Origin of the sequence: Paracoccus marinaquae (assembly GCF_018860165.1) — a bacterium.
Classification (GTDB): domain Bacteria; phylum Pseudomonadota; class Alphaproteobacteria; order Rhodobacterales; family Rhodobacteraceae; genus Paracoccus; species Paracoccus marinaquae.
Genome location: NZ_JAHKNG010000006.1, coordinates 1 through 114501 on the forward strand (window position 1 = coordinate 1; position 114501 = coordinate 114501).

Genomic DNA, 114501 nt, shown 5'->3' on the forward strand with positions numbered 1-114501 from the left:
TTCAAAAATCCCATGTCGATCACTCCGTATGCCTCCAGCTGCTTCAAGCCGAGGCAGGGTTGCACATGGGTCAATTCTCAATGACAATTTTGGCGGTTGCCGGGTCAATTCTCAGTGGCAATCAACAGTCAATATGGGGCAGAGCAACGAGGTGATCCACAATGTCCGCCGCCGCACCGGCGTCTCCTATCCGCTGCTGGCGGATCGGCTGAAGATCGCGGCGATGCATTTCGGGGTACTGGCCACCCCGACCTCGTTCCTGATCGGCCGTGACGGCACGCTCGTCGAACGCATCAACGGCCCGCTCAGCCGTGCGCAACTCGAGGCCCGCGTGGCACGGCTGTTGTGATGGGGCGATCATCGAACAGCGCGGTTAGGATATCACTGCCGCCCCACGCGACCGACCCTTTTCCGGCAATAATCTACCCGTTTCTCAACACTTTGCACTACCTTCAGGCCGGGTGCGGGCGCGCAGGGGTTGGGGTCGTCCTCGCGCGGTGCGGTGCTACAATTTGCCCCGTGCGCTTGCCGGCGCATGGGGATAGGTAGGCGCCATCCGGTCATGAGATTCATTGGAAGACCGTCTTGGCAACACTGATAATGCACCCAGGCGCTCCCAAGACCGCCACGACAGCACTGCAGCATGTGCTGAGGGTCAACCGCTGGCGGCTCGCCTGGCGTGGCGTCGGTTTGATCCTGCCCGAGGACATTCGGGACCACAGTTTCCTTGGCGACTATCTTGCGGCCTATCGTGGCAGCGGGCCATCGGACATTTCGCAGTGCACGGCGGAGTTTTTTGCCCCCTATCTCGCCAAATACCGGACGGTCATCTGCAGCGAGGAGACCCTCTGCCACGATTTCATGCCGTCCCGAAAGATCGGCCTCGGTGGCATTGACCGGGCGGACACCGCGGCCCGGCTACTATCGCATTGCGGCGCGGAGCAGACGAAAGTCGTGCTGTCGATACGACCACAAGTGGATTTCCTGACCTCGACCTACACTCATTTCGTCCATCGCAGACGCGAATCCCGCCCGTTTTCCGAGTGGCTGTCTCATGAGGTCGACCTGGGCTCGGTCTTGTGGTCACCGGCCGTGGCGGCCTTCCGACAGCAGTTCGGAGTCGAGGCAGTCAACGTGGTTTTGCTGGCGGACAAGGGGGGAGTGGCGGGCTATATCAAGACCATGCTCGATCATTTCGGCCTGAGCCGGTTCAAGCTGAAGTATGACGTGTCCGAAATCCATAATCCGTCACCATCGGCGCGGGCGGTCCAGCTTTGCCGGATCATGAATTCCCAGATCCGGAACCCGGAAAAATCCGAGCGCGTCAACAGCGCCCTGATCGAGAACTTCCCGGTCGAGGAATTCGGGAAGTTCGTTCCTGCCGCCGGGAAAATTCCGAAGGACCTGCTGCTGGTCTATGCTGCGGACCATGCTGCGGCCCTGAGTGGTGCAGTTCCGGCATGAATTCCGGTTCCCGTCGCCGATCCGCGGCGGGCAGATTATCCCGCAAGCCGGGCCTGCATCGGACCAGCATTCGCGGGCGTCAGGTCACGGTTTCGCGGGTGGCGTATTTCGGGTCCATCCAGACCTCGCGCCGCAGGCAATCCGCCATCACCTCGACCGCATCGAACAGGTCGGTGAAGCGCAGGTAATAGGGCGCGAGGCCAAAGCGCATGATCCCCGGCTCGCGGAAATCGCCGATGACCCCCTGTTCGATCATCGCCCGCACCACGGCATAGCCACCCGCGAAGTCGAAGGCCACCTGGCTGCCCCGCTCTTCCGCCTCGCGGGGCGAGGCCAGTCGCAGCGCACGGCAATCGGGATGCTGTTCGACCAGCTGGATGAAGCTGTCACACAGGTTCCGACTTTTCCGGCGGATGGCCTGCATGTCGACCCCCTCGAACAGATCCATGGCGGCCTCGACCCCCTTCAGGCCAAGGATCGACTGCGTCCCGACCAGAAAGCGGCGAATGCCGGCGGTCGGCCGGAAGCTGCTTTCGAAGGCGAAGGGCGCCGCGTGGCCCCACCAGCCGGAAAGCGGCTGCCGGGCGCTGTCGTGATGGCGCTCTGCGACATAGATATAGGCCGGCGCGCCGGGGCCGCCATTCAGGTATTTATAGCTGCAGCCGACCGCAAAATCCGCGCCGATGGCGTCCAGTTCCAGCGGGATCACACCGGCCGAATGGCACAGATCCCAGATGACCAGCGCGCCGGCCTCATGCGCCTGCCGGGTGATCCGCTCCATGTCCAGCAGCCGGCCGCTGCGGTAATCGACATTCGACAGCAGCACCGCCGCGACCTGATCGTCCAGCAGATTGGCGATATCATCATCGTCCCGGCCCAGAAGCCGCGTGGAATAACCATCCGCGCCAATCAGCGCGCCTTCCAGCATGTAGAGATCGGTCGGAAAGCTGCCCAGTTCGGACACCAGAACCTTGCGGTCCGGACGCATTTCCATCGCCGCGCGCAGCGCCTTGTAGATATTGATCGAGGTGCCGTCGCAGACCACCACCTGCCCCGGAGCGGCCCCGATCAGCCGCCCCAGCCGGTCGCCCAGCCTCTCGGGCAGGCTGAACCACTCGGCCTCGCCCCAACTGCGGATCAGACCCTGACCCCATTCCTGCTCGACGGCCTTCGACAATGTCGCAACCGCGCCTTTGGGCAATGCGCCCAGCGAATTGCCATCCAGATAGATCACCCCGTCCGGCAGGGCGAATTCGTCGCGCAGGGCGGACAGTTCGTCTTGCGCATCCAGTCTGGCGCAATCATCGCGTGTCAGCATGGTTCGGGTGATCCTGTCTCGTGGTCAATCGGGTCGGCTTGGGCATAGTGTGCAAGAATCGGCTGATATCAAGACCAAGCCATCGCGTTTGACCGCGTAATCGGGGCACGGACCCCGATCTTTGGGCGAAGCCAGCGCCCCTTGAGGCGCCGGGCGCGGCTTTTTCTGCCGCGGCTTTCACAGGGACCGGCTGCTCGGACGATACGCCTTGATCGCCCGGCAATACTCTCAGTGCACCTGCCGTGCCCCGACCGGCGCGCGGCGGGCCGCAGGCAAATCCGCGATTATAAATTTTGAACTTAAAATACATTCATGGCTATGCTAGCGTCCATGCGCATCGGGAACGGCGATTCTCTGGGAGGCGGTTTTGAAGATCACGGTGATAGGGGGCGGGCCGGGAGGGCTCTATACGGCTCTTCTGACCAAGAAGGCACGCCCTGACTGGGATGTCGAAGTCTTCGAACGCAATCAGCCCGACGACACCTTCGGCTTCGGCGTCGTCTTCTCGGACGAGACGCTGGACGAGTTCCTGAACCGCGACAAGCCGGTGTTCGAGCGGATCCGCGACAAGTTCGCCTATTGGGATGACGTGGCGGTGCATTTCAAGGGGCAGGAGATGCGCTGCGCCGGCAATGGCTTCTGCGGCACCTCGCGGCAGACATTGCTGACCATCCTGCAGGACCGCTGTGCCGAACTGGGCGTCAGGATGGAGTTCGGGGCCGAGATCAGACCCGAAGACCTGAAGACCCGCTTTGCCGATTCCGATGTGATCGTGGCCAGCGACGGCATCAATTCCGCCATCCGCGAATATTACAGGGACGGGTTCCGGCCCAGCACCGTCTGGAAGACCAACCGCTTCTGCTGGATGGGTTCCAGCCGGCCGATGGACGAGTTCAACTATTTCTTCCGCCAGACCGAACACGGCCAGATGGTCGCGCATTGCTATCAGTATCAGAAGGACCGCTCGACCTGGGTGTTTGAGATGGACGAGGCGACATGGCAGGGGCACGGCTTCGAGGAACAAGACGAAGAAGGCTCGAAGGCCAAGCTGGAGGAAATCTTCGCCGGGGAACTGCAGGGTCATTCGCTGCTGCTGAACCGGTCGAACTGGCGGAACTTTCCGCGGGTGTTCTGCGAGAACTGGTTCGTCGACAACATCGTCATCCTGGGGGATGCGAAGGCCAGCGCCCATTTCTCGATCGGCTCGGGCACCAAGCTGGCCATGGAATGCGCCATCGCGCTGTCAGATTCGCTGCTGGCGCATGCCGAGACCGATGTGCAGGCCGCGTTCCGCGCCTATGACGAGGCCCGCCGCACGCCCTGCCAGATCATCCAGCACAATGCCGATGTCTCGCTGGCCTGGTTCGAGCATATGAACCGCTCCTGGGACATGGAGCCCTATCAGTTCGCCATGGTGGTGATGTGTCGGGCGAAGTCGATCACCTATGACAACCTGATCGTCCGCGATCCTGAATTCGTGCGCCGGGCGGATGACGAATGGTACGCCCGTCATCTGCGCGAGACCGGCGAGGATTTGTGCAAGACGCGGCCGACGCCGATGTTCTCGCGCCTCAAGCTGCGCGGGATGGAGTTGATGAACCGCGTGGTGATGTCGCCCATGGCGCAATACAGTTGCGACGAGGACGGCAACCCGACCGACTGGCTGAAGGTGCATTACTGCGGACATGCGACCGGCGGTATGGGGCTGATCTATACCGAAATGACCTGCCCTTCGGCCGATGCCCGGATCACGCTGGGCTGCCCCGGCATGTGGACGGATGAGCATGAACGCCGCTGGGCCGGGATCGTCGCCTTCATCCACGCCAATACCGGCGCGAAGGTGGCGATGCAGCTTGGCCATGCCGGCCGCAAGGGTTCGACCCAACTGGGCTGGGAACAGATGGATCACCCGATCGCGGATGAGGGGGCGAACTGGCCACTGGTCTCGGCCTCACCGATTCCGTGGCTCGAAGGTGAAAGCCAGATCCCGGCCGAGCTTGACCGGACCGGGATGGACCGGATCAGGGCCGATTTCGTGCAGGCGACCGAACGCGCCGCGCGGGCCGGTTTCGACATGCTGGAACTGCATTGCGCCCATGGCTATCTGCTGGCCTCGTTCCTGTCGCCGCTGACCAATCGCCGCAGCGATGAATATGGCGGCAGCATCGAAAACCGTTTGCGCTTTCCCCTGGAGGTGTTTGCGGCAATGCGCGCGGTCTGGCCCGAAGACCGGCCGATGTCGGTCCGCCTCTCGGGCTCGGACTGGAAAGAGGGCGGCCTGACCGAGGCGGATCTGTTCGCCATTGCCGAGGCCTTCCGCGACGCGGGATGCGACCTGATCGACGTCTCGGCCGGCCAGACCGTGCCGGATCAGCAGCCGGTCTATGGCCGCATGTTCCAGACGCATCTGGCCGAGGCCGTGCGCAATGTGCCGAAGATCGCCACGATGGCGGTCGGGGCGATTACCGAGGCCGCGCAGGTCAACACGATCCTGCACACAAGGCGCGCCGATCTGGTCGCCATCGGCCGTTCGCATCTGTGGAACCCGTTCTTCGCCCATCAGGCCGCCGCGTGGTACGGCGCGCTGAACAAAAGGGCATGGCCGAAACAATATGCAAGCGGCGGCGCGCAGGCGTTCCGCGAAACCGAGCGCGCGCGCGAAAAGCTGCTGGAGTTGCAACGCAAGGCGGCGCCGGGCCGGCATATGCGGGGATGACGTCCTGGAACCGGCGCGCATACCGGTTGGCGCCAATTAATTTGCGATTCAAATATTTCATGTTGAAAATAATTGCCTGGCCGTGACAATGTAAGGCAACGCGATGCAGGGAAAGCAGGCCGAAAAGATGAAACTGCCCCGAACACAGACAGTCAAGCCATGTCGCTAGACGGCAAGCGCGTTCTTGTGACCGGCGGCGGAACCGGGGTCGGGGCCGATCTGGCGCGCGCCTTTGCCGGGGCGGGCGCGCATGTCGTCGTGTCGGGACGCAGGCTTGAACCGTTGCAGCGTATGGCCGGGGCACTGCCGCGCGCGCGCGCCATTCAGGCCGATGTGACCGACGAGGAAAGCGTCAGGGCCATGTTCGCCGAGGCCGGCCCCTGCGATATCGTCATCGCCAATGCCGGCACCTCGGACAGCGCGCCGTTTCACCGGGTCGATCTGGCGCATTGGAACGCCATGCTGGCCGCAAACCTGACCGGCACCTTCCTGACCCTGCGCGAGGGGCTGATCCAGATGAAGGGCTGGGGGCGGCTGATCGCGGTCGCCTCGACCGCCGGGCTGAAGGGCTATCGCTATGTCGCGCCCTACGCCGCGGCCAAGCATGGCGTGGTCGGCCTGATCCGCAGCCTCGCGCTGGAGGTCGCCAGGCGCCCGGTCACCGCGAATGCCCTCTGCCCCGGCTTCCTCGATACCGGGATGACCGAACGCTCGATCGCCAATATCATGCAGAAGACCGGCGGCGATCGTGCCCAGGCACTGGCGGCATTGACCGGCGGGAACCCGCAGGCGCGGCTGATCCAGCCCGCCGAGGTCAGTGCGGTGGCCCTGTGGTTGTGCGGGGCGGGATCGGATTCGATCAACGGTCAGGCCATCGCCATCGCCGGGGGCGAGATATGACCGGCGGGGCGGAAACATCCAGTGAACGGGAACGATGACATGACCGAGATGGCCGGGTTCGAGCCGAAGCATTTCCTGTGGGAGGTCCGCGACCGGGTTGCGGTCATCCGGCTTGACCGGCCGGACCGGAAGAACCCGCTGACCTTCGAAAGCTATGCCGAACTGCGCGACACCTTCCGGGCGCTGGTCCATGCCAGCGATGTCGATGTGGTGGTATTTGCCTCGAACGGGGGCAATTTCTGCTCGGGCGGCGACGTGCATGACATCATCGGGCCGCTGGTCGGCATGGACATGAAGGGGCTGCTGTCCTTCACCCGGATGACCGGCGATCTGGTCAAGGCGATGATCGGCTGCGGCAAGCCGATCATCGCGGCGGTGGACGGCATCTGCGTGGGTGCCGGCGCGATCATCGCCATGGCCTCGGACCTGCGGCTGGCCACGGCGGATGCCAAATGCGCCTTCCTGTTCACCCGCGTCGGGCTGGCGGGCTGCGACATGGGCGCCTGCGCGATGCTGCCGCGGATCATCGGCCAGGGCCGGGCGGCGGAACTGCTGTATACCGGCCGGGTAATGGGCGCCGATGAGGGGGCGGCCTGGGGCTTCTGGAACGCGCTGCACGGGGCCGAGACGCTGGAGGCCGAGGCCCTGAAGCTGGCCTCGCGGATCGCCGCCGGGCCGACATTCGCCCATGGCATCACCAAGACCCAGTTGAACCAGGAATGGAACATGGGGCTGGAACAGGCCATCGAGGCCGAGGCGCAGGCGCAGGCGATCTGCATGCAGACCCGGGATTTCGAACGCGCCTATCGGGCCTTCGTCGCCAAGGAGAAACCGGTGTTTCAGGGTGACTGACATTGGACCGGGGTTCCACCCCGGACCCCGGGATATTTAGGTGAAGAAGAATGGATCAGAGCTTTCTGGATTGGCCGTTTTTCGAGGATCGGCATCGCGAACTGGCCGCCGGGCTGGAGGAATGGGCGGCGGCCCATCTGCCGGTCGATCATGCGGATGTGGATGCGGCCTGCCGCGGGCTGGTCGCTGCCCTGGGCAAGGCCGGGATTCTGCGCCATTCCGGGGCGGACGCAGGCGAGGTGCTGGACGTGCGCAGCCTGTGCCTGATCCGCGAGACGCTGGCCCGTCATGATGCGCTGGCCGATTTCGCCTTCGCCATGCAGGGGCTGGGCATGGGCGCCATCAGCCTGTTCGGCACGGCCCGGCAGCGCGAATGGCTGGAAAGAACCCGCGCGGGCGAGGCGATTTCGGCCTTCGCGCTGACCGAGCCGGGGTCAGGCTCGGACGTGGCCGGCAGCGCAACAACCGCCGAGAAGGTCGCGGGCGGTTATCGGCTGACCGGCGAAAAGACCTATATCTCGAATGGCGGTATCGCCGATCTTTATGTGGTCTTTGCCCGCACCGGCGAAGCGCCCGGCGCGCGCGGCCTTTCGGCCTTTCTGATGCCGGCCGATACCGCGGGCTTGGGCATCGCCGAGCGGATCGAGGTGATCGCGCCGCATCCTCTGGCGCGGCTGCGGATGGAGGATGCCTTCCTGCCCGATTCCGCCCTGATCGGACGGCCGGGCGAGGGTTTCAAGCTGGCCATGGCGGTGCTGGACGTGTTCCGCTCGACCGTCGGCGCGGCGGCGCTCGGGATGGCGCGCCGGGCCCTGGACGAGGCGCTGCATCGCGTCGGCATCCGCCGGATCCAGGGCGAGCCCCTGGCCGCGCTGCAGATGGTGCAGGGGCATCTGGCCGACATGGCGCTGAAGATTGATGCCGCCGCGCTGCTGGTCTATCGCGCCGCCTGGACCAAGGATCAGGGTGCTGCGCGGGTCAGCCGCGAGGCGGCGATGGCCAAGCTTTACGCCACCGAGGCCGCACAGGAGGTGATCGACATGGCGGTGCAGTTGCATGGCGGCGACGGCGTGCGCCATGGCGTCAAGGTCGAGGAACTGTATCGCGATATCCGCGCGCTGCGCATCTATGAGGGCGCCAGCGACGTGCAGCGGCTGGTGATCGCGAGGAACCTGCTGGGATGAGCCATCCCCTCCGGGCCGGGCCCGGCCAGTCCCTGCCGGCGCCATCCCCGCACCGGCATCACGTCAAGCTTTTGGCATTCAAGGAGAACGCGCATGACGCATGAGGTCCTTCATCCGGCGAACTGGAAGGCGACATCGGGATATTCGAATGGCATCGCGGCCACGGGCCGCATGGTGTTCACGGGCGGCATGATCGGCTGGAACGGTCAGCAGGAATTCGAGACCGACGATTTCGCCGGTCAGGTCGAGGCGGCGCTGAAAGGCATCGTCGCGGTTCTGGCCGAGGCCGGGGCATCGCCCGAACATCTGGTCCGGCTGAGCTGGTATGTCACCGACAAGCGGGAATACCTGGCCTCGCTGAAGGATATCGGCCGCGCCTATCGCGCGGTCATCGGCACGACCTACCCGGCCATGGCGCTGGTCCAGGTGGTGGCGCTGGTCGAGGATCGCGCCAAGGTCGAGATCGAGGCGACCGCCGTGATCCCGGGCTGATGCACGGCGCGCCCGGGAACAGGGGCGCCAGACAGGCCGGTTCAGAGGCAGGGCTCGGCGCCCGCGGTGCCATCGAGAAAGCCGCGGGCGAATTCGGCCCCGGGCAGCAGGTCACGCAGCTTCGCCACCGCATCGCCCGGCGCCTGGCCGCCGAGAAGCCCCGCGTAGAAGCCGGCAATGGCGCCGAAATCGCCGATCTGCGGCGAGAGGCGCAGGGCGCTCACCCCGGCCCGGTCCAAATCCCCGATCTGTCCCGCCGCCGTCATATGGGCATGGCCCAGCGTCTGTACCCCGTTCACGGTCAGGAAGGCCCGGCCGTCCAGCGTCTCGACCGGGCGGCCATCGGGATCCTCGCCGCAGACGAACTGGCAACTGTCCTTGGCCCGGTCATGCAGCCGCGCGTGATAGCAGCGCCCGGATATGGCCAGCGGCGCGCGGCCATGGCCCCAGACCTCGACCGCCACCCCCGCCGCCTCGCCCGCCCGGGCGAGGGTTTCGACCGAGGCCAGCGGCAGTTCCGGCGGCAGGCAGATGCGCGTCGCCCCCCTTCGCGCCAGCCATTCCAGCGTTCCCTCGTTATAGACATTCACCGTCGGGCCGACCCAGAAGGGCTGGCCCTGGGGCAGGTATCGCAGCGCGGTCAGATCGGCGATCTCGACCGGCAGGCCAGAGGCGAACAGATCCTCGGTTTGCCGGCGCTCGCGCTTCAGCGTGACCAGCGTCAGGGTCGACAGCGCCACCTCTTTCCCGGCCGCAATCAGGCATTCGGCCGCGCCGGGGATTTCGTGCTGCCAGAAGGGCAGCCGTTTCGAGCAGACCCATTCGCCGATCACCACCCGCGCGACCGGGGCGGCCGCGATCATGCGGTAGAAATCGCGCACCTGCTCGGCGCTCCAGAAGAACGCGACGGGGCCGATGGTCAGATCCATGTCCTTGATCCCTTTCCTCAGCGCCAGGTCTTGGCATAGGCGCCGGTGGTGGCCGCCTGACCCTCGGTCAGTTTCGACAGCAACCCGGCAGGCATTGGTTCCCCCACCTCGGCCGCCTCGACGGCGGCACGGAAGGCGCGCACCACCTGCGCGACATAGGCACGGCTGCGTTGCCGGCCCTCGATCTTCAGGGCGCGCACGCCGGCGGCCTGCAGTTTCGGGATCAGCTCGGTCGCATCGAGGCTGACCGGGTCCTCGAAGATATGTCCGGTCTGCGCCTGCCCGCCACCCGAGGGCGAGGTGAAGCAGCCCTTGCAGAGCGTGGGATAGGGCAGTGGCGCCCCCTTCGGCGTGCGGTGGATCAGGAAGCCGCCCAGACGCGCCTCGTTGTTTCCGGCGACCTCGGAATAGGCGACATGGCTTGCGGGCGAACAGACCCCGTTCATGTTCGGCGACAGGCCGGTGGCATAGGACGACAGCGAACAGCGCCCCTCGGCCATGACGCAGAGGCCGCCGAAGACGAATACCTCGGTTTCGATGTCGATCTGGCGGTTGATCGCGGTGATCTCCTCGACCGACAGGACCCGGGGCAGCACGACCCTGCGGATGCCGAATGTCTCGGCATAGAAGTTGATCGCGTCCGGGTTGGCGGCGGCGGCCTGCACCGACAGATGCAGGCGCAGGTCTGGATGGGTCTCGGCGGCATGCGCGATCAGGCCCAGATCGGCCAGGATGACCGCATGGGCCCCGGCCTGCCGGGCATCCGCCACGGCGCGATGCCACAGGGCCTGATCGCCGGCGCGTGGAAAGGTGTTGATCGCCACCAGCACCTTCGCGCCGCGCGCCCCGGCATAGGCCACACCCTCGGCCAGTTCCTCGCGGCTGAAATTCAGGCCGGGAAAGTTGCGGGCATTGGTCTCATCGGCAAAGCCGCAATAGACCGTATGCGCCCCGGCATCGACCGCGGCGCGCAGGGCGGCGGGCGTGCCGGCCGGGCAGACCAGTTCCATCATGGCAACATCTCCTGTCGGGAAAGGGCATAGCCGCTGCGCCGCTCGGCCAGCCCGGATGCCCGGCGCAGCCAGCGCGACAGGGGCTGGCCGGGGATCGCGGCCAGCTCCTCGGTCAGGTCAAGCTCGGCGCAGTCCAGGGCATTGCGCAGCGCCAGCACCGCCGCGGTGTCGCCCGAGATCTGCAGATCCCCCTGAAAGAACAGCGCGTCCCCGTCCTCGATCCCGTGCAGCATCGACAGGAAGGGGGCGAGCCGGCCCCGGATGGCGGCGTCATGCGCGGGCGTTGCGGCGCGCGGATGGGCGGTGATGCGGCGCCGTCCCGGCTCCATCACCAGCAGCAGCGGGCCGTCGGTCACATCGATCAGGAAACGCGCGCGCTCATGCGGCCCCAGCCGCGCGAGGATCGCGGGGTTGCGCCGGGCGATCCGGCGCAGGAACGCGGTCAGCGCAAGGCTTGCAGCCTGTGGCGCAAGGGGAGGTATGGGCAGGCGCCGCAGAAGCGGTGGCAGGGGGTGCGGCTCGGTCATGAACCGGCCTCTAACGGCATAAATCCGGACGGTAATTGACCAACGTCAAGAACAGCGCGAAGACCGCGCATTAGTCCTGCCCCACGAGATCCTGACGGAGCCGAGGATGCGCAGCCTGCCCCCCTTCCCCGATCTGCGCGCCTTCCTTGGCTGGGCAGAGTCGCATGGCGATCTGGCGCGGATCACGCGCCCGGTCTCGCTGCGCCACGAGATGACGGCGGTGCAACTCGAGGCGCTGCGCCGGGGCGGTCCGGTGCTGCGCTTCGCAGCCCATGACGGGCCGGACATGCCGTTGATCGCCAATCTGTTCGGCACCCGCGACCGGGTCGCGGCCGGGCTGGGCCTGACCCTGGAGCAGATCCCCGATTTCGGCCGGTTTCTGGCCTCGCTGCGCAGCCCCGCCCCGGTCGAGGGCATGCGCGATGCATGGTCGCGCTGGCCGATGCTGCGCGCCGCGCTGGCCACCCGGCCCAGGGTGCTGCGCCGCGCCCCGGTGCAGGATCAGGACCTGCCGGGCCTCGACCATCTGCCGGTGCAGACGCCCTGGCCCGGCGATGGCGGGCCGTTGATCACCTGGCCGGTGGTGATGACCCGGCCCCATGGCACCGACGCCGCCGATCTGACCCGCTACAATCTGGGCGTCTATCGTTGCCAGGTACTGGGACCGGATCGGCTGATCCTGCGCTGGCTGGCCCATCGCGGCGGCGCCGCGCATCACCGCAGCTGGCAGCGCGCGGGCGAACCGATGCCCGTGGCCATCGCCCTTGGCGCCGATCCGGCCCTGCTGCTGGCCGCCGCCCTGCCGCTGCCCGAGACGGTGTCCGAACTTGGCTTCTCGGGCGTGCTGCGCGGGGCGCGGACCGAACTGATTGCCTGCCGTTCCGTGCCGCTGATGGTGCCCGCCAGCGCCGAGATCGTGCTGGAAGGCTGGGTCCATCCCGGCGAGACGGCACCCGAAGGCCCGTTCGGCGATCATACCGGCTACTACAACGCGGTCGAACCCTTCCCGGTCATGCGTGTCTCGGCGATCACCAGCCGCAGCGATCCGCTGTATCTCTCGACAATCACCGGACGCCCGCCCGATGAGCCCTCGGTCATCGGCGAGGTGTTCAACGACCTCGCCCTGCCGGTGATCCGGGCCCAGATCCCCGAGGTCCAGGATCTGTGGTTGCCGCCGGCCGCCTGTTCCTACCGGATGGCGGTGGTGCGGATCGACAAGCGCTATCCCGGTCAGGCGCGGCGGGTGATGATGGCGCTGTGGGGGATGCTGCCGCAGTTTTCCTATACCAAGCTGATCGTGGTCGTGGACGGCGATCTGGATATCCGCAACTGGGATGATATCGCCTGGGCCATCGCCACCCGCATGGATCCCGGCCGCGACGTGATGCGGATCGACGGCACGCCGATGGACTATCTTGACTTCGCCTCGCCGCTGGAAGGGCTGGCCGGCAAGCTGGGGATCGACGCAACGACCAAGATCGGGGCCGAGACCGAGCGCGAATGGGGCGTCGAGATGCGCCTCGACCCCGCCCATCAGGCGCGGGCCGAGGAACTGTTGGCCGAGGTGATGCCATGACAAGGGTGGTTCTGGGCGTGTCGGGGGCTTCGGGGGCGGCGCTGGCGCTGGATTGCGCCGCCGCCCTGGTGCGTGCGCAGGTCGAGGTGGATCTGGTCCTGTCGGTCATGGCCGAACGCACCCTGGCCGAAGAGATCGGCCCCGAGGCGCAGGACCGGCTTTGCACCCTGGCCACCCGGGTTCATCCGCGCGGCGATCTGGGCGCCGAAATCGCCTCGGGCTCCTGCCCGGTCTCGGGCATGATCGTCGCGCCCTGCTCGATGCGGAGCCTTGCGGCCATCGCGCACGGGTTCGACGACAACCTGCTGACCCGCGCCGCGGGCGTGCAACTGAAGGAGCGGCGCCCGCTGGTGCTGCTGACCCGTGAGGCGCCGCTGACATTGGCGCATCTGAAGAACATGCAGGCCGCGGCCGAGATGGGCGCGGTGATCCTGCCGCCGGTGCCGGCCTTCTATCTGCGCCCGGCGAGCCTGGCCGAAGTCACCGCCCAGATCGCGGCCCGCGCGGTCGATCTTCTGCGCCTGGCGCCGCCGCTGGCACAGGCATGGTCACCCGCGGACGACCCGCGCGACTGAGATGTGATGCGGTGCCGGATCAGGCCCCGGCTGCGGTGCAGGCGCGCTCCAGCAGCCGGCGCAATTCCGGCCGGCAGGAGCCGCAATTCGTCCCCGCGCCGGAACATTCGCCGATTTCGTCGATCGTGCGCAGGTTCTGCGCGGCGATCTCGCGCGCGATCCGGTTCGCGCCGATTCCGAAACAGGCGCAGACCAGCGCCCCCTCATCCTCGCGCCCTGCCCCCGGTCGGCCAGCAAGGATATCGGCGGTCTCAGTGGTGCCGAGCGCGTCAGCAAGATGGCTGCGCGAGACCGCCACCGGCTCGGGCGAGACGAACAGCGCCGCCTCAAGGAGCCCATCCCGCACGAAGGCCAGCCGCACCAGCCCGCGGCTGCGGTCGCGCATCGCCAGCGGCTCATAGTCCAGACCGAACAGGGCCTGCGCCTGCGCCACCCAGTCCTGCGGCGCATCGCGCCAGGCAAGTTCCGCCTGCTGACCGGCGGCCAATGTCGCCTGCGCCCAGTAATCGCCCGCCCGACCGATCTCGCGCGTCGAGACGGCAAAGCCATACCAGCCCGCCGGGAATGGCCGGATCGCGACAGCAGCGGATTTCGACGCCGGCTGCCCCGAGACCGGATCGGTCAACCCCGGCACCAGCGCCGAAACCCGGCCGGTCGGCCCGGTCTCGCCCGTCCAGTGGATCGGCGCGAAAGGATGGCCGGGCGCCACGCGATCGGTCACCAGCACGCGCAGCACGGCGCGGCCCTGCGGGCTTTCGACCTCGGCCAGGCTGGCGGGCGCAAGCTGCAACCGGGCGGCATCCTGCGGGTGCAGTTCCAGAAACGGCTCGGCCATATGGCGCGACAGGCGCGGCGCGCGGCCGGTGCGCGTCATCGTGTGCCAGTGGTCGCGCACCCGCCCGGTATTCAGCACAAAGGGCAGCGCCGCATCCGCCGCCCTGCGGACCGGCGGGCGGATCGCGATCATCCGCCCCCGACCCGAGGGCGTATGAAAGCGCCCGTCATGGAAAAAGCGCCCGCCCCGGCGGCCGGCGGATTGCGGCCACAGGAATGGCTCCATGGCATCGTAATCCGGCTCGGGGATGTCCGCGTGGTCGGAAATGTCGAAATCGCCGCCAAGCGCGCCCGCCACGCCCGACAGGGCGGCATATTCGGCGAATACCTGCGCCGGACTGTCCCAGCCGAACGCCTCGGCCCAGCCCATCCGGCGCGCGACATCGGCGATGATGCGCCAGTCGTCCCGCGCCTCACCGGGCGCCGCGAGGCTGCGGCGCTGGCGGCTGATCCGGCGCTCGGAATTGGTAACGGTGCCGTCCTTTTCCCCCCAGCCGGTGGCGGGCAGCAGCACATCGGCCAGCCGCGTCGTGTCGGTCTGCGCCATGATGTCCGAAACCACGGTGAACTCGCAGCCCGCAATGGCGCGGGCAACGCGGTCGGCCTCGGGCATGGAGACGGCCGGATTGGTGCAGATGATCCACAAGGCCTTGATCCGGCCCTCCTCGAGCGCGCGGAACATGTCCACCGCTTTCAGCCCCGGCCTGTCGGCCATGCGCGGCGCGGCCCAGAAGCCCTGGACGACCGCGCGATGGGCCGGGTTCTCGATCTCCAGATGGCAGGCCAGCATATTGGCCAGTCCGCCGACCTCGCGCCCGCCCATCGCATTGGGTTGGCCGGTGACGGAAAACGGCCCCATGCCGGGGCGGCCGATGCGCCCTGTTGCCAGATGGCAGTTCAGGATCGCATTCACCTTGTCGGTGCCGCTGTCGGACTGGTTGATCCCCTGCGAATAGACCGTCACCACCTTTTCGCTGCCGGTCCACAGGTCCAGAAACCGGCGCAGATCGGCATGCGGCAGGCCGGTCGAGAAAGGCGGCGTCTCGCGGGCGGCGGCCAGCGCGGCCTCGATCCCCTCGACATGGGCGGTGAAATCCGGGGCGATCAGGCCGCGCCGCTCGATCTCGGCCAGCAGCAGGTTGAACAGCGCCGCATCCGCGCCGGGGCTCAGCGCCAGATGCAGGTCGGCGATGTCGCAGGTGGCGGTCCGGCGCGGATCGACCACGACCACCCTGGTGCCACGCGCGTCGCGCGCCGCCGCCAGCCGCTGATACAGCACCGGATGGCACCATGCGAGGTTCGAGCCGACCAGAACCACCAGATCCGCCGTCTCGAAATCCTCGTAAAGCCCGGGCACCGTGTCGCTGCCGAAGGCGCGCTTGTGCCCGGCGACCGAGGAGGCCATGCACAGCCGCGAATTGGTGTCGATATTGGCGCTGCCGATGAAGCCCTTCATCAGCTTGTTGGCGACATAGTAATCCTCGGTCAGCAACTGGCCCGAGACGTAGAAAGCCACTGAATCCGGGCCATGTTGCGCGATGGTGTCCTGAAACCGCCGCGCCACCAGATCCAGCGCATCATCCCATTCGGCCGCCTGCCCGCCGATCTGCGGCCGCAAGAGCCGCCCGCCAAGGCCCAGCGTCTCACCCAGGGCCGAGCCCTTGACGCAGAGCCGGCCCCGGTTCGCGGGGTGGTCGGGATCGCCCGCGATCGCCAGCCCGCCATCCGCCAGCGGCGTGGCCAGAACGCCGCAGCCGACGCCGCAATAGGGGCAGGTCGTGCGGATCGGACGGGTGACGGGCTCGGCGTTCATGACATGATCTTTCTTCAGGCGGCGCGGCGGGCGATCAGCTCGGCGCTGATCAGCACGCGGCCGTTCTCGACACGGATGGGATAGGTCCGCACATGACCCTTGTCGGCGCCCTGCGCCTGACCCGAATTCATGTCAAAGGCCCAGTTATGCAGCGGGCAGGTCACGCGATCACCGTGCACGATGCCCTCGGACAGCGGCCCGCCCTTGTGCGGGCAGCGATCCTCCAGCGCAAAGACCCGGTCGTCCATGGTGCGGAACACCGCAATGCAGCCGGCGGATGTCCTGACCACCCGCGCGCCCTGACGCGGGATGTCATCGAGCGATGCGATATCGACGAAACTGGTCATTCGGCAGCCTCCAGTGTCAGATCGGCGAGGGGCGCCCATCTGGGCGTCTCGGCGGGGGTGGAATGTTCGGCCCAGGGGTCGCGGCGATAGACCGACTGGCTGATCTCGAACCGCTCGACCAGCGCGCGGCGATTGTCCAGATCGTCGACCACGCGCTCCTTCACCCAGTCGAGGCCCACCTTGGCGACCCATTTATAGGGCCGGTCCAGATATTTCGCGTGTTCGCGGTATAGCTGGACGAAGGCGGTGATGATCTCGACTGCCTCATCCTCGGACGGGGTCGAGGCCAGATGCTCGGTTTCCTTCAGTTCCATCCCGGCGGCGCCGGCGACGCTGATATTGTAGCCCGAGTCGACGCAGATCACGCCGACATCCTTGCAGGTCGCCTCGGCGCAGTTCCTGGGGCAGCCGCTGACGCCCAGCTTGACCTTGTGCGGCGTCCAGGACCCCCAGAGCAGTTTCTCCAGCCGGATGCCGAGGCCGGTCGAATCCTGAGTGCCAAAGCGGCAGAATTCGTTGCCGACACAGGTTTTTACCGTGCGCAGCCCCTTGGAATAGGCGTGGCCCGAGACCAGCCCGGCCGCGTTCAGATCGGCCCACATATGCGGCAGATCCTCCTTGCGGACGCCCAGCAGGTCGATGCGCTGGCCGCCGGTGACCTTGACCATCGGCACGTCGTATTTCTCGGCCGCGTCGGCGATGGCGCGCAGCTCGGCCGGGGTGGTGACGCCGCCCCACATGCGCGGCACGACCGAATAGGTGCCATCCTTCTGGATATTGGCGTGGTTGCGTTCGTTGACGAAACGCGACTGGCGGTCGTCGCTGTATTCCAGCGGGTATTCGGCCAGCAGGTAGTAGTTCAGCGCCGGGCGGCAGGAATGACAGCCGCCCACCGATTTCCAGCCCAGTTCCTGCATCACCGCGGGGATGGATTTCAGCCCCATCGACCTGATCAGACGGCGCACGTCCTCATGCGTGTGATCGGTGCATTTGCACATGCCCGAGGGTGCCTCGACCAACGCCCCGCCCAGGGTGAAGGCCATGACCTGCTGCACCAGCCCGGTGCAGGTCCCGCAGGAGCCGCTGGCCTTGGTGGTGGCGCGCACGGCCTCCAGCGTGGTCGCGCCGTTCTGCACCGCCTGCACGATGGTGCCCTTGCAAACGCCGTTGCAGCCGCAGATTTCCGCCTCAGGCGGCAAGGCTGCAACGGCCGCCATAGGGTCCGGTTGGGCACCCCCTTGGAAAGCCGGGCCAAAGATCAGCGTGTCGCGCATCTCGCTGATGTCGGTCTGGTCCTTCATCAGCCCGTAGAACCAGCTGCCGTCATTGGTGTCGCCATACATGACCACGCCGATGATGCGGTCGTTTTCCAGCACCAGCCGCTTGTAGATGCCGCGGCCGGGATCGCGGAACACGATATCCTCGCGCCCCTCGCCTTCGGCGAAATCGCCGGCGCTGAACAGGTCGCAGCCGGTCACCTTCAGCTTGGTCGCGGTCTGGACGGGCTGGAACCCGGCCTCCTGACCCAGAAGCGTGCGGGCCAAGACCTTGGCCTGATCATAAAGCGGCGCCACCAGACCGAACAATTGCTGGCGATGCTCGACGCATTCGCCAAGCGCGAAGATATGGGGATCGCTGGTGCGCAGCGCGTCATCGACGGTAATACCGCGCTCGACCTCGAGATGCGCGTCCACGGCGATGCGGGTCTCGGGGCGGATGCCCACCGCCATGCAGACCAGATCGGCGGGATAGACGGTGCCGTCCTCCAAGAGCACCGCCTCGGCGTGGCCGTGGCCGATGATCGCCTTGGTCGCGCCCTTGCAATGGACGGTGATGCCGCGCTTTTCCAGATCGCGTTGCAGCAGGTAGCCGGCGGCGGGGTCAAGCTGGCGCTCCATCAGGTGGCCCATCAGATGGATCACGGTGACGCTGGCGCCACGCGCGGCCATGCCGGCGGCGGCTTCAAGCCCCAGCAGGCCGCCGCCGATCACCACCGCATCCTTGCCGGCGACGCCGGCCTCGATCATCGCATTGGTGTCTTCCAGATCGCGATAGGTGACGACGCCGGGCAGTTCCTTGCCCACCACCGGGATGATGAAGGGCGCCGAGCCGGTGGCGATCACCAGCGCGTCATATTCGGCGCTGGAGCGGTTGGAGTGGACGACGCGCTTCTCCCGGTCGATGCGGACGACCGGCTCGCCGAAGCGGCAATCGACGCCATGCGCGGCATACCAGTCATCGCCATGGGTGACGATGTCCTCATAGGTCTTTTCCCCCGACAGGACCGGCGACAGCATCAGCCGGTTATAGTTCCCGCGCGGCTCGCCATTGAACAGCGTGACCTCATAGGCGTCGGGGTCCAGCTCGAAAAGCTGCTCCAGCATCCGGCCCGAGGCCATGCCCGCCCCGATGACGACAAGTTTCCTTTTCATCGCTTGCTCTCCTTTTTTCTCAGGCGGCTTGCAGGGGGGTGGCGCGGTCCATGCGGCGGATCGAGGCGTGCATCCAGATCAGGCAGCCGACGACCAGCGCAAGGATCACCATGAAGCAGGTCGACCAGAGGCCGGTTTCCTGCTTGAGCCAGCCGAAGAGCAGCGGCAGGACGAAACCGCCCAGGCCCCCGATCATGCCCACCAGCCCGCCGACCGCGCCGACGTTGCCGGGGTAATAGGTCGGGATGTGCTTGTAGACGGCGGCCTTGCCGAGGCTCATGAAGAAACCCAGCACGAAGATCACCGGCAGGAAGGCCGTGACCGGCACGCCTGCGGGGATGGCGAGGATCGCCGCCGCGACGGCCGAGACGACCAGCGTCCAGTACATCACCACCCGAGCGCCAAGGCGATCCGACAGCACGCCGCCATAGGCGCGAAAGATCGAGGCGGGGATCGAATAGGCCGCGCCGACCATGCCCGCCGTCTTGACGTCGAAGCCATAGACGCCGATCAGGTAATGCGGCAGCCAGAGCGCCAGCGCGACAAACCCGCCGAAGCTGAAGAAATAATAAGCCGAGAAGCGCCAGACCTGCAGGTTCTTCAGGGGCGCGAGTTCCGCCTTGAGGCTGCGCAGCGGCGCCTTTTCGCTGTGGCGCGCGGCGGTGACCGGGTCGTCCTTGCTGAGGAACCAGAACAGCGCGGCTGTGACAGCCAGCGCGGCGGCCCAGATCTGCGCGGTCGCCTGCCATCCGACGGCGACCATCACGAAGGGTGCCACGAATTTCGTCAGCGCCGCGCCGACATTGCCGACGCCGAAGATGCCAAGCGCCGTGCCCTGCCGCGTGCCGTCGAAAAAGCGCGAGACATAGGCGACACCCACCGCGAACGAGCCGCCGGCAAGACCGACGCCAAGCGCCGCAAGCAGCATCTGCGGATAGGTCGTGGCCCATCCCAGCAGAAAGGTCGCCAGCGCGGCGGCCAGCATGGTCATCGCATAGACGACCCGGCCGCCCAGACGGTCGGTCAGCACGCCCAGTACGATCCGGACCAGCGAGCCGGTCAGGATCGGCATGCCGACCAGCAGGCCGAATTGCGTCTCGGTCAGGTCGAGCTGCTGCTTGATCTGGATGCCGATGATCGAGAAGATCGTCCAGACGGCGAAACAGATGGTAAAGGCGAATGTGGACAGGCTCAGCGCGTGGCGCGATTCACGGGGGGATGTCGTGGTCATTGGGTTCGATGCTCCGATGGCAGGACTGGGTTGCAGTGGCTGTCGGAAAGCGCGGGCCAGCAGGATCGGGCGCCCGGAAACGGGCAACAGGGCAAGCCGCCGTCACGCTTTCAGCAAGAATGCCGCATCGTTGCGAGCGGGCCGGGAACGCGCCATTGCGTCGGGCCGTAAGCAGACAATCGCCCCGCTTCGCCCCTGCCGCAAGCACCGATGCTGCAGAGCAGCGAAATCCCCGGCCGCGCCATCGGCAGCGCGAATAAAACATGCGGCGGCAGGGCGGTTTGCCTGTTTTTTGATCAGTTCGGGGATGAGGCGGCGGCCGGCGGCTCGAAGGTGAAGCCATCGAAAAAGCCGTCCGCGCGCAGAATCATCTGACCCTTTTCGGCCGCAACCATGCGATCCTCGGTCAGGGTGCCCTCCAACCGCGAGGAGGCGCCGGGCAGAGCCGCGCCGGCGGGGCGCAGATGCTGCCGGTAAAGATCGGTGCGGAAATGCGCCATGGCGCGGGCCATGGCCGGAACCGGGTCCAGCCGGTGCCGGATTGCGATCCGCTGCGCGATCAACGCGGCAATGCTGCGCCAGGGAAAGCTGGCGGCACCGGCGTTGAAGGCGACAAAGCCCGGCGAATCGCGCAACTCGCCATCCGGGCAGACCATCAGCCGCCCGTTCAACCCGCGCTCGGCCAGTTCCGGCGGCAGGTCCAGATATTCGGCGCGCGAGATGATCTCGGCGGCCAGGCCGCGATGCTCGGGCTCGTCCAGCCAGCGCCCTGCCCGCCACACCGCCCGCATCAGGGCGCCGGTCTCATCCGGGCGTTCTTCGGTGAAGTCACGTCGCAGCACCAGCCCCTTTTCCGGGGGCGCGGTCCAGATCGCGGTTCCGGGCAGCAGCAGGGCGGCGATGCCACGCTCGACCGCGAACGAAGCCCAGGGCTCGCCCACGCAGAACATGTCGACCTCGCCCGCCGCCAGCGCATCGGCCATCTGCGGCGGCGGCACGGTGATCAGCGCCACCTCATCCGCCGCGAACCCGCTGACCGCCAGCCAATGGCTGGTCAGTTCAAGCTGGGTCGAGAAGGCAAAGGGCACACCGACCCGCAATCCCCCGCCGATCACGCGCCGCAGCGCCCGGCCGGCGGCGCGGGCATCGGCGAAATCGAAGCCGTGACCGACGCCCCGCAGCCGCGCCTCGATCTCGCGGCTGACGGCAATCGCCTGTCCGCCATGCGACAGGAACATCACCAGATCGGCGGCCGGCAGGCGCGGCCCCAGCCCAAGCGCCTGCCCGATGGGCATGGGCACCAGCATATGTGCGGCATCGATCAGCCCGGCGCCCAGCATATCCCGGCTTTGCGCCCAGGCCCCCAGACGCCGCAGATCGAGTTGCAGCCCCTCTTCCGCAGCAAATCCCAGTTCCTGCGCGATGATCAGCGGCGCCGCGTCGATCAGCGGAACATAGCCAAGGCGCAATCCGGTCATCGGTTCAACAGCCCCGCCGCCATGACCAGTTGCTGGGCAATGTCTGCGACGCGCTTGCCCTGGTCCATGGCCGTCTTGCGCAACAGCCCGTAGGCGGCCTCTTCGTCGATGCCGCGCGCCTTCATCAGCACCGCCTTGGCGCGGTCGATGATCTTGCGCTCTTCCAGCGCGGCGCGGGTCGCCTCAAGTTCCGCCCGTATCCGCTGCAGCATGTGGAAACGCACGGTGGCGGCGTCAAGGATCGGCTTGATCCGCTCGGGGCGCAGCCCGTCCACGACATAGGCCGAGACACCGGCCTCGATCGCCGAACGGGTCAGCTGTTCGTCCGAGCGGTCCACGAACATCGCGACCGGCCGCTCTGCGGAGCCGGAGGCGAGCGCCAGTTCCTCAAGCACGTCGCGCGACGGATTGGCGATGTCGATCAGCACCACATCCGGCCGCAGCGCGGTGACCTGCCGGCCAAGGCCGGTCTGTTCGGCGATGACGCGAATCTCGTGCTCGCCAGCCTGATGCAGCCCATCGACGATGGATTTCGCCCGCTCGGGATCGGGTTCCACGACAACAATCAGAAGTTTCTTTTGCATCGGTGTTTCGAGGTTGCTTCGCGGCCTTGCCTGACAGGATATCCGGATGGTCCGAACTGAAAAAGCGCGCAGCGACGGGTCGGGCATCATGATCGGCACTCGCGGCATGACAGATGCCTGTTTCATGGGCACAGACCGGCCGGGATTGCCGGGATCGGGCAGGATCCGGTTCGCACCACCGGCCATGGACGCGCAAACCTGCCCCGGCCGGGCCAGCGGAGCCCCGGATCGGTTGGCTTGCCCGCTGTCCTGCGGGTTTTTTCTGTAACGGGCCGGGTCGAGCGGCGTCTTGGATACATGAACCCGAGAACACCACCCTCTGACGCATGGCACGATCTCGTGACATTCCCCGAATCTCGGGGCGGCGGCCCGGTGCCGCGCCGGGTTTTCATCCCCGGCCGCATTGTCCGGGTCATACCCCTGCGCTACGATCAAGGCTACCGACGCAGGCAGCAGAGACCCGGGTTCGTTTTCCTCCGCTCACGGCGGCAATCCGGTGTCGCGCGCAACCTTTTGCCGCAGCCACAGCTTCACAACATACAGGTCACGACATGAACGAGCGACCCAGCCACCATCCGCAGCACAGCCTGTCCGAGGCCAGCGTCTGGACCTGCCCGATGCATCCCGAGATCCGGCAGCCGGAACCGGGCGACTGTCCCAAATGCGGCATGCATCTGGTGCCCGAAGGCGAAGTCTCGGACCATGCCGGGCATGGCCATCATGGCCACGCACATGGTCACGGTCATGCCCATTCCGCCAAGGGCGGTCCCAAGGGCGGCAAATACGACACCGTGCCCGCCGGCTGGGCGGGCGCGGTCTATACCTGCCCGATGCATGCAGAGGTGCGCCAGACCGAGCCCGGATCCTGCCCGATCTGCGGCATGGGGCTGGAACTGGAATCGGCGACGATGGCCGAGGATGGCCCGAACCCGGAACTGGTCGATTTCACCCGCCGCTTCTGGGTCGGAGCGGTGCTGACCATTCCGCTGCTGATCCTGACCATGGGGCCGTATCTCGGCTTTCCGCAGGTGCGCGAGATATTCGGCGAACGCGCGACGCTGTGGATCGAACTGGTCCTGGGCACACCGGTGGTGCTGTGGTGCGGTTGGCCGTTTCTGGTGCGCGGCTGGAATTCGTTCCGGACGATGAACCTCAACATGTTCTCGCTGATCGGCATGGGCGTCATCGCGGCATGGCTGTTCAGCATCGTCGCGGTGCTGACGCCCGGCATCTTTCCCGACGGCTTCCGCGACGCCGAGGGCCATGTCGGCGTCTATTTCGAGGCCGCGGCGGTGATCGTCACCCTGGTCCTGCTGGGTCAGGTGATGGAGCTGCGCGCCCGCGAGGGCACCGGCAAGGCGATCCGGGCACTTCTGGACATGGCGGCCAAGACTGCGCGGGTGATCCGCGACGACGGCAGCGAGGACGAGGTTCCGCTGGACGAGGTCCAGGTCGGCGACCGGCTGCGGGTGCGGCCGGGCGACAAGGTGCCGGTCGATGGCGTGGTGCTGGACGGGCGGTCCTCGGTCGATGAAAGCATGATCACCGGCGAGCCGGTCCCGGTCGAAAAGGTCGCGGGCGAGCCGGTGACCGGCGCCACCATCAACGGCACCGGATCGCTGGTGATCGAGGCCCGCCGGGTCGGCGCCGACACCATGCTGAGCCAGATCGTCGAGATGGTCGCCAATGCGCAGCGTTCCCGCGCGCCGATCCAGAAATATGCCGACAAGGTGTCGGGCTATTTCGTGCCGGTGGTGATCGGGATCGCGGTGCTGTCCTTCATCGCCTGGGCCATCTGGGGCCCGGCGCCGGCGCTGTCCTATGCGCTGATCGCGGCCGTGGCGGTGCTGATCATCGCCTGTCCCTGTGCCCTTGGCCTGGCCACGCCGATGTCGATCATGACCGCAACCGGGCGCGGCGCGCAGGCGGGTGTGCTGATCAAGAATGCCGAGGCGCTGGAGCGGTTCGAAAAGATCGACACGCTGATCGTCGACAAGACCGGCACGCTGACCGAGGGCAAGCCCCGCCTCGTCGGCGTATTCCCGCAGCCCGGCCATGACGAGACCGAGGTGCTGCATCTGGCGGCGGTGCTGGAAAAGGGCTCGGAACATCCGCTGGCCGAGGCCATTGTCGCCGGTGCCGAGGAACGCGGCATCACCTTGGGCGAAGCCAGCGAGTTCGAGGCCGTCACCGGCAAGGGCGTCAAGGGCACGGTCGATGGCCGCCCGGTCGCGCTTGGCAATCTCGCGATGATCCGCGATCTGGGGCTGGAAGCGGGCGATCTGACCGACAAGGCCAATACCCGCCGCGATCAGGGCGAGACGGTGATGTTCGTGGTGCTGGAAAACGCCGTCGCCGGGCTGGTCTCGGTCGCCGATCCGGTGAAGGAGACGACGCCCGCCGCGCTGAAGGAACTGCACGAGCTGGGTTTCCGCATCATCATGGCCACCGGCGACAATGAACGTACCGCCAAGGCCATTGCCGGCCGGCTTGGCATCGACGAGATCCGCGCCGATGTGCTGCCCGAGGACAAGGCCCGCATCATCCGCGAGTTGCAGGAGCAGGGCGCCAGGGTGGCGATGGCGGGCGACGGCGTGAACGACGCGCCGGCGCTGGCGCAGGCCGATGTCGGCATCGCCATGGGCACCGGCGCCGATGTGGCGATCGAAAGTGCGGGCATCACGCTGGTCAAGGGCAATCTCGACGGCATCGTCCGCGCCCGCAGGCTGGCCAGCGCCACGATGCGCAATATCCGTCAGAACCTGTTCTTCGCGCTGATCTACAACGCCTCGGGCGTGCCGGTGGCGGCGGGCGTGCTGTTCCCGTTCTTCGGCATCCTGATCAGCCCGATGTTCGCCGCCTTCGCCATGAGCGCCTCGTCGATCTCGGTGGTGCTGAACTCGCTGCGGCTGCGAACCGCGAAGATATGACGTAGAAACCAAAGCGGCACCGGTCCGCCCGAAGCCCTTGTCGGCGCCCTCTGGACACAGAGGGCGCCGATATCGTCAGGGGCCGCCCGCCACCTTGGGCCGAGGCCCCCGTTTGCTGGGCAAACTGTTCCCCCGGGACTGAAAATCTAATAGCGGATGGTTGCCAGCGCGCGCAGGTCCTCGGCAGTGGTGCTCGGATAGCCGAAGAATTCCAGATAGGCGGGGATCTGTTCGAACAGCATGTCGGTGCCGATCTGGGTCAGGCAGCCGCGCGCCTTCGCCGCCGCCAGGAAGGCGGTTTCCTCGCGCTTCATCACCACCTCGCCGACAAAGCTGGCGGGGTCGATGCGGGCGATCTCGACCGGCATCGGGTCGCCCTCCTGCATGCCCATGGGCGTTGCGTTGACGACGATCTGCCAGCCGGCGGGATCGCTGTTGCCGGTCTCGACCTGCAGGGCCGGATAGGCGGCGCGCAGGCTGGCTGCCAGCCGATCGGCCGAGGCCGCGTTGATGTCGCAAAGCCCCAGCCGCGCGGCGCCCGCACCGGCCAGCGAGGCGGCGATGGCCGAGCCCACCCCGCCGGTGCCCACGACCAGCGCCGAGGCGCCCGCGATCTGCCGCCCCTTGCGCAGCACGCCGCGGGTGAATCCCTCGCCGTCGAACATGTCGCCGATCAGCCGCCCGTCCGGGTCGCGGCGCACCGCGTTGCAGGCGCCGCAGACCCTGACGGCGGTGCTGACCTCATCCAGCAGCGGCACCACCGCAACCTTGTGCGGCATGGTGATCAGCGCGCCGGCGAAGTTTCGCAGCCGGGCGACCAGGGGCATGAAGGCGGGGAAATCCGCGACCTCGCAGCCCATGGGCACGACCACGGTGTCGATGCCCCGGGCCTCGAAATAGGGGTTGTAGATCATCGGCGCCTTGAAGCTTTCGGTCGGCACGCCGAGATGGGCGATCAGCTGGGTATGGCCGGAAATCATGGTCGGATCTTTCTGCTGGGGTTACGCGCGCGGAATGGCCTTGCCGCGCATCAGCCGTTTCAGCGCGGCGATGCGGAAGGGGGCGTTCAGCGCGCCATAGCCGTCATAGCCGCCGCGACGCTCGACGATCTCGAAGAACAGCCCCCCCGCCAGAGGACGGCCGTAGAACTGCAGGAACTCGCCGCCGCTGTCGTCCTGTTCGTAGAGGATGTTCCAGCGCCGCAGCCGGGCGATCATGCCGTCATCCAGTCCGTAACGGGCCTGAAGGTCGGCATAGTAGTTCTCGGTGATCTCCAGCGGCTGGAAGCCCGCGCCCGCCATCGCCTCGGCGCTGGCAAAGATGTCGTGGCTGGCCAGCGCGATATGCTGCACGGCCGAACCCATGCTGTCAGCCAGGAACCCGCCCGCCAGCGTCCGGTGCGACTGCGCCCCGTTCAGGGTGATGCGGGTGCCGCCATCGGGGGCCGCGATCGCCTGGCTGCGCACCAGCCCGTCGGGGTCGATCACGTCCAGCATCGGCCGGCGCTGCATGTCGAAGATCGAACTGTAGAACAGCGACCAGCTAAGCATCTCGTCGTAATCCATCGTCTCGGCGACGTGATCCACGCGGGTCAGGCCGAAATCGGGGGCGGCCTCGCCGGTCGGTGTGAACTCGACCTGCCAGACATCGTCGAGGCCGCTTTTCGCGTCAATAAAATGCAGGATCGAGCCGCCGACACCGCGAATGGCCGGGATGTCCATCTCGCCCGGACCCAGCGGCTGGTGGAACAGCCTGGCGTCCAGTGCCGCGGCGCGGGTGACGGTGGCCTGCGCATCCTCGACCCGCAGGCCCAGATCGCAGACCCCGGTGCCATGGTTCAGAAAGAAGCTGTGCGCAAAGCCGGTGCCTTCGGTGTTCAGGACGATGCGGATATCGCCCTGCCGCCAGACGGTGACGGATTTGTTGCGGTGAACCCCCTCGCGGTGGAACCCCATCCGCGCCAGCGCCTGTTCCAGCGCCGGCGCCTCGACCGCGTCCGAGGCGAATTCGATGAACTCGACCCCAAGCGCGCGGATATTGGGCGGCAGGACGGGCGCGCCGCCAGCCAGCGCGGGCTCGGCCCGGTGGACCTGATCCATCAGCCAGATCAGCGAACGGTGACCGTCCCGGGCGATGCCTTCGGGGCTGCCGCCGCGAAACTGGTCGTTGAAGATTTCCAGCGACAGCGGGCCGGCATAGCCGGTCGCCGCCACGGCGCGCATGAAATCGACCACCGGCAGATCGCCCTCGCCCGGCATGTTGCGGAAATGGCGCGACCAGTACAGCAGGTCCATCTCGATCTGCGGCGCATCGGCCAGCTGGACGAAGAAGATCCTGTCGCCGGGGATGCGGCGGATCGTGTCGGGGTCGATCCTGCGGCCGAGGCTGTGGAAACTGTCGAGGATCAGCCCCAGCGCCGGGTGATCGGCACGGCGCACGATTTCCCATGCGTCGCGGTGGTCGTTTACATGCCGGCCCCAGGCCAGCGCCTCGTAACCCAGCCGCAGGCCGCGTTCGGCGGCGATGCCGGCCAGTTCGGCCAGATCGTCGGCGGCCCGGTCGATGCCGCCCATCGCCTGCGGATGCACGCTGGAACAGATCAGCATCAGTTCGGCCCCCAGTTCCGCCATCAGGTCGAACTTGTGCCTGGCCCGGTCGAAGGCACGGGCGCGCAGAGGTTCGGGCAGGCCCTCGAAATCGCGGAAGGGCTGGAACAGCATCACCTCGAGCCCGTGATCGCGGATCATCTGGCCCAGTTCGCGCGGGCTGGCCGCGTCCTGCAGGAAATCCTGCTCGAAGATTTCCAGCCCGTCGAAGCCGGCGGCGGAAATGGCCGCCAGCTTCTCGCCCAGATTGCCCGCGATCGAGACCGTCGCGATGGAGGTTTTCATCACTACCCCTCCCTACGCGCCGGAACCGGGGGCGCCGTGGTCGTGCTCGATCTTCTCAAGCCCGATCTTGCGGCGGAAGGCCGTCCACAGCGGTGTCTGGCTGACGAAGATCATCACCACCATGGCGAACAGCACCAGAGACAGCGGGCTGGTCAGGATGCCCTTGAACAGGCCCGCAAGGCTGCCCTGCTCCGAGATGATCGCCCGGCGCCAGTTCTCGTCCAGGAGCCGCGACAGGATCACGCCCAGGATGACCGGCCCAAGCTGGAAGCCGTAGGACTTCATGAAATAACCCAGCACCCCGAAACCCAGCATCCAGTAGACATCGGTGATCGAGTTGTTCACCGCATAGGCGCCGACGATCGACAGCAGCAGGATCAGCGGGATCAGCACGGTGCGCGGCATTTCCACGATCTTGGTAAAGATGCGGATGCCGGTCAGGCCGAAGATCAGCATGAAGATATTGGCCAGAGCCAGTGCGCCGGTGATGAACCAGAACATCTGCGGCTGGTCGATCATCAGCATCGGGCCGGGATTGAGGCCGTGGATATACAGCGCCCCGATCATGATCGCGGTGACCGCATCGCCCGGGATGCCAAGGGTCAGCATCGGGATGAAGGCCCCGCCGACGGCGGCGTTGTTCGCCGTCTCGGGCGCGACCAGCCCCTCGCGGGCGCCCTGCCCGAAGGGCGTTTCGGGGTTCTTGGTCACGCGCTTGGCGTGGTCATAGGCCATCAGCGCGGCGATATCCCCGCCGGTACCCGGCAGCGCGCCGATGATGACGCCGATGGACGAGGTCTGCAGCGACAGCGGCAGGTATTTGCGCACTGCCGACCAGGTCGGCACGATGCGGCTGATGGTCTGCTTGACCGCGGCCTTCTCGATATGGTGCAGCTGCGCCAGCGCCTCGGACACGCCGAACATGCCGATCATCACCGCGATAAAGCTGATCCCGCCCCAAAGCTGGGTATAGCCGAAGGTGAAACGCTCTTCGGCGGTCAGCGGGTCCATGCCCACGGTCCCGATTAGCAGGCCCATGGCGCCGGCGAAGATGCCCTTCACAAGGCTTTCGCCCGACAGCGACCCGACCAGCAGGATGCCGAGGACCGCCAACAGCATGAAGTCGCGCGGCTGGAAGGTCAGGGCGAAATCGCTGACCGTGGGGGCGGCGACGGCTAGCACGATGATGCCGATCAGCCCGCCGACGAAGGACATGACGGTCGAAAGCCCGATCGCCTCGCCCGCCAGCCCCTTCTGGGCCAGCGGATAGCCGTCCATGGCCGTGGCGATGGCCGAGGGCGCGCCGGGGATGTTCAGCAGGATCGCGGTGCGCGAGCCGCCATAGACCCCGCCCATGAAGATGCCGACCATCAGGCACAGCGCCGGATAGACATCCCAGGTGAAGGTGAACCCGATCAGGATCGACACCGCCATGGTGACCGACAGGCCCGGAATGGCGCCGACATAGACGCCGGCAAATGTTCCCGCCGCGACCAGAAACAGCAGCTTCAGGTCCAGCCAGGGGGTCATGAAATAGCCAAGCGCTTCCATTACTGGGCACCTCCGAACATGCGCCCGAAGGCGGCGAGGATTTCGGCCTCGGGCACGATTCCCGAGGGCATCAGCACGGTGAAGATCAGCCGGAAGACGATATAGATCGCGATCAGCGCCCCGGCCGAAACCGTCAGCGCGAAGACGATGCCGCCACGCCGCAGATAGAGGATCGAGACGACCAGGAACAAAAGCGAGGTCGGCAGGAAGCCAAGCGGCACCAGCAGCAGGGCATAGCCGGTGATGAACAGCATCATCACGATGATCACCGGCGGCAGGATATCGCGGAAGAACCGCGTACTGTCGCGCTCGGCATTGCGACAGCTGTCCAGCAGGATCAGCCCCGAACTGATGACCATGGCCAGCGCCACCGCCATCGGCAGGGCGCCGGGTGAACTGAGCGATTCAAAGCCGGAAATCCCGTAGGCCGACCACAGAAGCACAAGGCTGAAGATGAACAGCACGGCGTAGAAGGCCAGCTCGCCCGCGCTGCGATGGATCTTGTCATGCATGACCGTTCCTCCCCTCGGTCTGGATGGGTTCCGCCCCGGCCAGAGGACCGGGGCGGCGGCGTATCAAGGACGCGGGATGCCGAATTCCTCGGGCGAGGCCTTGGCCAGCCCGGCATCGGCGATCAGCCAGGTGGTCAGCGACTGCCATTTCGACAGGAAATCCTGCGCCGGCTTGCCGGACAGGCTTTCGATCACATAGCCGCGATCGCCCATCAGCTTGATGAAGTCCTCGCTTTCGGCGCCCTTGGCATAGGCATCGACCAGCTTGGCCACCACGTCCTCGGGCGTGCCATTCTTGACGAAGACGCCGAAGAACGGCCCCCAGGGCAGGTATTCGGCATATTCGGGATTGCTTGCGCCCAGTGCCGGCACATCGGGCAACGCCGCGGTGGGCGCGTTGTCGATCAGCACGATGGGCTTGATCCGGCCACCCTTGATGGCCTCGATCGCGGCACCCAGCACGGCTGGCAGCACGTCCACGGCCCCGCCCTGCAGCGCGGTCAGCGCCGGGCCGTCGCCGTCATAGGGAACGTCGGTGACCTGCAGGTCGGTCTTCGACTTCAGCAGCGCCGTGACCACCGAAGGCACGCCGCCCGGCCCGGTCGAGCCGAATTTCACCTCGTTCGGATTGGCCTGGATATAGGCGACCATCTCGGCGAAGGTATTGAAGGGCGCGTCGTTGTTGGCGACCAGGATGGGCACGCCGCGCGCAAGGATGTTGACCGGGGTGAATTCCGAATAGTCGATATCGCCCAGGCCCATCACCTTGTAGAGCAGCGGGTTTTCCGCCCCCATCAGCAGGGTGTAGCCGTCGGGCTTCTGCGCATAGACGAATTTCGTGGCGATGGCGCCGACACCGCCGGTCATGTTCTTCATCACCACCTTGCCGCCCAGCAGTTCTTCCGCATGCGGCGTGACGGTGCGCATCACGGTATCGGTCGAGCCGCCCGCGCCCCACTGGATGATGCCCTGAATTTCCTTGACCGGATAATCCTGCGCAAAGGCGGCGGGGGCGGTCAACCCGGTCGTCAGGGTCAGAATCGCGGCGAATTTCACGAGGGGTCTGTTCATCATGTCCTCCCTTGGTCCGGGCGAGTCCCGGTTCCTCCATGAAGACAGTTTCCCGCGAGATGGCCTTTACGGCAAATACATATCCGTACGGTTTGTGAACATGATGTTAATATAGGCCGCTATCTGGGGCGCTTCTGCTCCCACGGGCGGGATTCGGTGGCGCGCTGCAATTCGCGCCGCAACTGCTGGATCGCGTATTCGGCAAAGCCCGACAGCACGCGCCCGGTCTTGGTGACGATATAGATGGTGATCGGCGCCTCTTCGACCAGCGGCAGGCGGACGACGCCGGGCATGTAAAGCTCGGCCACGGAAAACTCGTCGATCACCGCCACGCCCAGCCCGTGCCGCACCAGGCTGACCACCGTTTGCGCAAAGCGGCCGCGCATGGAATAGCGCACCGGCAGCCCCGCCGCGCGCAGGGGCTGGGCGCAGACCCGGCCGTAGGGATCGTCGGGATCGACGCCGATCATCGGATATTGCGCCAGATCGCGGATCGAGACGCGCGGCCGGTCGGCAAGGGGATGGCCTTCGGGCAGGATCGCGGCCAGACGGCCCTCGGCGGCGGCCTCGTTGCTGATGCCGGCATTCTCGATCGCCGTGCTCATCATCACGAATTCGCCGCGCTCCAGCATCAGGTAGTCGATGGTTTCCTCGATCTTCAGGATGTTGAGGTCGATGAACAGATCCGGGTATCGCTGCCGCACGCCGCGCACCGCCCGCGCAGCGATGAACTGCGCCACCGAGGGCGAGGAGGCGAAGGACAGGTCCACCGCCTCGCCGCGCTGCAACGAGGCGACGGCGCGGTTCAGGTTCTCGACCCCGCCGAACACCCGCCCGATCTGATCGAAGATCGCACCCGCCTCGACGGCCGGCACATAGACGCCGCCGCGACGCTCGAACAGGCGCAGCCCCAGCGATTCCTCGGTATGCTTGACCAGCCGGCTGATGCCCGGCGCCGAGACGTTCAGCATCCGCGCAGCCCCGGTGATGGTCCCGGTCAGCATGACGGCGCGGACAACCTCGATCTGGCGCAGGGTCAGCTGATGCATGATGCGGATTGGCCTGCCATAGTTGCCTCGGGTCCCAGCCTATCACGCCGGGCCGACGCGGCGCAGCCCCCCTTTCCAGAGGCCGCGGGCCACCCGCGCGGCGGGCTTCAGGCGAGGAATCGGCGGAACTGGCGCAGCGCCAGCCAGAACAGGGCCGATCCGATGGCGGCAAGGGCCAGAAGCTGCGGCCAGACCACGTCCAGCCCGGCCCCCCGGAAAAGGATGCCCTGCGACAGGATCACGAATTGCGTGTCGGGCGCGAAGGACATGATCGCACGGATCGCATCGGGCATGCTTTCGCGCGGGGTCATCCCGCCCGACAGGATCTGCAGCGGCATCAGCACCAGCATCAGCAGCAGCCCGAACTGCGGCATGGTTCCGGCTGCCGTCGCCAGAAAGATGCCCATCGAGGTGGTGGCGAACAGCATCAGCGCCGAGGCCAGCACGAACAGCAGGACCGAGCCCTGGACCGGCACCTCCAGCGCCATCTGCACCACCACGACGATGGCGAAGCCCGAGGCCAGCAGCACCACCAGCCCCATCGACCAGATCTTCGACAGCATGATCTCGGCCGCGGTAACGGGCATGACCAGCAGATGCTCGACCGTGCCGTGTTCCTTCTCGCGGATCAGCGCGGCGCCGGTCAGGATGATGGACAGCATCGAGATGGCGTTGATGACGCTGTTGACCGCCCCGAACCAGCCGGGATCCAGCGGCGGGTTATAGCGCGCCCGCAGCGCCAGATCGACCGGCAGTTCCGTCGCCTCGCGATGCCCGGCCACGAATTCCGACACCTCGGCCGTGACGATCTGCTGGACATAGCCGCTGCCGGTGAAGGCCTGGCTCATGCGCGTGGCGTCCACGTTCAACTGGATGGCGGGCACCCGTCCGGCCAGCAGGTCGCGCTCGAAATCGGGCGGAATGTCGAGGGCGAAGGTCTCCAGCCCCTCATCCATGCGCTGGTCCATCCCGGTCGTGGTGATCGATCGCGGCGTGACGAAATAGGGCGGACCGAAGGCGCCGGTGATACGCGCCGACAGCATCGATCGATCCTCGTCCACGATGGCTATGGCCGCGTTCGACAGGCTTTCGGGAATGGCCTTGGAATCGGTATAGATCGACAGCGAGAAGGCATAGATGATCAGCACCAGCAGCATCGGATCGCGCCACAGCCCGCGCAGTTCCTTGATACCCAGTTGCCAGACATTGCGCAGGTTCATTTCGCCTGCTTTCTCAGGAACAGCACGCTGAGCCCCAGGATGACCGGGGTCGCGGCCAGCAGTGCCAGATAGACCGTACCGAAATCCTGAAACATCAGGGCCTTCGAAAAGGCCCCGCGCGAGGCGATGATGAAATGGGTGGTCGGATAGATTTCACCGATGACGCGGCCCGCCCCCTGCAGCGACGAAACCGGGTCGATCAGCCCGGAATATTGCGCGCCGGGGATCATGGTCAGCAGCACCGTGGCGAACAGCGCCGCGACCTGACTGCGCATGAAGGTCGAGATCAGCAGCCCCATCGCCGTGGTTGCCCATACATAAAGCAGCGCGGCCAGTGCGAAGGCCGGCAGGCTGCCGGTGAAGGGCACGCGGAACAGCATCACCGCGAAGGCGGTCAGCAGCGCGAAGTTCAGCATCGCCAGCGCCACATAGGGCAGCTGCTTGCCGATCAGGAATTCCAGCCGGGTGACCGGGGTGACGTAGAAATTGACGATCGATCCCAGTTCCTTCTCGCGCACCACTCCAAGCGTGGTCAGCACCGCCGGGATCAGCAGCAACAGCAGCGGGATGACGGCGGGCACCATGGCCACGATGCTCTTGACATCGGGATTGTACCGGAACCGGGTGACCAGTTCGAAATCACCCCGCAGCGCCTCGGCACCGTAAATTTCGCGGGCCTTGCGCGCGATCCAGTGGGCATGCATGCCCTGCACATAGCCGCTGACGGTCTCGGCCCGGGTCGGGTTCGAGCCGTCGATCCAAGCGCCGATGGCCACATCCTTGCCACGCGCCAGATCGCGGGCAAAGCCGGGCGGGATCTCCAGCGCCAGGCTCAGCTCGCCGCGATGCATCCGCGCGTCCATGTCGTCATAGCCGGTCAGCGGCGGGCCTTCGGTGAAATAGCGCGACCCGGCGATATCCAGCACATAGTCGCGGCTGGTGGCAGTCTGGTCGCGGTCCAGCACGGCGAAGGACAGATCCTCGACATCCATGTTCAGCCCGTAGCCCATCACGAACATCAGGATCAGGCTGCCCAGCAGCGCCAGCGTCAGCCGGATCGGGTCGCGGCGCAGTTGCAATGCCTCGAGCCGCGAATAGCTGAGCATCCGGCGCAGGCTGAACAGACCGCCGGTCCTTGCCGGGCGCGCCTCGGTGGCAGGGGGCGCGGCCTCGGTCACCGGCTCCTCGCCGATCGCGTCCTGCAGATGGGCGATGAAGGCATCCTCCAGCGTCGCCGCGCCCTTGGCCGCGGTGATCGCGCCGGCGGTGTCGCTGACCAGCACGCGGCCGGCATGCATCAGCGAGATGCGGTCGCACAGTTCGGCCTCGTTCATGAAATGGGTCGAGACGAAGATCGTCACCCCGTCCTTGCGCGACAGCTCGCCCAGGATGCGCCAGAATTCGTCGCGGGCCAGCGGATCGACGCCCGAAGTCGGCTCGTCGAGGATCAGCATCTCGGGGCCGTGGATCATGGCCACGGCCAGCGACAACCGCTGACGGATGCCCAGCGGCAGCGCCTCGGGCAGTTGATCGGCAACGGCCTTGAGGCCGAAACGCGCGATCATCCGATGAACCCGTTCCGGAATCGCCGCGGGTGCCATGCCGAACAACCGGGCATGCAGGTCCAGGTTCTGCCGCACCGTCAGTTCGGAATAGAGCGAGAAGGCCTGCGACATGAAGCCGACGCGGCGCCGCACCTCCATGTCATTCGGGTCGATCTCGTGACCGAACAGGCGGGCGCTGCCTTCGCTGGGGTCCAGAAGCCCGGTCAGCATCTTCATGGTGGTGGTCTTGCCGCAGCCGTTCGAGCCGAGAAAGCCGAAGATTTCGCCCTTCTCGATCCGGAAGCTGACGTCATCGACGGCGGTGAAATCGCCGAAACGCTTGGTCAGGTTCTGCGCCTCGATGGCGATTTCGGCGCCGTCTGGCGGGCGCGGCGGGATGCGGACCGGATCGAGGTCGCGGGCCTCGCCCTCGGGCAGCAGCGCGATGAAGGCGCGGTCCAGATCCTCCGCTCCGGCCCGCGCCATCAGATCGGCCGGGCTGCCGGTGGCCAGAATCCGGCCCGCCTGCATGGCGATCAACCAGTCGAACCGGGTTGCTTCCTCCATATAGGCCGTGGCGACGATCACGCTCATGCCGGGGCGGTCACGCCGGATGCGGTCGATCAGGTCCCAGAACTGCCGCCGCGACAGCGGATCGACACCGGTGGTAGGCTCATCGAGGATCAGGAAATCGGGGTCGTGGATCAGGGCGCAGCAGAGGCCCAGCTTCTGCTTCATCCCGCCCGAGAGTTTCGCCGCGGGCCGGTCGCGAAAGGCCGACATGCCGGTCGCGGCCAGCAAGCTGTCGATGCGCCGCACGCGCTCGGCCGCGCCATGCCCGAAAAGGCGGCCGAAGAAGTCCAGGTTCTCGGCCACCGACAGCGTCGGATACAGGTTCCGCCCCAGCCCCTGCGGCATATAGGCGATGCGCGGACAGATGCGGGCGCGGTGGCGGGCATCGGTCATGTCGCCGCCCAGCACGGCGATACGGCCCTGCTGGATCACCCGCGCGCCCGCCAGCAGCGACAGCAGGCTGGACTTGCCGACCCCATCGGGGCCGATCAGCCCGACCATGCGGCCCGCCGGGATCGCAACCGAAACATCCGACAGCGCCACCGTTCGGCCATAGCGCAGGCTGACCCCGGCGATTTCGGCCACGCTGTCGGGAGGTGCGGCGGTCATGGCACCAGATTGGACAGGCTGTCGGGCCATTCGATATCCGGATCGATACGCAGATAGGCCATGCCCGGCAGCCCGGTCTTGACGTAATCGCTGTACTTGCGCAGCAGGTCGGGATCGACCTGGGCGCGGACCCGGAACATCAGCTTTTCGCGCTCCTCGGCGGTTTCCACCGTCTTCGGCGTGAACTGCGCCACATCGGCGACATAAGAGATCCGCGCCGGGATCACATAGTCGGGCGCGGCGTCCATGACTAGCCGCGCCTCGGCCCCGACCTCGACCCGGCCCGCCTGCGAGGTCGGCAGGAAGAAGGTCATGTAGACATCCTCGAGATCGACCAGATTGAGGATGCGCCCGCCCGCCGCGACGATCTCGCCCTCCTGCGCGATCAGATACTGCACCCGCCCGTCGCGCGGCGATTCCAGCGCGGTATCGTCGATCAGCACATCGATCCCCTCGATCGCCGCCGTGGCCGCCTCCACCGCCGCCTCGGCATCGACGACCTGCGCCCGGGCCGAACTGATCGCGGCCTCTGTGGCGGCAAGGTTCGCCTCGGCCGAGGCCAGTCCGGCCTGGGTCTCGCGCCCCGCCGCACGGGCATCGTCCAGCACCTGCTGCGAGACGACATTGGTGCGGGCCAGACCCTCGGCGCGGCTCAGCCGGGAGGCGGCGGCATCGGCCGACGCCCGCGCCTGCTCGACCGTGGCCTCGGCCGCCTTGTGCTGCGCCTCGGCCTGGGTGACGAGGCTTCGGGCGGTGTCCACCCCGATCCGGGCACGGCGCAGTTGCGCCTCGGCCTGACGCTTCTGCGCGCTCAGTTGCAGCAGGTCCATCTGCACCAGAACCTCGCCCTTGCGCACGACCTGACCCTCCTCGGCGCGGATCTCGGCGATGCGACCGCCCGACAGGGCCGCAATGTCGATCTCGGTCGCCTCGATCCGGCCATTGCCCGAGGCGATCCCCTCGGGCAACCCGTTGGCCGTGCTGCTCTGCCAGGCCAGCCATGCCGCCACGGCCAGAACCGCGGCGGCCACGCCCCAGCCCAGCCTTGTCTTCAACTTGTCAGCCATTGCCGCGCCTTTCCGCCGTCACTTCTGGAACACATAGCTGCCGGGCGCGTCGTAAAGCGGCGCCAGCCCCTTCTCGGGCGCGCCCATCCGGGGCGGATCGACCATCTCGCCGCCGTCGTGATCCTGCAACCAGTCGTTCCAGGCCAGCCACCACGAGCCCGGCTGCGGGTCATGCGCCTCTTTCCAGTCGCAGGCCATCGGCAGGCAGTCGCCCAGCCGATAGGTCCCGATGCGGAAATGGCGGCGCGGATGGCCCGGTTCGCTGACGATCCCGGCATTATGCCCGCCCGAGGTCAGCACGAAGGTCACCTCGGTATCGGTGACCTGATGGATCTTGTAGACCGAGGTCCAGGGCGCGACGTGATCGCGTTCGGTGCCCACCGCGAAGATCGGCGCGCGGATGTTCTGCAGCACCGCCGGGCGGCCCTCGACCAGGAACCGGCCGGTCGCCAGTTCATTGTCCAGATAGAGCCGCTGCAGGTATTCGGAATGCATCCTGTAGGGCATGCGCGTGCTGTCGGCATTCCAGGCCATCAGGTCGATCATCGGCGTCCGCTCGCCCATCAGATAGTCATGCACCATCCGCGACCAGATCAGGTCGTTCGACCTCAGCAACTGGAACGCCCCGCCCATCTGGTCGGCCGACAGATAGCCGCGGTTCCACATCATGCTTTGCAGGAAATGCAGCTGGCTGGAATCGATGAACAGCGCCAGTTCGCCCGGCTCGGTGAAATCGACCTGCGCGGCCAGCAGCGACACGGTTGCCAGTTGCGAATGGCAGGCCTCCGAAGCGGCGGCAATGGCCAGCAGCGTGCCGCCCAGGCAATAGCCGGCCGCGTGGACGCGCCGGTCGGGCAGGATGGTCGAGACCGCATCCAGCGCCGCCATGATCCCAAGGCTGCGATAATCATCCATGGTCAGGTCGCGGTCCTCGGCATCGGGGTTGCGCCACGAGATGGCGAAGACCGTATGCCCCTGCCCGACCAGCCAGCGGATCAGCGAGTTTTCCGGCGACAGGTCGAGAATGTAGTATTTCATGATCCAGGCCGGCACGATCAGGATCGGCTCGGGATGCACCTTGTCGGTGGCGGGTTCGTACTGGATCAACTCGATCAGGTGATTGCGGAACACCACCTTGCCCGGCGTCACCGCCAGTTCGCGGCCCGGACGGAAGGCCTCGGCCCCGACCGGCGGCTGACCCGTCACCAGCCGCGAGACATCCTCGACCCAGTTCTGCCAGCCATGAAAGAAGTTCATGCCCCCGGTGCGGATGGTCCGGGCGATGACCTCGGGATTGGTGAAGGGATTGTTCGAGGGCGAGAACATGTCCAGCATCTGCCGCGCCGCGAACGAGACGACATCGGTGTTATGGCGGCTCACGCCGGGCACCTCATGGGTGACGTTGTGCCACCATTGCTGCTGCATCAGGAAGGACTGCGCCAGCCACGAGAAGGGCGGCTTCTGCCAGCCTTCATGGGTGAAACGATAGTCGCTTTTCAATGGCCGGATCGCCGGCGGCGCCGAGGGATCGAAGGTCGAGGCCAGCAGATGCGCCATCAGCCGGCTGCTCTTGCGCGCGGCCTTGTAGCCCAGTTCCATCCGCTTGCCCGGCGACGCCGCCAGATGCACGGCCCAGTCCGACATGGCCAGCATCGCCGCCGCGGGCGAGAACCCGCCGGTGGCCTGACCGATCAGCGCCTCGGACATCCGGTCCAGCGACCGGAACGCCTCGAGCCCCAGCCCCTCGTCCGGGCGGGCCTGCGGCGGCGGCGTCATCGGCGTGGTGATCCGTGGGGCCTGGGGCGCGGCGGCCGGACCGACCCGCTTTCGGGTGGCCCGTGGGCTGGCGGCGGGGTCGGTCGGCGTCGCGACCACATCTGTATCGACTGTCGGCATGATCTGTTTTCCGTCTCGTTCGATTCGGCGGCGGCTCCAGTATCCGGATCGTGCGGGACTTCCGCCTTGATACCGGTCAATATCGGGGCGGATTGACCCGGGTGCTGGACATATTCCCGCCCCGATGTAACAGTTTTCGCTGCGTCGCGGCAAAGACCTGCGGCACGACGCAGCCCACCACCATTCCGGGCGGGCACGGACTCAGCAATCGGGATTGCCATGCCGGATTTGGACGACAGCGGATCGAAGACCGATGGCAGCCACAGCCGCCCCGCCGCGGAATGCCTCGCGGCGCTTGGCAGTTCGGCCAGCGGCCTGACGGCCGCCGAAGCCGCCGAGCGGTTGCGGCGCCATGGCCCGAACCGCCTGCCCGAGGCGCGCCCGCGCGGTCCCTTGCGCCGGTTTCTGGCCCAGTTCAGCAATGTGCTGATCCATGTGCTGCTGGCTGCCGCCGCGATCACCGCAGCCTTGCAGCACTGGGTCGATACCGGTGTGATCCTGGCCGTCGTGCTGGCCAATGCGGTGATCGGCTTTCTGCAGGAGGGCCGGGCCGAGGCGGCGATGGGGGCGATCCGCCGGATGCTGGCACCCCATGCCACGGTGATCCGCGGCGGCCGGCGACTTGGTATCGACGGCGCGGACCTGGTGCCGGGCGATATCGTGCTGCTGGAGGCCGGCGACCGGGTTCCCGCCGATCTGCGGCTGATCGAGGTCAACGGCCTGTCGGTGCAGGAGGCGGCGCTGACCGGGGAATCGGTGCCGGTCGAGAAGGACCTGGCGCCCGCGCCCGCAGATGCGCCGCTGGGCGACCGCCACTCGATGGCCTATTCCGGCACGCTGGTCACGCAGGGCACCGCGCGCGGGCTGGTCACCGCCACCGGCAGCGGAACCGAGATCGGCCGCATCGGGCAGATGCTGTCCGGGGTCGAGGTGCTGACGACACCGCTGGTCGAACAGATGAACCGGTTCGGCCGCTGGCTGTCGCTGCTGATCCTGATCGTCTCGGCCCTGCTGCTGGCCTATGGCTATTACGTCGCGCATTACGATTTCGTCGAGATGCTGATGGTCGTCGTCGGCCTGGCCGTGGCCGCCATCCCCGAGGGCCTGCCGGCGGTGATGACGATCACGCTGGCCATCGGCGTGCAGGCCATGGCGCGGCGCCATGCCATCGTCCGCCGTCTGCCGGCGATCGAGACCATCGGCTCGGTCTCGGTCATCTGCACCGACAAGACCGGCACCCTGACCCGCAACGAGATGATGGTGGCCGCCGCCGAAACCCCGCTTGGCCAGTTCGGGATCGGCGGCGAGGGCTACGCCCCCGAGGGTGCGGTCACGCCCGAGGGCGATCTGGCGGCACTGGGGCTGGCCGCGGCGCTGTGCAACGACGCCCATCTGCGCCACGAGGAGGGCTGCTGGCATTGCGAGGGCGACCCGATGGAAGGGGCGCTTCTGGCCTTCGCGGCAAAGCTGGGCACCGATCCCGCCAGCGGCTGGACCCGCCGCGATGCCATCCCATTCGATTCCCGGCACCGCTTCATGGCGGTTCTCAGCTCGGGCGCGGGCAGGCAACTCGTGCATGTCAAGGGCGCGCCGGAACGGGTGCTGCCGATGTGCGGCGATCTGGACCATGCCGACTGGCTGCACCGCGCCGAGGCGATGGCAGCCAGGGGGCAGCGGGTTCTGGCACTGGCCGAGATGGTGCCCGCCGGGCATCGCATCGACCCGGCCGCGCTTGAGGGCGGGCTGCGCTTCCTCGGGCTGGTCGGCCTGATCGACCCGCCGCGCGCCGAGGCGGTGGCGGCGGTGGCCGAATGCCGCGCCGCCGGCATCCAAGTGAAGATGATCACCGGCGATCACGCCGGCACCGCCGCAGCCATCGCCGCGATGATCGGCCTCGAACGACCCCAGCCGGTCCTGACGGGCGCCGATCTCGACCATCTTGACGAAGCCGGGCTGGAACGCGCGGTCATGGCCACCGATGTCTTTGCCCGCACCAGCCCCGAACACAAGCTGCGGCTGGTCCGCGCCTTGCAGGCGCGGGGGCTGACCGTGGCGATGACCGGCGACGGGGTGAACGACGCCCCGGCGCTGAAGCGCGCCGATGCCGGTATCGCCATGGGGCAAAAAGGCTCGGACGCCGCCCGCGAGGCCGCCGATCTGGTTCTGGCCGACGACAATTTCGCCTCGATCGTGGCGGCGGTGCGCGAGGGGCGCACGGTCTTCGACAATCTGCGCAAGGTCATCGCCTGGACCCTGCCCACCAATGCCGGCGAATCGCTGACGGTGATCGCGGCGCTGCTGGCGGGCCATGCCCTGCCGGTCACCGCGGTCCAATTGCTGTGGCTGAACCTGATCACCGCGGCCACGCTGGGCCTCGCGCTGGCCTTCGAGCCGACCGAGGCCGGCACCATGAGCCGCCCGCCCCGCGACCGCAATGCGCCGATCCTGTCGCCGGGGCTGGTCTGGCATGTCGTGCTGGTCTCGGCCCTGTTCCTGGCGGCGGTCTATGGCGTCTTCGCCTATGCGACCGATCGCGGCTATCCCCTGGAACTGACGCAGACCATGGCCATGAACACGCTGGTCGTGCTGGAGATGTTCCACCTGTTCTTCGTGCGCAACATCCACGGCACCTCGCTGACCTGGCGTGCGCTGCGCGGCACGCGCGCGGTCTGGGCCAGCATCGTCACCATCATCGTCGCGCAATTCGCCATCACCTACCTGGCCCCGCTGCAGGCCATGTTCGGGACCATGGCCATCTCGCCCGGCGACGGGTTGCTGATCGTCGCGGTCGGAGCGGCCTTCTTCGCCTTGATCGAAACCGAAAAGCAGATCAGGCTGCAGATGCGGAAATGACCATCGAGACCCGGCGGAGATGACAGCAACCACCCCGGATATCCGCATCGCCCGCGTCTATGACGCCGATGACGACACGAAGGCCGGGGTCCGGCTGCTGGTCGACCGGATCTGGCCGCGCGGCATCCGCAAGGCCGATCTGCAGCCGGACGCCTGGCTGCGCGACATCGCCCCCAGCACGGCCCTGCGCAAATGGTTCGGCCACGATCCGGCGAAATGGGAGGAGTTCCGCCGCCTCTATGCCGCCGAACTGGATGCCCGGCCCGAGGCGGTCGAGGCGGCGCTGGACTGGTGCCGGCGCGGGCCGGTCACGCTGCTTTACGGTGCCTCCGACCGGGAACACAATCAGGCCGTGCTGTTGCGCGACTACCTGCGCGACCGTCTCGGCAGGGACTGAACCCGCAGCCGGTTTGTCCGCGCGATCCGGCCCGACATTGCCGGAGCAAGAAACGCGGCCCGCCCCAAGGCAGGCCGCGTCTTTGCAGTTCTTGTCCGGGCGCGCGCCCGGAACAGGCAGGTCACGCCAGATCGAAGCGATCCGCGTTCATCACCTTGGTCCAGGCGGCCGCGAAATCCTGCACGAACTTCCCGGCATTGTCGTCCTGACCGTAGAGTTCGGCATAGGCGCGCAGGATCGAGTTCGAGCCGAAGACCAGATCCACCCGCGTCGCCGTCCACTTGACCGCGCCGCTCTTGCGGTCGCGGATCTCATACAGGCCGCCGCCGACCGGATGCCAGCTGTTGGTCATGTCGGTCAGGTTGACGAAGAAATCGGTCGTCAGCGCACCCTCGCGGTCGGTGAAGACGCCATGCCTGGTGCCGCCGTGATTGGTGCCCATGGCGCGCATGCCGCCCGTCAGCACCACCATCTCGGGCGCGGTCAGGCCCAGAAGCTGGGTGCGGTCCAGCATCATCTCTTCCGGGCTGACGACATAGTCCGTCTTCTCCCAGTTGCGATAGCCGTCGGCCAGCGGCTCCAGCGAGGCGAAGGAGTTGGCGTCGGTCATCGCGTCGGTGGCGTCGCCCCGGCCCGGCGCGAAGGGCAGCGTGATGTCGAAGCCCGCGGCCTTCGCCGCCTGCTCGACCCCCAGATTGCCGGACAGCACGATCACATCGGCGACCGAAGCGCCCGTCTCGGCCGCGATCGGCTCAAGCGCCGCCAGGACGCGGGCCAGACGCTCGGGCTCGTTGCCCTGCCAGTCCTTCTGCGGGGCCAGACGGATGCGCGCGCCATTCGCGCCGCCGCGCATGTCCGAGCCGCGATAGGTCCGGGCGCTGTCCCAGGCGGTCGACACCATGTCCGACAGCGACAACCCGGCCGCGGCGATCTTCGCCTTCACCGCCGCGACATCGTAGGAGGTGTTGCCGGCCGGAACCGGATCCTGCCAGATCAGATCCTCGCCGGGCACGTCCGGGCCGATATAGCGTGATTTCGGCCCCATGTCGCGATGGGTCAGCTTGAACCAGGCGCGGGCGAAGGCATCGTCCAGCACCGCCGGATCCTGCCGGAACCGATCGACGATCCGGCGGAAGTCCGGATCCATCTTCAGCGCCATGTCGGCATCGGTCATGACCAGGTTGATCCGCTTCGAGGGGTCTTCGACATCGACCGGCATGTGTTCCTCGGCCAGATCGACCGCCTCCCACTGCCAGGCGCCAGCGGGGCTTTTCCTCAGTTCCCAGTCATAGTCCAGCAGCAGTTCCAGATAGTTGTGGTCCCATTTCGTCGGATGGGTCGTCCAGGCACCCTCGATGCCGCTGACCACGGTGTTGCGGCCGATGCCGCGGCCCTTGGCATTCACCCAGCCCAGCCCCTGATATTCGATATCGGCGCCCTCGGGGGCGGCGGTCAGGTCGCCGGCGCTGCCATTGCCGTGGCATTTGCCGATGGTGTGGCCGCCGATGGTTAGCGCCGCCGTTTCCTCGTCATTCATGGCCATGCGGGCGAAGGTCTCGCGCACCTGGGCGGCGGTCTTCAGCGGGTCCGGCTGGCCGTTGACGCCCTCCGGGTTCACATAGATCAGGCCCATCTGCACGGCGGCCAGCGGGTTTTCCATCGTGTCGGGCTTGGCGACATCGCCATAGCGCCCGTCGCTGGGGGCCAGCCATTCCTTCTCGGCGCCCCAGTAGATGTCCTTTTCGGGATGCCAGATATCCTCGCGGCCGAAGGCGAAGCCAAAGGTTTTCAGGCCGGCCTCTTCATAGGCCATGGTGCCGGCAAGGATGATCAGGTCGGCCCAGCTGATCTTGTTGCCGTATTTCTTCTTGATCGGCCACAGCAGACGGCGGCCCTTGTCGGTATTGGCGTTGTCGGGCCAGCTGTTCAGCGGCGCGAAACGCTGGTTACCGGTGCCGCCGCCACCGCGACCGTCGGCCAGCCGGTAGGTGCCCGCCGCATGCCAGGCCACCCGCGCGAACATGCCGACATAGCTGCCCCAGTCGGCCGGCCACCATTCCTGGCTGTCGGTCATCAGCGCCCGCAGATCGGCCTTCAGCGCGGCGACATCCAGCGTCTTCAGCTCTTCCCGATAGTCGAAATCCTTGCCCATCGGGTTGGTCTTGCTGTCCTGCTGATGCAGGATGTCCAGGTTCAGCGCATTGGGCCACCAACTGGTGACCGAGGCATTGGCGGCGGTGTTTCCGCCATGCATCACCGGGCATTTGCCCGCCGGGATATCGTTGCCGTCCATTGCTAGCTTCCTTCCAGTTGGCTGGCTGCAGGGCCCGGACACCGAACCCGAGACCGATGGCGGGAACCCTGCAGATTCTCTACTGAAGGAAGCCTAGCAAAGCCCGTGAATATGGATAAGTTATATATTCTGATTGAAACAATAACTTCACCTGATGACGAGCAGCCTGCGCCATGGCGATGCTGCACAAAGCCGTCTGAAGGGTGAGTGATCCCCCACACTTGGCCGATATCGGGGGTCCCCAAAATTGCGGTGACAGGCTTCGGGGGAAAGCGTCGCACCCTTTCGGGACGGCTTGGCGACGAAGCCCGCAGGCAGGGTGCAGCGTGTGAAGGAGGCGAGTTACCGGACCGGGCAATAGCCAGAGAGGCTGATCAAGGGACAGCAATGGGACCTATCCGCGCCCAGCTCTCACGGCCTGTCGGTTTCCTTCGGCAGCTCCCTGATCAAGAGGATCCGGGCGCAAAAAAGCCCGCCCCTTTCGGGACGGGCTTCTTCTGTCGAGGCTGCGCATTCAGGCGCAGCCTGGATCGCATCTGTCGATACCTGCAACACCCGCGTCGGCATTCCGACGCCGGTGCCACCCGGCCATCACTCGATGATCTTTGCGACGACGCCGGCGCCGACGGTGCGGCCGCCTTCGCGGATGGCGAAGCGCAGCTTCTCTTCCATCGCGATCGGCGCGATCAGTTCGACCTCGAACTTCAGGTTGTCACCCGGCATCACCATCTCGGTGCCCTCGGGCAGCTTCACCGTCCCGGTCACGTCCGTGGTGCGGAAGTAGAACTGCGGACGGTAGTTCGCGAAGAACGGCGTGTGGCGGCCGCCCTCTTCCTTGGTCAGGATATAGGCCTCGGCCTCGAACTTCGTGTGCGGCTTCACCGAACCCGGCTTGCACAGGACCTGACCGCGCTCGACGCCGTCACGTTCCACGCCGCGCAGCAGCGCGCCGATGTTGTCGCCGGCTTCCCCGCGATCCAGCAGCTTGCGGAACATCTCGACGCCGGTGCAGGTGGTCTTCTTGGTCGGGCGGATGCCGACGATTTCCAGTTCGTCGCCGACGTTCACCGCGCCACGCTCGACCCGGCCGGTCACGACCGTGCCGCGGCCCGAGATCGAGAACACGTCCTCGATCGGCATCAGGAACGGCTGGTCCACGGCGCGCTCGGGCGTCGGGATGTATTCGTCGACCGCGGCGATCAGCGCGCGGATCGAGCTTTCGCCGATTTCCGGGTCGCGGCCTTCCATCGCCGCCAGCGCCGAGCCCTTGACGATCGGAATGTCGTCGCCCGGATAGTCGTAGCTGGACAGCAGCTCGCGCACCTCCATCTCGACCAGTTCCAGCAGTTCCTCGTCATCCACCTGGTCGACCTTGTTCAGGTAGACGACCATGTAGGGGATGCCGACCTGGCGACCCAGCAGGATATGCTCGCGCGTCTGCGGCATCGGGCCGTCGGCGGCGTTCACCACCAGGATCGCGCCGTCCATCTGCGCCGCACCGGTGATCATGTTCTTGACGTAGTCGGCGTGGCCCGGGCAGTCGACATGCGCGTAATGGCGCGCGTCGGATTCGTATTCCACATGCGCGGTCGAGATGGTGATCCCGCGCGCCTTTTCCTCGGGCGCACCGTCGATCTGGTCATAGGCCTTGAAATCGCCGAAATATTTCGTGATCGCAGCCGTCAGCGTCGTCTTGCCGTGGTCAACGTGACCGATCGTCCCGATGTTGACGTGCGGTTTCGTCCGTTCAAACTTTGCCTTTGCCATGATTGGCTCCTCTTTTCTTGTGACGGTGCGTGCCGGGCACGCACCCTACGGGGGTGGTAGGGTGCGTGGTCGCCCACGCACCGCCGTTATGCGTATTTCTTCTGGATCTCGTCCGAGATGTTCTGCGGCACGGCTTCGTAATGGTCGAACTGCATCGTGAACACCGCGCGGCCCGAGGACATCGAGCGCAGGTTGTTGATGTAGCCGAACATGTTGGCCAGCGGCACGAAGGCGTCGATGACATTGGCGTTGCCGCGCGTGTCCTGACCGCGGACCATGCCGCGACGGCTGGTCAGGTCACCGATGATCGAGCCCGTATATTCCTCGGGCGTGACCACCTCGACCTTCATGATCGGTTCCAACAGCTTGGCGCCGGCCTTCTTCAGGCCCTCGCGCATCCCGGCACGGGCGGCGATCTCGAAGGCCAGGACCGAGGAGTCGACGTCGTGGAAGGCACCGTCGATCAGCGCCACCTTGAAGTCGATCACCGGGAAGCCGGCCAGCGGACCGGAATCCATCACCGACTTGATGCCCTTCTCAACGCCGGGAACGTATTCCTTCGGCACCGCACCACCGACGATCTTCGATTCGAACGAGTAACCCTCGCCCGGCTCGGTCGGCGTGATGACCAGCTTGACACGCGCGAACTGGCCGGTACCGCCGGTCTGTTTCTTGTGCGTGTAGTCGATCTCGGCCTCGTTCGAGATGGTCTCGCGGTAGGCCACCTGCGGGGCGCCGATATTCGCCTCGACCTTGAACTCGCGCTTCATGCGGTCAACGAGGATGTCGAGGTGAAGTTCGCCCATGCCCTTCATGATGGTCTGGCCCGACTCGATGTCGGTTTCGACGCGGAAGGACGGATCTTCGGCCGACAGGCGCTGAAGGGCCAGGCCCATCTTTTCCTGGTCGGCTTTCGACTTCGGCTCGACGGCGATCTCGATCACCGGCTCGGGGAAGGTCATGGTTTCCAGAACCACCGGCTTCGACGGATCGCACAGCGTGTCACCCGTGGTGGTGTCTTTCAGACCGGCCAGCGCGATGATGTCGCCGGCGAATGCTTCCTCGATCTCTTCGCGGTTGACGGCATGCATCAGCATCATCCGGCCCACACGCTCGCGCCGACCCTTGGTCGAGTTGAGCATCTGGTCGCCCTTCTTCAGCGCACCCGAATAGATCCGCGTGAAGGTCAGCGAGCCGACGAAGGGGTCGTTCATGATCTTGAAGGCCAGCGCCGAGAACGGTTCGGCATCATCCGCATTGCGCGGGATGTTGCGCTCTTCCGCGTCGTCATCGGGCGAGAAGCCCATCAGCGTCGGCACGTCCTGCGGACCGGGCAGGAAGTCGATCACCGCGTTCAGAAGCGGCTGCACGCCCTTGTTCTTGAACGCCGAGCCGGCCAGCATCGGGAAGAAGGACATGGACAGGCAGCCCTTGCGGATCAGCTTGCGCAGCGTGTCCGCGTCGGGCTCGTTGCCTTCCAGATAGGCTTCCATGGCGTCATCGTCCTGCTCGACGGCAAGCTCGATCATGTTGTTGCGCCATTCGTCGGCCAGATCCTGCAGCTCGGCACGGATCGGCTGGCGAACCCAGTTCGCACCCAGATCCTCACCGGTCCAGACCCATTCTTCCATGGTGATCAGGTCGATGATGCCTTCCAGCTTGTCCTCGGCGCCGATCGGCAGGGCGACCGGGCAGGGCGTGCCGCCGGTGCGGTCCTTGATCATCTTCACGCAGTTGAAGAAATCGGCCCCGATCTTGTCCATCTTGTTGACGAAGACCAGCCGCGGCACCTTGTAACGGTCGGCCTGGCGCCACACCGTTTCGGTCTGCGGCTCGACGCCCGCGTTCCCGTCCAGCAGCGCGACCGCACCATCCAGCACCGCCAGCGAACGCTCGACCTCGATGGTGAAGTCGACGTGGCCCGGCGTGTCGATGATGTTGAAGCGGAACTTCGTGTCGGACGTGCCTTCCGCGCTCGGATCCTCCTGGCGCTGCCAGAAGGTCGTGGTCGCGGCCGAGGTGATGGTGATGCCGCGCTCGGCTTCCTGCTCCATCCAGTCCATCGTCGAGGCGCCGTCATGGGTCTCGCCGATCTTGTGGTTCTTGCCGGTGTAGAACAGGATGCGCTCGGTCATCGTGGTCTTGCCGGCATCGATATGGGCCATGATGCCAAAGTTGCGATAGCGCGTCAGCGGGTATTCGCGTGCCATTAGGGGCCTTCCTTCCGATTACCAGCGATAGTGGCTGAACGCCTTGTTGGCGTCGGCCATCTTGTGCGTGTCTTCACGCTTCTTGACGGCGGTGCCGCGGCCGTTCACGGCATCGGCCAGCTCGCCTGCAAGGCGCTCTTCCATGGTGTGCTCGTTGCGGTTCTTGGCCGCGGTGATCAGCCAGCGGATAGCCAGCGCCTCGCGGCGGGTCGGGCGAACCTCGACCGGAACCTGATAGGTGGCACCGCCGACGCGGCGCGAACGCACCTCGACCGAGGGCTTCACGTTGTCGAGGGCTTCGTGGAAGACCTCGATCGGCTCGCGCTTGAGGCGGCTCTCGACGCGGTCCAGCGCGTTGTAGACGATCCGCTCGGCAACCGATTTCTTGCCGTCAACCATCAGGTTGTTCATGAATTTGGTCAGCACGCGATCGCCGTATTTGGCGTCGGGCAGGACTTCGCGCTTTTCAGCGGCGTGACGACGGGACATTGATGCCTCTCCTTACTTCGGACGCTTGGCGCCGTATTTCGAACGACGCTGGCGACGATCCTTGACGCCCTGGGTATCCAGCACACCGCGCAGGATGTGGTAACGGACACCCGGAAGGTCTTTCACACGACCGCCACGGATCAGCACGACGCTGTGTTCCTGGAGGTTGTGCTTTTCGCCCGGGATGTAGGAGATGACCTCGAAGCCATTCGTCAGGCGCACCTTGGCGACCTTCCGCATGGCGGAGTTCGGTTTCTTCGGCGTCGTGGTATAGACGCGCGTGCAGACGCCGCGCTTCTGCGGGCATCCTTGCAGGTGCTGCGATTTGCTGCGCTGCACCTTGGGCTGCCGCGGTTTGCGGATCAGCTGTTGAATCGTCGGCATTCGGTTCCCCGTCTTGCTTTCGTCAATACTCGCAGCCGACAGGCTGCACCACTTCTCGACGGCGCCTTGCGCGAATCGCAAAACGCCAAACCCGTCCGGTCCCTTAGCGGGGTGGACGGGAACTTTCCAGAGGATCGGGGATATTCCCGGATCGTGACCAAAATAGGTTCTGGGCCCGGAACGGCTGACCGTCGGGTGTGCGGCGTATATGGGGAATCGCCGGGTGTGTCAACAAGACCGCCCCGTCGCGAAAGGGTCAGGCGAGGGCCCGGCCCAGTTGCTCCAACCCCTCGCGGCGCAGGCGGAAACGCTGCCAAAGCAGGTCGTCCAGTTCGGCGGGTTCGACCGGCCAGGGCACCCCCTGCCCCATCGAGCCCGAGTCGCTGTCGGCATGGATCGACCGGATGAACATCAACGGCCGGGTGATCGCCACGCCCGGCATCCACAACCCGATCTTCGAATGATCATAGTTCAGCGCGCTCTCCTGCGCCTCGGGGCGCAGAAAGACCGTCAGGGCGACGCCCATATTGTGGCAGATGCGCGGCGTCAGCTGAACACCACCCTCCTGCAAGCGCAGCATCAGGCCGCGCGAATGATCCAGCGCCAGCCGGCCCTCGGCCCGCCACAGCGCCTCGACATGGCCGAAATCGGCGCGGGCGGAGGCGATATAGTCGATGGCTACGGCATCGTCGTCGTCATGGCGAAAATGCCCGATCACATCGGCGCGGGGATCGACATGGGGCGCGATGGCCGCACGGCAGGCCGGCAGATGCCATTTCATCGGCGGCACCAGAGCCAGCCGCAACTGCGGGATCTCGGCGCTCAGTGCCTTGAGCCGCGACAGCCAGGGTTCCGGCAGGTCGGGGCCGGTCATCACCACCAGCGTGAAATCGGGATCGGTCTGCGCGCGCCATGCCGGCAGCGCCACCTCGCTGAACCACAGCCAGCGGCGGCGCAGACGGGCGGGATCGTAAAGCAGGGCCCGACGTTCCTCATAGCTGGCATGATCGATCTGAAAGCCGCGCAGGCCGACATAGGAAAACCGGCACAGCCCCAGCATCTGCACACGCATCAGCGCCTCCCCAGTTGCGCCTCGCGCCAGATCACATAGACCCCGGCCCCGACGACCAGCCCCGAGCCGAGCCAGGTCCAGAAATCCGGCCATTCGCCAAAGACCAGCAGCCCGGCAAGGATCGCCACGATCAGCGAGGCATAGCGGAATGGCGCGACATAGGAGATCTCGCCCACCCGCATGGCGGTGACGGCACTGACATAGCCGATGGTCAGGAAACCGCCGGCCAGCAGGATCAGGGCCAGTTGCATCGGGCTGGGCATCACCCAGCCCTGCCACAGGCTGCCGATCAGCCCCATCCCGGTCACCGCCGCCGCCGCATAGAAGGCAATCGTCGCCGAACTGACCTCGCGGCCGAAATTCCGTGTCACCAGATCGCGCAGGGCAATCAGCAGAACCGCCCCGAGTGCCACCAGCGACCAGATCCCGAAGGTGCCGCTGCCCGGCCGCAGGATGATCATCACGCCCAGCAGGCCGACGACGACGGCGCTGGTCCGGCGCCAGCCCAATGTCTCACCGAAAAACAGCGCAGCGCCCAGCATCACCACCAGCGGCAGCGACTGCATCACCGCCGACAGATCACCGATCGCGATCACCTGCAACGCGTTCAGGAACAGCACCGTCGATCCCACCTCGCCCAGCACCCGCAGCGCCATCGGCCGGCGTGCCGGCGGCGAAAGCCGCAGGCGCAGCCCGCCCTCGCGCAGCGCCAGCAGCCAGATCGCGACCAGAACCACCAGACCGCGCAGGGTGATGGCCTGATACAGCGGCATCTCCTGCATGACGAATTTCATCGCCGCGTCGTTGCAGCCAAAGCCCAGCATCGACAGCGTCATGAAACCCGCGCCCCGCAGGTTGTCGCCCGGGCCGTGCGGCTGGGCCGTGATCGATGCCGGACTGACCCGGCGCAGGGGCGAAAGCAGAGGCGCGCGCATGTGGAAAACCCTTCTCGCCCGCAAGCGTTAGGTCGCCCGCACCGCGTTGACAAGCATGGCCAACACCTATGGCGCCCCGACGCCCTCGGGCGCGGTCAGCGCCCCGGTCAGTTCGCGCGGGTCAAGCCGAAAGCGGTTCCACATCACCTTGTCCAGTTGCGTCTGGTCGATCTCGTACAGCTCGCGCCCCAGCCGGGGCTGGTCGGGGCTGTCATTGCTGGCGTGGAAACTGCGGATCCACATGATCGGCGCGGGCAGGTTGATGCTGGTCAGCATCTGCCAGATCCGGTCATGGCGGTAGTTCATGATCGAACCGGGGCTGCTGCCCTGAAAATACATGGCCAGTGCCGGCACCCACATCCGCGCCCGCACGCCGTGAAAGGTGAACCCGCCCCCGGCCGCGTGATGCATGGACAGGCCATGGCTGTAATCGACCGCGACGCGGCCGGCCTCGGCCATCAGCGGCGCGATCAGGCGGTGATCCGAACGCAGCCGGGCAACGTAATCGCAGGCCACGGCATCGTCGTCATCCATGCGGAACTGCGCCACGACATCGGCACCGGGTTCGGTATGCCGTTCCAGAAGCCGCTGGCAGATCTGGCCATGCTTGCCGGGGGCGACCTGTTCCAGCCGGATTTGCGGCACCGCCTCGGCAATGGCGCGCAGCCGGTCCAGCCAGGGCTGCGGCAGATCGTCCGAGGTCGCGAGGATCAGGGTGAAATCCGGGTCGGTCTGCCACAGCAGCGTCGACAGGCACAGATTCTCGAAATAGCGCAGGCGCTGATCCAGCCGCCGCGGATCATAGAGGATCTCGCGGTTCCGTTGCAGATCGCTGCCGGTCGTCTGGAAGGCGTTCTCGACCAGCATCGAGAACCGGCAAAGCCCCAACACCTGTATCCGCATCGACGCCCCCCAAAAGCCACGCAGATCTGTACTGTCGCATTCAGATATTTCCAAGAGGTTGCCCGGCCAGGCGGCCCCCCAATGAAGAAGGGCCCGGCGCATGGCCGGGCCCTTCGGTCGGTTCAGCCTTGCCGGGGATCACTCCTCGGCCATGCCGGTCTCGCTGGTCTCGGGCGTCGCGGCCATGCTGAAGACATCCGACGCCTGCGGCGCGGCCAGCGCTGCCGCGGCTTCGGCTTCGGCGCGGCGGGCCTCGATCACCTCATTGTCGCGCTCGGAGGCGATGCGGCGCACGCGGGCGGTAGCTCCGCCCGTGCCCGCCGGGATCAACCGGCCGACGATGACGTTCTCTTTCAGCCCGACCAGCTTGTCGCGCTTGCCCTGAACGGCGGCCTCGGTCAGCACGCGGGTCGTTTCCTGGAACGAGGCGGCCGAGATGAAGCTGCGGGTCTGCAGGCTGGCCTTGGTGATGCCCAGAAGCACCGGCTCGCCCGTGGCCGGACGGCCGCCCTTGGCTTCGACCTTGGCGTTCTCTTCATCGAACTCGTCGCGCTCGACATGCTCGCCCCTCAGAAGCGTCGTGTCACCGCTGTCGATGATCTCGATCTTCTGCAGCATCTGGCGGACGATCACCTCGATATGCTTGTCGTTGATCTTCACGCCCTGCAGCCGGTAGACGTCCTGCACCTCGTCGATCAGGTAATCGGCCAGGGCCTCGATCCCCATGATGCGCAGGATGTCGTGCGGCGCCGGGTTGCCGTCCATGATATAGTCACCCTTCTGCACGAAGTCGCCTTCCTGCACCGGGATGTGCTTGCCTTTCGGCACCATGTATTCGACGGCGTCGTGACCTTCCTCGCTGGGCTCGATGCTGATGCGGCGCTTGTTCTTGTAGTCCTTGCCAAAGCGCACATAGCCGTCGATCTCGGCGATGATGGCGTGATCCTTGGGGCGACGGGCCTCGAACAGTTCCGCCACGCGGGGCAGACCCCCGGTGATGTCCTTGGTCTTGGCACCCTCGCGCGGGATCCGCGCCACCACGTCGCCCGGACGGATTTCCTGCCCGTCCTCGATCGACAGGATCGCATCCACCGACATCGGATAGGTAACCGGGTTGCCCTGCTCGTTGCGGACCGGCTCGCCATCCTCGCCCAGGATCAGGATCTCGGGCTTCAGGTCGTTGCCGCGCGGCGCGGAACGCCAGTCGGTCACGATCTTCTGGGTCATGCCGGTCGCATCGTCGGTCTCGTCGCGCACCGAGATGCCCGACAGCAGGTCGACGAACTTGGCCACACCGCCCTTTTCGGCGATGATCGGCAGGGTATAGGGATCCCATTCGTACAGCTTGGCGCCGCGAACCACCCGATCGCCTTCCTTCACGAACAGCTTCGAGCCGTAGAACAGCTTGTGGCTGGCGCGCTCACTGCCCTGCTCATCGAGGATCAGAAGCTGCATGTTGCGCGAGATGACCACCTGCTCGCCATTCGCGTTGGCCAGCACGCTGTCGTTGCGGAACTGCACCGTGCCCTCATGGGACGCCGCCTGGAAGGACTGCTGCCCACCCTGCGCGATGCCGCCGATGTGGAAGGTCCGCATGGTCAGCTGCGTGCCCGGCTCACCGATCGACTGGGCGGCGATGATGCCCACCGCCTCGCCGATATTGACCAGCGTGCCGCGCGCCAGGTCGCGGCCATAGCACAGCGCGCAGACCCCGTCCTCGCTTTCGCAGGTCAGGGCCGAGCGGATGCGCACCGACTGCACCCCCGCCTGCTCGATGGCGTCGGCCTTGCGTTCGTCGATCAGCTCGCCCGTGCGGATGATGATCTCGTCGCTGCCCGGAACCAGCACATCCTCGGCCGCGGTCCTGCCCAGCACCCGCTCGGACAGGGGCGCGATGACCTCGCCGTCATTGACGGCGGCCGAGGCAGTGATCGCCTGATCGGTGCCGCAATCATGCTCGCGGATGATGCAGTCCTGCGCCACGTCCACCAGACGGCGGGTCAGGTAGCCCGAGTTCGCCGTCTTCAGCGCCGTGTCGGACAGACCCTTCCGCGCGCCGTGGGTCGAGTTGAAGTATTCAAGAACGGTCAGACCTTCCTTGAAGTTCGAGATGATCGGCGTCTCGATGATCTCGCCATTCGGCTTGGCCATCAACCCGCGCATGCCGCCCAGTTGCTTCATCTGGTTGGTCGAACCGCGCGCACCGGAATGCGCCATCATGTAGACCGAGTTCGGTTCCATCTCGGCACCGTTCTCGTCCTGCTTCTTGGCCGAGATCGTGGACATCATCGCCTCGGTGACCCGGTCGTTGCATTTCGACCAGGCGTCCACGACCTTGTTGTATTTCTCGCCCTGGGTGATGAGGCCGTCCAGATACTGCTGTTCGAACTCTTTCACCTGCTCCTGCACTTCGCCGACGATGTCCCATTTGTTGTCGGGGATCACCATGTCGTTCTTGCCGAAGCTGATGCCGGCGCGGAACGCCTCGCGGAAGCCCAGGCCCATGATCTGGTCGCAGAAGATCACCGACTCTTTCTGACCGCAGTAGCGGTAGACGGTGTCGATGACGTGCTGCACGTCCTTCTTGCGCAGCAGCCGGTTGACCAGCTCGAACGGAGCCTTGGCGTTCATCGGCAGCAGCGCGCCCAGCCGGACCCGGCCCGGCGTGGTCTCGAAGCGCTGCACGACCTCCTGCCCGTTCTCGTCGATCTGGCGGATCCGCGCGGTGATCTTGGCGTGCAGATGCACCTCGCCGGCGGTCAGGGCGTGCTCGACCTCGTCGATATTGGTGAAGGCCATGCCCTCGCCCTTCATGCCGTCGCGCATCATCGAGACGTAATAAAGGCCCAGAACCATGTCCTGCGACGGCACGATGATCGGCGCGCCGTTGGCGGGCGACAGCACGTTGTTCGTGGACATCATCAGCACGCGCGCCTCAAGCTGGGCTTCCAGCGAGAGGGGGACGTGAACGGCCATCTGGTCGCCGTCGAAATCGGCGTTGAAGGCCGAGCAGACCAGCGGGTGCAGCTGGATCGCCTTGCCCTCGATCAGGATCGGCTCGAAGGCCTGGATGCCCAGACGGTGCAGCGTCGGTGCGCGGTTCAACAGAACCGGATGCTCGCGGATCACCTCGTCGAGGATGTCCCATACCTCGGGGCGTTCCTTCTCGACCAGCTTCTTCGCCTGCTTGACGGTCGAGGACAGGCCCTTCGCCTCAAGCCGCGAATAGATGAACGGCTTGAACAGCTCGAGCGCCATCTTCTTCGGCAGCCCGCATTGATGCAGCTTCAGTTCCGGCCCGGTCACGATGACCGAGCGGCCCGAGAAGTCCACGCGCTTGCCCAGGAGGTTCTGACGGAACCGGCCCTGCTTGCCTTTCAGCATGTCGCTGAGCGATTTCAGCGGCCGACGGTTGTTGCCGGTGATGACCCGGCCACGACGACCGTTGTCGAACAGCGCATCGACCGATTCCTGCAACATCCGCTTTTCGTTGCGCACGATGATGTCGGGCGCGCGCAGCTCGATCAGCCGCTTGAGGCGGTTGTTGCGGTTGATCACCCGGCGATAGAGGTCGTTCAGGTCCGAAGTCGCGAAACGGCCACCATCCAGCGGCACCAGCGGGCGCAGTTCCGGCGGGATGACCGGGATCACGGTCAGCACCATCCATTCCGGGCGGTTGCCGGATTCGAGGAAGCTCTCGACGATCTTCAGCCGCTTGATGATCTTCTTCGGCTTCAACTCGCCCGTGGCTTCCTTCAGATCCTCGCGCAGCTGCTCGGCGGTCGCGGCAAGGTCGATATTGGCCAGCATGGCGCGGATCGCCTCGGCGCCGATATCGGCGCTGAACGCATCGGCGCCGAAATTGTCCTGAGCGTCAAGATATTCCTCTTCGCTCAGCAACTGGCCATAGGTCAGATCGGTCAGACCCGGCTCGATGACGACGTAGTTCTCGAAATACAGGATCCGTTCCAGATCGCGCAGCGTCATGTCCAGCATCAGACCGATGCGCGAGGGCAGCGACTTCAGGAACCAGATATGGGCGACGGGCGCGGCCAGTTCGATATGGCCCATGCGTTCACGGCGAACCTTCTGCAGCGTCACCTCGACGCCGCATTTCTCGCAGACGAGGCCGCGATACTTCATCCGCTTGTATTTGCCGCAGAGGCATTCGTAATCCTTGATCGGACCGAAGATGCGCGCGCAGAACAACCCGTCACGCTCGGGCTTGAAGGTGCGGTAGTTGATGGTTTCGGGTTTCTTCACCTCACCGAAGGACCAGGCCAGAATTTCTTCCGGCGAGGCCAGCGAGATCTTGATTTCATCGAACTGCCGCGGCGGGGCCAGCGGGTTCAGGGGATTGGTGGCGAGTTCCTGGTTCATTTCTTGTCCTTTTCAGGCGCGGGGCAGGCGAAATCCATCATCCAGGTGCCGTGGACGCCGTAGGCTCCACTATTCGGGATGGTTTCGCGGGCGTTGGGGTGAGACAGCCGACAGTACTTCGCGGCTGCCCGGAGCATCCTGTTCGCGGGCAGGGCGTCGTTATTGGAATAGTTGAATGTCGTTGCGACAAACTCGAACCCCTTTTCACGACGCGAATTGCCATCCTCGATCCGGGCGATCTGCACGCCGCAACCCGCGAGGGCCGCAAGCGCCAGAACCGCCGAATGTCGGATGGCAACGCCCATGCTTATTCCTCTTCCTCCGCATCCAGGAGTTCCATGTTGAGGCCCAGACCCCGGACCTCCTTGACCAGCACGTTGAAGCTTTCCGGAACGCCGGCCTCGAAATTGTCGTCACCCTTGACGATGCTTTCATAGACCTTGGTCCGGCCGGCCACGTCGTCCGACTTGACCGTCAGCATTTCCTGCAGGGTATAGGCGGCGCCATAGGCTTCCAGCGCCCAGACCTCCATCTCACCCAGACGCTGGCCACCGAACTGCGCCTTGCCGCCCAGCGGCTGCTGGGTCACGAGGCTGTAGGGACCGGTCGAGCGGGCATGCATCTTGTCATCGACCAGATGGTGCAGCTTCAGGATGTACTTCATGCCGACGGTGACGGGACGCGCGAACTGATCGCCGGTGCGGCCGTCGAAGACGATGGACTGGCCCGACGTGTCAAAGCCCGCGCGGGTCAGCGCGTCGTTCACATCGGCTTCCTTGGCACCGTCGAAGACCGGCGTGGCGATCGGCACGCCCGCGCGCACGGCATTGGCATGTTCGACCAGCAGGCCGTCCTCCATGCCGCCGAACGTCTCGGCATACATGTCGTCGCCATAGCCGATCTTCATCGCCTCGCGCACCGGGGTCATGTCGCCATTGCGGCGATAATCCTCCAGCGCCTCGTCGATGCGGATGCCAAGGCCGCGCGAGGCCCAGCCCATATGGGTCTCAAGGATCTGGCCGACGTTCATGCGCGAGGGCACGCCCAGCGGGTTCAGCACCAGATCGACCGGCGTGCCGTCGGCAAGGAACGGCATGTCTTCCATCGGCACGACCTTGGAGACAACGCCCTTGTTGCCGTGACGGCCGGCCATCTTGTCGCCCGCCTGCAGCTTGCGCTTCACGGCGACGAAGACCTTGACCATCTTCATCACGCCCGGCGGCAGGTCGTCGCCCTGACGGACCTTCTCGACCTTGTCCTCGAAGCGGGCTTCCAGCGCCTTCTTCTGGTTGTCGTATTGCTGGTTCAGCGCCTCGACTTCCTTGGCGATCTCTTCCTCGCCGACGGCAAGCTGCCACCACTGGCCACGGCTCAGCGTGCCCAGCAGATCCTCGGTGATGTCCGAATGCGCCTTGACGCCCTTCGGACCCTTCACCGCGACCTTGCCGAGGATCAGCGATTTCAGACGCGCATAGATGTTGCGGTCAAGGATCGCCTGCTCGTCGTCGCGGTCGCGCGCCAGACGCTCGACTTCCTCGCGCTCGATCTGCAGGGCGCGTTCGTCCTTGTCGACGCCATGGCGGTTGAACACCCGGACCTCGACGATGGTGCCGTAAGCCCCCGGCGGCAGGCGCAGCGAGGTGTCGCGCACATCGCTTGCCTTTTCACCGAAGATGGCGCGCAGCAGCTTTTCTTCCGGCGTCATCGGGCTTTCGCCCTTTGGGGTGATCTTGCCCACCAGAATGTCGCCCGGGCCGACCTCGGCACCGATATAGACGATGCCGGCCTCGTCGAGATTGCGCAGCGCCTCTTCGCCCACGTTCGGGATGTCGCGGGTGATTTCCTCGGGCCCAAGCTTGGTGTCGCGCGCGGCCACTTCGTATTCGTCGATATGGATCGAGGTGAACACGTCGTCGCGGTGGATCCGCTCGGAGATCAGGATCGAGTCCTCGTAGTTATAGCCGTTCCAGGGCATGAAGGCGACGACCACGTTGCGGCCGATGGCCAGTTCGCCCTGATCGGTCGAGGGACCGTCGGCGATGACCTGACCGCCCACGACCCGCTCGCCCACCTTGACCAGCGGACGCTGGTTGATGGTCGAGGACTGGTTCGAACGCTTGAACTTGCGCAGACGATAGATGTCCACGCCGGCATCACCGGCGCCCAGGTTCTCGGTCGCGCGGACAACGATCCGCTGCGCGTCGACCTGGTCGATGACCCCGCCGCGACGCGCCATGATGGCGGCGCCGGAATCGCGGGCCACGATGGCCTCCATGCCGGTGCCGACGAAGGGCGCCTCGGCCCGCAGAAGCGGGACGGCCTGACGCTGCATGTTCGAGCCCATTAGCGCGCGGTTGGCGTCGTCGTTTTCAAGGAAGGGGATCAGCGCGGCCGCGACCGAAACCAGCTGCTTGGGCGAGACGTCAATCAGATCGACGGCATCGACCGGGTTCAGCATGAAATCGCCCGCCTGACGGGTGCTGACCAGTTCGTTGACGAAACGGCCCTCCTCGTCCAGCTGCGCATTGGCCTGCGCGACGGTGTGGCGCATCTCCTCGGTCGCGGACATGTAGACCACGTCGTCGGTCACCTTGCCCTCGATCACCTTGCGATAGGGGGTTTCGATGAAGCCGTATTTGTTCACGCGGGCAAAGGTCGCGAGGCTGTTGATCAGACCGATGTTCTGGCCTTCCGGCGTCTCGATCGGGCACATCCGGCCGTAATGGGTCGGGTGCACGTCGCGGACCTCGAAGCCGGCGCGTTCGCGGGTCAGACCGCCCGGCCCGAGGGCCGACAGGCGGCGCTTGTGCGTCACCTCGGAAAGCGGGTTGGTCTGGTCCATGAACTGCGACAGCTGCGACGAGCCGAAGAATTCACGCACCGCAGCCGCCGCCGGCTTGGCGTTGATCAGGTCCTGCGGCATGACGGTGTCGATCTCGACCCCGGACATGCGTTCGCGGATCGCGCGTTCCATCCGCAGCAGGCCGACCCGATACTGGTTTTCCATCAGCTCGCCGACCGAGCGGACGCGCCGGTTGCCCAGATGGTCGATATCGTCGATCTCGCCCTTGCCGTCGCGCAGTTCCACCAGCCCGCGCACACAGGCCACGATATCCGCGTGGCGCAGGGTCCGCTGCGTGTCCGGCGCATCCAGATCAAGACGCATGTTCATCTTGACCCGGCCGACGGCCGAGAGGTCGTAACGCTCGCTGTCGAAGAACAGGCTGTCGAACAGCGCGCTGGCGGCCTCGACGGTGGGCGGCTCGCCCGGGCGCATGACGCGATAGATGTCCATCAGCGCGCCGTCGCGGTTCATGTTCTTGTCCGCGGCCATGGTGTTGCGGATATAGGGACCGACATTGACATGATCGATGTCGAGGACCGGGATATCGGTCACGTCATTGTCCAGCAGCACCTTCAGAAGGCCGCCGTTCAGCTGGCCCTCCTTGTCGTATTCAGCGGTGATCTCATCGCCGGCCTCGGCATAGATCAGGCCGGTTTCCTCGTTGATGATGTCCTTGGCGACGAAACGGCCGATGATCCGCTCGAACGGGACCAGCAGGTTCACCTGCTCGCCCGAATCCAGCAGCTTCTTGACCAGGCGCGGGGTGACCTTCTCGCCGGCCTTGGTGATGACCTCGCCGGTCTCGGCATTGACCAGGTCATAGCTGGGGCGGGTGCCGCGCACACGTTCGGGGAAGAAGCGGGTGACCCAGCCCTTGCCCTTTTCCAGACGGTAATCGACGGTGTCGTAGAAGGCATCCATGATGCCCTCCTGATCCATGCCGAGCGCATAGAGCAGCGTCGTCACCGGCAGCTTCCGGCGGCGGTCGATGCGCGCGAAGACCAGATCCTTGGCGTCGAACTCGAAGTCCAGCCACGAGCCGCGATAGGGAATGATCCGGCAGGCGAACAGAAGCTTGCCCGAGCTGTGCGTCTTGCCGCGGTCATGGTCGAAGAACACGCCGGGGCTGCGGTGCATCTGCGACACCACCACCCGCTCGGTTCCGTTCACGATGAAGGTGCCGTTCAGGGTCATCAGGGGCATGTCGCCCATGAAGACGTCCTGTTCCTTGATGTCCTTGACCGATTTGGCGCCGGTATGTTCATCGACATCGAATACGATCAGACGCAGCGTCACCTTCAGCGGCGCGGCATAGGTCATGTCGCGCTGCTGGCATTCGTCGACGTCGTATTTCGGCTTTTCCAGCTCGTATTTCACGAATTCCAGCGTCGCGGTCTCGTTGAAATCCTTGATCGGGAAGACCGACTGGAAAACACCCTGGATACCTTCGCCGTCGTGATGGCCGCTGCCCTCACCGGAATTCAGGAACAGGTCGTAGGAGGATTTCTGAACCTCGATCAGGTTCGGCATCTCCAGGACTTCGCGGATATTTCCATAGTAACGCCGGATGCGTTTCTGGCCGACATAAGCTTGCGCCATGGGGTCTTGTCACCTTTCGTCTTCGCGCGCGCGCACCGGGTCGGGGGCCCCCGGAGCGCGGCCTACGAATGCAGGGGTGAGGTTCCATTCGTGTCGCACGTCCCACCGCGCAACTCCCGAACCTCGAACATGCCCTGAAGGAAGGTCTGGCACGGGTTTCGGCCCAAACCGCCCTTCAAGACAGGTTCGGCAGGGACCGGGAAAGCCCGGACCCTGCCCTGTTCGTCCGACCAGAAGGCCGATTACTTCAGCTCGACCTTGGCGCCAGCCGCTTCGAGCTTTTTCTTGATCTCTTCGGCTTCGTCCTTGTTGGCGCCTTCCTTGACCTTGCCACCGGCTTCCACCAGATCCTTGGCTTCTTTCAGGCCCAAGCCGGTGATGCCGCGCACTTCCTTGATCACGTTGATCTTGTTGGCGCCGGCTTCGACCAGAACGACGTCGAATTCGGTCTTTTCCTCAGCGGCTTCGGCAGCGCCACCAGCAGCCGGGCCGGCCATCATCACCGCGCCGCCGGCGGCGGGCTCGATGCCGTATTCATCCTTCAGGATGGTCTTCAGTTCCTGGGCTTCCAGCAGGGTCAGGCCCACGATTTCTTCGGCGAGTTTTTTCAGATCAGCCATTTTTCCGTTCTCTCAGTTAGGTGTTCCAACGTCGGGTTTCTAGCCCACGACGGGAAAGGGGTTGCGTCAGGCAGCCTCGCGCTCTTCCAGAGTGCTGAGGATACCCGCGATGTTGCTTGCAGGCGCGCCAATGGCACCGGCGATGTTCGCAGCAGGCGCGCCGAGGCAAGCCACGATCGAAGCGATAAGCTCCTCACGCGACGGCATCGAGGCGACGGCTTTCACACCGGCCGGATCCAGAGCCGTGTCACCCATGGCACCGCCGAGGATCACGAATTTCTCGTTGTCCTTGGCGTATTTGTCGGCGATCCGGGCCGCAGCGGTCGGATCCTCCGAATAGGTAAGCACGGTCATGCCCGTCAGGTAATCGGCGATGCTGGCGCAGGCCTTCCCTTCCAGGGCGATCTTGGCGAGCCTGTTCTTGGCAACACGCACCGAACCGCCCGCTTCGCGCATGCGCGCGCGGAGGTCCTGCATTTGCGCAACCGTCATCCCCTCGTAGTGGGCAACCACCACGACGCCAGAGCTGTCAAAGATCTGGCCGAGTTCCTCGACCACCTGTTCTTTTTGTGCTCTATCCACGGTTTCACTCCAAGTTGGGGGTTTCCCCCCGGCTCTCACGTTGCTCCGGCCCGAAGGGACCGGATCGGGTCCGTAAGGGACAAGATCGCCCGAAGAACTGGCCTTCGGAAAAATGCTTGTTCCCATCTCGGGAAGGACATTAAGCAAGGTTCCCCCTGCACCCTCCGTCTCGGACAGGACGGGGCGGCCAGGGCTGCCCCGTCATCCCCGGCTTGCGCCGCGGAATTCTCAGTTGGCGGTCGCCGACACCACGTCGACCGACACGCCCGGCCCCATGGTCGAACTGATCGAGACCTTCTTCATGTAGGTCCCTTTCGCGCCCGAGGGCTTGGCCTTGTTCACCGCATCCACGAAGGCGCGCAGGTTCTGGGCCAGCTTGTCAGCGTCGAAGCTGACCTTGCCGATGCCGGCATGGACGACGCCCGCCTTCTCGGCCTTGAACTGGACCTCACCGCCCTTGGCGGCCTGCACGGCGGCGGCGACATCCATCGTCACCGTGCCGACCTTCGGGTTCGGCATCAGGTTGCGCGGACCGAGGATCTTGCCCAGACGGCCGACCAGCGGCATCATGTCAGGGGTGGCGATGCAGCGGTCGAACTCGATCTTGCCCGACTGGATCGTTTCCATCAGGTCTTCGGCGCCGACAATATCCGCACCGGCCGCTGTCGCCTCGTCGGCCTTGGGGCCACGGGCGAATACGGCGACGCGCACATCCTTGCCGGTACCGGCGGGCAGGGTGACGACGCCACGGACCATCTGGTCGGCGTGGCGCGGATCGACGCCCAGGTTCAGCGCGATCTCGACCGTCTCGTCGAACTTGGCCGAGGCCGTGTCCTTGACCAGCTTGACCGCATCCTCGACCGACAGGTTCGACTTGCCGTCGAAGGCGGCACGGGCCGCGGCTTTCTTTTTCGCAATCTTCGCCATGGCTTAGCCCTTCACCTCGATGCCGATCGACTTGGCCGAGCCAAGGATGATCTTCATCGCCTGATCGACATCATTGGCCGAGAGGTCGGCCATCTTGGCTTCGGCGATCTCGCGCACCTGCTTGACCGTCACGGTGCCGGCACTCGTGCGACCGGGCTTGTCCGAGCCCTTCGGACGGTTCCGCTTGCCCACCGGCTTCAGGCCCGCGGCCTTCTTCAGCAGGAAGGATGCCGGCGAGGTCCTCGTCTCGAAGGTGAACGACTTGTCGGCGTAATAGGTGATCACGACCGGAACCGGGGCGCCCTGCTCCATCTCCTGCGTCTTGGCGTTGAACGCCTTGCAGAATTCCATGATGTTGATGCCGCGCTGACCCAGAGCGGGGCCAACGGGGGGGGACGGGTTCGCCTGACCCGCCTTGATCTGCAGCTTCAGCTGCCCGACGACTTTCTTGGCCATCTGGCCTTCTCCTTCATCATCAAGCCCCGAGGGGCCGATTTAGCGGTGCGGCTTCAGCCTCCCGCGACCCATCACGCGGTCTTGGCGACCTGCGTGAATTCCAGTTCGACCGGCGTGGGCCGGCCGAAGATCGAGACGGTGACCTTGATCCGGGCCGACACCTCGTCCACCTCTTCCACCATGCCCGAGAAGCCCTCGAACGGGCCGTCGGTCACATTCACCTTCTCGCCCACGTCAAAGCGGATCAGGTTGCGCGGCGCGGCCACGTCACCCTCGCCGGTGCGGTGCAGGATGGTGTTCACCTCCTCGTCGCGCATCGGCATCGGCTTGCCATGCGCCCCCAGGAACCCGGTCACCCGATTGATCGAGTTCACCAAGTGATAGGTCCGGTCCGACATGTCCATGTGGACCAGCACATAGCCCGGCATGAAGCGACGCTCGGAGGTCACCTTCTTGCCGCGCCTGATCTCGATGACCTCTTCGGTCGGAACCAGAACCTCGTCGATCTGGTCCTCAAGCCCCTTCTCGGCAGCCGCCTGGCGAATCGCCTCGGCGACCTTCTTTTCGAAGTTCGACAGGACGCTGACCGAATACCAACGCTTTGCCATGTCTCGATCGACCCCTGCTCGTCTTTGGGGGAATCACGCAAGCCTTGCGCCAACCCCTTGAATTCAAATGCGTCCGGCAAAATTGAAATCGGCGCGCATGCGGATTCGATGCACGCCGTCAACCGGACAGTCGGGCGCAAATACCGCCCCGTGCCCGCAAATGCAAGCCCCGATCAGCCCGAGATCAGCTTCAGCCCCTCGGTGATCCCGAAGCGGATGGCCAGATCGACCAGGAAAAAGAACAGGCTGGCCAGCGCCGCCATGATGAAGACCATGATCGTCGTGGTCAGCACCTCGCGCCGGGTCGGCCAGGTGATCTTGGCGGCTTCGGCGCGGACCTGATTGATGAACTGGACGGGATTGGTGGCCACGGGCGGCTCCTTCAGGAAAGCAGGGCTCATTTAGCGCCCCGCGCCACCCGTTTCAAGCCCGCGCCGCGCGTCCGAGGGGTGATCCCTTCAAATGCGGCGCAGTTTCGCCCTCGACCGGCAGGCGCCGTTAAGGCGCGGGCAACGGGTTGGCGACTAACGCTGGCCGAACGGAAACCACAGATAAGGATCAACAATGTCTATCCGTTCAACAGCACCTGTCATCGCAGGTGTGGCGCTGCTGGCGCTGACGGCTTGCGCCGACAATTCCGACAAGATCGCGGCCAGCTATGTCTCGCCCGCGCTCTATCAGGGGATGAGTTGCCAGCAACTTTCGGTTGAGGCACAAAGCGTCGCCAACCGCGCCGCCCAGGCCTCTGTCGCCCAGGACAAGCAGGCCCAGAACGATGCCGTCGCCGTGGGCGTTGCCACGGTACTGTTCTGGCCGGCCCTGTTCCTGATCAAGGGAGACGGCGCCCAGGCTGCAGAGGTTGCCCGTCTCAAGGGCGAGATGCAGGCTATCGAAACAGCCAACAGGCTGAACAATTGCGGCATTACCTTCGGAAGCTGAGACCACCGGCCGCGAACCAGACCCGGGCGGCGGCGAGTCGCCCGGCAAACACAGCTATTGACGATGGAATGAGCCGTGGGGGTTCCCGATCTGGCCTGGCAGGGGCAGAGGGACTCGAACCCCCGACCCTCGGTTTTGGAGACCGATGCTCTACCAACTGAGCTATACCCCTGCAGCCCGGCCCTGATAGGGTTTGCTCAGGTTGGCGTCAAGTATCAACGACGGGCTGGACGCAGGCCGGGCCTGTGCCCTCCCGCCAGCCCATCAGCGCCGGCGCAGGCCGATCTCGTCCAAGGCGGCCTCGAGTCCCGACAGCGGCGCACCCCTGACCTCGGCCACCAGGGAATCAAAGCGCTGGCGCAGCGCGGCCTTTTCCTCGCCACGGCAATCATTCCAGGGCCGGCCCTGCAGCCCCATATGCATGACATAGTAGCCGATGAAATGCGGCCGCTCGCCGGCCAGCAGCAGGGCGCGATAGGCCTCATGCGCACCCATTTCCCGTAGGCTGGCGGCATCGGGCACCCCGGCGGCGATCAGCGCCTTTGCCGTCGCCGGGCCGATATTCGGGACCGCGGTCAGGTCGCTTGCCATGCCGTACCTTTCCAAAAGTGATGCTTTGCTGTATCAGCCGGCGGATTCCAAGGACAGCACGGCATGACCAACGACGCCAGCCCCAAGGCCGCCAAGAAGCTTTTCATCAAGACCTATGGCTGCCAGATGAATGTCTATGACAGCCAGCGCATGGCCGAGGCCATGGGGGCAGAAGGCTATGTCCTGACCGAGGACCAGGCCGAGGCCGACATGGTCCTGCTGAACACCTGCCATATCCGCGAGAAGGCGGCCGAGAAGCTCTATTCCGATCTTGGCCGGCTGAAGCCGCTGAAGTCCGAGAAACCCGACCTGAAGATCGGCGTCGCCGGCTGCGTGGCGCAGGCAGAGGGCGAAGAGATCGTCCGCCGCATGCCGCTGGTCGATCTGGTCGTCGGCCCGCAGACCTATCACCGCCTGCCCGCGATGCTGCGGGGCGAGGCGCCCGCGATCCTCACCGAGTTTCCCGCGGAGGACAAGTTCGACCACCTGCCCGCGCGTCAGGCCACCCGCCGCGCGCCCGCGGCCTTCCTGACCGTGCAGGAGGGCTGCGACAAGTTCTGCGCCTTCTGCGTCGTGCCCTATACCCGCGGGGCCGAGGTCAGCCGCCCCGTGGACCGAATCCTGCGCGAGGCCCGCGATCTGGTCGGCCGTGGCGTGCGCGAGATCACGCTGCTGGGCCAGAACGTCAATGGCTGGCATGGCGAGGGGCCGGACGGGCGCGAATGGGGCTTCGGCCGCCTGATCCGGGCGCTGGCGGACACTGCGGGGCTGGACCGCATCCGCTATACCACCAGCCATCCCAACGACATGGCCGACGACCTGATCGAGGCGCATGGCGCGGTGCCGCAGCTGATGCCCTATCTGCACCTGCCGGTGCAGTCGGGCAGCGACCGGATCCTGAAGGCGATGAACCGCCGCCATACCGCCACGCAATATCTGCGCCTGATCGAGCGGATCCGCGCGGCCCGGCCCGACATCATGCTGACCAGCGATTTCATCGTCGGCTTTCCCGGCGAGACCGATCAGGACCATGCCGACACGCTGCGGCTGATCGAGGAGGTCGGCTTCGGCACCGCCTTCAGCTTCAAGTATTCGCCCCGCCCCGGCACCCCCGCCTATGAACGGGCCGAGGTCGATGGCGCACTGGCCGATGCCCGGCTGCAGGAATTGCAGGCCCTGCTGACCCGCCAGCAGAAGGCGGCGCAGGAAGGCATGGTCGGGCGCACTCTTGGCGTGCTGTTCGAGAAGCCGGGCCGCCTGCCCGGCCAGATGGTCGGCAAGTCGGATTACCTGCATTCGGTCTTCGTCGAGGCCCCCGAGGCGCAGGTCGGTGATCTGGTGCAGGTCCGCATCGTCGAAAGCGCGCCGAACTCGCTGCATGGCGAACTGGTGGCCTGATCGCCGGGCGCGCGTCGATTGCCAGCCGCCCTGAAACCCGCCTAAAGTTGGAAAACCGGCCCCCGAGGAACGCGCGAACAGACTGGGGGCCGGTCCCTTTCGTCCGGCAAGCCGGCGCGAAAGACCTTTGCCCGCCGGGCTTGCGGGAACCGCAGGCCGGGCCGGGCGGTTATCGAAGTGGCCGCCCCCCAAGGAACGCGCGAACAGGACGGGGGGCGGCCGTTTTTCGCATCGGCGGACCGATGCGAAACCCGGGTCTGGCCGGACGGCTATTCGCCGCCGCCCAGACCATGAACATAGGTGGCGACGGCGCGGATATCGGCCTCGCTCAGGCGCGCGGTCCAGGCCGGCATGACGCCGAAGGGACCGTCGCTGACAATCCGGGTAACCGTCTCGGCATCGCTGCCATAGAGCCAGACGGCATCGACCAGATTCGGCGCGCCCTGCCCCCTGTCACCGGTTCCGTCCTCCATGTGGCAGGCCGAGCAGTTGTCCTGATAGACGACCTCGCCCTCGGACGCCGAGGCGGCATCATGCGGCAGGTCCGACAGCGACAGGACATAGTCCACCACCTGCTCGATCTGCTCGCCCTCCAGCAATTCGTCACGACCGAACCGCGGCATCTCGGAATAGCGGGTATCGCCGTCCTGGGGATCGCGGATGCCGTGCTGGATGGTGGTGTGGACCTCTTCCAAGGACCCTCCCCACAGCCAGTCATTGTCCAGAAGGTTCGGATAGCCCCTGGCTCCGCCGGCCCCCGAGCCATGGCATTGCGCGCACCAGGTGCGGAACACCGCGCCGCCGGCATTGGTCGCATAGTTCATCAGGTCGGGATCACCCGGAATGGCATCCAGTTCGACCGAGGCCAGCCGGCTCTGGATCTCGGCATTGGCCTGATCGAAACGCTCGATCTCGGCGGTGACTTCCTTGCGGTAGTCGGTACCAAGCAGGCCCTGGGTGGCGCCGGTGATCAGCGGAATGGCCGGATAGGCCACCACATAGCCGATGGCCCAGACGATGGTGACATAGAAGGTCCACAGCCACCAGCGCGGCATCGGGTTGTCGTATTCCGTGATCCCGTCCCATTCATGGCCGGTCGAGGGGATCTCGGGCTGCTGAACCGCGACACCATGACGCCCCTTGCGGCGCGGCTTCGCTGCGGCCGGGTTGCCCGGCATCTTGTCCTTGTCCTCGGCCATCAGCGGCCCTCCTTCTCATCCGCCGCAGCGGGGCGGTTCTCGTGGCGAAAGATGCTTTCGGCGGCCTCTCGCTGCAGCTTGCGCGATCCCGGGCGGAAGGCGAACAGCACCACGCCCAGGAAGAACAGGGTCAGCGCCAGAAGGGCCCAGCTGTCGGCGAATTCACGCAACAGGCTGTAAAGTTCCATGACAGCCTCCCTCAGCGATCAGGGTCGGGCTGGAAGGTCGAGAAATCGACCATCGTGCCCAGCACCTGAAGATAGGCGATCAGCGCATCCATCTCGGTCAGTTGCGGCTGCCGGTCGAAATTGCGCTGCTGCGCGCCGGGATAGCGCTCGGCCAGCCCCTCGGCATCGGCATCCGGATCGGCCTGCGCCCGGAAATCCTCGACCGCCGCCAGGACCATCTCTTCGGAATAGGGCACACCGACCATGGCATCGGTTTCCAGCCGCTGCGCGATCTGTTCCGAGCCGATCGGGCGGTCCAGAAGGAAGCCGTATTTCGGCATGATCGATTCCGGCACCACCGATTGCGGATCGCGCAGGTGGTCGATATGCCATTCGTCCGAATAGCGCCCGCCGACGCGCGCCAGATCCGGCCCGGTCCGCTTGGACCCCCACTGGAACGGGTGGTCATACATCGATTCCGCCGCCAGGCTGTAATGGCCATAGCGTTCGACCTCGTCCCGCATCGGACGGATCATCTGGCTGTGGCAGACATAGCAGCCCTCGCGGACATAGATGTCGCGGCCGGTCAGTTCCAGCGGGGTGTAGGGGCGAACCCCTTCCACCTTCTCGATGGTGTTCTGCAGGTAGAACAGTGGCGCGATCTCGACGATGCCGCCGATGGTGACGACGAGGAACGAGAAGACCAGCAGCAGCGAGGCGTTCTTTTCAAGGATCTTGTGCTTGGCAAGAATTGACATGGTCTGGTCCCCCTATTCGGCCGGCACGGCAATGGCGGTCGAATGCGCCTTGGGTTGCTTGGCGACGGTGGCCCACAGGTTGTAGGCCATGATGATCGCCCCGCTGAGATACAGCACCCCCCCGAGGCCACGGACCACGTTCATCGGGAACTTGGCGGCGACGGTGTCGGCGAAGGCGTTGACCAGGAAGCCCTGGCTGTCGACCTCGCGCCACATCAGCCCCTCCATGATCCCCGAGACCCACATCGAGGCGGCGTAGAGAACCAGCCCGATGGTCGCCAGCCAGAAGTGCCAGCTGACAAGGCTGAGGCTGTACAGCCGCTCACGCCCCCATAGCTTGGGCACCAGATAGTAGAGCGCGCCGAAGGTGATCATGCCGTTCCAGCCAAGCGCGCCGGAATGGACGTGACCGATGGTCCAGTCGGTATAGTGGCTGAGCGAGTTGACGGCCTTGATCGACATCATCGGCCCCTCGAAGGTCGCCATGCCGTAGAAGCCGACGGCCACCACCATCATGCGGATGATCGGGTCGGTGCGCAGCTTGTCCCAGGCCCCCGACAGCGTCATCAGCCCGTTGATCATGCCGCCCCAGCTGGGCATCCACAGCATGATCGAGAACACCATGCCGAGCGTCGAGGCCCAGTCGGGCAGCGCGGTATAGTGCAGATGGTGCGGACCGGCCCAGATATAGAGGAAGATCAGCGCCCAGAAATGGATGATCGACAGCTTGTAGCTGTAGACCGGACGCTCGGCCTGTTTCGGGATGAAGTAATACATCATCCCGAGGAAGCCCGCGGTCAGGAAGAAGCCGACGGCATTATGGCCATACCACCACTGCACCATGGCATCCTGCACCCCGGCAAAGACCTGAACCGACTTGCTGCCGAAGAAGCTGACCGGGATCGCCAGGTTGTTGACGACATGCAGCATCGCGATGGTCACGATGAAGGCCAGATAGAACCAGTTGGCCACATAGATATGCGGCTCCTTGCGCTTGATGACCGTGCCCAGGAAGACCGCCAGATAGGCCAGCCAGACGGCGGTCAGCCACCAGTCCACATACCATTCCGGCTCGGCGTATTCCTTGGACTGCGTTGCGCCGAAGATATAGCCCGAGGCCGCCAGCACGATGAACAGCTGATAGCCCCAGAACACGAACCATGCGAGGTTGCCGCCCCAAAGCCGCGCCGCCGAGGTGCGCTGGACGACATAGAAGGAGGTGGCGATCAGGGCGTTGCCGCCGAAGGCGAAGATCACGGCGCTGGTATGCAGCGGGCGCAGCTTGCCGAAATTGGTGTAGCCTTGGGTCAGTTCGCTCAGGTTCAGCGCCGGGAAGGCCAGCTGAAAGGCGATGATCACCCCGACAAGGAAACCGACCACACCCCACATCACCGTGGCGATGACGCCGGCGCGAATGACACCGTCCATGTATTCGTTCGGATCGGGCGCCACGGCCGGTTCGTCGATATGGCGCAGCACCCAGACGAACATGCCGGCGGCCACCAGCATGACCGTCAGCGCATTGATCATATAGGCCAGATCATGCGCGCGGTTGGCGCCGATCGCAGCCACAACCGCGACCACCCCCAGCAAAATCAGCTTTATATAATTCCACATGCTTTTCCGTGTCCCTTCGCTGAACATCAGCTCCCCGGCGGCGAATCACAGACGCGAGAGGCAGGCATTCGATACCGGGTGAATAAGGTCGATGGACGCGATAAACTTTGATCTCGGTCAATACGCTTTGACCCGGATCAAGGCCAATTACCTGGCACGGGGCCACAATCGGCCCGGAATCACGATTAAGGAGGCTGAAATGGCCTACAAGACGATCCTGACCGCGCTGTCCGATCCACGCCAGATCCCGCAACTCGACGCGGCGGCCTCACTGGCGGTGCGCGAGGACGGTCATCTCAATATCCTCTGCCTCGGCGTCGATCACAGCCAGACGGGATACTATTTCCCCGGTGGCACGCCCTATGCCTTCCAGGAGGCGATCGACAGCGCCATGGAACAGGCCGAGTCCCTCGAAAGCACCGTACGCCAGCATCTGGCCAGCGCCAGCGACCTGCGCTGGTCGGTCGAATCGGCCGTGGCCCAGATCGGCGGTGTCGCCAGCCTGGTCGGCATGCGGGCACGGTTTTCGGATCTGGCGGTGCTGGACCGCCCCTATGGCAAGGACGCGACGCCCGATGCCGAGTCGGTCGTCGAAGCGGCCCTGTTCGAGGGCGGCTGCCCGGTTCTGGTCCTGCCCCAGAGCGGCCTGCCCCCTGAGCCGCCGCAGCGGATCATCGTGGCCTGGAACCAGTCGACCGAGGCGCTGGTCGCGGTGCGCCGCGCGCTTCCGCTGCTCAAGACCGCCGAAACCGTCGAGATCACCATCATCGATCCCGGCCGCGGCGGTCCGGAACGCTCGGATCCGGGCGGCGCGCTGACCCAGATGCTGACCCGCCACGGCGTACGCGCCGAGATCGCGGTTCTCGCCCGCACCGCACCGACCACCAGCGACGAACTGGCGCGGCGCGCAGCCGAGGTCGGTGCCGACATGATCGTCATGGGCGCCTATGGCCATTCCCGGTTCCGCGAGGCGATCCTTGGCGGCACGACCCGCAACATGCTGGAAAAGGCCAGCATTCCGGTCCTCATGGCGCGCTGACCGGGGCCCCAAGAAGACAGGGACGGCAGGTCACGCCCGCCGTCCAGTCAGCGCGTCAGTCGGAAAGGGCCGCAGGCGGGTCAGCTGATCCAGCCACCATCGGCATCGTCGCCCGATTCCTCGACCAGACGGGCAAAGTCCGGCAGCACCACGCCGCGCTTGCCGTGCAACTCGATGATACCGTCGCGCTTCAGGGCGTTGACCTGCCTGCTGACCGTTTCCAGCGTCAGGCCCAGATAGTCGGCCATCGCCTCGCGGGTCAGCGGCAGTTCGATCTCGGTGCGTCCGCCGGGGCTGCGCATGTGCATCGAGGCTTCACGCCGGGCAATGATGGCGATGAAGGAGGCGATCTTTTCGCGCGCGGTCTTGCGGCCCAGAAGCAGCATCCATTCGCGCGCGGCGTCCAGTTCGTCCAGCGTCATCTCAAGCAGTCGGCGCGACAGGCTGGGCAGCCGGTTCATCATCTCGCCGAACGGCTTGCGGCGGAAACAGCACAGCACGACCTTGGTGGTCGCAACCGCGTTATAGGTCGCGGTGCTGCGGCCGGGCCGGCCCAGAAAGTCGCTCGGCAGCAGCAGGCCGACCATCTGTGTCCGCCCGTCCTCAAGCGTCTGGGTCAGGGTCGCCACGCCGCTGACCACCGAGCCGACGAAATCCATCTGGTCGCCGCCCCAGACGATCGCCTGGCCCGGCTCATAGCTGCGATAGAACTTGATCCCCTCAAGCCGCGCCAGCTCGTCGCTTTCGCAATGCGCGCAGACCGCCCGATAGCGAATCGGACATTCCTCACAGCTGGTTTCGCCGTGGGAAGGGTCATCCGCCCCTACATACTTGATCTGGGTCAAGGCTCGCGCGCTCATCTTGCCTCATATGTACCGGCATGAGTACCGTTCCGCAACTGAGACAGCTGGGACTGTTTGACGCGCGCGCCCCGCGCTACACAAGCTATCCCCCGGCCACGCAATTCACCCGGGCAATCGATGCACCCGCCGCCGCCGACTGGATCGAGGCGATCCCACCGGGGGCGCAGATATCACTCTATATGCATGTGCCGTTCTGCCGGCGCCTGTGCTGGTTCTGCGCCTGCCGCACGCAGGGCACGCAGAGCCTCGATCCGGTTCGCATCTATGCCGAGACGCTGCTGACCGAACTGGCGCAACTGCGCCAGCGCATCGCACCGGGTGTGCGGCTGTCGCGGCTGCATTGGGGCGGCGGAACGCCAACGCTGTTGCCGCCCGAACTGATGCAGCGAATTGCGGATGCGGTCTTCGAGGCCTTTCCACTTGCCGAGGGTGGCGAATTCTCGGTCGAGATCGACCCGTCCGAGATCGACGCCCCGCGCATGGCGGCGCTGGCGGCCTCGGGAATGAACCGCGCCTCGATCGGCGTGCAGGATTTCGATCCGCTGATCCAGAAGAGCATCGGCCGCCTACAAAGCTTCGAGTTGACGGCCGAGGCGGTGCGCCTGATCCGCGATCACGGCATCCCCAGCCTCAACGCCGATATCCTGTTCGGCCTGCCGCATCAGAACACCGTCCGCATCGCCGATACGGTGCAGAAGCTGCTGGCCCTCGGTCCCGACCGGGTGGCGCTTTACGGCTATGCCCATGTGCCCTGGATGTCCAAGCGGCAGGTGATGATCCCCGAAAACCACCTGCCCGACAGCGAAGCCCGGCTGGCACTGTTCGAAACCGCCCGCAAGCTGTTCATGGCCGACGGCTTTGCCGAGATCGGCATCGACCATTTCGCCCGACCCCTCGACGGGCTGGCGCAGGCCAGCAGCCAGGGGCGGCTGCGGCGCAACTTCCAGGGCTATACCGACGATCAGGCCGAGGTGCTGATCGGCATGGGCGCCTCATCGATCTCGCGCTTTCCGCAAGGCTATGCGCAGAACGCCCCGGCGACGGGCGCCTATACGGCAGCGGTCCGCGCGGGCCGGCTGCCGGTGGTGCGCGGCCATGCCTTCAGCGACGAGGATCGCTGGCGCGGGCGGATGATCGAGGCGCTGATGTGCGACTTCCGCATCGACGCAGCCGAGATGGCCGAGCGTCACGGCTTCACCCCGTCGCGGCTGCGACACCTGTTTGCACCACTGCTGGCAAGGTTCGGCGATGTGCTGCAACTGGGCCCGGACGGGCTGCGGATCACCCCCGAGGGCCGCCCCCTGACCCGCATGGTGGCGCAGCTTCTGGACGGCTACACGACCGCCCCCGGCAGCCATTCGCAGGCGATCTGAGGCCGTCTCTGCTTAGTGCGGGGGATGGTCGTCCGCTTCGTGCGCATGCGGCGCATCAGCCGTCGCATCCGCGCAGGAATCGGGCAGTTCGACCTCGATCGTCGCATGGCGGATCCCGAAATCGCGGCGCAGCACCTCCTTGGCCTGCCGAGTGATTGCGATGAATTCGGCCGTCTCCACCACCAGATGCACCGAGGCGGCGGTGCGTTTCTCATCGATCTGCCACAGATGCAGGTGATGGGCGTCGCGGACATCGGGCAGGTCGCGCAGGGCCGCGATGACCCCTTTCGGATCGCTGCCCGGCGGCGCGGCCAGCATCAGCATCCGGAAGACCGGGCCGATCTCCAGCGAGATATGCCACAGGATCACGACCGAGATCGCCAGCGTCAGGATCGGGTCGGCAAGGTTCCAGCCAAAAGCCCAGATCAGCGCACCGCCGGCGATCACCGCCACGGACACGCCCGCATCGGCAAGGTTGTGCAGGAAGGCCGCGCGAATGTTCACGCTTTCCTTCGACAGCCGCCAGACCAGCGCCGCCGTCGCCAGATCGACGATCAGCGCGAAACCGGCCAGCGCCACGACCAGCCCTCCCGCGACCTGCGGCGGATCGGCCAGCCGCCCGAAGGCCTCGATCGCCAGCCAGATCGAAACCGCGATCAGCGCCAGATAGTTGACGAAGGCCGCGACGATCTCGGCCCGCCCCCAACCATAGCTCCAGTCCGGGGTGGCGGCGCGGCGGGCCAGCCGGCGGGCGCCAAAGGCCAGAACCAGCGCCAGCGCATCCGAAAGGTTGTGAACGCCGTCGGCGATCAGCGCGGTGGAATCGGCGACAAGCCCGCCGATGATCTGCGCCGCCGTCAGCGCCAGATTGACCGCGACCGCCCAGCCGATGGCGCCATCGCTGCCCGATCCGTGGCTGTGACCATGGGAATGCCCGTGCGAATGACTGTGCGCCATCAATGCGCCTCCGCCCAGTTGCCGCCGATGCCGGCATCGACCACCAGCGGCACCGACAGCTTTACCGCCGGTTCGGCGGCGTTTTCCATCACCTGCCGCGCGACGGCGATCAGATCATCCGCCGCGCCTTCCTCGACCTCGAAGACCAGTTCATCGTGAACCTGAAGCAGCATCCGCGCCGGCAGATCACGGATCGCGGCCGGCATGCGGATCATCGCCCGGCGGATGATATCGGCCGCCGCCCCCTGGATCGGTGCGTTGATCGCCGCCCGCCGCGCGCCCCCCGCCGCAGGCCCCGACTGGTTGATGCCCGGCGTGTTGATCCGCCGCCCGAACAGCGTCCTGACGAAGCCATCTTCCTTCGCGCCGGCCACGGTCTGGTCCATATAGGCGCGGATCTCGGGGAAACGCTCGAAATAGGTATCGATGAAGGCCTGCGCCTCGGCCCGCGGGATACGCAGGTTGCGCGACAGGCCAAAGCCCGAGATGCCGTAGATCACTCCGAAGTTGATCGCCTTGGCCCGCCGGCGGATCATCGGGTCCATCCCCTCGACCGGCACGCCGAACATCTGGCTGGCGGTCATGGCGTGGATGTCGATACCGTCGCGGAAGGCCTGTTTCAGCGCCGGAATATCGGCGACATGGGCCAGGATCCGCAGTTCGATCTGGCTGTAGTCGAGGCTGACGAGGCGATGCCCCGGCGTGGCCACGAAAGCCTCGCGGATGCGCCGCCCCTCCTCGGTGCGCACCGGGATGTTCTGCAGGTTCGGATCGGTCGAGGCCAGCCGCCCGGTCTGCGCCCCGGCGATGGAATAGCTGGTATGAACCCGCCCGGTCTCGGGGTTCACATAGGTCGGCAGGGCATCGGTATAGGTGGATTTCAGCTTGGACATCTGCCGCCAGTCCAGCACGCGGGCCGGCAGGTCATGCCCCTCGGCGGCCAGATCCTCCAGCACATCGGCGCTGGTCGAATAGGCCCCGGTCTTGCCGGTCTTGCCGCCCGACAACCCCATCCGGTCGAACAGGATCTCGCCCAGCTGCTTGGGCGAGCCGACATTGAACTTCTCGCCCGCCAGTTCGTGGATCTCGTCCTCCAGCCCGGCCATCTTCTGCGCGAAGACATTCGACATCCGCTTCAGCACGTCGCCATCGACGCGGATGCCAGCCATCTCCATATCGGCCAGCACCGGCACCAGCGGACGTTCCAGCGTCTCATAGACGGTCGTGACCTGCTCGGAGGGCAGCATGGGCGCGAAATTCTGCCACAGCCGCAGCGTCACCTCGGCATCCTCGGCGGCATAGGGCGTGGCCTTGTCGATGGCGACCTGGGCAAAGCCGATCTGCGACTTGCCCGAGCCGATCAGATCCTTGATCGGAATGCACCTGTGACCAAGGTAACGCTCGGCCAGTTCGTCCATGCCGTGGTTGTGGATGCCCGCATGCAGGGCATAGGACATCAGCATGGTGTCGGCGATGGGCGCCATGCGGATGCCGTGGCGGGCGAGGATCTTGTAGTCGTATTTCAGGTTCTGGCCGATCTTCAGGATGGCCAGATCCTCCAGTACCGGCTTCAGCGCCGCCAGCACCGCGTCCAGGCCCAACTGCCCCTCGACCAGCGCGCCCGATCCGAACAGATCGCCCTCGCCCTGCACATGCCCGACCGGGATATAGCAGGCCCGGCCCGGCGCGACCGACAGCGAAATGCCGACCAGCTCGGCCTGCATCTCGTCGAGCGAGGTCGTCTCGGTGTCGATGGCAACATGCCCGGCCTCGCGGATCTCCGCGATCCAGCGATCCAGCAGCGCCTGATCGGTCACGCAGTCATGGCCCGCGGCACCGATCCCCGGCTGCTCGGGTGCCGTCGGACCCTCCGAGGGCGGGGCCGAAACCACCGCCGGCGCCTCGGCGCCCAGCTTCTCGGCGACCCGCGCGGTCAGGGTGCGAAACTCCATCTCGGCCAGAAAGCCCAGCAGAACTTCCGGCTCGGGGTCGCGCATCTCGAGGCTGCCCAGCGTGAAGTCCAGCGGCGTCTCGCAATCCAGCTGCACCAGCCGCCTCGAGACGCGGATCAACTCGGCATTCTCGATTAGGGTCTGGCGGCGCTTGGGCTGCTTGATCTCCTCGGCCCGGGACAGCAGCGTTTCCAGATCGCCGTAATCGTTGATCAGTTGCGCGGCGGTCTTGATGCCGATCCCCGGCGCGCCGGGCACGTTGTCGACCGAATCGCCCGCCAGCGCCTGCACATCGACCACCCGCTCGGGCCCGACGCCGAATTTCTCGCGCACCTCGTCGGGGCCGATCATCTTGCCCTTGATCGGGTCCAGCATGTCCACGCCGTTCCCGACCAGTTGCATCAGGTCCTTGTCGCTGCTGACAATGGTGACCGCGCCGCCGGCCTCGCGCGCCCGGCAGGCCAGGGTGGCGATGATATCGTCCGCCTCATAGCCCTCGATCTCGATGCAGGCGATGTTGAAGGCGCGCGTGGCCTCGCGCGTCAGCGGGAATTGCGGGCGCAGATCCTCGGGCGGCTCGGGGCGGTTGGCCTTGTAGAGGTCGTAGATCTCGTTGCGGAAGGTCTGCCCGGAGTGATCGAAGATCACCGCGGCATGGGTCGGGGCGTCGTGGCCGCGCTCATCGGTGACATATTTCCACAGCATGTTGCAGAACCCCGCGACGGCCCCGACCGGCAGGCCGTCGGACTTGCGCGTCAGGGGCGGCAGGGCGTGATAGGCGCGGAAGATGAAGGCCGAGCCGTCGATCAGATGCAGATGGCAACCCTTGCCGAAGGCCGGCGCGTCCGAGGTCATGAAACGGTCCTTTCGCGATGTCGGGACCGTTCTGGCAGAAAGCCGGCGCGGGCGCAAAGGGGCGCGGCGCCCGAGATCCGGTGCCGGGCGGCACAGCCGCCCAGCCTTGACGATCCCCCTCGACGGGGGTCGGCAAGGCTTCACCACCCCGGGACGGAATAGGGGATGGCCGTGCCCCGGCGTGCGCCGGTGTCAGTGGTCGTCATGGGCGTGATCGCGGTCGATCACGAAACGCTTGTCGCAATAGCCGCAATCGACCCAGCCGGTCTCGCGCGAAACCGACAGCCAGACCCGCGGATGGCCGGACCCGGCGGCCTCGTCGCCGTCGCAGGCAACCTTCCAGCTGCTGACGATCTGGGTTTCAGGCGCGGCGTGGTCCGGGCTGGCGGTCATGGCGGTTCCTTGAGCTTTGACGCGAAACGCGGGATATGTCGGCGGGGATCATAACGGGGAGGCGTCGCCGATGCCAGACGGATCGGGCGCCAGCGCCATTGAAATCAGCAACCTGCGCAAGACCTATGCCGCGCAGGGCAGGGCCGCCCCGAAAGAGGCGCTGAAGGGGATCGACCTGAGCATCCGCGCCGGCAGCATCTTCGGCCTTTTGGGTCCGAACGGCGCCGGCAAGTCCACGCTGATCAACATCCTCGCCGGGCTGGTGAACAAGACCGCCGGCAAGGTCATCATCTGGGGCTTCGACCAGGACGTGAACCCACGCCAGTCCCGCGCCGCCATCGGGGTGATGCCGCAGGAACTGAACATGGATCCGTTCTTTACCCCGCGCGCCAGCCTCGAGGTGCAGGCCGGCCTTTACGGCGTGCCGAAATCCGAACGCTGGACCGACGACCTGCTGGAACTGGTCGGGCTGACCGATCAGGCCAATGCCTATGCCCGCAACCTCTCGGGCGGGATGAAGCGGCGGCTGCTGCTGGCCAAGGCGCTGGTCCACCGCCCGCATATTCTGGTCCTTGACGAGCCCACCGCCGGCGTCGACATCACCCTGCGCGAAATGCTGTGGACCAATGTGCGGCACCTGAACCAGGCCGGGATGACCATCATCCTGACCACCCATTACCTAGAAGAGGCCGAACAGATGTGCGACGAGATCGCCATCATCAACCATGGCGCGCTGATCGTGCGGCAGGGAACGCGCGAATTGCTGGCCCGCGCCGACGGCAAGACGCTGGTGATCGATGCGGGCGGGCCGGTCGACCTGCCCGCCCTGCCCGAGGGCGCCCATCCCGAATGGCGCGCCGACGGGCGGCTGGCGATCAGCTATCCGCCTTCGCGCATCCGCGCCGATCAGCTGCTGGACGCGCTGCGCGGCGGCGGCGTGCCGATCATCGACGTGGCCAGCGAGCAGCCCGATCTCGAGGATGTCTTCGTCGAGTTGACCCGCGGCTGAGGCTCAGTCCCGAAGCGACAGCATCGGCCCCATCATCCGCCCGCCCATGATGTGCAGGTGGAAATGCGGCACCTCCTGCACGCCGTCCGGCCCGGCATTGGTGATCGCGCGGAATCCGTTGCCACCTTCCAGCGATACCCCCTCCTTGCGGGCGACCTCGGCGCAGAGCCGCATGAAGCCGGCGATCTCCTCGGCCGAGGCATTGGCGGCGAAATCGTCAAAGCTGACATAGCGGCCCTTGGGGATCACCAGAACATGGCTGGGTGCCTTGGGTGCGATGTCGCGAAAGGCCAGCGCGTGCAGGTTTTCGGCCACCGTGTCATTGGGAATCTCGCCGCGCAGGATCCGGGCGAAGATGTTGTTGTCGTCGTAATCGAAGGCCATGCCTGATCTCCTCGTCAGTCAGCGAACAGTTTGGGGGTCGCGGCCAGATCCTGCGCGATCGCGGCCGGAACATCCAGAAAGCGCGCGATGGCCCCGGCGTTGAGATCCGCCGGCAGATGCCCGGCCATGGTTTCGAAATGCTCGAACTCCATGTCGCGCAACCGCTCGGCCTCGTCCTCCAGATCGCCCCGCACCACCGGCAGCAGCCGCCGATACATCTCGGGCGGCGTGCTGTCGCTGGCCAATCCCATGCGGCGCATGTGACCGCGCAGATAGTCGTCGTCAAAGCGGCTGTCGATGAACAGGATGCGCGCCTCGGCCCGGTCGGCGGCAAAGTCGCGGATCAGGCTCAGCGCCGCGGGATCGAGGCACAGAACCAGCCGATCGAATTCGAAGCGCTCGAACATCAGCTTCAGCAGGGCGCGGCGGTGCCGCTCGCGCTTGGCCAGGCTCGATGCCACGCCGCCCATGTCGGGCAGGCCGGCCTCGGTCTCGTTGAAGACGTAATCGACGGCCGGGATCTCGGTCAGGGTCCGGATGCGCCGGGTCAGCCGCTTGGCGATGTGCCATTTCTTGGCGACGATCAGATGCACCACCCGCGACCGACCGAGACTGCCGTCGGTTTCCCAGAAACGGGGCGCGAAACGCCGCCCGATTCGCCCGCGACCAGTCAGAAAGCCGAACAGCCGCGGCCCCTCGGCCGAGATCGGAAAGGCCTGATCCTCGGCCTGCCACAACTGGCCCAGCCGCTGGCGCAGGTCCAGCGCCTCGCCGCTGATCTTGCGTGCGAACAGGAAGTCCTGCCGCAACAGAAGATCATAGTGATCGTTGTAGAAGGTCACCGGCATGCCATAATCGGTGAACATCAGAAAGGTCAGGCTGCGCGAGCGGATCCGCGCCCTCGGCACGACATGCGCGACCAGCGTCTGGAAAAAGGTTTCATCGGGGATCCAGGTCGTGCGAAAGAAGCGCACCATCTGCGGCCAGCCGGCGATCAGGTCGAGGACCGCCTCGACCGTCTGGCGCCGCAGGCACCACCATTGCGAGCCGATCATGATCTGCAATCCCTCGGGCAGCCGGCGGTTCAGGCCCAGCCGCTTCTGCAGGTCGATGCTGGCATAGAACAATGTCTTGTTCCTGCGCTCGTTGAACCAGTGCCGATAGATCAGCCGCTCATCGCGGATCCCGGTCTTGATCCAGTTGCCATCGAAGAAATCGACGCTCTCGATATAGTCGCAATCCTCGCCGTCAAGAAAGCTGCGGGCATATTCCGCCGATTTGATCGGCATGCAATCGCCCGATAGCAGGTAGAAATGCGTCGCCTGCGGAAAATCGCGGGCGGCGGCGCGCAGCGTCTCAAGCGTGGCGGCGACCAGCGACCAGTCGCCCCAGCCACATTTCATCCGGCGCGCCGCGAAGGTCACGCCCGGACTGTCCGCCAGCGCGTCGCGGATGCGGCGATAATCCTCGGCCGGTGCATTCCGGTCGAAATGGATCGCCACGAAGTCGCCCGAGGCCGTCAGCCGTCGCGCCTGATCGATCACCCGTTGCGGGTCCTTGTGGGTCAGCAGGATGAAGGCGATGCGGGCCATGTAGAACAGAAATCCCTGCCGTTTCCGGATGCGGCGCGGGAACCGATTGCCAATTCCCGCTGCTTTTGCTTTTGTCTGTAAACATTTTCAGCGCGCGGACAAGCGGCGCAGGGCCGGAGCCGCGATACACCGGCCCAATGCGGATCGGAGTTGGGTCGGAATGAGTTTCCCCGGGGTCTGGATGACCGAAAGCGAAAGCATGATCTACCGGGTCGTGCCGAAATGCGCCTGCTCGACCATCGGCCAGATCATGTATTTCTCGGATCACGGCCGGTTCTTCGACGGCGACATCCACGATTCCAAATCCGGCCTGCACAAATGGTCCCAGGACGAAAGCCAGCCGCTGATCGCCCGGGCCGTCCGCGACCATGCCGCCCCAAGCTTCACCTGCGTCCGCAACCCCTATGCCCGCATCCTGTCCTCGTTCTTCGACAAGATCGCCGGCATCCAGCGCAACGGGCGGCGCTATCGCGGCAATCTGGTGCCGCAACTGATCCAGCGCTATGGCATCGATCTGGGCAGCCCCGAGAACGGCTTCGACTTCGACCAGATCGCCAGCTTCCGCCGTTTCCTGCTGTTCGCCCGCGACACGATCCGATTTCGCCGCCCGATGGATCCCGATATCCACTGGTCCGCCATGTCGGGCCATATCGCCACCTTCATCGTCAACGGCGGCCGCTACGACCGCATCTTCTTCACCGAAAAGTTCAACGAGGGCATGGCCGATGTGCTGGCCAACACCCGGCCGCCGGTAGCGGTGGATCTGGAAACGGTTCCCCGCTTCAACGAATCCGAAGGGCACGGCCCCAAGCGCGCCCACAAGGTCAGCGCCTATTTCGACGACTTGTCGCGGCACCTGATCTGGGAGATCTACAAGGACGACTTTCTGCTCTTCCGCTATGATTTCGACGATCCCGACAACAAGATGCCGCTGGGCGAGATCGACCTGGATGAGGTTCACGCCAAGCTGGGCCGATAACGGACCCGCCGGGCGGGGATGACGCTCGCATCAGTTCCCGCGTTGACAGGAATCGGACGGGGGCAGACAGTGGCGGAAACGGGATGCCACCACAGAGGTCGCCATGCGTCACGCCGAACGCAGCCCCCACCCTGCCCCCAGCTGCACCGCGCGACCAACGCCCCGCGGCACCAGCGCGCTGCAACGCGCCGCCGACGCGGGCGTCGCGACCCGGCGGCTGAACCAGCTTCAGTCGCTGGCCGATCTGCGACCGCAGGATCTGCCCGGGCCATCGACGATGCAGGGCCCACCGCTTCAGGCCCGGATCCTGCGCGACATTCCAAAAGGCGCCGACGGCTGGTCCGACCGCGCGACGCTTGGTGCGGGCATTGGCACGCAGGTTCGCGGTTTCATCGCTGGCCCCGTGGCCGGTCACCCGAACCGGACGGTCGAGGCGATGGCCGGCCATCTGGACGATCAGGCCTTCGGCAACCAGGCACAGGAAGCCCGGGTCGCCACGATCAGAACCCATTTCACGCAGATCTTTGACGATCTGCCGACACATGACTGGGCCTGGCTGACCGGTCAATGGTCGAACCTCGACTACCGCATCGAAACACTCTTCTCCGAGGTTCACGGCAACAAGGCCAGCATCGGCGGCATCGAGATGCGCATCGGCCGCGGGCATGGCGCCAGGATCCAGGAGGCCGACAGGGGCGAGGGCGGCGAGGGCTGGCGCAAACGCGGCGCCTATGGCGGCCTGCGCTCGCGCATGCCACGCAGCGAACAGCATTACGTCGTCGGCGGCGGAACCGAGGGCAAGCCCGGCGCCGAACGGCTCTATACCTCGAAGGCCAGGACCGAAGAGGGGCATGGCGGCCTGCATGCCTTCTACTCGCCGACCCATGGCGATGCGCGGGCCAAAGGCGCCCAGGAATATGCCCTGGTCGACAACACCAATACGATCGGGGGGGAACGGATCGTCGCGCCCTGGGACCCCTATCTGCTGTAGGCCGGCCGTGGTGCCACAAAGAAAAGCGGCGCTGTCCGAAACCGGAAAGCGCCGCCCGTTCAGACCGTCAAACGACGGCGAGCGTCCTAGACCGCGCCCTTGATGAAGGTCACCGCATCGCCAACCGTCTGGATGGTTTCGGCGGCGTCATCGGGGATCTCGATGCCGAACTCCTCCTCGAAGGCCATCACCAGTTCGACGGTATCAAGGCTGTCGGCGCCCAGGTCATCGATGAACGAAGCCGATTCGACCACCTTGTCCTCGTCGACGCCCAGATGCTCGACCACGATCTTCTTCACGCGATCAGCGATATCGCTCATATCATATCCTCATTCTCGCGGGCATCCGCCCAGGATTTGCCCGGGCGTGGCGCCCGGTTCAGCACAGGGCGGTTCCCCTGCTGCTAAAGGCGGGGATATAGCACCCGATCACGGTCATGCAACCTGTTTTCGGCGCTTTCTCACGCCGCGTTGCAGCGCCACCTATCCGCCTCAGACCATTGCCATTCCGCCATTCACATGCAGCGTGGCGCCGGTGACATAGCCCGCCTCCGGGCTGGCCAGATAGGCGACGGCCGCCGCGACATCGGCCGGCCTGCCCATCACCCCGGCCGGAATCTGCCCAAGGATCTTCGCCTTCTGCTCGTCGTTCAGCTTGTCGGTCATCGCCGTCTCGATAAAGCCCGGCGCCACGCAGTTCACGGTGACGCCGCGACTGGCGACCTCAAGGGCCAGCGATTTCGACATGCCGACCAGACCAGCCTTGGCGGCGGCATAATTGCCCTGACCGGGATTGCCGGTCTGCCCCACCACCGAGGTGATGTTGACGATCCGCCCCCAGCGCGCCTTCATCATGCCGCGCAGCACCGCCCGCGACAGCCGGAAGACGCTGGTCAGATCGACCTCGAGGACCTGGGCCCATTCCTCGTCCGACATCCGCATGAACAGGTTGTCCCGCGTGATCCCGGCATTGTTGACCAGGATATCGACCGAGCCCATGGCCTCGGCCGCGGCCTTCGGCAGTGCCGTCACCGCCTCGGCATCGGACAGGTTGGCCGGCACCACATGGACCCGCGCCCCCAGCCTCTCCGCCAGGTCCCGCAGGGGCGCCTCGCGCGTGCCGGACAGCGCCACCACGGCGCCCGCCCCGTGCAGCACTTCGGCGATGGCGGCGCCGATCCCGCCCGACGCCCCCGTCACCAGTGCATTCTTCCCGCTCAGATCGAACATGCCTGCCCCTTCTTCTTCATGCAAATATCCCGGGGGGTCCGGGGGGCTGGCCCCCCGGCGCACCCCTACCCCCGCAACGCCACGATATCGGCCGGCACCCCGATGTTGCGAAGTTCAGCCTCCTTCGCGATCCGCCGGATCATCCCCGACAGTGCCTTGCCCGCGCCGATCTCCCAAAACTCGGTCACCCCGGCCCGGCTCAGGTTGGCGACGGATTCGCGCCAGCGCACCGTCCCCGTCACCTGCTCCACGAGCAGCCGCCGGATCTCGCCGGGATCGTTCACCGCCTCGGCGCGGACATTGGCGATCAGCGGCACTGCCGGCGCCTGGATATCCACCGCCGCCAGCGCGTCGGCCATCACCGCGGCCGCCGGCTGCATCAGCACCGAATGGAACGGGGCCGAGACCGGCAGCATCAGGGCCCGCTTGGCGCCCGCCTCCTTCATCGCCGCCGCAGCCCGCTCGACCGCCTGCTTGTGCCCCGAGATCACCACCTGCGCCGGGTCGTTGTCATTGGCGGCCTGCACCACCTCGTCGCCCGCGGTCTCGCGGGCGATCCGGTCAACCGTCGCGAAATCCAGGCCCAGGATCGCGGCCATGGCCCCCTCTCCGACCGGAACCGCTTCCTGCATGGCCTGCCCGCGCAGTCGCAGCAGGCGCGCGGTATCCTCAAGGCTCAGCGCCCCGGCCGCGCAGAGGGCCGAATACTCGCCAAGCGAATGGCCCGCGACATAGTTCGCATCCTGAATGCCGAACCCTTCGGCCTCCAGCGCCCGGAAGGCCGCCATCGAGGTCGCCATCAGCGCCGGCTGGGCGTTCCGGGTCAGGGTCAGCGTCTCGATATCGCCATCCCAGATCAGGTCCGTCAGCTTCTCGCCCAAGGCCTCGTCGACCTGATCGAAGACCTCGCGCGCGACCGGATAGGCATCGGCCAGTTCGCGCCCCATGCCGATGGTCTGCGCCCCCTGCCCCGGAAAGACAAATGCCCGCATCGCGGCCCCCCTGATCTGTTTTCGTCCGCAAAAGCCATAGCGCGGGGGCGCCGAAGCCGCAACAGAACCCGTTCGGGGGGCGGAAGCGCGGCCACCGCAACGAAATGAGCGCGCGGGGCCGTCAGAAGTGGAAGGTCGCCCCGACCAGCGGGCCGCTCAACCCGAGATCCGCGTCGATCCCGCCGATCTCGCGCTCGATATCCATGTGGCGATAGCCAAGCTGCGCCGACCAACGCTCGTCGAAACGATAGCCGATGCTGGCAAAGGCCTGCCAGGTCGAGGTATCGCCCGAGGTGCCGCCGATATCGCCATAGGCGGTCGCGAACCATTTCTCGTCCAGCGTGAGGATCGCCCGTCCCGCGACCAGCGGCACGGTCCAGGTGTCGCCCGCCGAAACGTCGCGATCGGCCGCGGCTCCGGCCGAGTTGAACCCGGCATCCAGATCGACATCGAATGTGCGGAACCCGACACCGGCATCGAGGGCAAGCTGCGGGGTTTCATAGGCACGATAGAGCGCATAGCCGCTGACCGCCGCCGTCCTGGTCTCAAGCCGGACATCCCGGTAGGCGAGATCGAAGGGGGTCGCCTTGTCGTCCGACAGATCGGCATAGAGCACATCCAGAAGCAGCCCCCACCTGCCGCGCCGGGCCTGAAACGTGCCCATGAAGGCCATGTCGAGATCCTCCAGCGCGTCACCGCCGCTGCCATCGGCTTCGACCTGCCCCAGGGCCGTGTCGAGCGTCGCGTCCAGACTGGGAACCCAGCCATAGAGCGACGCATCAAAGGTCCATTCCTGGCTCAGCGCCGCGACCGGAAGGACGGTCAGGCCCGCCGCCAGCCCCATCACCAATCTCATGTGTCGCCCCTGTCTGTTGATCGTGGAAGGTCCGGTACGAATACCGCCGGAGGCTGTCCGGAATCGCGATCACGGCCAGACCTGCGCGCAGGTTATGTCCCTGCGGACAAGCCCGTCAAGATTCGGTTGACGGGCCGCCACATCGCGATGAAAGCCCCGTTCCCGACCGCTCGGGACGCGCCCATGTCACGGCGGGAAACGCTTGGCCCCGTCAGGTCGGGACAAGGCTCATTCTGCCGCATCCGCGCTCAGGAAACCGCCCGACTGCCGCGCCCAGAGCCGGGCATAAAGGCCGCCGCGGGCCAGCAGTTCGGCATGGCTGCCCTGCTCGACGATCCGGCCGCGATCCATCACCACCAGCCGGTCCATCGCCGCGATGGTGGACAGGCGGTGGGCAATCGCGATCACCGTCTTGCCCTCCATCAGCACATCGAGCCGCGACTGGATCGCCGCCTCGGCCTCGCTGTCCAGCGCGCTGGTCGCCTCGTCAAGGATCAGGATCGGCGCGTCCTTCAACGCCACCCGCGCGATGGCAATGCGCTGGCGCTGGCCGCCCGACAGCTTGACGCCGCGCTCGCCCACATGCGCCTCGAGTCCCTGCCTGCCATGGCCGTCGGCCAGGTCGGGGACGAAGTGATGCGCCTCGGCCATGCGCAGGGCAGCGGCGATCTGGGCCTCGCTGGCCTCCGGCCGGCCATAGGCGATGTTGTCGCGCACCGAGCGATGCAGAAGCGAACTGTCCTGCGTCACCACACCGATGGCGGCGCGCAGGCTGTCCTGCGTCACCCGGCTGACATCCTGCCCGTCGATGGCGATCCGCCCGCTGTCGATATCGTGGAACCGCAGCAGCAGGTTGACCAGCGTCGACTTGCCCGCACCCGAGCGGCCGACCAGCCCGACCCGTTCGCCCGGGGCGACATGCAGGCTGAGATCGTCCAGCACGGCCAGCGGGCGCGCGCCCTCGACACCGCCGTAATGGAAGGTCACCTGGTCAAAGCGCACCACGCCCGGACCGGGCCGCAATGGCTGCGCGTCCGGCGCATCCACCACCGCGCGCGGCAGCGCGAGGCTGGACACCCCGTCGCGGACGGTGCCGATATTCTCGAACAGCGAGGCGAATTCCCAGGTGATCCAATGCGCCATGTTGTTCAGCCGCAGCGCCAGCGGGACCGCCGTGGCGACCGCGCCGACCTCGACCGCGCCCTTGGTCCACAGCCACAGCCCGAGGCCGGTGACCGAAAAGACCAGCGCCACGTTGAGGGTGATCAGGCTGACCTCCTGAATCGTCGACAGCCGCATCTGCCGGTGGACCGTCTGCAGGAAGGCATCCATGCCTTCGCGCATCCAGTTCTCCTCGCGCACGGAATGCGAGAACAGCTTGACCGTGGCGATATTGGTATAGCTGTCCACCACCCGCCCGGTCATGGCCGAGCGCGCATCGGCCTGCGCCTGCGCCACATGGCCCAGCCGCGGCACGATCTGCCACAGCAGCAGCCCGTAGCCGATGATCCACATCAGGAAGGGCAGCGCCAGCCGCCAGTCCTGGCTTGCCGCCAGAAGCAGCGCGCCAAGGAAATAGATCAGCACATAGCTGCCCACATCCATGATCTTCATGGCGACCTCGCGCACCGCCAACGCGGTCTGCATCAGCCGTTGCGCGATCCGGCCGGCGAATTCGTCCTGAAAATAGCCGATCGACTGGCGCAGCAGATAGCGATGCGCCTGCCAGCGGATGCGCTGCGGGAAATTGCCCATCAGCGACTGGTGCATGATCAGGGACGAGACCAGATCCAGCAGCGGCAGCGCGATCACCAGCACCACCGCCATCACGGTCAGCCGCGCGCCCTCCTGCGCCCAGAACCGGTCGCGCGGCGTGTCGGCCAGCCGGTTGACCAGATCGCCCAGCCAGCCGAACAGCATCACCTCGATCATCGCGAAGGCGGCCGACCCCATCGCCAGCAGCACCAGCCACGGCAACGCGCCCCGGCTGTAATGCAGCATGAACCGCCACAGCGAACGCGGCGGCATCGCCGGCACCTCACCGGGATAGGGATCAATGCGTCTTTCGAACCACGCAAACATGGTATTCATTCCCGAAACCACAGAAACCCGAGGCAGGGCCGCCGACGCTGGCCCTGCGGCGACAACACGTCAAGCCGGACAGGAAGGTGCCAGCGCCTCCAGCGCGTCCAGATCGGCCCGGGCCAGCGCGCCGGTGACTGCTGCGATCCGGTCGGGCGGCCAGTCCCACCATGCCAGCCGAAGCAGCCGTTCGATCTCGGCCGGTCCGAATCGCATCCGGGTCACGCGGGCCGGATTGCCGGCGACGACGGCGTAATCGGGCACCGTCCCGCCGACCACCGCGCCGGCACCGACGATCGCGCCATTGCCGATCCGGGCGCCGGGCAGCACCGTGACGCCATCGCCCAGCCAGACATCATGGCCGATCACCGTATCCGGCAGCCCGGTGATCTGGTCGATATAATCTGCCAGCCGTGCAGGATCGAAGATCGCGAAGGGATAGGTCGAGATCCCCGCCATCGGATGATTGGCCGAGGCGGTGACGATCCGCACACGATCCGCGATCTGGCAGAAACGGCCGATGCGCAGCCGCTCGGGCGCGCCGGGATAGGTATAGGGCGCCAGCCGCACGGCCCAGTCGTCGGGCGGATCGAAGCTGCTGGCATAGGTGAAATCGCCGATCTCGATATTCGGATGGTCGATGACGCGGCTCAGGTGAACGAGGCCGCGATTGACCCGGCCATCGGCAAAGCGCATCGGATAGGCGGAAGAAGCGTCAAGGAAGCTGACGGGCATGGCATGTCCTTTCTGGTCTGAACGGGGCTGATCAGATCGTGGACTTGTCCATGACACCTTCTCCTTTTCTGGCTGGCCCCTGATAGCACAGGGGGCCAGCCGGCGCTACAGGTGGCGCGTCTCGGGGGCGGAATTCCACCAGTTGTCATGCGCGCCGTCGGCCCAGTGGATCGGGGCGGCGATCAGTTCGGCCTCGGTCGCATCGTCCAGCGCGGCGATGACGACCTGCACGAAACGCCCGCCCATCTCGGCGATGTCGCCCTCGGTCCACAGCCGCGTGCCGCAGCGGGCACAGAACCAGTGATGCATGTCGATATCGGCATCGTCGCTGCGCGGCGTCTCGGCCAGGGCTTCGCGCCCGCGGATCAGGCGAAACCCGTCCGGATCGGGCAGGCGCATCTCCCAATAGCGCATCTTGCGGCAGAAGCGGCAGTTGCAGCGCATCGTGCCCGCGGCCAGATCGCCATCGGCCTCGAAGGCGACGGCACCGCAGAAACAGCTGCCGTGATAGGTTCTCATGCCGCGCCCTCGCCATGGCAGACGGCCTCGATATTGTTGCCGTCGGGGTCCAGCACGAAGGCGCCATAGTAGTCGGGATGATATTCGGGGCGCAGGCCCGGGCCGCCATTGTCCCGCCCGCCCGCCGCCAGCGCGGCCTTGTGGAAGGCATCGACGCCAGCTTGATCGGGCACGGCGAAGGCGACATGAGTGCTGTTCGAGGCGGGCTTGCCGTTGCCGATCCAGAAGAACGGCTTGCCGTCCCTGCCGAACCCTATATGGGCGCCGTTGCCGCCGGTCATCGCTTCGGTGACCTCCATCAGCACGGCAATGCCGAGGGGCGCAAGCGCCGCCTCGTAGAAGGCCCGGGCCCGGGCAAGGTCCGAGACGGCGAATCCGATATGGTCGATCATGGCTGGTCTCCTTTCCCGGGGCAGATTGCCCGATCCCTGCCGCCAGTTCACGTCAGCAGCGCACAGCCGGATCAGCCGCCATAGTCATGATCGCTGACATGTTCCTGCCAGTTCACCGTGCTGTCGCCCTGCCGTTCCTGAATGGCGATATGGGTCATCGCGGTGTCGGGGCCGGCGCCGTGCCAGTGCCGCTCGCCCGGCTCGAACCAGACGACATCGCCGGGGCGCAGCTCCTCGACCGGGCCGCCCTCGCGCTGCGCCCGGCCCAGCCCGGCGGTCACTATCAGCGTCTGGCCCAGCGGATGGGTGTGCCAGGCGGTCCGCGCACCGGGTTCGAAGGTGACCATGGTGGCCGCGACCCGTGCGGGCTCCGGGGCCGAGATCAGCGGATCAAAGCGCACCTGACCGGTGAACCAGTCGGCGGGACCGGCGGTCGAGGGACGACTTCCGTTGCGGTGGATCTGCATGTCGGCATCCTTTCACTCGCGGGGATCGCGGACAGATTGCGCGCCATGTCACGACCTGACCAGCGAAAAGGGCCGCGCAGTCCCGGCACGGCCCCGTTTTCGGACATCTGCCCTGTGACCCGTTCAGAGATTGCCCGCCGCCATCTCGGAGGCGATGCGATCGGCCTGCCGGATCGCCAGCGCCACGATGGTCAGCGTCGGGTTCTCGGCCGCGCCGGTGGTGAACTGGCTGCCGTCCGAGACGAACAGGTTCGCGATGTCATGGCTTTGCCCCCATCGGTTCACCACCCCGTCCTCGGGCCGTTCCGACATGCGGTTGGTGCCCAGGTTATGGGTCGAGGGATAGGGCGGCGTCGGCAGGGTGCGGGTCGCGCCCACCGCCCTGTAGATCGCCTGCCCCTGCGCATAGGCATGGTTGCGCATGGCGATGTCGTTGGGGTGATCGCTGAAATTTACATTCGCCACCTTCAGCCCGAAACTGTCCTCGACATCCGACAGGGTGACGCGGTTTTCGGCCTGCGGCATGTCCTCGCCCACGATCCACATGCCGGCCATGTTCTCATAGCTGTCCAGCGCAGTGGTGAATTCGCGCCCCCACGCCCCCGGATCGAGGAAGGCCGCCATGAAGGGGATGCCAAGGCTGAGGGTTTCCAGCTCATACCCGCCGACGAAGCCGCGCGAGGGGTCGTGACGCGCCTCGTCGCGGACGATCCCGGCCATGGTGGTGCCGCGCCACATGCGCACCGGCTGCTCGAAGATCGCATAGACCGAACCGGTGGTGTGCCGCATGTAGTTGCGCCCGACCTGACCCGATCTGTTGGCCAGCCCGTCGGGGAACATCGACGAGGCCGAGTTCAGCAGCAGCCGCGGGCTTTCGAAACTGTTGCCGGCCACGCAGACCACGCGGGCCTTCTGCATCTGCAGATTGCCGTCGCGGTCAAAATACTCGACGCCGGTGACGCGGCCGGTATCGTCATGCAGGATGCGTGCCGCATGGGCGCGGTCGCGAACCTCCAGATTGCCGGTCGCCTCGCCGCGCGGGATGTCGGTATAGGCCGAGGACCATTTTGCGCCCCATTTGCAGCCCTGAAAACAGAAGCCGGTCTGCTGACAGGCCATCCGGTCGTCATATTCGACGCTGTTGATGGCCATGTTGCCGGTATGGACCTCGCTGTAGCCAAGCGCCCTGGCGCCCTTCTCGAAGACCAGATAGTTGTTGCAGCCCGGCAGGCGCGGCCGGTCGCCGGTGCCGGTCACGCCCAGCTTGGCCTCGGCCTTGTCGTACCAGGGCGCCATTTCGGCGGCATCAAGGGGCCAGTCCAGCAGGCTCGCGCCCTCGACCGCGCCGTAATTGCTCAGTGCCTTCCATTCGTGATCCTGAAAGCGCAGCGAGGCCCCGGCCCAGTGGATCGAGGTTCCGCCCACCGCCTTGACGATCCAGGCGGGCAGGCCGGAAAAATCCTTCGCCACCCGCCAGTCGCCGCTGGTCGTGCGCGGGTCGGTCCAGGCCAACTGGCCGAAACTGTCCCATTCGTCGTTGATGTAATCCTCGGGCAGATAGCGCCCGCCGGCTTCAAGCGCCACGACCTTGACGCCCTTCTGCGCCAGTTCGTTGGCCAGAACCCCGCCGCCCGAGCCGGTGCCGACGATGACGACCACGCTGTCGTCGTTGAGGTCGAATGTTGCTGCCGTTGCCATGGTGGCCTCCTCCCTCACAACCAGTCGATATCGTCGAAGCCGCGGTCGATATAGCCGCCCTTCGAATAGGATTCGCCCTCATAGCCGAAGATCGGCCAGACCTCTTTCTGGTTGTAGAGCCCGGTCACCAGCCCGCCGCGCACGGTCTGGAAGAAGGCCGTATCCTCGATGCTGCGCAGGATGGCAACGCGGTCCGCCTCCCATCCGGCGGCAAGATAGCTGTCAAAGCCCGCCTCTTTCGCCGCAGCGTCCAATGCCGCGACGCCTTCGGCCACCGTGGATTTCTGATCCTCGCTGTCATAGCCCTTCACGGCGATGACGTAGAAGCGGTCGCCCACCCGGTCATGCGGATAGATGTCGCGCGCCATCTGCAGCAGCGTCGCCATCTCGTGTTCGCTGATCGCGGTGACCTCGACCGCCCAGGCGGCGTCGGGCGCCGCGATGAAGCCGCTGCCGGCAACCGCCAGCGTTCCGGCCGCCACGGCACGCGACAGCAGCGCACGCCGGGTCAGCCCCTGTTTTCTCAAGGACATGTTCTCTCCTCCCTTGTCGTCGCACGGCCGGCCCTCCCCGGCCGCCGCGTTACCTGAAGCGGCCGCCCCGCTGCAGCACCTCGATCTGGTAGCCGTCGGGATCCGCGATGAAGAAGAACCGCGCGATCACCTCGCCGCCGGGGGCGAAATCGACCAGCTTGCGGGGCGCGAACCCCTCGGCCTCCAGCCGCGCATGCAGCGCGTCCACGTCATCGACGGAAAAGGCGACATGGCCATAGCCATCGCCCAGATCATAGGGCTCGGCGCGGCCCTTGTTCACGGTCAGTTCCAGCTCGGTCTCGCTTTCCGCGTTGGACAGGTAGAGCAGCGTGAAGCTGTCGAAATCCAGCCGGTCGGCAAGTTTCAACCCGAAACAGCGGTCGTAGAACGCGACCGAGCGCGCCTCGTCCAGAACCCGGATCATCGAGTGGATGTATTTCGCCATGTCGGCCCCTTGCCCGTTCGTCGTCAGGCAAGTCTAGGAGGCCGCGTCCGGGCGCGGGTAGTATCGGGCTACTACAGGCGGCTTTCGCGGCTATTCGGCGGCAATGGCCGTCTGTGTGACCTGCTGATCCTCGCCCAGATGGATCGTGCAGGCACAGCGCAGAAGCGAGGTGAAGTTCCGCGCCTCGCCATGCAGTTCCAGCACCTCGGAATGCAGCTTCGAGATGAAGGCCGGGGTCGAGACGCCCTCGCGCGCCGCGATCTGGTCGAGGATGCGCCAGAAGGCGCGCTCCAGCCGGATCGAGGTCGATTGCCGGTTCAGCCGCAACCTGCGGGTTTCGGATTCGTAACGGTCCGGGTCCTGCCCGGCAAAGATCTGGCACATCAGCTTGATCTCGGGTGATTATGGGTGCCCGATTTTGCGGCAGAAGCGCGCGGCGGTCAACGTTCGGCTGGCGTTCAACACTGTCATGTGCCGGTGATCCATGTCGCACGGCGCCCGGAAGGCCGATCATCGGCTTCGGGAACAATCGAAAAAGGGCCGCCCTTCGGGACGGCCCTTCCGACTTGGGTTACGCGGATGGGGCAAGACCCCACCCTGCGTGCTGATCACTCGATGATCTTTGCGACGACGCCGGCGCCGACGGTGCGGCCGCCTTCGCGGATGGCGAAGCGCAGCTTCTCTTCCATCGCGATCGGCGCGATCAGTTCGACCTCGAACTTCAGGTTGTCACCCGGCATCACCATCTCGGTGCCCTCGGGCAGCTTCACCGTCCCGGTCACGTCCGTGGTGCGGAAGTAGAACTGCGGACGGTAGTTCGCGAAGAACGGCGTGTGGCGGCCGCCCTCTTCCTTGGTCAGGATATAGGCCTCGGCCTCGAACTTCGTGTGCGGCTTCACCGAACCCGGCTTGCACAGGACCTGACCGCGCTCGACGCCGTCACGTTCCACGCCGCGCAGCAGCGCGCCGATGTTGTCGCCGGCTTCCCCGCGATCCAGCAGCTTGCGGAACATCTCGACGCCGGTGCAGGTGGTCTTCTTGGTCGGGCGGATGCCGACGATTTCCAGTTCGTCGCCGACGTTCACCGCGCCACGCTCGACCCGGCCGGTCACGACCGTGCCGCGGCCCGAGATCGAGAACACGTCCTCGATCGGCATCAGGAACGGCTGGTCCACGGCGCGCTCGGGCGTCGGGATGTATTCGTCGACCGCGGCGATCAGCGCGCGGATCGAGCTTTCGCCGATTTCCGGGTCGCGGCCTTCCATCGCCGCCAGCGCCGAGCCCTTGACGATCGGAATGTCGTCGCCCGGATAGTCGTAGCTGGACAGCAGCTCGCGCACCTCCATCTCGACCAGTTCCAGCAGTTCCTCGTCATCCACCTGGTCGACCTTGTTCAGGTAGACGACCATGTAGGGGATGCCGACCTGGCGACCCAGCAGGATATGCTCGCGCGTCTGCGGCATCGGGCCGTCGGCGGCGTTCACCACCAGGATCGCGCCGTCCATCTGCGCCGCACCGGTGATCATGTTCTTGACGTAGTCGGCGTGGCCCGGGCAGTCGACATGCGCGTAATGGCGCGCGTCGGATTCGTATTCCACATGCGCGGTCGAGATGGTGATCCCGCGCGCCTTTTCCTCGGGCGCACCGTCGATCTGGTCATAGGCCTTGAAATCGCCGAAATATTTCGTGATCGCAGCCGTCAGCGTCGTCTTGCCGTGGTCAACGTGACCGATCGTCCCGATATTGACGTGCGGTTTCGTCCGTTCAAACTTTGCCTTTGCCATCTACGGCCTCCTGATCGCGGGGCGGCGTGATGATGGCCCCGGTTAAACGTGCGCCGCGATTTAAAAGGCGCCAGAGGAAAAATCAAGGGCAGCCGGGGCCTTGCCGGCTGCGATTCCGGCTGCGACGGACAGGGACTGAGGGAACCGGGATGCGCCGCGAAGCATTCTGCTGAAAAGGCGGTGCCACGGGCCGCGACAACAGGGAGAGGACAAGACCATGAGCCTGATGAAAACTCTGGCCCGCGTGGCCGCCGGCGTCATATTGGCCAAGGGGGTCGGCGCCATGATGCAGAGCCAGCGGCAGGGGCGCAGCAATCCGGGCACCGGCACGACCAGCCGGCGCGGATCGGGCGGCGGGCTGCTGGACGATCTGCTGGCCGGCGGCACATCGGGCGGCAGCCTGAATGAGACTCTGGGCCAGGTGCTGGGCGGGCGCCGCAATCCCGGGACGGGCAGCCGCTATGGCGGTCAGCGATCGGCGGGCGCACAGGGCGGTCTTGGCGGAATCCTCGACAGCCTCACCGGCGGCAGCGGCGGTCTGGGTGACGTTCTGGGCCGGGCAGGCGTCGGGCGCCCGGGAACGCGCGCGGATGGGGGGCTGGGCGACCTGCTGGGCGGATTGCTGGGCGGCGCCGCCGCGGGCACGGCCGCCGGCGGGCTGGCCCGGAGAGGTTCGCAGGCCAGCAACGACGCGAGTTTTGGCGAGTTGTTCAACGACGCCATCTCGACCGGAGAGGAACCCGAGGTCGCGCCCACCCCCGAACAGAATGCCGTGGCCGGGCTGATGCTGCGGGCGATGATCCAGGCGGCGAAATCCGACGGCAAGATCGACGAGGAGGAAAAGCAGCGTCTGCTTGGACATCTCGGCGACGGGCTGGACGACGAGGAGCGCCGGTTCATCGGCGAACAGATGGCCGCGCCGATCGACCCGCAGGCCCTGGCCCGCGAGGTACCGCAGGGGCTGGAGCCGCAGGTCTATCTGATGTCGCTGATGGCGATCGATTTCGACAACCAGCGCGAGGCGGAATATCTCCACGGCCTCGCCCAGGCCCTGGGCATCGACCCGCAGATCGTGAACCGGATTCACCAGCAGGTCGGCGTGACGCAGCTTTACGGCTGATCCGCCTTGGCACCAGCCTGCACCGCCGGCGCCTCATGCCAATGGCGTGATCGGAGTTCGGTCAGGTTGATCGTTGTCCCGGCCTCTGCCAAGGTCGGGGCGGGAGAACGTCCCGTCATATCCAGCAGGAGCCAGCCATGCGTCTGATCAAGTCCGCCGTTGTCGCAAGCCTTGTTGCCTTTCCCGTGATGGCAGCCGCGCAATCCGCAGAAGTCGCCATCGAGGCCCGACAGGGGTACATGGAACTGCTTGCCATCAATATGGGCCAGCTTTCCGGCATGGCCAAAGGCGATATCGCCTATGACGAGGGGGCCGCCTCCACCGCCGCCGCGAATATCGCGACACTGACGAACTATACCGTGCCGTCGCTGTTCGTCGCCGGCTCGGCGGATGGCGAGGCCGAAGAATCCCGTGCCCTGCCCGCGATCTGGCAAAAGCCCGAGGAATTCGCGCAGCGCTTTGCCAGTCTCCGCGAGGCCGCGACCGGCGCCCCCGAGGCGGTGATGGGCGGCCAGGCCAATGTCGGCCCGGCCTTGCAGAAGCTGGGCGGCGCCTGCAAGGCCTGCCATGACGATTTCCGCAAGCCCGAATGAGCCTGCAGGGTGAAGCCCGCCGGGTCCGGGTCTGGGATCCGGCGCTGCGCGTCTTTCACTGGCTGCTGGCCGCCCTCGTCATCCTGAACTGGCTTCTGGGCCAGTTCGGGCCGGATATCATGACGCTGCATTTCCTTACCGGATTTGCGATCCTGGCGCTGCTGGTCTTTCGGGTGATCTGGGGCTTTGTCGGCCCTGAGCCGGCGCGTTTCGCCAGTTTCATCCGCGGCCCGCGCGCCATTCTGGACTATCTGCGCCATCTCGGCAGCCGCCAGCCCAGCAACTGGCCCGGACATAACCCGCTGGGGGCGCTTTCGGTCGTGGCGATGCTTCTGGCCCTGTTCTTTCAGGTCGGAACGGGGCTGATCTCGGACCCCGACGATTTCATCAATGTCGGGCCTCTGGCCGATCAGGTGGCCCGATCGACCGCCCGCAAGGCGGTCGGCTGGCACAGCCTGGGCAGCAATATCATCCTGCTGCTGGTGCTGCTGCATATCGGCGTGATCCTGTTCTACCGCTACTGGAAGAACGAGGATCTGGTGCGGCCGATGATCACCGGCTGGAAATGGGTGCGGCAGCGCCTATGAGAACGGCCGACGCCCGCATCCCGCGGGCGCCGGCCCTCCGGCTCAGCCGGCCTTCTGCAGATCCGCGGTCAGGGCGGCCACGTCGCCGTTGCGGCGGGCCAGCATCGCCGCCATCTCGGCGCGTTCGCTGGCCAGCATGTTCACGCCCTCGATGATGAGGTTGAAGAACAGCACCCGGCCCGACTTGTCCGAGACATGCCATTCGATCTCCATCGGCGCACGGCCGTTCAGATAGGCCGTGGCATCCACCGCGTAATAGCTTTTCAGCGGGCGGGCGGCGCCGACCTCGACCTTGCCGCCGACGAATTCTCGGAACCGCTTGCCGTATTTGCGCCCCATATAGCCCTGGAAGGCCTGCCGGTAGGCCGCGAACTGCGCGGCGTCGATCTGGCGTGCCGCCGGCCCCAGAACCGAGCGCGCCATGATGTTCACGTCACCGTAACGTGCCAGGACCGCCTCGAACTGGCGATACATCTGCGCCGGAGGCTGGCCGGAATTGATCACGGCATAGACATCGGTCACCGCATTCCGGATCAAAGCCTGCGAGGCATTCGCGTCAAGCGCGAGGGCCGGGCGAAGGGGTAGCAGCACCGCCGCCCCGGCGATCAGCGCCAGGACCGAGCGGCGGTCACTCCGCGGCATAGGGGTCGATGAAGCCGGCCTCCTGACCGGGTTCGGCATAGGGGTCGTCATACGGGTCAAACTCGGCTCCCTCTTCTCCGACATCGTGGCGGCGGTGCATCAGATAGATCAGCCGCGTCTGTGCATAACTATCCGCACTGTCCTGCAGGACGCTATCCACTGTATCCCCGAAACGCGCCCGCTCACCGGCTTTTGAGGCGATCCGCAGCGTGTATTCCACCGCCCGGCCCGGCCACCAGTCGAGAACGAGGCCAAAGGGATCGATCAGCACGTCGACACCCTTGCCAAAGCTGTCCCGCTGGGTCGAGGGGCCCAGCACCGGCAGTTCCAGATAGGCGCCCTCGGGCACCCCCCAGACCGCCAGCGTCTCGCCGAAATCGGTATCGACCTCGGTCAGTCCCATGTGGCTTCCGGCCGGATCCAGCAAGCCCGCGATCCCCAGCGTCGAGTTCACCGCGAATCTGGAAATGTTTTTCGCCGCCGGTCCGGGGCGTCCCTGCAACAGGCTGTTGACAGCCTTGCCGGGCAGCGACAGGTTCGACCCGATGTTGATGACCAGATCCAGCGGCTTGATCCCGCCCGCATCGGTACCGGCGGGCGCCGGTTCGTCGTCTGACAAGGCAAGATCGGACACCGGCCCGACGATCTTTGCGTCCAGCGCCTTGTTGAAGGCATGGACGCGGCGGTTCTGCGCCTCGTAGGGATCGTTGATGAGAATCCCGTCCTGCATGACCGGCCGCGAGGCGCATCCCGCCAGACCCATTGTCAGGGCCAGCGACAGACAGGTGATGAGGCGGATGGGATGGCGCAAGCGAATTCCTAACCTTTTCGGCGTAAAGCGGCGCAAGGCCTTGCGTGTGCTGGCAGTCGGCGCTCAAAGGGGAATAATGGTCGGGACGCGGGGCGGCAAGCCCGGCAACATCGTGACAACAGTACGGGACGACGGCATGGGGACGAGACCGGCATGAGCAAGGCACCATTTCTTCAGGATGGCGGCGGCGAGCTGCGCCAGGCCCGCGCGGCGGGACTGCATCTGTTCGTGGCGGTCGGGCTGTTCTCGGCCGTGGTCAACCTGCTGATGCTGACCGGGCCGCTGTTCATGCTGCAGGTCTATGACCGGGTTCTGGGCTCGCAATCCGAGGAAACGCTGGTGGCGCTGTTCGTGCTGGTGGTGTTCCTGTTCCTGATGATGGGCGTGGTCGATCTGGCCCGAAATCGCGTGACCCAGCGGATCGCGGCGCGGTTCCTCGACCGGATGGAAGGCCGGGTCTTCACCGCCGCCTTGCGCGAGGGCGCGATCACCGGCGACGAATCGGCTGCCGCCGCCAGCGGCCTGCGCGACCTTGATTCGGTGCAGCGCTTCATCGGCTCGCCGGTCCTGCTGGCGCTGTTCGATCTTCCCTGGGCACCGGTGTTTCTGGCCGCGGTCTATATCTTCCACCCCTTCCTCGGCGTGGTGGCGACCGTGGGCGGTGCGATCCTGGTGGTCTCGACCATCGCGAATCGCTGGTTGACCAAGCGCCCCCTGCAACAATCCGCCATCGCCTCGACCCAGGCCCAGCGGATGGCGGATCTGTATCGTGACGAGGGCGAGGTGATCGGCGCCCTCGGGATGCGCAGCGCCACCTTCGCGCGCTGGCGCAGGGCCCGCTCGGAAGCCCAGACCAATGCCGTGCGCGGGGCGGATCTGTCGTCGGGCTTCACGGTCTTCTCGCGCAGTTTCCGGCTGTTCCTGCAAAGCGCGATGCTGGCCGCCGGGGCCTGGCTGGTCCTGCAGCAGGAACTGACCCCCGGCGCGATGATCGCGGCGTCGATCATGATGGGCCGGGCGCTGGCCCCGGTCGATCAGCTGGTCGGCGGCTGGGCCGTCGTGCAGGCCGCCCAGGACGGGTGGGAGCGGCTGTCGCGCCTGCTGTCGCGGCAACCGCCCGAGACCCAAAGGACGCCCCTGCCCCGCCCCGAAGCCCGGATCGATGTCCGGCAATTGTCGGTGGCGCCGCCGGGCCAGGGCATCGCCACCGTCCGCGGCGTCAGCTTCATGGTTCCGCCGGGACAGGCGATGGGGGTCATCGGCCCCTCGGGCGCGGGCAAGACCACGCTGGCGCGGGCATTGATCGGCGCCTGGCCGGTCGGCGCGGGCTCGATCCGCCTGGGCGGCGCCACGCTGGATCAGTTCGACCCGGATGTTCTGGGCTCGCTGATCGGCTATCTGCCGCAGCAGGTGACGCTGTTCGACGGCACCATCGCCGACAATATCGCCCGGCTTTCGCCCAGTCCCGACCCCGACCGGGTGGTCCGGGCGGCGCGGGCGGCCGCGGCGCATCAGATGATCCTCGATCTGCCTCAGGGCTATGACACGCGCATCAGCCAGACCTCGGGGCGGCTGTCGGGCGGCCAGATCCAGCGCATCGGACTGGCCCGCGCGCTCTATCCCGACCCGGTGCTGCTGGTGCTGGACGAGCCGAATTCGAATCTCGACAATCAGGGTTCCGAGGCGCTGAACGCCGCGATCCGGCGCGTCAAGGCGCAGGGCGGCGTGGTGATCATCATGGCCCACCGGCCCGCCGCCATCAATGAATGCGAATTGCTGCTGGTAATGGAACAGGGCATCCGCCGCGCCTTCGGACCCCGCGATCAGGTGCTGCAGGAGATGGTCCAGAACTCGGCCCAGATCAGGAAAGCGCAGGAAACCGGCCGCGGCGGAGGTGTAGCATGACCGAGGACAACCGCCGCGAGGGACCTGCTGCCCCCGGAGAGAAACCGGCCGCATCGCCAGACCGGCAACAGCCGCAACTGCCCCACGGGGCTGACCAGCCGGCCGTGACCGCCCGGCCGCCCGAAGCCGCCATGCCGCCGCAGCCAAGCGCGCCCCCGCCTGCCGGTCAGCCCGCGCCGGGCCAGCCTGCAGCCGCCCCCGCAGGGGCGCAGGCCGGCCGGCCGGCCGATGTGGTGAGGCGGCGCCCGACCCCTCCTGCGGCCGGCAACGTGCCGCCGCCATCGCCGCCGCCCCCGCCCAAGCCGATCCCCGTGCCCGAGGCCGGGCGCTGGTCGGTGCGCGGCTCGATGATGACCGGCTTCGTGGCGATCGCGATCCTGTTCGGCGGGTTCGGGCTCTGGGCCTGGCAAAGCCGCATCGCCGGCGCCGTCGTCGCCTCGGGACAGGTCGAGGTCGAGCAGCAACGACAGGTCGTCCAGCACCCGGATGGCGGCGTGGTCGAAAAGATCGCCGTCAAGGAAGGCGAGATGGTCGATGCCGGGCAGTTGCTGATCGGCCTCGACGGGACGCTGCTCTCGACCGAGCTTGCCATCGTCGAGGGCCAGTATTTCGAGATTCTCGCCCGGCGCGGCCGGCTCGAGGCCGAACGCTCGGATCTTGAGACCATCACCTTCCCCGAGCCTCTGGTCGAGGCGGCCCGATCGGACGAGGAACTGGTGACGCTGATCGCGGGCCAGCGCAGCCTGTTCGAAACCCGCCGCGACACGCTGCAAAGGTCGCTGGAACAGTTGCAGAAACAGTCCGAACAGGTCAGGGCCCAAGTGGTCGGCATCGACGCGCAGATCGACGCGCTGAAGCGTCAGCGCGAGTTGATCGGCGAGGAACTGGAGGATCAGCAGAGCCTGTTTGACCGCGGGCTGGCACAGGCCTCGCGCGTGCTGGCGCTGCAGCGCGAAGGCGTGCGGCTGGACGGTCAGCTGGGCGAATTGCAGGCCAGCCGGGCCGCGGCGGAAACCCGCCAGACCGAGCTGGACATCCAGCGCCTGCGGCTGGGCGCCGAGCGGCGGGAAGAGGCCGAAACCCAGCTGCGCGATCTGGGCTATCGCGAGCTGGAACTGGCCGAGCGCCGCCGCAGCCTGCGCGAACAGATCGAGCGGCTGGAAATCCGCGCCCCGGTGGCCGGCATCATCTACAACCTGCAGGTCACCACGCCCCGCTCGGTCATCCGCCCGGCCGATCCGGTGATGTATATCGTTCCGCAGGACCGGCCGCTGGTGATCGGCGCGCGCCTCGCCACCATCAATGTCGATGAGGTCAGCCCCGGCCAGCCGGTCGTGCTGCGCTTTTCGTCCTTCTCCTCGCGCACCACGCCCGAGATCGACGGCGTCCTGCAAAGGGTCTCGGCCGACGCGCTGATCGACGAGGCGACGCGGATGCCCTATTACCGGGCCGAGGTGACGATCCCGCCCGAGGAACTCGCCAAGCTGGGCGATCTGGCCCTGATCCCCGGCATGCCGGTCGAGGTCTATATCCAGACCGGCGAGCGCAGCCCGATGACCTATCTGGTGAAACCGCTGAGCGATTATTTCAACCGCGCCTTCCGCGAGAACTGAACCCCGCCGGACGGCCTTAGCCTTCGTTGCGCTTTGGCCGTCTGCGCGGCCCAAAGCGCCTGTCGGGTTGCACTTCCTGCTGCGCTGCCGCAGCCTGCCGCACGACCCGCAGAGGAGGAACCCCATGCTGAGAGCCCTGTCCCGTCCCGCCACGCGCCTGATGGAGCGCTGGCTGCCCGATGCCTTCATCTTCGTCATCATCCTGACGCTGGTCGCGGCGGTGGCGGCGATCGCCTCCGAGGGTACTTCGCCCGTCGCGCTGGTCCGGATGTGGGGCGACGGATTCTGGGCGCTGCTGCAATTCGCCATGCAGATGCTGCTGGTTCTGGTCACCGGCTTCATCCTTGCCAGTTCGCCCCCGGTGCGGCGGATCCTCGAGCGGATCGCCGGTCTGGCGCATTCCCGCGGCTCCGCGATCGTTCTGGTCACCTTGGTGTCGCTGGCCGCAAGCTGGATCAACTGGGGCTTCGGGCTGGTCGTCGGCGCCATCTTCGCCAAGGAACTGGCGCGGCAGATCCGTGTCGATTACCGGCTGCTTGTCGCCTCGGCCTATTCCGGCTTCCTGATCTGGCATGGCGGGCTGTCGGGCTCGATCCCGCTGACCATCGCCACCGAGGGACATTTCACCCAGGATCAGATCGGGGTGATCCCGACCTCGGACACCATCTTCTCGGTCTGGAACCTGATCATCGTCGCCGCGGTGGTGATCGTGCTGCCGCTGGCGAACCGGATGATGCTGCCGCTGGAATCCGAACAGGTTCTGGTCGATCCGGCGCGCCTGGGCATGGACGCGCAACGGGCGTCGCTGCCCGCCCATGCCACCCCGGCCGAGCGGCTGGAAAACAGCCCCGTTCTGATGTGGCTGGTGGGCGTGCCGGGACTGATCTGGCTGGCGCTGTATTTCGCCGGCGGCGGCGGCATCAACCTGAACGTGGTGAATTTCCTGTTCCTGTTTCTGGGCATCATCTGCCACGGCACCCCGCGCAGCCTGCTGGCGGCGCTGGACGAGGGTGTACGCGGCGGCGCCGGCATCGTCATCCAGTTCCCCTTCTATGCCGGCATCATGGCGATCATGACCCAGAGCGGCCTGGCCGCCAGCCTGTCGGAATGGTTCGTCTCGATCTCGACCGCCGAGACGCTGCCCTTCTGGAGCTTCATCAGTGCCGGGATCGTCAATATCTTCGTGCCCTCGGGCGGCGGGCAATGGGCGGTGCAGGCGCCGGTGATGCTGCCGGCCGCCGAGGCGCTTGGCGCCGATATCGCGCGGGTCTCGATGGGCGTGGCCTGGGGCGATGCCTGGACCAACCTGCTGCAGCCGTTCTGGGCCCTGCCGATGCTGGGCATCGCCGGGCTGAAGGCGCGCGACATCATGGGCTTCTGCATGGTGCTGCTGGTGATCACCGGGGTGCTGATCGGGGGGCTGCTGTATCTGCTGTAGCGGTGGGGGCTGTCTGCCCCCACACCCCCGAAGGTATTTGGAAAGAGCGCGAGGGGGCCGGTCAGGCCGCCCCTATCTCTTGCGCCGGCGCTTGCTGGCGCGCTTGATCTCGGCGAGGCGGGATTTCACCGAGATGCGGCGCGGGCCCTGGCCGCGCCTGCCCTTTTGCGGGCCGCGCGGCAGCGGCTTGCCCTCGAGCTCGATCAGTTCCAGCGTCAGGCCGCCGGTGGTCGGGATGGCCTCGGTCAGGCGCACGGTGACGCGCTGGCCGATGCCGATCTCCAGCCCGGTATCGGCGCCGATCAGCATCTGCGCCTCGGGGTCGAAGTGGAAATATTCGCGGCCGATCTCGCGGATCGGCAGCAGGCCGTCGGCGCCGGTCTCGTCCAGTTTCACGAAGGCGCCGAAGCGCTGGATACCGCTGATCCGGCCGGTCATCTCGGTGCCGACCCGGTCGGCCAGATAGGCGGCCAGATAACGGTCGGTGGTGTCGCGCTCGGCCGCCATCGAGCGGCGCTCGGTCTCGCTGATATGGGTGGCGGTGTCGGACAGGCGCGCCATGTCATCCTGACTGAGCCCGTCCTTGCCCCAGCCGTGGCCCGAGATCAGCGCACGATGCACGATCAGGTCGGAATAGCGCCGGATGGGCGAGGTGAAATGCGCGTAGCTTTTCAGCGCCAGCCCGAAATGGCCGAAGTTTTCCGGGTGGTAATAGGCCTGGGTCATCGAGCGCAGGGTGGTGATGTTGATCAGCTCGTCGAAATCGGTGCCCTCGGATTGTGCCAGCAGCCGGTTCAGCTGGCTGGTCTGCAGGACCTGCCCCTTGGCCAGAGTGAAGCCCGAGGCCTGCGCCACCTCGCGCAGCGCCTCGATCTTTTCCAGCGTCGGCTCTTCATGGACCCGGAACAGCAGCGGACGCTGCCGCCGGGTCAGTTCCTCGGCGGCGGCGACATTGGCCAGCACCATGAATTCCTCGATCAGCCGGTGGGCGTCGAAGCGGTCGCGGAAGTTCACCGATTTCACCCGGCCATCGGCGGTCAGTTCGATCCGGCGTTCGGGCAGGTCCAGATCCAGCGGCTGGCGGCGGTGGCGGGCCTGTTGCAGCAGTCCGTAGGCATGCCAGAGCGGCCGGATGACGCTGTCGATCAGCGCGGCCGTCTGGTCGTCGGGATTGCCATCCGCCGCCGCCTGCGCCTGTGCATAGGCAAGGCTGGCGCGGCTGGACATCATGCCGCGGTGGAAATTGTGGCTGATCTTGTTGCCCTGCGCGTCCAGCCGCATGCGCACCGCGATCACCGCCCGATCCACATTCTCGTGCAGCGAGCACAGATCCGCCGACAGCGCCTCGGGCAGCATCGGCACCACCCGGTCGGGGAAATAGGTCGAGTTGCCGCGCGTCCAGGCCTCGCGGTCCAGCGCCGAGCCGGGGCTGACGTAGTGGGCGACGTCCGCGATGGCGACCCAGATGGTGGCGCCGCCGTCTTCCTCGATGACCGCGGCCACGGCGTCGTCGCGGTCGCGGGCATCCGACGGATCGATGGTGATCAGCGGCAGATCGCGCAGATCCTCGCGCCCCTCCATGGTGGCGGGCTTCTGCGCCTCGGCCTCGGAGATCACCGCAGCGGGGAATTCGTCGGGGATGCCGTGCTGGTGGATGGCGATCAGGCTGACCGAGCGCGGCGCCGAGGGGTCGCCCAGCCTTTCGATGATCCGTGCCATGGGCGGGCCCAGCCGCCCCCTGGGGCCGATCTGTTCGGCCTGCACCAGTTCGCCATTCTGCGCCCCCTGCGTGGCATCCGCCCGAACCCGCCATTCGCGGTCCTGGCCCTTGTCGATGGGGATGATCCGGCCGCCCTCGGTCTCCTTGCGGAAGATGCCGGTGATGCGCTGCGGGGTGGCGGTGATGCGACGCATCAGCCGGGCCTGATACTGGTGATCCTCGCCCGTGACCTCGACCAGCCGGGCCAGGAAGCGTTCGCCCCGGCCAAGCGCGGAGTCGCTGTCACGCGGCAGATAGAGGATGCGCGGCATCGGCCCGTCGCCATGCCATTCCAGCGGGCGCGCGAACAGGTCGCCCGAACCGTCCGGGGCCAGCAGTTCCAGCACCGTCACCGGCGGCAGCTTCTCGGCGTCCAGATAGTGCCGGCGGCGGCGTTCCAGATGACCCTCGGCCTCGAGTTCCTTCAGCAGCCGCTTCAGTTCGATCCGCAGCGCGCCCTTGATGCCGAAGGCCTTGGCGATATCGCGCTTGGAATTGGCGTCGGGGTTCTCGGCCACCCAGTCCATGATCTGCTGCTTGCTGGGGAGCTGGGTCATCTTGCGGGCCTGCGGATTGGGGCGATTGCGCCGGGCATATCAGAGTTCGCGGATCATGTCCCGATGCGGGATGCCGGCATCGTCGTAAACCTCGCCCAGGGCAGCGAAGCCCAGCTTTTCGTAGAAGCCGATGGCATGGGTCTGGGCGCCCAGCTTCGCATGGGTGATGCCGGGCCGGCCGCGCAGAACATCCATCGAGGCGCGGATCAGCTGCCGGCCCAGCCCGGTGCCGCGCGCCTCGGGCAGCACGCAGACCCGGCCGATCTTGCCGATATGGCCCTGCAGCAGCAGCCGCGCGCTGCCGACCGCTTGGCCGTCCTGGAAGGCCAGCAGATGGATCGCCTGCCCGTCCAGATCGTCCATCTCGTCGGCCTCGGACACGCCCTGCTCCTCGATGAACACCCTGCGGCGCAGGGCGCGGCAGGCGGCGATATCCTCGGTCTGCTCGATCCTCATCCGCGCCTCATGTGAAAAATCTTTCCAGAATGCGCCTGTAGATGGTTTGCAGCTGCTGAATTTCGGCCACGGGCACCCGCTCATCGACCTGATGCATGAAGCGGCCGACCAGCCCGAATTCGACCACCGGGCAGTGATCCTTGACGAAACGCGCATCCGATGTGCCGCCCGAGGTCGACAGTTCCGGGTCGCGGCCGGTTTCCTCGCGCACCACGCCGCGCACCAGATCGACGAAGGGGCCGGGCTCGGTCAGGAAGGCCTCGCCCGAGATGTCGGCCTCGACCGTCAGCGTGACGCCGGTTTCCTCGCTGACGCTTTGGGCGCGTTCGGTCAGATCGCGGGTCAGCGAGGCGCCGCTGTGCAGATCGTTGAAGCGGATATTGACCACGGCCGAGGCGCGTTCGGGGATCACGTTTGAGGCCGGATTGCCGCAATCGATGCTGGTGATCTGCAACCCGGACGGGTCGAAATGCGCCGTACCCTGATCCAGCGGCGCGGCGATCAGGTCGTTCAGATAGCGGGTCAGCGCATGCAGCGGGTTCCTGGCCCGATGCGGATAGGCGGCATGGCCCTGCACCCCCTGCGCGGCAATCCGGAAGGTGACCGAGCCGCGCCGGCCGATCTTCATCATCTCGCCCATCAGTTCGGGATTCGTGGGCTCGCCGACGATGCAGACATCCATCCGCTCGCCTTTTTCGGCCATCCAGTCCAGCAGCGCGCGGGTGCCGTCGCGGCCCGGCCCCTCTTCGTCGCCGGTGATGGTCAGGATCACGGCGCCGTCGGGTGGCGTTTCGGTGACGAAATCCACCGCCGCCGCGACGAAGGCCGCGACGCCCGACTTCATGTCGGTCGCGCCCCGACCCCAGATCGTGCCATCCTCAACATGGCCGCTGAAGGGCGGATGCGTCCAGGATCCCAAATCGCCCGGCGGCACCACGTCGGTATGGCCGTTGAAGCCAAAGCTGCGCGCGCCCCGCGCCCCCCAGCGGGCAAACAGGTTCGGCGTACCGTTGCGGTCCACGCGATGCACCTCGAAGCCCGCGTCTTTCAGCAGATCGGCCAGCAGCACCAGCGCGCCGGCCTCTTCGGGGGTGACCGAGGGGCAGCGGATCAGGCGGACGGTCAGGTCGGCGGCGTCGGTCATCTCAGTCCCATGATGCAAAGGCCCGGCGGATCAGGTTCCCGCCGCTCAGCACCAGCAGGATCAGGGTCCAGCGCCGAAACTGCACCACATCCAGCCGGTCCTGCAAGGCAAAGCCCGCCATCATGCCGGCAAAGGCCGGGATGCACAGCACTGCGGACAGGGGCAGGGTCTGCGCGTTCAGCACACCGGTGGTCAGATGCGCCACGGTCATCGTCACCGCCCCCAAGAGGAAGACCACGCCCTGGATGCGCACCTGTTCGCGCTTTTCGACGCCCAGCGACAGCAAGAGCACGATCAGCGGCGGCCCCCAGATGCCCGAAATCCCGCCATAGAGCCCGCCGATGATGCCGGTCACGATCTCGGCCCGGCGGCGGTGATGCAGCGGCAGGGCCAGCGGCCGCCCGGACAGTTGCCACAGGGCGAAGCCGACGATCGGTACCCCCAGCAGCGCGAACATCAGGCTTTTCGGGATGCCGCGGGCGAAACTGGCCGAGACGCAGATGAAGATCAGCACCATCCCGATATGCCAGCGGAAACGGACGACCGAGCGCCAGGCTTCGGCCGGGCCCTGCCGGCCGGCCTGCTGGATATTGGTCACCAGCGTCGGCAGGATCAGCGCCGCCAGCGCCGTCGTCGGCGACATGATTGAGCCAAAGGCTGACATGGTGATGATCGGCATGGCAAAGCCGATCGCGCCCTTCACGAAACCCGCGAAGGCGGTCACGGCCATCGCCGTCCAGAATTGCCATGTCTCCAGCCCGAACATGGCGGCGACGCTAGCCGCGCCACGAGGGAATGGAAATCCCGCTTCTTCTTCAACCAAATATCCCGGCGCCACGGTTTGGCAGGTGAGACATTTTAGGTCGCAAACAGCCTTTGATGCGCATTATAGTTGCGCTGCATCTGCGAAAGGCCTAGCTATGCTGCGATGCCGAAAGAGGACGAATCGATGAAAGACATGCCGCAGGAAACCCAAGCCGTTCTGTCCGAGATCGAGGATCTGCAGAGCCGCGCGACCGAGGCCCTGCGGGCCATGGTCGCGCCCGAAGGCAAGGTCGATGCGGCTCTGCTGGAACAGCATCAGCACGCCGCCCATGCGCTGTCCTGGCTGGCCACCTATGTCGAGGCGCTGAAACAGCTCTCCGCCTGGTCCGACCGCGTCTCGGGCGAGATCGAGGGGCTGATCGCGCAGATCGGCTTTGGCGAATATCTGACCCAGATCGCCGGCGGCATCCTGATGAGCCAGAACGAATTCGCCCGGCTTTCGGATCTGGGCATCGACTGGCAGCCCTCGCAGGCGGCGCGGGGCCTGATGTCCGGCAACAACCCGCAGGCGCGCGCCCGGCTGGCCGAACTGATCGCCGACAATCAGGGCAGCGCCACCTTCGGCGCCACCGGGCTGGACGAGGATCTGGAGATGATCCGTGACCAGTTCCGCCGCTGGGCCGACGACAAGGTCGTGCCCCACGCCCATGAATGGCACCTGAAGGACCAGCTGATCCCGATCGAGATCATCGAGGAACTGTCCGAACTGGGCGTCTTCGGCCTGACCATCCCCGAGGAACTGGGCGGCCTCGGCATGTCCAAGGCGGCGATGGTCGTCGTCTCCGAGGAACTGTCGCGCGGCTATATCGGCGTCGGCAGTCTTGGCACCCGCAGCGAGATCGCGGCGGAACTGATCATCGGCGGCGGCACGGATGAGCAGAAGGAACACTGGCTGCCAAAGCTGGCCAGCGGCGAGATCCTGCCCACCGCCGTCTTCACCGAACCCAATACCGGCAGCGATCTGGGCAGCCTGCGCACCCGGGCGGTGAAGGATGGCGACAACTGGAAGGTGACCGGCAACAAGACCTGGATCACCCATGCCGCCCGCACCCATGTGATGACCCTGCTGGCCCGCACCGATCCCGACACCAGCGACTATCGCGGCCTGTCGATGTTCCTGGCCGAGAAGACCCCGGGAGACGATGCCGACCCCTTCCCCACCCCCGGCATGACCGGCGGCGAGATCGAGGTGCTGGGTTATCGCGGCATGAAGGAATACGAACTTGGCTTCGACGGCTTCGAGGTGAAGGGCGAGAACCTGCTGGGCGGGGTCACCGGGCAGGGCTTCAAGCAACTGATGCAGACCTTCGAATCGGCCCGCATCCAGACCGCCGCCCGCGCCATCGGCGTGGCCCAGAACGCGCTGGAACTGGGGCTGCAATACGCGCTGGACCGCAAGCAGTTCGGCCAGCCGCTGGTCCGGTTCCCGCGCGTCGCCGACAAGCTGGCGATGATGGCGGTCGAGATCATGATCGCCCGCCAGCTGACCTATTTCAGCGCCTGGGAAAAGGATCACGGCCATCGCTGCGACCTCGAGGCCGGCATGGCCAAGCTTCTGGGCGCACGCATTGCCTGGGCCTGCGCCGACAATGCGCTGCAGATCCATGGTGGCAACGGCTTCGCGCTGGAATACCAGATCAGCCGGGTCCTGTGCGACGCCCGCATCCTCAACATCTTCGAGGGTGCGGCCGAGATTCAGGCGCAGGTGATCGCGCGGCGGCTGTTGGGCTAGGTCAAACTGGGCTACATTGCTGGAACCAAAGCGGATTCACCGCGTTTCCATCCGTTGTTTGCCCAAGGAGATTGATCATGCCCCGCCCATCACGCCTCGGAATAGCCGGCGCAATGACCGTTGCCGGCCTGGCACTGGCCGCCTGTGAACCGACAACCACCGTGGTCGACGGAGAGGATCGGGGCTTCATTCCCGGCGGGAACTATGTGCTGGTCGGAATGGACGGGGCCGCGGTGCCGCTGCGCAACGTCACGCTGCTGGTCGAGGAGCAGCGGGTCTCGGGGCAAGGTCCGTGCAACAGCTATTCGGCGGCCAATAATGCCGAACTGCCTGCCGTCGCCCTGTCGCCGATCATCTCGACCAAGATGGCCTGCAAGGATCTGAAGCTGGAGAACCGTTACCTCTCGGTGCTGCAGCAGGCGACCGAGATGGAATTCTTTGGCGGCGTGCTGAAGGTCAAGTCGCCCTCGACCTGGCTGGTCTTTGAGCATGGTGTCCGCGCCAGCAGCGTCAGCGCGCTTGAGCAGGCGCGCGGCACCCAGTAGCGATCAGCCCTCGGCCGTCTCCAGACGCCGCAGCAGCCGCCCGCGGGCGGCTGGCAGCGGCCGGCCGACCAGTTGCGCCGCAAGCCGCGTTTCCAGGAAATGCCCGGTAATGGCCAGCCCTTCGGCCAGCCCCCTGCCACGGTTGTCGCCCGCGCCCCCCATCAATGCCGGCAGGGGCAGCAAGCGGTCGGCCCATTCGCCGGCCCCGGCCCGGCTGACCGCGCGCCCCGAGCGCGGGCTGACATAGGCCAGTCCCTCACGCGCGCCGGTGACGGCGCAGGACGACAGGTCAAGCCCGAAACCCATCTCGTCCAGCAGCCGCATTTCCCAAGCCAGATAGTGCTCGGCCCAGTCGCCGCCCGCCTCCATGGCGTCCAGCAGGGTCTCGGTCATGGCGACCAGCGCCGGATGCGGGTCGCGTTCGGGCAGCGCAAAGACCAGCAGCGCGCAGACCGCGTTCAGCCCGGCCAGCGCCAGCGGGTCGCCCAGCAGCCCGGCGCGCAGCCGGACCGGTTCGGCGCTGAAATGGCCCAGTTGCTCGTCGCTGCGCGCCCGCCAGCGCAGGTCCAGCCGTGACCCCGGCTGCAACATCGCCGCCCGCTTGCGCGAGGCCCCGCCCGGCACCAGCCCGGCATGGCGGCCGTGCCGGGCCGTCAGCACGTCGATGATCACCGCCGTCTCGCCATGCGGGCGGCGCGCGATCACCGTGCCTTCGGCCTGCCACTCCATCGCCCGTCTCAGCCCTCGGGCAGCGTCAGCGAGCCATCCTCGGCCAGCGGCCAGAACGGGTTGGTGGCGATTTCCCAGACATGCCCGTCGGGATCGGCAAAATAGCCGGAATAGCCGCCCCAGAACACCTTTTCGGGGCGTTTCAGGCAGGTCGCGCCGGCCGCCAGCGCCGCCGCGAAGACGGCATCCGTCTCGGCATCATCGGTGCAGTTCTGCGCCAGCGTCACGGCACCGGTCCCTAAGGCCGCGCCGGGCCGGCCCTGATCGGCGGCCAGATCCGCCAACCCGAACAATGCCAGCACCGCACCCTGCATCTGGTAGAAGCACACCCCCTCCGGCGGGGAAGGATGCGGCTGCCAGCCCCATGCCGCATAGAAATCGCGCGCGCGATCCAGATCGGCCACGCCAAGGGTGACCAGCGTGATCCGCTGCCGGGGATGCGTCATGTCCTGCCTCCTGAAGCGATGCGATCACAAGGCTGTCACGCCGGGACGGCGGGAACAAGAGGATCGGCCCGTGCCGGCAGATGACCCGCCTATTGGGCGCGATGGGTGGTTCCGCCGCGGCGCGCCCGGCGCGCCAGACCGGCGCCGCGCAGCAGGCTGAACGAATAGATGGCCAAGGCCGCCCAGATCATCGGGAAGGCGATCATCCGGGCCGTTCCCATCGGCTCTCCGAAGATCAGCACGGCGCAGAGGAAAACCATGGTCGGGGTGAGATATTGCAGCAACCCGATGGTCGACAGGCGCAGCAGCTTGGCCCCGTTGGCATAGAACAGCAGCGGAATCGCCGTGATCGGGCCGCAGCCGATCAGCAGCAGCGTATCGGTCAGGTTTCCGGCGGCGAAATGCGACTGCCCATTCACCGACAGCCACAGAAGATAGGCCAGCGCGGGCGGCGTCAGCAGCAACACCTCCAGCGTGAAACCCTGATTGGGCCCCAGCGGCAGGCTTTTCTTGCACAGCGCATAAAGCCCCCAACTGAGTGTCAGACCCAATGCCACGGCGGGCAGCCGCCCCATCTGAACGGTCAGGACCGCCACCGCCGCGGCGGCCAGCGCGACCGCGACCAGTTGCGCCCGGGACAGCTTTTCGCGCAAGAGCGTGGCCCCCACCAGGACGCTGAACAGCGGGTTGACATAATAGCCAAGCGCGGCATTCAGGGTCTGATCGTTGGCGATCGCCCAGACATAGATCAGCCAGTTGACCGAGATCAGCGTCGCCGTCAGCGCCGCCATCGCCAGCAGGCGCGGGTTCCTGATCGCCGCCACCACATCGGCCGCGCGACGCTGCCACAGAAGGACCGCCGCGGCGATCGGCAGCGACCACAGGACCCGGTGGGCGATGATCTCGGTCGGCGGGATATGCGCCATCGCCTTCATGTAAAGCGGCAGCACGCCCCACAGCCCATAGGCCGCCAGCGCATAGGCCAGTCCGCGGGGCGAATCGCCCGTCTGAGGTTGCGACATGCTCATGCGAATTGCATATGCTGCAAACCAAGCCTGCGCCAGAGCCTCCGGCCCGGACCGACGCGGTTCAGGTCAGCCCGTCCTGATCCAGCAAGGTCCGTCCGTCCCGGCTCTCGATCTCGATCACCCAGAGGTCGGGGTCGAAACCGCGCTGGCGGCGGATGGCTGCATCGACTTCGGGCTCGGGCCCGTCTGCCGTGACCTGCCAGGGGCGCCGGTCGGTCTCGAAATCCCATTCGCGGGCATAAAGCTGCGCGGTGCCGTCCAGCCGGGCGCATTTGACCAGCACCGCGCCGGCGGTCTCGTCGCCATGCGCCACCACATAGGCCGGGATATTGGCCAGCCCCAGCCGCGCCAGATAGGCCGCGACCCAGACGCCGGCGGCCAGCCGCGGCTCAGCCATGCCCCTGCCTAGTCGCCATCACGGAAATCGAGGCCGATCTCGCCATAGCGTTCGGCCTCTTCCTGCCAGTTCTCGCGCACCCGGACCTGCAGGAACAGATGCACGCGACGGCCCATGAACTCTTCCAGTTCGGCTCGCGCCGCCTGCCCGACGGCCTTCACCGTCTCGCCGCCCTTGCCCAGAACGATGCCCTTGTGACCGGGCCGCGACACATAGATCACCTGATCGACCTTGGCCGATCCGTCCTTGCGTTCCTCCCAGGCCTCGGTCTCGACCGTCAGCTGGTAGGGGATTTCCTCATGCAGCCGCAGGGTCAGCTTTTCGCGGGTGATCTCGGCGGCGATCATGCGCATGGGCAGATCGGCGATCTGATCCTCGGGGTAAAGCCAGGGGCCTTCGGGCAGCGAGCCGGCCAGCCAGTCGCGCAGGTCGTCGCAGCCATAACCCTTTTCAGCCGAGATCATGAAGGTCCGCTCGAACGGGAACGCCTCGTTCAATTGCTGCGACAGAGCCAGCAGGACCTCGGACTTCACCCGGTCGATCTTGTTGATGATCAGCGCCACCGGGGTCTTGCGGTCCAGCCCGGACAACTGGTCGATGATCGCCCGCGCACCATCGGTCAGTCCGCGATGCGCCTCGATCAGCAAGAGGATGATATCGGCATCCGACGCCCCGCCCCAGGCGGCGGCGACCATGGAACGGTCCAGCCGGCGGCGCGGACGAAAGATGCCGGGCGTGTCGACAAAGACGATCTGGCTGGCGTCTGCGATGGCGATGCCGCGGATGCGGGCGCGGGTGGTCTGGACCTTGTGGGTCACGATGCTGACCTTGGCGCCGACCATGCGGTTCAGCAGGGTGGACTTGCCGGCATTGGGCTCGCCGATCAGC

General features: G+C 66.2%; 100 protein-coding genes and 1 tRNA gene (1 of these 101 only partly in view). 27 read left to right on the forward strand and 74 right to left on the reverse strand.

The genetic code is table 11. From position 1 onward, the window contains the following. Window positions 1–133 precede the first annotated feature (133 nt). Window positions 134–349: a TlpA family protein disulfide reductase gene (locus tag KNW02_RS05215; protein WP_216032220.1), complete on the forward strand. Its 216-nt coding sequence runs from the start codon at window positions 134–136 to the stop codon at window positions 347–349. A 236-nt stretch (window positions 350–585) separates the two neighbouring features. Further along, on the forward strand, window positions 586–1464 hold the full coding sequence (locus KNW02_RS05220; protein ID WP_216032221.1) for a hypothetical protein: 879 nt from the start codon (window positions 586–588) through the stop codon (window positions 1462–1464). Window positions 1465–1543: 79 nt separating this feature from the next. Here the strand turns inward: KNW02_RS05220 and kynU are convergent, their stop codons facing one another. Next, window positions 1544–2782 carry a kynureninase gene (gene kynU, locus KNW02_RS05225; RefSeq protein ID WP_216032222.1) on the reverse strand — a complete coding sequence of 413 codons (1239 nt, stop codon included), beginning with the start codon at window positions 2780–2782 and terminating at the stop codon, window positions 1544–1546. Window positions 2783–3149: 367 nt separating this feature from the next. On the opposite strand from kynU, the gene KNW02_RS05230 reads away from it, so the two are divergent. From KNW02_RS05230 to KNW02_RS05250, 5 genes are all read left to right on the forward strand, one after another. Further along, window positions 3150–5498 (forward strand): oxidoreductase, encoded by a 2349-nt coding sequence (locus tag KNW02_RS05230; protein ID WP_216032223.1) that lies wholly within the window; start codon window positions 3150–3152, stop codon window positions 5496–5498. A gap of 159 nt (window positions 5499–5657) precedes the next feature. After that, a complete protein-coding gene (locus KNW02_RS05235; RefSeq protein ID WP_216032224.1) occupies window positions 5658–6398 on the forward strand; it encodes an SDR family NAD(P)-dependent oxidoreductase in 741 nt (246 codons plus the stop codon). A gap of 39 nt (window positions 6399–6437) precedes the next feature. After that, window positions 6438–7250, forward strand: a complete 813-nt coding sequence (locus KNW02_RS05240; RefSeq protein WP_216032338.1) for an enoyl-CoA hydratase family protein — start codon at window positions 6438–6440, stop codon at window positions 7248–7250. A gap of 50 nt (window positions 7251–7300) precedes the next feature. After that, the gene (locus KNW02_RS05245; RefSeq protein WP_216032225.1) at window positions 7301–8434 is read left to right on the forward strand and encodes an acyl-CoA dehydrogenase family protein; all 1134 of its coding nucleotides are present in this window, start codon (window positions 7301–7303) and stop codon (window positions 8432–8434) included. A gap of 93 nt (window positions 8435–8527) precedes the next feature. Continuing rightward, window positions 8528–8926, forward strand: coding sequence for a RidA family protein (locus KNW02_RS05250; RefSeq protein WP_216032226.1), 399 nt, complete (start codon window positions 8528–8530; stop codon window positions 8924–8926). Between the two features lie 41 nt (window positions 8927–8967). On the opposite strand, the gene ubiV is transcribed toward KNW02_RS05250, so the two are convergent. Genes ubiV through ubiT form a run of 3 tightly spaced genes read right to left on the reverse strand, consistent with a single transcriptional unit; the run spans window position 8968 to window position 11395 of the window. Beyond that, window positions 8968–9855, reverse strand: coding sequence for a ubiquinone anaerobic biosynthesis protein UbiV (ubiV, locus tag KNW02_RS05255; protein WP_216032227.1), 888 nt, complete (start codon window positions 9853–9855; stop codon window positions 8968–8970). 17 nt (window positions 9856–9872) lie between these two features. Next, complete coding sequence (gene ubiU / locus KNW02_RS05260; protein ID WP_216032339.1) at window positions 9873–10865, reverse strand: ubiquinone anaerobic biosynthesis protein UbiU; 993 nt, start codon at window positions 10863–10865, stop codon at window positions 9873–9875. Beyond that, entirely contained in the window at window positions 10865–11395 is a 531-nt protein-coding gene (gene ubiT / locus KNW02_RS05265) for a ubiquinone anaerobic biosynthesis accessory factor UbiT (RefSeq protein ID WP_216032228.1), read from the reverse strand. Before ubiT ends, ubiU begins: the two co-directional genes overlap by 1 nt. A gap of 106 nt (window positions 11396–11501) precedes the next feature. Between ubiT and KNW02_RS05270 the strand changes: the two genes are divergently transcribed. Both KNW02_RS05270 and KNW02_RS05275 read left to right on the forward strand, forming a co-directional pair. Then, the gene (locus KNW02_RS05270) at window positions 11502–12971 is read left to right on the forward strand and encodes a UbiD family decarboxylase (protein ID WP_216032229.1); all 1470 of its coding nucleotides are present in this window, start codon (window positions 11502–11504) and stop codon (window positions 12969–12971) included. Next, window positions 12968–13546 carry a UbiX family flavin prenyltransferase gene (locus KNW02_RS05275; protein ID WP_216032230.1) on the forward strand — a complete coding sequence of 193 codons (579 nt, stop codon included), beginning with the start codon at window positions 12968–12970 and terminating at the stop codon, window positions 13544–13546. Before KNW02_RS05270 ends, KNW02_RS05275 begins: the two co-directional genes overlap by 4 nt. A gap of 19 nt (window positions 13547–13565) precedes the next feature. Here KNW02_RS05275 and KNW02_RS05280 read toward each other — a convergent pair whose 3' ends face one another. From KNW02_RS05280 to KNW02_RS05305, 6 genes are all read right to left on the reverse strand, one after another. Continuing rightward, the gene (locus KNW02_RS05280; RefSeq protein WP_216032231.1) at window positions 13566–16193 is read right to left on the reverse strand and encodes a nitrate reductase; all 2628 of its coding nucleotides are present in this window, start codon (window positions 16191–16193) and stop codon (window positions 13566–13568) included. A gap of 14 nt (window positions 16194–16207) precedes the next feature. After that, the gene (gene nirD, locus KNW02_RS05285) at window positions 16208–16540 is read right to left on the reverse strand and encodes a nitrite reductase small subunit NirD (protein ID WP_216032232.1); all 333 of its coding nucleotides are present in this window, start codon (window positions 16538–16540) and stop codon (window positions 16208–16210) included. After that, window positions 16537–18972, reverse strand: coding sequence for a nitrite reductase large subunit NirB (gene nirB, locus KNW02_RS05290; protein WP_216032233.1), 2436 nt, complete (start codon window positions 18970–18972; stop codon window positions 16537–16539). The genes nirD and nirB overlap by 4 nt, the downstream gene beginning before the upstream one ends. Before the next feature lie 19 nt (window positions 18973–18991). Then, complete coding sequence (locus KNW02_RS05295; protein WP_216032234.1) at window positions 18992–20203, reverse strand: MFS transporter; 1212 nt, start codon at window positions 20201–20203, stop codon at window positions 18992–18994. A gap of 296 nt (window positions 20204–20499) precedes the next feature. Continuing rightward, a complete protein-coding gene (locus tag KNW02_RS05300; RefSeq protein ID WP_216032235.1) occupies window positions 20500–21681 on the reverse strand; it encodes a CmpA/NrtA family ABC transporter substrate-binding protein in 1182 nt (393 codons plus the stop codon). Further along, window positions 21678–22265 carry an ANTAR domain-containing response regulator gene (locus tag KNW02_RS05305; protein WP_216032236.1) on the reverse strand — a complete coding sequence of 196 codons (588 nt, stop codon included), beginning with the start codon at window positions 22263–22265 and terminating at the stop codon, window positions 21678–21680. Before KNW02_RS05305 ends, KNW02_RS05300 begins: the two co-directional genes overlap by 4 nt. A 551-nt stretch (window positions 22266–22816) precedes the next feature. Between KNW02_RS05305 and KNW02_RS05310 the strand changes: the two genes are divergently transcribed. Further along, window positions 22817–25195 (forward strand): copper-transporting P-type ATPase, encoded by a 2379-nt coding sequence (locus tag KNW02_RS05310; protein WP_216032237.1) that lies wholly within the window; start codon window positions 22817–22819, stop codon window positions 25193–25195. A gap of 146 nt (window positions 25196–25341) precedes the next feature. On the opposite strand, the gene KNW02_RS05315 is transcribed toward KNW02_RS05310, so the two are convergent. From KNW02_RS05315 to KNW02_RS05360, 10 genes are all read right to left on the reverse strand, one after another. Next, window positions 25342–26175, reverse strand: a complete 834-nt coding sequence (locus KNW02_RS05315; RefSeq protein WP_216032238.1) for a shikimate dehydrogenase family protein — start codon at window positions 26173–26175, stop codon at window positions 25342–25344. Window positions 26176–26196: 21 nt separating this feature from the next. Beyond that, the gene (locus KNW02_RS05320) at window positions 26197–28086 is read right to left on the reverse strand and encodes a bifunctional sugar phosphate isomerase/epimerase/4-hydroxyphenylpyruvate dioxygenase family protein (RefSeq protein WP_216032239.1); all 1890 of its coding nucleotides are present in this window, start codon (window positions 28084–28086) and stop codon (window positions 26197–26199) included. Between the two features lie 12 nt (window positions 28087–28098). Further along, window positions 28099–29637, reverse strand: a complete 1539-nt coding sequence (locus KNW02_RS05325) for a tripartite tricarboxylate transporter permease (protein ID WP_216032240.1) — start codon at window positions 29635–29637, stop codon at window positions 28099–28101. Further along, window positions 29637–30149 (reverse strand): tripartite tricarboxylate transporter TctB family protein, encoded by a 513-nt coding sequence (locus KNW02_RS05330; RefSeq protein WP_216032241.1) that lies wholly within the window; start codon window positions 30147–30149, stop codon window positions 29637–29639. The genes KNW02_RS05325 and KNW02_RS05330 overlap by 1 nt, the downstream gene beginning before the upstream one ends. 63 nt (window positions 30150–30212) lie before the next feature. After that, on the reverse strand, window positions 30213–31220 hold the full coding sequence (locus KNW02_RS05335; protein ID WP_216032242.1) for a Bug family tripartite tricarboxylate transporter substrate binding protein: 1008 nt from the start codon (window positions 31218–31220) through the stop codon (window positions 30213–30215). Between the two features lie 119 nt (window positions 31221–31339). Further along, window positions 31340–32269 carry a LysR family transcriptional regulator gene (locus tag KNW02_RS05340; RefSeq protein ID WP_216032243.1) on the reverse strand — a complete coding sequence of 310 codons (930 nt, stop codon included), beginning with the start codon at window positions 32267–32269 and terminating at the stop codon, window positions 31340–31342. A 107-nt stretch (window positions 32270–32376) separates the two neighbouring features. Further along, window positions 32377–33489 (reverse strand): ABC transporter permease, encoded by a 1113-nt coding sequence (locus KNW02_RS05345; RefSeq protein WP_216032244.1) that lies wholly within the window; start codon window positions 33487–33489, stop codon window positions 32377–32379. Further along, window positions 33486–36215: a ribosome-associated ATPase/putative transporter RbbA gene (rbbA, locus tag KNW02_RS05350; RefSeq protein WP_216032245.1), complete on the reverse strand. Its 2730-nt coding sequence runs from the start codon at window positions 36213–36215 to the stop codon at window positions 33486–33488. The genes KNW02_RS05345 and rbbA overlap by 4 nt, the downstream gene beginning before the upstream one ends. Continuing rightward, window positions 36212–37282 (reverse strand): HlyD family secretion protein, encoded by a 1071-nt coding sequence (locus tag KNW02_RS05355; RefSeq protein WP_216032246.1) that lies wholly within the window; start codon window positions 37280–37282, stop codon window positions 36212–36214. Before KNW02_RS05355 ends, rbbA begins: the two co-directional genes overlap by 4 nt. 18 nt (window positions 37283–37300) lie before the next feature. After that, window positions 37301–39178 (reverse strand): PHA/PHB synthase family protein, encoded by a 1878-nt coding sequence (locus tag KNW02_RS05360; RefSeq protein WP_252733465.1) that lies wholly within the window; start codon window positions 39176–39178, stop codon window positions 37301–37303. Window positions 39179–39397: 219 nt separating this feature from the next. Here KNW02_RS05360 and KNW02_RS05365 point away from each other — a divergent pair, with 219 nt between their 5' ends. Both KNW02_RS05365 and KNW02_RS05370 read left to right on the forward strand, forming a co-directional pair. Then, window positions 39398–42031, forward strand: a complete 2634-nt coding sequence (locus KNW02_RS05365; RefSeq protein ID WP_216032247.1) for an HAD-IC family P-type ATPase — start codon at window positions 39398–39400, stop codon at window positions 42029–42031. Between the two features lie 19 nt (window positions 42032–42050). Then, entirely contained in the window at window positions 42051–42428 is a 378-nt protein-coding gene (locus KNW02_RS05370; RefSeq protein WP_216032248.1) for a DUF488 domain-containing protein, read from the forward strand. Between the two features lie 121 nt (window positions 42429–42549). On the opposite strand, the gene katG is transcribed toward KNW02_RS05370, so the two are convergent. The 17 genes from katG to secE all read right to left on the reverse strand — a co-directional run bounded on the left by katG (window position 42550) and on the right by secE (window position 64869). Continuing rightward, a complete protein-coding gene (gene katG, locus KNW02_RS05375; RefSeq protein WP_216032249.1) occupies window positions 42550–44721 on the reverse strand; it encodes a catalase/peroxidase HPI in 2172 nt (723 codons plus the stop codon). Window positions 44722–45312: 591 nt separating this feature from the next. Continuing rightward, window positions 45313–46488 carry an elongation factor Tu gene (gene tuf / locus KNW02_RS05380; RefSeq protein WP_216032250.1) on the reverse strand — a complete coding sequence of 392 codons (1176 nt, stop codon included), beginning with the start codon at window positions 46486–46488 and terminating at the stop codon, window positions 45313–45315. 86 nt (window positions 46489–46574) lie between these two features. Next, complete coding sequence (fusA, locus tag KNW02_RS05385) at window positions 46575–48698, reverse strand: elongation factor G (RefSeq protein WP_216032251.1); 2124 nt, start codon at window positions 48696–48698, stop codon at window positions 46575–46577. A gap of 18 nt (window positions 48699–48716) precedes the next feature. Continuing rightward, window positions 48717–49187 (reverse strand): 30S ribosomal protein S7, encoded by a 471-nt coding sequence (gene rpsG, locus KNW02_RS05390; RefSeq protein ID WP_216032252.1) that lies wholly within the window; start codon window positions 49185–49187, stop codon window positions 48717–48719. A gap of 12 nt (window positions 49188–49199) precedes the next feature. After that, on the reverse strand, window positions 49200–49571 hold the full coding sequence (rpsL, locus tag KNW02_RS05395; protein ID WP_022705687.1) for a 30S ribosomal protein S12: 372 nt from the start codon (window positions 49569–49571) through the stop codon (window positions 49200–49202). 256 nt (window positions 49572–49827) lie between these two features. Beyond that, window positions 49828–50643 carry a glycosyltransferase gene (locus tag KNW02_RS05400; protein ID WP_216032253.1) on the reverse strand — a complete coding sequence of 272 codons (816 nt, stop codon included), beginning with the start codon at window positions 50641–50643 and terminating at the stop codon, window positions 49828–49830. Continuing rightward, window positions 50643–51578 carry a DMT family transporter gene (locus tag KNW02_RS05405; protein ID WP_216032254.1) on the reverse strand — a complete coding sequence of 312 codons (936 nt, stop codon included), beginning with the start codon at window positions 51576–51578 and terminating at the stop codon, window positions 50643–50645. The genes KNW02_RS05400 and KNW02_RS05405 overlap by 1 nt, the downstream gene beginning before the upstream one ends. A 66-nt stretch (window positions 51579–51644) precedes the next feature. Continuing rightward, the gene (locus KNW02_RS05410; protein ID WP_216032255.1) at window positions 51645–52481 is read right to left on the reverse strand and encodes a glycosyltransferase; all 837 of its coding nucleotides are present in this window, start codon (window positions 52479–52481) and stop codon (window positions 51645–51647) included. A gap of 138 nt (window positions 52482–52619) precedes the next feature. Continuing rightward, a complete protein-coding gene (gene rpoC / locus KNW02_RS05415) occupies window positions 52620–56861 on the reverse strand; it encodes a DNA-directed RNA polymerase subunit beta' (protein WP_216032256.1) in 4242 nt (1413 codons plus the stop codon). Then, window positions 56858–57166 carry a hypothetical protein gene (locus tag KNW02_RS05420; protein ID WP_216032257.1) on the reverse strand — a complete coding sequence of 103 codons (309 nt, stop codon included), beginning with the start codon at window positions 57164–57166 and terminating at the stop codon, window positions 56858–56860. The genes rpoC and KNW02_RS05420 overlap by 4 nt, the downstream gene beginning before the upstream one ends. A 2-nt stretch (window positions 57167–57168) precedes the next feature. Beyond that, entirely contained in the window at window positions 57169–61305 is a 4137-nt protein-coding gene (gene rpoB / locus KNW02_RS05425; RefSeq protein WP_216032258.1) for a DNA-directed RNA polymerase subunit beta, read from the reverse strand. A gap of 242 nt (window positions 61306–61547) precedes the next feature. Further along, window positions 61548–61925 (reverse strand): 50S ribosomal protein L7/L12, encoded by a 378-nt coding sequence (rplL, locus tag KNW02_RS05430; RefSeq protein ID WP_216032259.1) that lies wholly within the window; start codon window positions 61923–61925, stop codon window positions 61548–61550. Window positions 61926–61991: 66 nt separating this feature from the next. Next, a complete protein-coding gene (gene rplJ, locus KNW02_RS05435; RefSeq protein WP_216032260.1) occupies window positions 61992–62507 on the reverse strand; it encodes a 50S ribosomal protein L10 in 516 nt (171 codons plus the stop codon). 228 nt (window positions 62508–62735) lie between these two features. Continuing rightward, window positions 62736–63434: a 50S ribosomal protein L1 gene (gene rplA, locus KNW02_RS05440; RefSeq protein WP_216032261.1), complete on the reverse strand. Its 699-nt coding sequence runs from the start codon at window positions 63432–63434 to the stop codon at window positions 62736–62738. Window positions 63435–63437: 3 nt separating this feature from the next. Next, window positions 63438–63890, reverse strand: a complete 453-nt coding sequence (gene rplK, locus KNW02_RS05445; RefSeq protein WP_216032262.1) for a 50S ribosomal protein L11 — start codon at window positions 63888–63890, stop codon at window positions 63438–63440. 71 nt (window positions 63891–63961) lie between these two features. Further along, on the reverse strand, window positions 63962–64498 hold the full coding sequence (gene nusG / locus KNW02_RS05450) for a transcription termination/antitermination protein NusG (protein ID WP_216032263.1): 537 nt from the start codon (window positions 64496–64498) through the stop codon (window positions 63962–63964). A 173-nt stretch (window positions 64499–64671) separates the two neighbouring features. After that, the gene (gene secE, locus KNW02_RS05455; RefSeq protein ID WP_348524682.1) at window positions 64672–64869 is read right to left on the reverse strand and encodes a preprotein translocase subunit SecE; all 198 of its coding nucleotides are present in this window, start codon (window positions 64867–64869) and stop codon (window positions 64672–64674) included. A 193-nt stretch (window positions 64870–65062) separates the two neighbouring features. Between secE and KNW02_RS05460 the strand changes: the two genes are divergently transcribed. Continuing rightward, on the forward strand, window positions 65063–65437 hold the full coding sequence (locus tag KNW02_RS05460) for a hypothetical protein (protein ID WP_216032265.1): 375 nt from the start codon (window positions 65063–65065) through the stop codon (window positions 65435–65437). Window positions 65438–65533: 96 nt separating this feature from the next. Here the strand turns inward: KNW02_RS05460 and KNW02_RS05465 are convergent. After that, window positions 65534–65609: transfer RNA gene (locus KNW02_RS05465), tRNA-Trp, on the reverse strand. Between the two features lie 92 nt (window positions 65610–65701). Further along, complete coding sequence (locus tag KNW02_RS05470) at window positions 65702–66028, reverse strand: TfoX/Sxy family protein (RefSeq protein WP_216032266.1); 327 nt, start codon at window positions 66026–66028, stop codon at window positions 65702–65704. Between the two features lie 63 nt (window positions 66029–66091). On the opposite strand from KNW02_RS05470, the gene miaB reads away from it, so the two are divergent. Then, window positions 66092–67426, forward strand: a complete 1335-nt coding sequence (gene miaB / locus KNW02_RS05475) for a tRNA (N6-isopentenyl adenosine(37)-C2)-methylthiotransferase MiaB (protein ID WP_216032267.1) — start codon at window positions 66092–66094, stop codon at window positions 67424–67426. A 269-nt stretch (window positions 67427–67695) separates the two neighbouring features. Here the strand turns inward: miaB and ccoP are convergent, their stop codons facing one another. From ccoP to ccoN, 4 genes are read right to left on the reverse strand one after another with little or no spacing between them, the layout of a single operon-like run. Continuing rightward, a complete protein-coding gene (ccoP, locus tag KNW02_RS05480; RefSeq protein WP_216032341.1) occupies window positions 67696–68604 on the reverse strand; it encodes a cytochrome-c oxidase, cbb3-type subunit III in 909 nt (302 codons plus the stop codon). 20 nt (window positions 68605–68624) lie between these two features. Further along, the gene (locus tag KNW02_RS05485) at window positions 68625–68813 is read right to left on the reverse strand and encodes a cbb3-type cytochrome c oxidase subunit 3 (RefSeq protein ID WP_216032268.1); all 189 of its coding nucleotides are present in this window, start codon (window positions 68811–68813) and stop codon (window positions 68625–68627) included. Window positions 68814–68824: 11 nt separating this feature from the next. Continuing rightward, the gene (gene ccoO, locus KNW02_RS05490; protein WP_216032269.1) at window positions 68825–69550 is read right to left on the reverse strand and encodes a cytochrome-c oxidase, cbb3-type subunit II; all 726 of its coding nucleotides are present in this window, start codon (window positions 69548–69550) and stop codon (window positions 68825–68827) included. 12 nt (window positions 69551–69562) lie between these two features. After that, window positions 69563–71167: a cytochrome-c oxidase, cbb3-type subunit I gene (gene ccoN, locus KNW02_RS05495; RefSeq protein ID WP_216032270.1), complete on the reverse strand. Its 1605-nt coding sequence runs from the start codon at window positions 71165–71167 to the stop codon at window positions 69563–69565. A gap of 199 nt (window positions 71168–71366) precedes the next feature. Between ccoN and KNW02_RS05500 the strand changes: the two genes are divergently transcribed. Further along, window positions 71367–72206 carry a universal stress protein gene (locus tag KNW02_RS05500; RefSeq protein WP_216032271.1) on the forward strand — a complete coding sequence of 280 codons (840 nt, stop codon included), beginning with the start codon at window positions 71367–71369 and terminating at the stop codon, window positions 72204–72206. Window positions 72207–72286: 80 nt separating this feature from the next. Here KNW02_RS05500 and fnrL read toward each other — a convergent pair whose 3' ends face one another. After that, window positions 72287–73066 (reverse strand): transcriptional regulator FnrL, encoded by a 780-nt coding sequence (fnrL, locus tag KNW02_RS05505; protein ID WP_216032272.1) that lies wholly within the window; start codon window positions 73064–73066, stop codon window positions 72287–72289. 20 nt (window positions 73067–73086) lie between these two features. Between fnrL and hemN the strand changes: the two genes are divergently transcribed. Further along, entirely contained in the window at window positions 73087–74442 is a 1356-nt protein-coding gene (hemN, locus tag KNW02_RS05510) for an oxygen-independent coproporphyrinogen III oxidase (RefSeq protein ID WP_216032273.1), read from the forward strand. A 12-nt stretch (window positions 74443–74454) separates the two neighbouring features. Here hemN and KNW02_RS05515 read toward each other — a convergent pair whose 3' ends face one another. The 3 genes from KNW02_RS05515 to KNW02_RS05525 all read right to left on the reverse strand — a co-directional run bounded on the left by KNW02_RS05515 (window position 74455) and on the right by KNW02_RS05525 (window position 78599). Next, the gene (locus KNW02_RS05515; protein WP_216032274.1) at window positions 74455–75399 is read right to left on the reverse strand and encodes a cation diffusion facilitator family transporter; all 945 of its coding nucleotides are present in this window, start codon (window positions 75397–75399) and stop codon (window positions 74455–74457) included. Further along, window positions 75399–78206, reverse strand: coding sequence for a DNA polymerase I (gene polA, locus KNW02_RS05520; protein ID WP_216032275.1), 2808 nt, complete (start codon window positions 78204–78206; stop codon window positions 75399–75401). The genes KNW02_RS05515 and polA overlap by 1 nt, the downstream gene beginning before the upstream one ends. Window positions 78207–78398: 192 nt before the next feature. Next, window positions 78399–78599 (reverse strand): zinc-finger domain-containing protein, encoded by a 201-nt coding sequence (locus KNW02_RS05525; protein WP_216032276.1) that lies wholly within the window; start codon window positions 78597–78599, stop codon window positions 78399–78401. Between the two features lie 70 nt (window positions 78600–78669). Between KNW02_RS05525 and KNW02_RS05530 the strand changes: the two genes are divergently transcribed. Next, window positions 78670–79608 (forward strand): ABC transporter ATP-binding protein, encoded by a 939-nt coding sequence (locus tag KNW02_RS05530; RefSeq protein ID WP_216032277.1) that lies wholly within the window; start codon window positions 78670–78672, stop codon window positions 79606–79608. A gap of 3 nt (window positions 79609–79611) precedes the next feature. Here the strand turns inward: KNW02_RS05530 and KNW02_RS05535 are convergent, their stop codons facing one another. Together KNW02_RS05535 and KNW02_RS05540 are read right to left on the reverse strand one after the other, a co-directional pair. After that, window positions 79612–79992: a histidine triad nucleotide-binding protein gene (locus KNW02_RS05535; RefSeq protein ID WP_216032278.1), complete on the reverse strand. Its 381-nt coding sequence runs from the start codon at window positions 79990–79992 to the stop codon at window positions 79612–79614. 14 nt (window positions 79993–80006) lie between these two features. After that, complete coding sequence (locus KNW02_RS05540) at window positions 80007–81584, reverse strand: DUF5928 domain-containing protein (protein ID WP_216032279.1); 1578 nt, start codon at window positions 81582–81584, stop codon at window positions 80007–80009. 160 nt (window positions 81585–81744) lie between these two features. Here KNW02_RS05540 and KNW02_RS05545 point away from each other — a divergent pair, with 160 nt between their 5' ends. Both KNW02_RS05545 and KNW02_RS05550 read left to right on the forward strand, forming a co-directional pair. After that, window positions 81745–82563, forward strand: a complete 819-nt coding sequence (locus KNW02_RS05545; RefSeq protein ID WP_216032280.1) for a sulfotransferase family protein — start codon at window positions 81745–81747, stop codon at window positions 82561–82563. A gap of 103 nt (window positions 82564–82666) precedes the next feature. Beyond that, entirely contained in the window at window positions 82667–83554 is an 888-nt protein-coding gene (locus tag KNW02_RS05550; RefSeq protein WP_216032281.1) for a hypothetical protein, read from the forward strand. A gap of 86 nt (window positions 83555–83640) precedes the next feature. Here KNW02_RS05550 and KNW02_RS05555 read toward each other — a convergent pair whose 3' ends face one another. From KNW02_RS05555 to tuf (KNW02_RS05620), 14 genes are all read right to left on the reverse strand, one after another. Further along, on the reverse strand, window positions 83641–83874 hold the full coding sequence (locus KNW02_RS05555; protein ID WP_042251881.1) for an acyl carrier protein: 234 nt from the start codon (window positions 83872–83874) through the stop codon (window positions 83641–83643). 171 nt (window positions 83875–84045) lie between these two features. Then, window positions 84046–84783, reverse strand: a complete 738-nt coding sequence (gene fabG, locus KNW02_RS05560) for a 3-oxoacyl-ACP reductase FabG (protein ID WP_216032282.1) — start codon at window positions 84781–84783, stop codon at window positions 84046–84048. Between the two features lie 65 nt (window positions 84784–84848). Further along, window positions 84849–85775 (reverse strand): ACP S-malonyltransferase, encoded by a 927-nt coding sequence (fabD, locus tag KNW02_RS05565; RefSeq protein ID WP_216032283.1) that lies wholly within the window; start codon window positions 85773–85775, stop codon window positions 84849–84851. A 121-nt stretch (window positions 85776–85896) separates the two neighbouring features. Continuing rightward, a complete protein-coding gene (locus tag KNW02_RS05570; RefSeq protein ID WP_216032284.1) occupies window positions 85897–86631 on the reverse strand; it encodes a porin family protein in 735 nt (244 codons plus the stop codon). Between the two features lie 228 nt (window positions 86632–86859). Beyond that, complete coding sequence (locus KNW02_RS05575; protein WP_216032285.1) at window positions 86860–88713, reverse strand: ABC transporter ATP-binding protein; 1854 nt, start codon at window positions 88711–88713, stop codon at window positions 86860–86862. A 69-nt stretch (window positions 88714–88782) separates the two neighbouring features. After that, window positions 88783–89448: a CatB-related O-acetyltransferase gene (locus KNW02_RS05580; protein WP_216032286.1), complete on the reverse strand. Its 666-nt coding sequence runs from the start codon at window positions 89446–89448 to the stop codon at window positions 88783–88785. Window positions 89449–89553: 105 nt separating this feature from the next. Further along, window positions 89554–89967: a GFA family protein gene (locus KNW02_RS05585; protein WP_216032287.1), complete on the reverse strand. Its 414-nt coding sequence runs from the start codon at window positions 89965–89967 to the stop codon at window positions 89554–89556. Beyond that, the gene (locus tag KNW02_RS05590; RefSeq protein ID WP_216032288.1) at window positions 89964–90359 is read right to left on the reverse strand and encodes a VOC family protein; all 396 of its coding nucleotides are present in this window, start codon (window positions 90357–90359) and stop codon (window positions 89964–89966) included. The genes KNW02_RS05585 and KNW02_RS05590 overlap by 4 nt, the downstream gene beginning before the upstream one ends. Before the next feature lie 71 nt (window positions 90360–90430). Then, the gene (locus KNW02_RS05595) at window positions 90431–90826 is read right to left on the reverse strand and encodes a (R)-mandelonitrile lyase (protein WP_216032289.1); all 396 of its coding nucleotides are present in this window, start codon (window positions 90824–90826) and stop codon (window positions 90431–90433) included. A 123-nt stretch (window positions 90827–90949) separates the two neighbouring features. Further along, complete coding sequence (locus tag KNW02_RS05600; RefSeq protein WP_216032290.1) at window positions 90950–92524, reverse strand: GMC family oxidoreductase; 1575 nt, start codon at window positions 92522–92524, stop codon at window positions 90950–90952. 14 nt (window positions 92525–92538) lie between these two features. Next, on the reverse strand, window positions 92539–93057 hold the full coding sequence (locus KNW02_RS05605; protein WP_216032291.1) for a Twin-arginine translocation pathway signal: 519 nt from the start codon (window positions 93055–93057) through the stop codon (window positions 92539–92541). Between the two features lie 49 nt (window positions 93058–93106). Beyond that, window positions 93107–93502 carry a VOC family protein gene (locus KNW02_RS05610; protein ID WP_216032292.1) on the reverse strand — a complete coding sequence of 132 codons (396 nt, stop codon included), beginning with the start codon at window positions 93500–93502 and terminating at the stop codon, window positions 93107–93109. 90 nt (window positions 93503–93592) lie between these two features. Next, window positions 93593–93886 carry a ribbon-helix-helix domain-containing protein gene (locus KNW02_RS05615; RefSeq protein ID WP_216032293.1) on the reverse strand — a complete coding sequence of 98 codons (294 nt, stop codon included), beginning with the start codon at window positions 93884–93886 and terminating at the stop codon, window positions 93593–93595. Window positions 93887–94110: 224 nt separating this feature from the next. Continuing rightward, window positions 94111–95286 carry an elongation factor Tu gene (gene tuf, locus KNW02_RS05620; protein ID WP_216032250.1) on the reverse strand — a complete coding sequence of 392 codons (1176 nt, stop codon included), beginning with the start codon at window positions 95284–95286 and terminating at the stop codon, window positions 94111–94113. Window positions 95287–95503: 217 nt separating this feature from the next. Between tuf (KNW02_RS05620) and KNW02_RS05625 the strand changes: the two genes are divergently transcribed. The 3 genes from KNW02_RS05625 to KNW02_RS05635 all read left to right on the forward strand — a co-directional run bounded on the left by KNW02_RS05625 (window position 95504) and on the right by KNW02_RS05635 (window position 97586). Next, window positions 95504–96406, forward strand: a complete 903-nt coding sequence (locus tag KNW02_RS05625) for a tellurite resistance TerB family protein (protein WP_216032294.1) — start codon at window positions 95504–95506, stop codon at window positions 96404–96406. A gap of 137 nt (window positions 96407–96543) precedes the next feature. Beyond that, window positions 96544–96999 carry a c-type cytochrome gene (locus KNW02_RS05630; protein ID WP_216032295.1) on the forward strand — a complete coding sequence of 152 codons (456 nt, stop codon included), beginning with the start codon at window positions 96544–96546 and terminating at the stop codon, window positions 96997–96999. Then, the gene (locus KNW02_RS05635; RefSeq protein WP_216032296.1) at window positions 96996–97586 is read left to right on the forward strand and encodes a cytochrome b/b6 domain-containing protein; all 591 of its coding nucleotides are present in this window, start codon (window positions 96996–96998) and stop codon (window positions 97584–97586) included. The genes KNW02_RS05630 and KNW02_RS05635 overlap by 4 nt, the downstream gene beginning before the upstream one ends. Window positions 97587–97628: 42 nt before the next feature. On the opposite strand, the gene KNW02_RS05640 is transcribed toward KNW02_RS05635, so the two are convergent. Together KNW02_RS05640 and KNW02_RS05645 are read right to left on the reverse strand one after the other, a co-directional pair. Continuing rightward, window positions 97629–98228, reverse strand: a complete 600-nt coding sequence (locus tag KNW02_RS05640) for an MlaC/ttg2D family ABC transporter substrate-binding protein (RefSeq protein WP_216032297.1) — start codon at window positions 98226–98228, stop codon at window positions 97629–97631. Then, window positions 98215–99039 carry an MlaA family lipoprotein gene (locus KNW02_RS05645; RefSeq protein WP_252733466.1) on the reverse strand — a complete coding sequence of 275 codons (825 nt, stop codon included), beginning with the start codon at window positions 99037–99039 and terminating at the stop codon, window positions 98215–98217. Before KNW02_RS05645 ends, KNW02_RS05640 begins: the two co-directional genes overlap by 14 nt. Window positions 99040–99192: 153 nt before the next feature. Here KNW02_RS05645 and KNW02_RS05650 point away from each other — a divergent pair, with 153 nt between their 5' ends. From KNW02_RS05650 to KNW02_RS05660, 3 genes are all read left to right on the forward strand, one after another. Further along, window positions 99193–100944, forward strand: a complete 1752-nt coding sequence (locus KNW02_RS05650; protein WP_216032298.1) for a type I secretion system permease/ATPase — start codon at window positions 99193–99195, stop codon at window positions 100942–100944. Between the two features lie 347 nt (window positions 100945–101291). Next, entirely contained in the window at window positions 101292–102557 is a 1266-nt protein-coding gene (locus tag KNW02_RS05655; protein WP_252733477.1) for an HlyD family type I secretion periplasmic adaptor subunit, read from the forward strand. Window positions 102558–102681: 124 nt separating this feature from the next. Then, entirely contained in the window at window positions 102682–103995 is a 1314-nt protein-coding gene (locus KNW02_RS05660) for a short-chain fatty acid transporter (RefSeq protein ID WP_216032299.1), read from the forward strand. 72 nt (window positions 103996–104067) lie between these two features. On the opposite strand, the gene rnr is transcribed toward KNW02_RS05660, so the two are convergent. The 4 genes from rnr to KNW02_RS05680 are packed head-to-tail and all read right to left on the reverse strand — an operon-like array spanning window position 104068 to window position 108677. Next, window positions 104068–106311: a ribonuclease R gene (rnr, locus tag KNW02_RS05665; protein ID WP_216032300.1), complete on the reverse strand. Its 2244-nt coding sequence runs from the start codon at window positions 106309–106311 to the stop codon at window positions 104068–104070. Window positions 106312–106350: 39 nt separating this feature from the next. After that, window positions 106351–106767 (reverse strand): GNAT family N-acetyltransferase, encoded by a 417-nt coding sequence (locus KNW02_RS05670; RefSeq protein ID WP_216032301.1) that lies wholly within the window; start codon window positions 106765–106767, stop codon window positions 106351–106353. A 7-nt stretch (window positions 106768–106774) separates the two neighbouring features. After that, entirely contained in the window at window positions 106775–107911 is a 1137-nt protein-coding gene (gene dapE, locus KNW02_RS05675) for a succinyl-diaminopimelate desuccinylase (RefSeq protein ID WP_216032302.1), read from the reverse strand. Window position 107912: 1 nt separating this feature from the next. Next, window positions 107913–108677, reverse strand: a complete 765-nt coding sequence (locus tag KNW02_RS05680; RefSeq protein ID WP_216032303.1) for a sulfite exporter TauE/SafE family protein — start codon at window positions 108675–108677, stop codon at window positions 107913–107915. A gap of 162 nt (window positions 108678–108839) precedes the next feature. On the opposite strand from KNW02_RS05680, the gene KNW02_RS05685 reads away from it, so the two are divergent. Together KNW02_RS05685 and KNW02_RS05690 are read left to right on the forward strand one after the other, a co-directional pair. Beyond that, window positions 108840–110468 carry an acyl-CoA dehydrogenase family protein gene (locus KNW02_RS05685; protein ID WP_431356740.1) on the forward strand — a complete coding sequence of 543 codons (1629 nt, stop codon included), beginning with the start codon at window positions 108840–108842 and terminating at the stop codon, window positions 110466–110468. A 113-nt stretch (window positions 110469–110581) separates the two neighbouring features. Beyond that, window positions 110582–111013 (forward strand): META domain-containing protein, encoded by a 432-nt coding sequence (locus KNW02_RS05690; RefSeq protein ID WP_216032305.1) that lies wholly within the window; start codon window positions 110582–110584, stop codon window positions 111011–111013. Between the two features lie 3 nt (window positions 111014–111016). Here KNW02_RS05690 and recO read toward each other — a convergent pair whose 3' ends face one another. From recO to era, 5 genes are all read right to left on the reverse strand, one after another. Next, window positions 111017–111742, reverse strand: coding sequence for a DNA repair protein RecO (gene recO, locus KNW02_RS05695; protein ID WP_216032306.1), 726 nt, complete (start codon window positions 111740–111742; stop codon window positions 111017–111019). 8 nt (window positions 111743–111750) lie between these two features. Further along, window positions 111751–112188, reverse strand: coding sequence for a VOC family protein (locus KNW02_RS05700; RefSeq protein ID WP_216032307.1), 438 nt, complete (start codon window positions 112186–112188; stop codon window positions 111751–111753). Window positions 112189–112277: 89 nt separating this feature from the next. After that, window positions 112278–113216: an EamA family transporter RarD gene (gene rarD / locus KNW02_RS05705; RefSeq protein ID WP_431356741.1), complete on the reverse strand. Its 939-nt coding sequence runs from the start codon at window positions 113214–113216 to the stop codon at window positions 112278–112280. 61 nt (window positions 113217–113277) lie between these two features. After that, window positions 113278–113613, reverse strand: coding sequence for a DUF1491 family protein (locus tag KNW02_RS05710; protein ID WP_216032308.1), 336 nt, complete (start codon window positions 113611–113613; stop codon window positions 113278–113280). 8 nt (window positions 113614–113621) lie between these two features. Next, window positions 113622–114501 carry the 3' portion of a GTPase Era gene (gene era, locus KNW02_RS05715; RefSeq protein WP_216032309.1) on the reverse strand. Its footprint extends 35 nt past the window's final position, so only the last 880 of its 915 coding nucleotides appear in the window; the start codon falls outside the window, past its right edge — the gene reads right to left on this strand; the stop codon is at window positions 113622–113624.

Bases quoted from the DNA above. Each gene is read 5' to 3' on its own strand.
- KNW02_RS05215 (WP_216032220.1), top strand. From the start codon at position 134: ATGGGGCAGAGCAACGAGGTGATCCACAATGTCCGCCGCCGCACCGGC.
- kynU (WP_216032222.1), bottom strand. From the start codon at position 2,782: ATGCTGACACGCGATGATTGCGCCAGACTGGATGCGCAAGACGAACTG.
- KNW02_RS05235 (WP_216032224.1), top strand. From the start codon at position 5,658: ATGTCGCTAGACGGCAAGCGCGTTCTTGTGACCGGCGGCGGAACCGGG.
- KNW02_RS05240 (WP_216032338.1), top strand. From the start codon at position 6,438: ATGACCGAGATGGCCGGGTTCGAGCCGAAGCATTTCCTGTGGGAGGTC.
- KNW02_RS05245 (WP_216032225.1), top strand. From the start codon at position 7,301: ATGGATCAGAGCTTTCTGGATTGGCCGTTTTTCGAGGATCGGCATCGC.
- KNW02_RS05250 (WP_216032226.1), top strand. From the start codon at position 8,528: ATGACGCATGAGGTCCTTCATCCGGCGAACTGGAAGGCGACATCGGGA.
- ubiV (WP_216032227.1), bottom strand. From the start codon at position 9,855: ATGGATCTGACCATCGGCCCCGTCGCGTTCTTCTGGAGCGCCGAGCAG.
- ubiU (WP_216032339.1), bottom strand. From the start codon at position 10,865: ATGGAACTGGTCTGCCCGGCCGGCACGCCCGCCGCCCTGCGCGCCGCG.
- ubiT (WP_216032228.1), bottom strand. From the start codon at position 11,395: ATGACCGAGCCGCACCCCCTGCCACCGCTTCTGCGGCGCCTGCCCATA.
- KNW02_RS05270 (WP_216032229.1), top strand. From the start codon at position 11,502: ATGCGCAGCCTGCCCCCCTTCCCCGATCTGCGCGCCTTCCTTGGCTGG.
- KNW02_RS05275 (WP_216032230.1), top strand. From the start codon at position 12,968: ATGACAAGGGTGGTTCTGGGCGTGTCGGGGGCTTCGGGGGCGGCGCTG.
- KNW02_RS05280 (WP_216032231.1), bottom strand. From the start codon at position 16,193: ATGAACGCCGAGCCCGTCACCCGTCCGATCCGCACGACCTGCCCCTAT.
- nirD (WP_216032232.1), bottom strand. From the start codon at position 16,540: ATGACCAGTTTCGTCGATATCGCATCGCTCGATGACATCCCGCGTCAG.
- nirB (WP_216032233.1), bottom strand. From the start codon at position 18,972: ATGAAAAGGAAACTTGTCGTCATCGGGGCGGGCATGGCCTCGGGCCGG.
- KNW02_RS05295 (WP_216032234.1), bottom strand. From the start codon at position 20,203: ATGACCACGACATCCCCCCGTGAATCGCGCCACGCGCTGAGCCTGTCC.
- KNW02_RS05300 (WP_216032235.1), bottom strand. From the start codon at position 21,681: ATGACCGGATTGCGCCTTGGCTATGTTCCGCTGATCGACGCGGCGCCG.
- KNW02_RS05305 (WP_216032236.1), bottom strand. From the start codon at position 22,265: ATGCAAAAGAAACTTCTGATTGTTGTCGTGGAACCCGATCCCGAGCGG.
- KNW02_RS05310 (WP_216032237.1), top strand. From the start codon at position 22,817: ATGAACGAGCGACCCAGCCACCATCCGCAGCACAGCCTGTCCGAGGCC.
- KNW02_RS05315 (WP_216032238.1), bottom strand. From the start codon at position 26,175: ATGATTTCCGGCCATACCCAGCTGATCGCCCATCTCGGCGTGCCGACC.
- KNW02_RS05320 (WP_216032239.1), bottom strand. From the start codon at position 28,086: ATGAAAACCTCCATCGCGACGGTCTCGATCGCGGGCAATCTGGGCGAG.
- KNW02_RS05325 (WP_216032240.1), bottom strand. From the start codon at position 29,637: ATGGAAGCGCTTGGCTATTTCATGACCCCCTGGCTGGACCTGAAGCTG.
- KNW02_RS05330 (WP_216032241.1), bottom strand. From the start codon at position 30,149: ATGCATGACAAGATCCATCGCAGCGCGGGCGAGCTGGCCTTCTACGCC.
- KNW02_RS05335 (WP_216032242.1), bottom strand. From the start codon at position 31,220: ATGAACAGACCCCTCGTGAAATTCGCCGCGATTCTGACCCTGACGACC.
- KNW02_RS05340 (WP_216032243.1), bottom strand. From the start codon at position 32,269: ATGCATCAGCTGACCCTGCGCCAGATCGAGGTTGTCCGCGCCGTCATG.
- KNW02_RS05345 (WP_216032244.1), bottom strand. From the start codon at position 33,489: ATGAACCTGCGCAATGTCTGGCAACTGGGTATCAAGGAACTGCGCGGG.
- rbbA (WP_216032245.1), bottom strand. From the start codon at position 36,215: ATGACCGCCGCACCTCCCGACAGCGTGGCCGAAATCGCCGGGGTCAGC.
- KNW02_RS05355 (WP_216032246.1), bottom strand. From the start codon at position 37,282: ATGGCTGACAAGTTGAAGACAAGGCTGGGCTGGGGCGTGGCCGCCGCG.
- KNW02_RS05360 (WP_252733465.1), bottom strand. From the start codon at position 39,178: ATGCCGACAGTCGATACAGATGTGGTCGCGACGCCGACCGACCCCGCC.
- KNW02_RS05365 (WP_216032247.1), top strand. From the start codon at position 39,398: ATGCCGGATTTGGACGACAGCGGATCGAAGACCGATGGCAGCCACAGC.
- KNW02_RS05370 (WP_216032248.1), top strand. From the start codon at position 42,051: ATGACAGCAACCACCCCGGATATCCGCATCGCCCGCGTCTATGACGCC.
- katG (WP_216032249.1), bottom strand. From the start codon at position 44,721: ATGGACGGCAACGATATCCCGGCGGGCAAATGCCCGGTGATGCATGGC.
- tuf (WP_216032250.1), bottom strand. From the start codon at position 46,488: ATGGCAAAGGCAAAGTTTGAACGGACGAAACCGCACGTCAACATCGGG.
- fusA (WP_216032251.1), bottom strand. From the start codon at position 48,698: ATGGCACGCGAATACCCGCTGACGCGCTATCGCAACTTTGGCATCATG.
- rpsG (WP_216032252.1), bottom strand. From the start codon at position 49,187: ATGTCCCGTCGTCACGCCGCTGAAAAGCGCGAAGTCCTGCCCGACGCC.
- rpsL (WP_022705687.1), bottom strand. From the start codon at position 49,571: ATGCCGACGATTCAACAGCTGATCCGCAAACCGCGGCAGCCCAAGGTG.
- KNW02_RS05400 (WP_216032253.1), bottom strand. From the start codon at position 50,643: ATGCGTGTGCAGATGCTGGGGCTGTGCCGGTTTTCCTATGTCGGCCTG.
- KNW02_RS05405 (WP_216032254.1), bottom strand. From the start codon at position 51,578: ATGCGCGCGCCTCTGCTTTCGCCCCTGCGCCGGGTCAGTCCGGCATCG.
- KNW02_RS05410 (WP_216032255.1), bottom strand. From the start codon at position 52,481: ATGCGGATACAGGTGTTGGGGCTTTGCCGGTTCTCGATGCTGGTCGAG.
- rpoC (WP_216032256.1), bottom strand. From the start codon at position 56,861: ATGAACCAGGAACTCGCCACCAATCCCCTGAACCCGCTGGCCCCGCCG.
- KNW02_RS05420 (WP_216032257.1), bottom strand. From the start codon at position 57,166: ATGGGCGTTGCCATCCGACATTCGGCGGTTCTGGCGCTTGCGGCCCTC.
- rpoB (WP_216032258.1), bottom strand. From the start codon at position 61,305: ATGGCGCAAGCTTATGTCGGCCAGAAACGCATCCGGCGTTACTATGGA.
- rplL (WP_216032259.1), bottom strand. From the start codon at position 61,925: ATGGCTGATCTGAAAAAACTCGCCGAAGAAATCGTGGGCCTGACCCTG.
- rplA (WP_216032261.1), bottom strand. From the start codon at position 63,434: ATGGCGAAGATTGCGAAAAAGAAAGCCGCGGCCCGTGCCGCCTTCGAC.
- rplK (WP_216032262.1), bottom strand. From the start codon at position 63,890: ATGGCCAAGAAAGTCGTCGGGCAGCTGAAGCTGCAGATCAAGGCGGGT.
- nusG (WP_216032263.1), bottom strand. From the start codon at position 64,498: ATGGCAAAGCGTTGGTATTCGGTCAGCGTCCTGTCGAACTTCGAAAAG.
- KNW02_RS05460 (WP_216032265.1), top strand. From the start codon at position 65,063: ATGTCTATCCGTTCAACAGCACCTGTCATCGCAGGTGTGGCGCTGCTG.
- KNW02_RS05470 (WP_216032266.1), bottom strand. From the start codon at position 66,028: ATGGCAAGCGACCTGACCGCGGTCCCGAATATCGGCCCGGCGACGGCA.
- miaB (WP_216032267.1), top strand. From the start codon at position 66,092: ATGACCAACGACGCCAGCCCCAAGGCCGCCAAGAAGCTTTTCATCAAG.
- ccoP (WP_216032341.1), bottom strand. From the start codon at position 68,604: ATGCCGGGCAACCCGGCCGCAGCGAAGCCGCGCCGCAAGGGGCGTCAT.
- KNW02_RS05485 (WP_216032268.1), bottom strand. From the start codon at position 68,813: ATGGAACTTTACAGCCTGTTGCGTGAATTCGCCGACAGCTGGGCCCTT.
- ccoO (WP_216032269.1), bottom strand. From the start codon at position 69,550: ATGTCAATTCTTGCCAAGCACAAGATCCTTGAAAAGAACGCCTCGCTG.
- ccoN (WP_216032270.1), bottom strand. From the start codon at position 71,167: ATGTGGAATTATATAAAGCTGATTTTGCTGGGGGTGGTCGCGGTTGTG.
- KNW02_RS05500 (WP_216032271.1), top strand. From the start codon at position 71,367: ATGGCCTACAAGACGATCCTGACCGCGCTGTCCGATCCACGCCAGATC.
- fnrL (WP_216032272.1), bottom strand. From the start codon at position 73,066: ATGAGCGCGCGAGCCTTGACCCAGATCAAGTATGTAGGGGCGGATGAC.
- hemN (WP_216032273.1), top strand. From the start codon at position 73,087: ATGAGTACCGTTCCGCAACTGAGACAGCTGGGACTGTTTGACGCGCGC.
- KNW02_RS05515 (WP_216032274.1), bottom strand. From the start codon at position 75,399: ATGGCGCACAGTCATTCGCACGGGCATTCCCATGGTCACAGCCACGGA.
- polA (WP_216032275.1), bottom strand. From the start codon at position 78,206: ATGACCTCGGACGCGCCGGCCTTCGGCAAGGGTTGCCATCTGCATCTG.
- KNW02_RS05525 (WP_216032276.1), bottom strand. From the start codon at position 78,599: ATGACCGCCAGCCCGGACCACGCCGCGCCTGAAACCCAGATCGTCAGC.
- KNW02_RS05530 (WP_216032277.1), top strand. From the start codon at position 78,670: ATGCCAGACGGATCGGGCGCCAGCGCCATTGAAATCAGCAACCTGCGC.
- KNW02_RS05535 (WP_216032278.1), bottom strand. From the start codon at position 79,992: ATGGCCTTCGATTACGACGACAACAACATCTTCGCCCGGATCCTGCGC.
- KNW02_RS05540 (WP_216032279.1), bottom strand. From the start codon at position 81,584: ATGGCCCGCATCGCCTTCATCCTGCTGACCCACAAGGACCCGCAACGG.
- KNW02_RS05545 (WP_216032280.1), top strand. From the start codon at position 81,745: ATGAGTTTCCCCGGGGTCTGGATGACCGAAAGCGAAAGCATGATCTAC.
- KNW02_RS05550 (WP_216032281.1), top strand. From the start codon at position 82,667: ATGCGTCACGCCGAACGCAGCCCCCACCCTGCCCCCAGCTGCACCGCG.
- KNW02_RS05555 (WP_042251881.1), bottom strand. From the start codon at position 83,874: ATGAGCGATATCGCTGATCGCGTGAAGAAGATCGTGGTCGAGCATCTG.
- fabG (WP_216032282.1), bottom strand. From the start codon at position 84,783: ATGTTCGATCTGAGCGGGAAGAATGCACTGGTGACGGGGGCGTCGGGC.
- fabD (WP_216032283.1), bottom strand. From the start codon at position 85,775: ATGCGGGCATTTGTCTTTCCGGGGCAGGGGGCGCAGACCATCGGCATG.
- KNW02_RS05570 (WP_216032284.1), bottom strand. From the start codon at position 86,631: ATGAGATTGGTGATGGGGCTGGCGGCGGGCCTGACCGTCCTTCCGGTC.
- KNW02_RS05575 (WP_216032285.1), bottom strand. From the start codon at position 88,713: ATGTTTGCGTGGTTCGAAAGACGCATTGATCCCTATCCCGGTGAGGTG.
- KNW02_RS05580 (WP_216032286.1), bottom strand. From the start codon at position 89,448: ATGCCCGTCAGCTTCCTTGACGCTTCTTCCGCCTATCCGATGCGCTTT.
- KNW02_RS05585 (WP_216032287.1), bottom strand. From the start codon at position 89,967: ATGAGAACCTATCACGGCAGCTGTTTCTGCGGTGCCGTCGCCTTCGAG.
- KNW02_RS05590 (WP_216032288.1), bottom strand. From the start codon at position 90,359: ATGATCGACCATATCGGATTCGCCGTCTCGGACCTTGCCCGGGCCCGG.
- KNW02_RS05595 (WP_216032289.1), bottom strand. From the start codon at position 90,826: ATGCAGATCCACCGCAACGGAAGTCGTCCCTCGACCGCCGGTCCCGCC.
- KNW02_RS05600 (WP_216032290.1), bottom strand. From the start codon at position 92,524: ATGGCAACGGCAGCAACATTCGACCTCAACGACGACAGCGTGGTCGTC.
- KNW02_RS05605 (WP_216032291.1), bottom strand. From the start codon at position 93,057: ATGTCCTTGAGAAAACAGGGGCTGACCCGGCGTGCGCTGCTGTCGCGT.
- KNW02_RS05610 (WP_216032292.1), bottom strand. From the start codon at position 93,502: ATGGCGAAATACATCCACTCGATGATCCGGGTTCTGGACGAGGCGCGC.
- KNW02_RS05615 (WP_216032293.1), bottom strand. From the start codon at position 93,886: ATGTGCCAGATCTTTGCCGGGCAGGACCCGGACCGTTACGAATCCGAA.
- tuf (WP_216032250.1), bottom strand. From the start codon at position 95,286: ATGGCAAAGGCAAAGTTTGAACGGACGAAACCGCACGTCAATATCGGG.
- KNW02_RS05625 (WP_216032294.1), top strand. From the start codon at position 95,504: ATGAGCCTGATGAAAACTCTGGCCCGCGTGGCCGCCGGCGTCATATTG.
- KNW02_RS05630 (WP_216032295.1), top strand. From the start codon at position 96,544: ATGCGTCTGATCAAGTCCGCCGTTGTCGCAAGCCTTGTTGCCTTTCCC.
- KNW02_RS05635 (WP_216032296.1), top strand. From the start codon at position 96,996: ATGAGCCTGCAGGGTGAAGCCCGCCGGGTCCGGGTCTGGGATCCGGCG.
- KNW02_RS05640 (WP_216032297.1), bottom strand. From the start codon at position 98,228: ATGCCGCGGAGTGACCGCCGCTCGGTCCTGGCGCTGATCGCCGGGGCG.
- KNW02_RS05650 (WP_216032298.1), top strand. From the start codon at position 99,193: ATGAGCAAGGCACCATTTCTTCAGGATGGCGGCGGCGAGCTGCGCCAG.
- KNW02_RS05655 (WP_252733477.1), top strand. From the start codon at position 101,292: ATGATGACCGGCTTCGTGGCGATCGCGATCCTGTTCGGCGGGTTCGGG.
- KNW02_RS05660 (WP_216032299.1), top strand. From the start codon at position 102,682: ATGCTGAGAGCCCTGTCCCGTCCCGCCACGCGCCTGATGGAGCGCTGG.
- rnr (WP_216032300.1), bottom strand. From the start codon at position 106,311: ATGACCCAGCTCCCCAGCAAGCAGCAGATCATGGACTGGGTGGCCGAG.
- KNW02_RS05670 (WP_216032301.1), bottom strand. From the start codon at position 106,767: ATGAGGATCGAGCAGACCGAGGATATCGCCGCCTGCCGCGCCCTGCGC.
- dapE (WP_216032302.1), bottom strand. From the start codon at position 107,911: ATGACCGACGCCGCCGACCTGACCGTCCGCCTGATCCGCTGCCCCTCG.
- KNW02_RS05680 (WP_216032303.1), bottom strand. From the start codon at position 108,677: ATGTTCGGGCTGGAGACATGGCAATTCTGGACGGCGATGGCCGTGACC.
- KNW02_RS05685 (WP_431356740.1), top strand. From the start codon at position 108,840: ATGCCGAAAGAGGACGAATCGATGAAAGACATGCCGCAGGAAACCCAA.
- KNW02_RS05690 (WP_216032305.1), top strand. From the start codon at position 110,582: ATGACCGTTGCCGGCCTGGCACTGGCCGCCTGTGAACCGACAACCACC.
- recO (WP_216032306.1), bottom strand. From the start codon at position 111,742: ATGGAGTGGCAGGCCGAAGGCACGGTGATCGCGCGCCGCCCGCATGGC.
- KNW02_RS05700 (WP_216032307.1), bottom strand. From the start codon at position 112,188: ATGACGCATCCCCGGCAGCGGATCACGCTGGTCACCCTTGGCGTGGCC.
- rarD (WP_431356741.1), bottom strand. From the start codon at position 113,216: ATGAGCATGTCGCAACCTCAGACGGGCGATTCGCCCCGCGGACTGGCC.
- KNW02_RS05710 (WP_216032308.1), bottom strand. From the start codon at position 113,613: ATGGCTGAGCCGCGGCTGGCCGCCGGCGTCTGGGTCGCGGCCTATCTG.